This is a genomic window from Oerskovia sp. Root22 (assembly GCF_001429135.1).
Taxonomy (GTDB): domain Bacteria; phylum Actinomycetota; class Actinomycetes; order Actinomycetales; family Cellulomonadaceae; genus Oerskovia; species Oerskovia enterophila.
The window spans coordinates 649-110,534 of sequence record NZ_LMIL01000002.1; the positions used below are offsets into that span (position 1 = coordinate 649).

General features: G+C 71.9%; 91 protein-coding genes. 40 read left to right on the forward strand and 51 right to left on the reverse strand.

Annotation, left to right across the window (positions count from 1 at the left end; all coding sequences use genetic code 11):
* Positions 1 to 1,028 (reverse strand): hypothetical protein (locus tag ASE15_RS21420; protein WP_235534143.1); only part of this gene is annotated, 1,028 nt, incomplete at its 3' end.
* Positions 1,029 to 2,283: 1,255 nt separating this feature from the next.
* Entirely contained in the window at positions 2,284 to 5,901 is a 3,618-nt protein-coding gene (locus tag ASE15_RS03530; protein ID WP_162259116.1) for a DUF11 domain-containing protein, read from the reverse strand.
* Between the two features lie 460 nt (positions 5,902 to 6,361).
* Here ASE15_RS03530 and ASE15_RS21425 point away from each other — a divergent pair, with 460 nt between their 5' ends.
* From ASE15_RS21425 to ASE15_RS03545, 3 genes are all read left to right on the forward strand, one after another.
* A complete protein-coding gene (locus ASE15_RS21425) occupies positions 6,362 to 6,781 on the forward strand; it encodes a hypothetical protein (RefSeq protein ID WP_157277133.1) in 420 nt (139 codons plus the stop codon).
* A gap of 146 nt (positions 6,782 to 6,927) precedes the next feature.
* Positions 6,928 to 7,170, forward strand: a complete 243-nt coding sequence (locus ASE15_RS21810; RefSeq protein WP_369800546.1) for a hypothetical protein — start codon at positions 6,928 to 6,930, stop codon at positions 7,168 to 7,170.
* Entirely contained in the window at positions 7,167 to 7,445 is a 279-nt protein-coding gene (locus tag ASE15_RS03545; protein ID WP_056761553.1) for a response regulator transcription factor, read from the forward strand. The genes ASE15_RS21810 and ASE15_RS03545 overlap by 4 nt, the downstream gene beginning before the upstream one ends.
* Positions 7,446 to 7,683: 238 nt before the next feature.
* On the opposite strand, the gene ASE15_RS03550 is transcribed toward ASE15_RS03545, so the two are convergent.
* The 3 genes from ASE15_RS03550 to ASE15_RS03560 all read right to left on the reverse strand — a co-directional run bounded on the left by ASE15_RS03550 (position 7,684) and on the right by ASE15_RS03560 (position 12,929).
* Positions 7,684 to 8,988, reverse strand: coding sequence for an APC family permease (locus ASE15_RS03550; protein ID WP_235534144.1), 1,305 nt, complete (start codon positions 8,986 to 8,988; stop codon positions 7,684 to 7,686).
* 525 nt (positions 8,989 to 9,513) lie between these two features.
* Positions 9,514 to 11,541 (reverse strand): penicillin-binding transpeptidase domain-containing protein, encoded by a 2,028-nt coding sequence (locus ASE15_RS03555; protein ID WP_235534145.1) that lies wholly within the window; start codon positions 11,539 to 11,541, stop codon positions 9,514 to 9,516.
* Between the two features lie 182 nt (positions 11,542 to 11,723).
* Positions 11,724 to 12,929: a MalY/PatB family protein gene (locus tag ASE15_RS03560; protein WP_056647344.1), complete on the reverse strand. Its 1,206-nt coding sequence runs from the start codon at positions 12,927 to 12,929 to the stop codon at positions 11,724 to 11,726.
* A 213-nt stretch (positions 12,930 to 13,142) separates the two neighbouring features.
* Here ASE15_RS03560 and ASE15_RS03565 point away from each other — a divergent pair, with 213 nt between their 5' ends.
* Entirely contained in the window at positions 13,143 to 14,351 is a 1,209-nt protein-coding gene (locus tag ASE15_RS03565) for an ATP-binding protein (RefSeq protein ID WP_369800547.1), read from the forward strand.
* 39 nt (positions 14,352 to 14,390) lie between these two features.
* On the opposite strand, the gene ASE15_RS03570 is transcribed toward ASE15_RS03565, so the two are convergent.
* From ASE15_RS03570 to ASE15_RS03590, 5 genes are all read right to left on the reverse strand, one after another.
* Positions 14,391 to 15,230, reverse strand: a complete 840-nt coding sequence (locus ASE15_RS03570; protein WP_082608592.1) for a DedA family protein — start codon at positions 15,228 to 15,230, stop codon at positions 14,391 to 14,393.
* A gap of 148 nt (positions 15,231 to 15,378) precedes the next feature.
* The gene (locus tag ASE15_RS03575; RefSeq protein WP_235534146.1) at positions 15,379 to 17,061 is read right to left on the reverse strand and encodes a polyamine aminopropyltransferase; all 1,683 of its coding nucleotides are present in this window, start codon (positions 17,059 to 17,061) and stop codon (positions 15,379 to 15,381) included.
* Between the two features lie 2 nt (positions 17,062 to 17,063).
* Positions 17,064 to 17,288 (reverse strand): DUF350 domain-containing protein, encoded by a 225-nt coding sequence (locus ASE15_RS03580; protein ID WP_056647350.1) that lies wholly within the window; start codon positions 17,286 to 17,288, stop codon positions 17,064 to 17,066.
* 107 nt (positions 17,289 to 17,395) lie between these two features.
* Positions 17,396 to 18,133: a DUF4178 domain-containing protein gene (locus ASE15_RS03585; RefSeq protein ID WP_056647353.1), complete on the reverse strand. Its 738-nt coding sequence runs from the start codon at positions 18,131 to 18,133 to the stop codon at positions 17,396 to 17,398.
* On the reverse strand, positions 18,133 to 18,489 hold the full coding sequence (locus tag ASE15_RS03590) for an S-adenosylmethionine decarboxylase family protein (RefSeq protein ID WP_056647356.1): 357 nt from the start codon (positions 18,487 to 18,489) through the stop codon (positions 18,133 to 18,135). The genes ASE15_RS03585 and ASE15_RS03590 overlap by 1 nt, the downstream gene beginning before the upstream one ends.
* Before the next feature lie 285 nt (positions 18,490 to 18,774).
* Between ASE15_RS03590 and ASE15_RS03595 the strand changes: the two genes are divergently transcribed.
* The 3 genes from ASE15_RS03595 to ASE15_RS03605 are packed head-to-tail and all read left to right on the forward strand — an operon-like array spanning position 18,775 to position 23,915.
* Complete coding sequence (locus ASE15_RS03595; protein WP_056761556.1) at positions 18,775 to 21,132, forward strand: arylsulfatase; 2,358 nt, start codon at positions 18,775 to 18,777, stop codon at positions 21,130 to 21,132.
* A gap of 3 nt (positions 21,133 to 21,135) precedes the next feature.
* Entirely contained in the window at positions 21,136 to 22,131 is a 996-nt protein-coding gene (locus ASE15_RS03600) for an HAD family phosphatase (protein ID WP_082618190.1), read from the forward strand.
* Positions 22,128 to 23,915, forward strand: a complete 1,788-nt coding sequence (locus tag ASE15_RS03605; RefSeq protein ID WP_235534147.1) for a SulP family inorganic anion transporter — start codon at positions 22,128 to 22,130, stop codon at positions 23,913 to 23,915. The genes ASE15_RS03600 and ASE15_RS03605 overlap by 4 nt, the downstream gene beginning before the upstream one ends.
* Here the strand turns inward: ASE15_RS03605 and ASE15_RS03610 are convergent.
* Complete coding sequence (locus ASE15_RS03610) at positions 23,902 to 25,053, reverse strand: serine hydrolase (RefSeq protein ID WP_056761560.1); 1,152 nt, start codon at positions 25,051 to 25,053, stop codon at positions 23,902 to 23,904. The two genes, ASE15_RS03605 and ASE15_RS03610, sit on opposite strands and share 14 nt — an antisense overlap.
* A 77-nt stretch (positions 25,054 to 25,130) precedes the next feature.
* Between ASE15_RS03610 and ASE15_RS03615 the strand changes: the two genes are divergently transcribed.
* The gene (locus ASE15_RS03615) at positions 25,131 to 25,715 is read left to right on the forward strand and encodes a sugar O-acetyltransferase (protein ID WP_056761563.1); all 585 of its coding nucleotides are present in this window, start codon (positions 25,131 to 25,133) and stop codon (positions 25,713 to 25,715) included.
* A gap of 97 nt (positions 25,716 to 25,812) precedes the next feature.
* Positions 25,813 to 26,814: an LLM class flavin-dependent oxidoreductase gene (locus ASE15_RS03620; RefSeq protein ID WP_056761567.1), complete on the forward strand. Its 1,002-nt coding sequence runs from the start codon at positions 25,813 to 25,815 to the stop codon at positions 26,812 to 26,814.
* Between the two features lie 72 nt (positions 26,815 to 26,886).
* On the opposite strand, the gene ASE15_RS03625 is transcribed toward ASE15_RS03620, so the two are convergent.
* Genes ASE15_RS03625 through ASE15_RS03635 form a run of 3 tightly spaced genes read right to left on the reverse strand, consistent with a single transcriptional unit; the run spans position 26,887 to position 28,225 of the window.
* Positions 26,887 to 27,195, reverse strand: a complete 309-nt coding sequence (locus ASE15_RS03625) for a hypothetical protein (RefSeq protein ID WP_056761571.1) — start codon at positions 27,193 to 27,195, stop codon at positions 26,887 to 26,889.
* Entirely contained in the window at positions 27,192 to 27,566 is a 375-nt protein-coding gene (locus ASE15_RS03630) for a UBP-type zinc finger domain-containing protein (RefSeq protein ID WP_056647374.1), read from the reverse strand. The genes ASE15_RS03625 and ASE15_RS03630 overlap by 4 nt, the downstream gene beginning before the upstream one ends.
* A complete protein-coding gene (locus ASE15_RS03635) occupies positions 27,563 to 28,225 on the reverse strand; it encodes a hypothetical protein (RefSeq protein WP_056647377.1) in 663 nt (220 codons plus the stop codon). The genes ASE15_RS03630 and ASE15_RS03635 overlap by 4 nt, the downstream gene beginning before the upstream one ends.
* A gap of 342 nt (positions 28,226 to 28,567) precedes the next feature.
* Here ASE15_RS03635 and ASE15_RS20725 point away from each other — a divergent pair, with 342 nt between their 5' ends.
* The 3 genes from ASE15_RS20725 (at position 28,568) to ASE15_RS03645 (ending at position 32,710) form a co-directional block, all read left to right on the forward strand.
* On the forward strand, positions 28,568 to 28,723 hold the full coding sequence (locus ASE15_RS20725) for a hypothetical protein (protein WP_157257399.1): 156 nt from the start codon (positions 28,568 to 28,570) through the stop codon (positions 28,721 to 28,723).
* A gap of 161 nt (positions 28,724 to 28,884) precedes the next feature.
* On the forward strand, positions 28,885 to 31,851 hold the full coding sequence (locus ASE15_RS03640) for a helix-turn-helix transcriptional regulator (protein WP_056647380.1): 2,967 nt from the start codon (positions 28,885 to 28,887) through the stop codon (positions 31,849 to 31,851).
* A 25-nt stretch (positions 31,852 to 31,876) separates the two neighbouring features.
* Positions 31,877 to 32,710 (forward strand): 2,3-bisphosphoglycerate-dependent phosphoglycerate mutase, encoded by an 834-nt coding sequence (locus tag ASE15_RS03645; RefSeq protein WP_056761574.1) that lies wholly within the window; start codon positions 31,877 to 31,879, stop codon positions 32,708 to 32,710.
* A 19-nt stretch (positions 32,711 to 32,729) separates the two neighbouring features.
* Here ASE15_RS03645 and ASE15_RS03650 read toward each other — a convergent pair whose 3' ends face one another.
* Genes ASE15_RS03650 through ASE15_RS03660 form a run of 3 tightly spaced genes read right to left on the reverse strand, consistent with a single transcriptional unit; the run spans position 32,730 to position 35,115 of the window.
* Positions 32,730 to 33,893: a hypothetical protein gene (locus ASE15_RS03650; RefSeq protein WP_056761579.1), complete on the reverse strand. Its 1,164-nt coding sequence runs from the start codon at positions 33,891 to 33,893 to the stop codon at positions 32,730 to 32,732.
* Complete coding sequence (locus tag ASE15_RS03655; protein WP_235534148.1) at positions 33,890 to 34,564, reverse strand: SigE family RNA polymerase sigma factor; 675 nt, start codon at positions 34,562 to 34,564, stop codon at positions 33,890 to 33,892. Before ASE15_RS03655 ends, ASE15_RS03650 begins: the two co-directional genes overlap by 4 nt.
* On the reverse strand, positions 34,561 to 35,115 hold the full coding sequence (locus tag ASE15_RS03660) for a hypothetical protein (RefSeq protein ID WP_056761583.1): 555 nt from the start codon (positions 35,113 to 35,115) through the stop codon (positions 34,561 to 34,563). Before ASE15_RS03660 ends, ASE15_RS03655 begins: the two co-directional genes overlap by 4 nt.
* Positions 35,116 to 35,410: 295 nt before the next feature.
* On the opposite strand from ASE15_RS03660, the gene ASE15_RS03665 reads away from it, so the two are divergent.
* Positions 35,411 to 37,195: an AMP-binding protein gene (locus tag ASE15_RS03665; RefSeq protein WP_056647395.1), complete on the forward strand. Its 1,785-nt coding sequence runs from the start codon at positions 35,411 to 35,413 to the stop codon at positions 37,193 to 37,195.
* Positions 37,196 to 37,298: 103 nt separating this feature from the next.
* On the opposite strand, the gene ASE15_RS03670 is transcribed toward ASE15_RS03665, so the two are convergent.
* Both ASE15_RS03670 and ASE15_RS03675 read right to left on the reverse strand, forming a co-directional pair.
* Positions 37,299 to 37,697: a low molecular weight phosphatase family protein gene (locus ASE15_RS03670; RefSeq protein WP_056761587.1), complete on the reverse strand. Its 399-nt coding sequence runs from the start codon at positions 37,695 to 37,697 to the stop codon at positions 37,299 to 37,301.
* Complete coding sequence (locus ASE15_RS03675; RefSeq protein WP_056761591.1) at positions 37,694 to 39,214, reverse strand: FAD-dependent oxidoreductase; 1,521 nt, start codon at positions 39,212 to 39,214, stop codon at positions 37,694 to 37,696. The genes ASE15_RS03670 and ASE15_RS03675 overlap by 4 nt, the downstream gene beginning before the upstream one ends.
* A 104-nt stretch (positions 39,215 to 39,318) precedes the next feature.
* Here ASE15_RS03675 and ASE15_RS03680 point away from each other — a divergent pair, with 104 nt between their 5' ends.
* From ASE15_RS03680 to ASE15_RS03690, 3 genes are all read left to right on the forward strand, one after another.
* Positions 39,319 to 39,717, forward strand: coding sequence for a metalloregulator ArsR/SmtB family transcription factor (locus ASE15_RS03680; protein WP_056761593.1), 399 nt, complete (start codon positions 39,319 to 39,321; stop codon positions 39,715 to 39,717).
* Between the two features lie 66 nt (positions 39,718 to 39,783).
* On the forward strand, positions 39,784 to 40,278 hold the full coding sequence (locus ASE15_RS03685; protein ID WP_056761598.1) for an SRPBCC domain-containing protein: 495 nt from the start codon (positions 39,784 to 39,786) through the stop codon (positions 40,276 to 40,278).
* Positions 40,275 to 40,592, forward strand: a complete 318-nt coding sequence (locus tag ASE15_RS03690; RefSeq protein ID WP_200960507.1) for a helix-turn-helix transcriptional regulator — start codon at positions 40,275 to 40,277, stop codon at positions 40,590 to 40,592. The genes ASE15_RS03685 and ASE15_RS03690 overlap by 4 nt, the downstream gene beginning before the upstream one ends.
* 101 nt (positions 40,593 to 40,693) lie before the next feature.
* Here ASE15_RS03690 and ASE15_RS03695 read toward each other — a convergent pair whose 3' ends face one another.
* Positions 40,694 to 41,986, reverse strand: coding sequence for a hemolysin family protein (locus tag ASE15_RS03695; protein WP_056761603.1), 1,293 nt, complete (start codon positions 41,984 to 41,986; stop codon positions 40,694 to 40,696).
* Positions 41,987 to 42,139: 153 nt separating this feature from the next.
* On the opposite strand from ASE15_RS03695, the gene ASE15_RS03700 reads away from it, so the two are divergent.
* A complete protein-coding gene (locus ASE15_RS03700; RefSeq protein WP_082618192.1) occupies positions 42,140 to 43,960 on the forward strand; it encodes a glycerophosphoryl diester phosphodiesterase membrane domain-containing protein in 1,821 nt (606 codons plus the stop codon).
* Positions 43,961 to 44,056: 96 nt separating this feature from the next.
* Here ASE15_RS03700 and ASE15_RS03705 read toward each other — a convergent pair whose 3' ends face one another.
* The 10 genes from ASE15_RS03705 to ASE15_RS03745 form a co-directional block, all read right to left on the reverse strand.
* Positions 44,057 to 44,371, reverse strand: coding sequence for a hypothetical protein (locus ASE15_RS03705; protein ID WP_056761611.1), 315 nt, complete (start codon positions 44,369 to 44,371; stop codon positions 44,057 to 44,059).
* Between the two features lie 75 nt (positions 44,372 to 44,446).
* The gene (locus ASE15_RS03710; protein WP_056761617.1) at positions 44,447 to 45,328 is read right to left on the reverse strand and encodes a universal stress protein; all 882 of its coding nucleotides are present in this window, start codon (positions 45,326 to 45,328) and stop codon (positions 44,447 to 44,449) included.
* 102 nt (positions 45,329 to 45,430) lie between these two features.
* A complete protein-coding gene (locus ASE15_RS03715; RefSeq protein WP_056761621.1) occupies positions 45,431 to 46,510 on the reverse strand; it encodes a glycosyltransferase family 2 protein in 1,080 nt (359 codons plus the stop codon).
* Entirely contained in the window at positions 46,507 to 46,668 is a 162-nt protein-coding gene (locus ASE15_RS20730) for a hypothetical protein (protein ID WP_157257401.1), read from the reverse strand. Before ASE15_RS20730 ends, ASE15_RS03715 begins: the two co-directional genes overlap by 4 nt.
* 223 nt (positions 46,669 to 46,891) lie before the next feature.
* Positions 46,892 to 49,537, reverse strand: a complete 2,646-nt coding sequence (locus ASE15_RS03720; RefSeq protein WP_056761625.1) for a LuxR C-terminal-related transcriptional regulator — start codon at positions 49,535 to 49,537, stop codon at positions 46,892 to 46,894.
* Between the two features lie 152 nt (positions 49,538 to 49,689).
* Positions 49,690 to 50,277, reverse strand: a complete 588-nt coding sequence (locus ASE15_RS03725; protein ID WP_056761630.1) for a dienelactone hydrolase family protein — start codon at positions 50,275 to 50,277, stop codon at positions 49,690 to 49,692.
* A 154-nt stretch (positions 50,278 to 50,431) separates the two neighbouring features.
* Positions 50,432 to 51,595: a cell division protein ZapE gene (gene zapE, locus ASE15_RS03730; RefSeq protein WP_200960508.1), complete on the reverse strand. Its 1,164-nt coding sequence runs from the start codon at positions 51,593 to 51,595 to the stop codon at positions 50,432 to 50,434.
* 150 nt (positions 51,596 to 51,745) lie between these two features.
* On the reverse strand, positions 51,746 to 52,126 hold the full coding sequence (locus ASE15_RS03735; protein WP_056647432.1) for an SHOCT domain-containing protein: 381 nt from the start codon (positions 52,124 to 52,126) through the stop codon (positions 51,746 to 51,748).
* Positions 52,127 to 52,436: 310 nt separating this feature from the next.
* Positions 52,437 to 53,960: an alpha-N-arabinofuranosidase gene (locus ASE15_RS03740; RefSeq protein WP_056647434.1), complete on the reverse strand. Its 1,524-nt coding sequence runs from the start codon at positions 53,958 to 53,960 to the stop codon at positions 52,437 to 52,439.
* Positions 53,961 to 54,029: 69 nt separating this feature from the next.
* The gene (locus ASE15_RS03745) at positions 54,030 to 55,073 is read right to left on the reverse strand and encodes a LacI family DNA-binding transcriptional regulator (RefSeq protein ID WP_082608596.1); all 1,044 of its coding nucleotides are present in this window, start codon (positions 55,071 to 55,073) and stop codon (positions 54,030 to 54,032) included.
* A gap of 204 nt (positions 55,074 to 55,277) precedes the next feature.
* Here ASE15_RS03745 and ASE15_RS03750 point away from each other — a divergent pair, with 204 nt between their 5' ends.
* The 7 genes from ASE15_RS03750 (at position 55,278) to ASE15_RS03780 (ending at position 67,892) form a co-directional block, all read left to right on the forward strand.
* A complete protein-coding gene (locus ASE15_RS03750; protein WP_056647553.1) occupies positions 55,278 to 56,201 on the forward strand; it encodes a carbohydrate ABC transporter permease in 924 nt (307 codons plus the stop codon).
* Positions 56,201 to 57,133, forward strand: coding sequence for a carbohydrate ABC transporter permease (locus ASE15_RS03755; RefSeq protein WP_056761632.1), 933 nt, complete (start codon positions 56,201 to 56,203; stop codon positions 57,131 to 57,133). Before ASE15_RS03750 ends, ASE15_RS03755 begins: the two co-directional genes overlap by 1 nt.
* 64 nt (positions 57,134 to 57,197) lie before the next feature.
* Entirely contained in the window at positions 57,198 to 58,568 is a 1,371-nt protein-coding gene (locus ASE15_RS03760; protein ID WP_056761638.1) for a sugar ABC transporter substrate-binding protein, read from the forward strand.
* 133 nt (positions 58,569 to 58,701) lie between these two features.
* A complete protein-coding gene (locus ASE15_RS03765; RefSeq protein ID WP_056647443.1) occupies positions 58,702 to 60,756 on the forward strand; it encodes a beta-galactosidase in 2,055 nt (684 codons plus the stop codon).
* A 166-nt stretch (positions 60,757 to 60,922) separates the two neighbouring features.
* The gene (locus ASE15_RS03770) at positions 60,923 to 64,456 is read left to right on the forward strand and encodes an RICIN domain-containing protein (RefSeq protein ID WP_082608597.1); all 3,534 of its coding nucleotides are present in this window, start codon (positions 60,923 to 60,925) and stop codon (positions 64,454 to 64,456) included.
* 192 nt (positions 64,457 to 64,648) lie between these two features.
* Positions 64,649 to 66,835 carry a SpoIIE family protein phosphatase gene (locus ASE15_RS03775; protein ID WP_056647445.1) on the forward strand — a complete coding sequence of 729 codons (2,187 nt, stop codon included), beginning with the start codon at positions 64,649 to 64,651 and terminating at the stop codon, positions 66,833 to 66,835.
* Positions 66,836 to 66,878: 43 nt separating this feature from the next.
* Positions 66,879 to 67,892 carry a sigma-70 family RNA polymerase sigma factor gene (locus ASE15_RS03780; protein ID WP_056647448.1) on the forward strand — a complete coding sequence of 338 codons (1,014 nt, stop codon included), beginning with the start codon at positions 66,879 to 66,881 and terminating at the stop codon, positions 67,890 to 67,892.
* 66 nt (positions 67,893 to 67,958) lie between these two features.
* Here the strand turns inward: ASE15_RS03780 and ASE15_RS03785 are convergent, their stop codons facing one another.
* From ASE15_RS03785 to ASE15_RS03800, 4 genes are all read right to left on the reverse strand, one after another.
* Entirely contained in the window at positions 67,959 to 68,441 is a 483-nt protein-coding gene (locus ASE15_RS03785; protein WP_056647451.1) for a DUF1269 domain-containing protein, read from the reverse strand.
* A 10-nt stretch (positions 68,442 to 68,451) separates the two neighbouring features.
* Positions 68,452 to 68,793 (reverse strand): SHOCT domain-containing protein, encoded by a 342-nt coding sequence (locus ASE15_RS03790; RefSeq protein ID WP_056647454.1) that lies wholly within the window; start codon positions 68,791 to 68,793, stop codon positions 68,452 to 68,454.
* Positions 68,794 to 68,867: 74 nt separating this feature from the next.
* Positions 68,868 to 69,296: a DUF6325 family protein gene (locus ASE15_RS03795; protein WP_056647457.1), complete on the reverse strand. Its 429-nt coding sequence runs from the start codon at positions 69,294 to 69,296 to the stop codon at positions 68,868 to 68,870.
* Positions 69,297 to 69,324: 28 nt separating this feature from the next.
* Complete coding sequence (locus ASE15_RS03800; protein WP_056647460.1) at positions 69,325 to 69,750, reverse strand: hypothetical protein; 426 nt, start codon at positions 69,748 to 69,750, stop codon at positions 69,325 to 69,327.
* A gap of 151 nt (positions 69,751 to 69,901) precedes the next feature.
* On the opposite strand from ASE15_RS03800, the gene ASE15_RS03805 reads away from it, so the two are divergent.
* Positions 69,902 to 71,128 carry a sodium:proton antiporter gene (locus ASE15_RS03805; protein ID WP_056647463.1) on the forward strand — a complete coding sequence of 409 codons (1,227 nt, stop codon included), beginning with the start codon at positions 69,902 to 69,904 and terminating at the stop codon, positions 71,126 to 71,128.
* 98 nt (positions 71,129 to 71,226) lie between these two features.
* Positions 71,227 to 72,525, forward strand: coding sequence for an AI-2E family transporter (locus ASE15_RS03810; RefSeq protein ID WP_235534150.1), 1,299 nt, complete (start codon positions 71,227 to 71,229; stop codon positions 72,523 to 72,525).
* Between the two features lie 55 nt (positions 72,526 to 72,580).
* On the opposite strand, the gene ASE15_RS03815 is transcribed toward ASE15_RS03810, so the two are convergent.
* Entirely contained in the window at positions 72,581 to 77,470 is a 4,890-nt protein-coding gene (locus tag ASE15_RS03815; RefSeq protein ID WP_162259117.1) for a VWA domain-containing protein, read from the reverse strand.
* A 165-nt stretch (positions 77,471 to 77,635) separates the two neighbouring features.
* On the opposite strand from ASE15_RS03815, the gene ASE15_RS03820 reads away from it, so the two are divergent.
* From ASE15_RS03820 to ASE15_RS03850, 7 genes are all read left to right on the forward strand, one after another.
* Positions 77,636 to 78,166 (forward strand): GNAT family N-acetyltransferase, encoded by a 531-nt coding sequence (locus tag ASE15_RS03820; RefSeq protein ID WP_056761643.1) that lies wholly within the window; start codon positions 77,636 to 77,638, stop codon positions 78,164 to 78,166.
* A gap of 156 nt (positions 78,167 to 78,322) precedes the next feature.
* Positions 78,323 to 78,763, forward strand: a complete 441-nt coding sequence (locus ASE15_RS03825) for a universal stress protein (protein ID WP_056761646.1) — start codon at positions 78,323 to 78,325, stop codon at positions 78,761 to 78,763.
* Positions 78,764 to 78,860: 97 nt separating this feature from the next.
* The gene (locus tag ASE15_RS03830; protein WP_082618194.1) at positions 78,861 to 79,916 is read left to right on the forward strand and encodes an alpha/beta hydrolase; all 1,056 of its coding nucleotides are present in this window, start codon (positions 78,861 to 78,863) and stop codon (positions 79,914 to 79,916) included.
* Positions 79,917 to 80,124: 208 nt separating this feature from the next.
* Complete coding sequence (locus ASE15_RS03835; protein ID WP_056761649.1) at positions 80,125 to 80,817, forward strand: hypothetical protein; 693 nt, start codon at positions 80,125 to 80,127, stop codon at positions 80,815 to 80,817.
* Between the two features lie 185 nt (positions 80,818 to 81,002).
* On the forward strand, positions 81,003 to 83,144 hold the full coding sequence (locus ASE15_RS03840; RefSeq protein ID WP_082618195.1) for a sensor histidine kinase: 2,142 nt from the start codon (positions 81,003 to 81,005) through the stop codon (positions 83,142 to 83,144).
* Complete coding sequence (locus ASE15_RS03845; RefSeq protein WP_056761652.1) at positions 83,141 to 83,821, forward strand: response regulator transcription factor; 681 nt, start codon at positions 83,141 to 83,143, stop codon at positions 83,819 to 83,821. The genes ASE15_RS03840 and ASE15_RS03845 overlap by 4 nt, the downstream gene beginning before the upstream one ends.
* A 169-nt stretch (positions 83,822 to 83,990) precedes the next feature.
* On the forward strand, positions 83,991 to 85,169 hold the full coding sequence (locus ASE15_RS03850) for an epoxide hydrolase family protein (RefSeq protein WP_056761655.1): 1,179 nt from the start codon (positions 83,991 to 83,993) through the stop codon (positions 85,167 to 85,169).
* A gap of 163 nt (positions 85,170 to 85,332) precedes the next feature.
* Here ASE15_RS03850 and ASE15_RS03855 read toward each other — a convergent pair whose 3' ends face one another.
* Positions 85,333 to 86,388: a 2,3-butanediol dehydrogenase gene (locus ASE15_RS03855; protein ID WP_056647487.1), complete on the reverse strand. Its 1,056-nt coding sequence runs from the start codon at positions 86,386 to 86,388 to the stop codon at positions 85,333 to 85,335.
* A 271-nt stretch (positions 86,389 to 86,659) separates the two neighbouring features.
* Between ASE15_RS03855 and ASE15_RS03860 the strand changes: the two genes are divergently transcribed.
* The gene (locus ASE15_RS03860) at positions 86,660 to 87,706 is read left to right on the forward strand and encodes a 5'-3' exonuclease (RefSeq protein ID WP_056647490.1); all 1,047 of its coding nucleotides are present in this window, start codon (positions 86,660 to 86,662) and stop codon (positions 87,704 to 87,706) included.
* A 55-nt stretch (positions 87,707 to 87,761) separates the two neighbouring features.
* On the opposite strand, the gene ASE15_RS20735 is transcribed toward ASE15_RS03860, so the two are convergent.
* Positions 87,762 to 87,908 (reverse strand): hypothetical protein, encoded by a 147-nt coding sequence (locus ASE15_RS20735; RefSeq protein ID WP_157277134.1) that lies wholly within the window; start codon positions 87,906 to 87,908, stop codon positions 87,762 to 87,764.
* A 193-nt stretch (positions 87,909 to 88,101) separates the two neighbouring features.
* On the opposite strand from ASE15_RS20735, the gene ASE15_RS03865 reads away from it, so the two are divergent.
* From ASE15_RS03865 to ASE15_RS03875, 3 genes are all read left to right on the forward strand, one after another.
* Positions 88,102 to 91,101, forward strand: coding sequence for a carbohydrate binding domain-containing protein (locus ASE15_RS03865; protein WP_056761657.1), 3,000 nt, complete (start codon positions 88,102 to 88,104; stop codon positions 91,099 to 91,101).
* 153 nt (positions 91,102 to 91,254) lie between these two features.
* On the forward strand, positions 91,255 to 92,184 hold the full coding sequence (locus tag ASE15_RS03870) for a carbohydrate kinase (RefSeq protein ID WP_056761660.1): 930 nt from the start codon (positions 91,255 to 91,257) through the stop codon (positions 92,182 to 92,184).
* A 38-nt stretch (positions 92,185 to 92,222) separates the two neighbouring features.
* On the forward strand, positions 92,223 to 92,642 hold the full coding sequence (locus ASE15_RS03875; protein ID WP_056647499.1) for a pyridoxamine 5'-phosphate oxidase family protein: 420 nt from the start codon (positions 92,223 to 92,225) through the stop codon (positions 92,640 to 92,642).
* Positions 92,643 to 92,650: 8 nt separating this feature from the next.
* Here the strand turns inward: ASE15_RS03875 and ASE15_RS03880 are convergent, their stop codons facing one another.
* The 14 genes from ASE15_RS03880 to ASE15_RS03945 all read right to left on the reverse strand — a co-directional run bounded on the left by ASE15_RS03880 (position 92,651) and on the right by ASE15_RS03945 (position 106,886).
* A complete protein-coding gene (locus ASE15_RS03880; protein ID WP_056647501.1) occupies positions 92,651 to 95,221 on the reverse strand; it encodes a LuxR C-terminal-related transcriptional regulator in 2,571 nt (856 codons plus the stop codon).
* A 124-nt stretch (positions 95,222 to 95,345) separates the two neighbouring features.
* Positions 95,346 to 95,984 carry a signal peptidase I gene (locus ASE15_RS03885; RefSeq protein ID WP_082608600.1) on the reverse strand — a complete coding sequence of 213 codons (639 nt, stop codon included), beginning with the start codon at positions 95,982 to 95,984 and terminating at the stop codon, positions 95,346 to 95,348.
* Complete coding sequence (locus ASE15_RS03890) at positions 95,981 to 96,763, reverse strand: hypothetical protein (protein ID WP_056647506.1); 783 nt, start codon at positions 96,761 to 96,763, stop codon at positions 95,981 to 95,983. Before ASE15_RS03890 ends, ASE15_RS03885 begins: the two co-directional genes overlap by 4 nt.
* Entirely contained in the window at positions 96,760 to 98,085 is a 1,326-nt protein-coding gene (locus ASE15_RS03895; protein WP_056761664.1) for a hypothetical protein, read from the reverse strand. The genes ASE15_RS03890 and ASE15_RS03895 overlap by 4 nt, the downstream gene beginning before the upstream one ends.
* Positions 98,082 to 98,705: a hypothetical protein gene (locus tag ASE15_RS03900; protein WP_056761668.1), complete on the reverse strand. Its 624-nt coding sequence runs from the start codon at positions 98,703 to 98,705 to the stop codon at positions 98,082 to 98,084. Before ASE15_RS03900 ends, ASE15_RS03895 begins: the two co-directional genes overlap by 4 nt.
* Positions 98,702 to 99,319, reverse strand: coding sequence for a hypothetical protein (locus ASE15_RS03905; protein WP_056761670.1), 618 nt, complete (start codon positions 99,317 to 99,319; stop codon positions 98,702 to 98,704). The genes ASE15_RS03900 and ASE15_RS03905 overlap by 4 nt, the downstream gene beginning before the upstream one ends.
* Entirely contained in the window at positions 99,312 to 99,932 is a 621-nt protein-coding gene (locus ASE15_RS03910) for a hypothetical protein (RefSeq protein WP_056761674.1), read from the reverse strand. The genes ASE15_RS03905 and ASE15_RS03910 overlap by 8 nt, the downstream gene beginning before the upstream one ends.
* 65 nt (positions 99,933 to 99,997) lie before the next feature.
* Positions 99,998 to 100,639, reverse strand: coding sequence for a hypothetical protein (locus ASE15_RS03915; RefSeq protein WP_056761678.1), 642 nt, complete (start codon positions 100,637 to 100,639; stop codon positions 99,998 to 100,000).
* Positions 100,640 to 100,951: 312 nt separating this feature from the next.
* The gene (locus ASE15_RS03920) at positions 100,952 to 101,692 is read right to left on the reverse strand and encodes an ABC transporter ATP-binding protein (protein WP_056761682.1); all 741 of its coding nucleotides are present in this window, start codon (positions 101,690 to 101,692) and stop codon (positions 100,952 to 100,954) included.
* A complete protein-coding gene (locus ASE15_RS03925; protein WP_200960509.1) occupies positions 101,689 to 102,546 on the reverse strand; it encodes an ABC transporter permease in 858 nt (285 codons plus the stop codon). The genes ASE15_RS03920 and ASE15_RS03925 overlap by 4 nt, the downstream gene beginning before the upstream one ends.
* A gap of 44 nt (positions 102,547 to 102,590) precedes the next feature.
* Positions 102,591 to 103,598, reverse strand: a complete 1,008-nt coding sequence (locus tag ASE15_RS03930; RefSeq protein ID WP_056647526.1) for an ABC transporter substrate-binding protein — start codon at positions 103,596 to 103,598, stop codon at positions 102,591 to 102,593.
* Positions 103,595 to 104,152, reverse strand: a complete 558-nt coding sequence (locus tag ASE15_RS21135; protein WP_200960510.1) for a ferredoxin family protein — start codon at positions 104,150 to 104,152, stop codon at positions 103,595 to 103,597. Before ASE15_RS21135 ends, ASE15_RS03930 begins: the two co-directional genes overlap by 4 nt.
* A complete protein-coding gene (locus ASE15_RS03940; RefSeq protein ID WP_200960511.1) occupies positions 104,149 to 106,047 on the reverse strand; it encodes an FAD-binding protein in 1,899 nt (632 codons plus the stop codon). The genes ASE15_RS21135 and ASE15_RS03940 overlap by 4 nt, the downstream gene beginning before the upstream one ends.
* A gap of 326 nt (positions 106,048 to 106,373) precedes the next feature.
* Positions 106,374 to 106,886, reverse strand: coding sequence for an Rrf2 family transcriptional regulator (locus ASE15_RS03945; RefSeq protein WP_056647529.1), 513 nt, complete (start codon positions 106,884 to 106,886; stop codon positions 106,374 to 106,376).
* Positions 106,887 to 107,004: 118 nt separating this feature from the next.
* Between ASE15_RS03945 and ASE15_RS03950 the strand changes: the two genes are divergently transcribed.
* From ASE15_RS03950 to ASE15_RS03960, 3 genes are all read left to right on the forward strand, one after another.
* On the forward strand, positions 107,005 to 107,310 hold the full coding sequence (locus tag ASE15_RS03950; protein WP_056647532.1) for a hypothetical protein: 306 nt from the start codon (positions 107,005 to 107,007) through the stop codon (positions 107,308 to 107,310).
* Positions 107,311 to 107,428: 118 nt separating this feature from the next.
* Positions 107,429 to 108,388, forward strand: coding sequence for a zinc-binding dehydrogenase (locus ASE15_RS03955; protein ID WP_056761685.1), 960 nt, complete (start codon positions 107,429 to 107,431; stop codon positions 108,386 to 108,388).
* Positions 108,385 to 109,644: an alpha/beta hydrolase gene (locus ASE15_RS03960; protein ID WP_157277135.1), complete on the forward strand. Its 1,260-nt coding sequence runs from the start codon at positions 108,385 to 108,387 to the stop codon at positions 109,642 to 109,644. Before ASE15_RS03955 ends, ASE15_RS03960 begins: the two co-directional genes overlap by 4 nt.
* Positions 109,645 to 109,886 lie beyond the last annotated feature (242 nt).

The window sequence follows — 109,886 nt, forward strand, 5'->3', positions numbered from 1 at the left end:
GTGGTCACAGCGCCCGAGCGGACCTCGAGGTCGCCGTCAGCGGTCATACGGTCGCTCACGTCGTACGTGCCCTGAGCTGCGCCGGTGTTGGTGGCCACGACGTCGTAGGTGACCGTCCACGTCCCGTCACCGTTCGGTGTCGGCCCCGCACTGACCGTCTTGGTCACGTCGATCAGCGGCAGGGAGGCACATGCGTCGTCCTGCGCGACGGTCCCGTTGTGGGTCAGGGTCGTCGAGTTCGCCAGACCGCCGTTCTCCCCCGAGCCCGGGGCCGGGCACTGAAGTGTCTCCGGGGTGACCACAGCCTGGTCAAGAGAGACGACGACCTGCACCTTGTACGTGTGCGAGGCCCCCGCTCCAAGCGCGATGCCATCACCGTTCGGTGTCGGCCCCGCACTGACCGTCTTGGTCACGTCGATCAGCGGCAGGGAGGCACATGCGTCGTCCTGCGCGACGGTCCCGTTGTGGGTCAAGGTCGTCGAGTTCGCCAGACCGCCGTTCTCACCCGAGCCCGGGGCCGGGCACTGAAGTGTCTCCGGGGTGACCACAGCCTGGTCAAGAGAGACGACGACCTGCACCTTGTACGTGTGCGAGGCCCCCGCTCCAAGCGCGATGCCGGAAGCGACCACGTTCTCAGGTGCTCCGTCTGCGCCCTGTCCGGTCCACCCACTGTTCACGGTGACACCGGCGGGTGCGGTGAGGATGCTTGCCGATCCGACGAGGATGCCTTCGCCGTAGTGGAGCTGATCAGCGATGTCGTACGTGCCCGTGGCCGCCCCGGTGTTGCTCGCGACCAGGTCATAGGTGATCGTCCATGTCCCGTCACCGTTGGGCGTCGGCCCCGCACTGACCGTCTTGGTCACGTCGATCAGCGGCAGGGTGGCACACACGTCGTCGCCGGTAGTCTCACCGTTGTGGGTCAGGGTGGTCGAGTTCGCCAGTCCACCGTTCTCACCCGAGCCCGGGGCCGGGCACTGGAGCTGGCCCGGATCGATCGTGGCCTCGTCCATCTCAACGGTGACCGTCACCTGATAGGTGTGAGTCCCNTTGTGGGTCAGGGTGGTCGAGTTCGCCAGWCCRCCGTTCTCACCCGAGCCCGGGGCCGGGCACTGGAGCTGGCCCGGATCGATCGTGGCCTCGTCCATCTCAACGGTGACCGTCACCTGATAGGTGTGAGTCCCGCCGGCGGCGAGTTCGATCCCCGCGGCCACGACGTTCGCTGGGGCGCCGTCGGCGCCCAGCCCCGTCCAGTCAGCGTTGGTCGTCACACCGTCCGGTGCCGTAGTGACCGCGGCGCTGGTGATCTCGATGCCCTCGCCGTAGTGCAACTGGTCGCTCAGGTCATAGTCCCCCGCAGCCGCACCCGTGTTGGTCGCGACCAGGTCGTAGACGATGGTCCACGTCCCGTCACCGTTGGGCGTGGGACCAGCACTGATGGTCTTGTCGACCGTGATGAGCGGCAGGGTGGCGCATACGTCGTCCTGGGCGACGGTCCCGTTGTGGGTCAGGGTGGTCGAGTTCGCCAGTCCACCGTTCTCACCCGAGCCCGGGGCCGGGCACTGGAGCTGGCCCGGATCGATCGTGGCCTCGTCACCGTTCTCACCCGAGCCCGGGGCCGGGCACTGGAGCTGGCCCGGATCGATCGTGGCCTCGTCCATCTCAACGGTGACCGTCACCTGATAGGTGTGAGTCCCGCCGGCGGCGAGTTCGATCCCCGTAGCCACGACGTTCGCTGGGGCGCCGTCGGCGCCCAGCCCCGTCCAGTCAGCGTTGGTCGTCACACCGTCGGGTGCCGTGGTGACCGCGGCGCTGGTGATCTCGATGCCCTCGCCGTAGTGCAACTGGTCGCTCAGGTCATAGTCCCCAGCAGCCGCACCGATGTTGGTTGCGACCAGGTCATAGGTGATCGTCCATGTCCCGTCACCGTTGGGCGTGGGCCCAGCGCTGATGGTCTTGTCGACCGTGATGGATGCGACGGTCACGCATGCCTCGGCCGAGTCGGTGAGGCTGTTGTGGTCGATCGCGGCGGCGTTCGATAGCCCGCCCTGCGATCCGCCTGGCTCCGCGGAGCACGGCGTGATCACCGGAGCCCCCTGGGTGCCATCTGCCAGGGCGAGGACAACCTCGACCTGGTAGGTGTGCTCGGCCCCGGAGGGCAAGGTGACTTCGGAGGCGATGACGTTCTCCGCCGCGCCCTCAGCCCCGAGACCGGTCCAGGACGGCGAAGCCGTCACACCCTCTGGGGTGGTGGTCACAGCGCCCGAGCGGACCTCGAGGTCGCCGTCAGCGGTCATCATAAGTACCGGCGCCGGCGCCGGTGTTGGTGGCCACGATGTCGTAGGTGACTGTCCACGTCCCGTCACCGTTGGGCGTCGGGCCGCCCGAGACTGTCTTGGTGATGTCGATGGACGGGATCGGGGCGCACGCCTGGTCCTGCTCGACCTCGCCGTCAGGGCCGGTCATTTCTGAGGTGTTATTGAAGCCCTGGTTGGCGTTGGATCCTTCTGCCGGGCAGGCTGTCGGGTCGTTGGCTCCGGAACCGGCGCCCTCGACCTGCAGAGGCACCTCGGCCACGACGGTCACCCGGTAGACGTGCGGGGTGTATCCGTCGTCGTCGGTGCCAGCCAGCGGGACGTCGGTCGCGATGGTCAGGTTGTCCTGGCCGTTCCATGCAGGATCGGCGAGCGTGACACCGTCAGGTGCCTGCGTCACTGCGGCCGAGACGATGGTCGCCTGGTCGGTGAAGTGCAGCGCGTCCTCGAGCGAGTAGGTCGTCGACGGGGTCTGGGTGTTGGCCACGACGATCTCGTAGACGACCTCCCACTGCCCGTTTCCGATCGGGTTCGCCGAGACCAGTTCCTTCGTGTGGGTGGGGTCTCCGATGACCACCAGGCCGGCCGGGTCGCAGTTGATCGTCGGGGGAACCTGGGAGTCTGCAGGAATGTCCGCTTGGGCGCAGGCCGTGTTGACGACCGAGTCCGCCAGGGGCTCGGTGAGCACGATCTCGAACTCGTGGCTCTGGGTCTGGCCGGGAGCCAGCGAGTCGATGGTGAACGATCCAAGCTCGGGCTGCTGGTCATCGGAGATCTCGATACCAGTCAGCGTGCCCTGGCCGGTGTTCTCCACCACGATCCGATAGCGCACCGTGTCCCCGACACGGAACTCGGGGTAGTCGACCGGATCGTTGGCATCACGCCACGTACCGGCGGCGTCCTGCACGTACTTCTTCAGTGAGGCCGAGTAGTAGTTCGCGATCTCGGTCGGGGCGGAGGTCCGCATCACGAGCCGAGTGTTCTCCGCACGGCCCTGCGCCCGGTTGACGAGGATGTCCCCTCCCTCCATGTCCTCGGTGGCGATCGGTACGGTGAACGTGAAGGAGGCTCGTGCCGCCAGGGGGCCGGTGATGACGCGCACGGCGGTCGCGTCCGGGGTGAACGTGGTGGTCCATCCGACCGTGTTCCCACCCGGGTTGCCTGCCGCGCCGTTGGAGCTGTCGGCAGAATCGTCGTTCAACGTCGCAGGGTCGGCCGTCGTGTAGTAGACCGTGGCCCCCATCGAGACCTGGATCGGACCACTGAGCTGGTAGGTGCCGCTGATGTCGGTCCCTCGCCCGTCACTGGTGTACGGCAGGATGTCGATCACGTCGACGAACTGCTGGGTCATCGGGTCCTCGGAGCGGACCAGTACCGTCCATGACCCCTCGCCGGCGCCGTCGCCGGTTAGGTTGGGGATGAACGCCTGGTCGGCGGTCTTGATGATCCGGGTCAGGCCTGAGTCGTTGACCACGACCGAGGCGGTGGCTGCACCTGACTGTGCGCCGCCCACGGCAGCGGTCACGGTGTTCACCAGCCGTGCCCCACCCTCAAGCTCTGCCGGGTACTGGACGTCGTAGGACAGTGCATGGGCTGCGTTCGTGCTCACACCGTTCAGCGTCCACGTCAACACCTGACGCCCGCTGGCGTCCGTCGTGGTGACCGGCTCTGGGGTTGATGACCCCGGCACGTACGTCGTCCCGGCCGGGAGCGTGTCGACGAGCTGGTAGCCATCAACGGTCGGGGCAACCGCCCCCGTGCCGTTGGCCGAGTAGTTCAGCGTGTACGTCGCCTGCCCACCAGGGTCGATCGTCGTCGGAGTCACCGACTTCTCGACGTTCGGGGTGACTCCGATGACCCGCAGGATGTCACGCCCACCAGCCGCATACGCATAGCGGGCGCCCGGGGTGGGAACCCCATTGACAGGCGCATCAGCGACGTTGGCGCTGCGGTTCGGGTAGACCCATGCATTCGTCGCACTGGTCGCGCTGATGTAGGCACCCCAGGTCCACACATTCGCCCCCACCGGGGCGTCGGGCTTCACCTGCTGCAACGTCTGCAGAACCACCCGCTGCGCCCGGATCGCAGGCGTGAGGGTATAGATCGCCCGTACCGCCTTGACCGTCGACAGGTCAGCCGGTGCCGTCGTCGTCCACCCCGTGGTCCCCTCACACGTGAAGGCGTTCGGGTCGTACGAGCCGCTCGCCGGGTTCAACAGCGCCGACGTACCGGTGTAGTACGCCACCGGAAGACCGGCGAGCGGTCCCGTGGTCGAGTTCTCGAATCTCGTGACGGCCCCGGTGAAGGTGACGTACCGGGTGTCGAGCACCGAGCAGAGTCCACCCTGTGTGGCGTTGATGGTCGAGACGTTCGGGAAGTTGACCTGCGGCGCCGACATGACCTGCGTGCCAGGTGCTACCCGGTAGGTGTCCGACCACGCAGCACCGCTCTGCCCCGTGTAGCTAGGGGTCCAGGCGTGAGTCCAGTACCCGCTGACCCACGTCGTGTTAGCGGTGTTGTTCGACGCGTCGTCGGGGAAGGTCTGACCATCGACCGCGGTGTAGGTGGGCGCACTCGAGGTCAGGCCCACCCGGCCGGCGTTCTCCGTGGAGATGACCCGGATCTGGATCTGACCAGAGGCCACCGCAACGCGGTCGGTCGGCAGCGCGTTGCCAGCCGAGTCCCTGGTGGGGGCTAGCGCGTGGCTGTAGTCGATTCCGGAGATCGTCAGCGTGTAGGAGGTCGAGCTGTTGCGCGTCAACGTGCACGTCCCGGCGAACGGGCCGACCTGATCCGCAGCATGCGTGCCGCCCGACCACGGGTGCCCGCTGGCCGTACCGCTCGTGAAGGCGCGGCAAGCATCAGGCCCGACCTGCATCGTGGCGCCCAGGCTGTTCTCCAGCGTCAGGTTGTACGTCGCAGTGCCTGGGCCCGCCGGGCTGTACGCCCCGTGGAACACCGTCCAGTTGAACACCACGTCACGCGAGGTCGGGTTCAGCGTGCTGCTGCCCGCGCTCTGCACCCAGTAGATGTCCTGCAAGAAGGTGTTCTCGATCCCGATCTCCGGCAGCTGCGCCTGCTGGCCGCCGATCGACGCCGAAGCGCTGATCGAATCACCCGTGGCCCCGGTGACCCGCATCGCACTCGTCAGCGAGACCGCCGTACCCTGCGCCTGCGTGCCCACGTTGCACACCAGCGTCGATCCATCACCGGAGATGTTCGAGGCTGGAGTCACGCCATCGGTCAAACAAGCTGGCGGTAGCGAGTCGAAGACCGCGTCCTGCGCCGTCACCGTGATCGTCACGTTCTCCACCGGCGCGTTCCCCGGCGCCGCAGCATCGTCATTGAGGTTGAACCACCATTGCGCCGAGACCGCATCGCCGGTCTTGAGCGGGGTGGGCGTTCCCTCAGCCCAGCTCCCCTGCAACTCATAGACCGTCGCGGCCTGCGCCATAGGGACAATAGCCATACCCGCCACAAGTGCCGCGATAAGGACACCCGCCAAGCCGGCTAGTCGACGCCGCAGCATCATGATGCGAAAACGCTTCTGCCCACGGGCGACGGAACGGCTTGGCGACAGGTGCTTCATGGCAATCGGTGGCCTTTCTCGGAACTGGATAGAGGTACCACTTGCTCGCCAAGGACGAGCTCCTTGCCCTATGTGACCAGCCCTCCTCACGACCATGACGGGCAGAAAATGTGATGTGTGTCACATTCGAGCACTGGCTCGGGTGCAGACCTGGCGTCGTCCAACGCAAGGAGCTGGAGGAGCCGAAGGTCCCAATTTCCGCATGAATCCAACACTCCGGGCCGATCGCGCAGGCCGAGCGTTCGGCCCGTGCCCACACTTCTTTCGGGTAACTCTCAGGAAGCGGAATTCACCCGCTCTAGGCACAGTTGTGCAACTTAAGTTAATAAAATGAACCCATAGAACACAGGAGCGCGCAGTCGGCAACCGGTAGACACGGATTGAACGCCTGCCGACCGCACATGACGAAGGTCCCTCGAGATGAGCCGACGGACCTTCGCCATGCTGTCACCGCTGGAAGATGGCTATCTCTGAGGGGCGGCCGGAGTTCCTCGCTCAGTGGGGTCCGGATGTATCCCACAGCGTGGAAGTAGCGGATGTAAGAGTCGAGCATGTCTGCGTCGACCGATGGGCAGAGGAGGCCGCTCGAGGCGAGGTCGCGCTCGGTGCGCTCTCGTCCGAACCGCGGGAACGTGCCCTCGAAGTAGAGCTCCTTGACGGTCACGTCGCTCGACGTGGCGACGTTGGTGACGATCGGCAGGAACGCCACCACGGGGTGCTCGGGGTGCTCGCTGCAGAACGTGGTCAGCGCATCCAGCCACTGGGTGTACTCGAGGGTCTCGATCCGATGGCCGTGGGCGCGCTGCCGGTCGACCCTAAGGCTGAGCGGGGCGTAGCGAGGATTCGTGAGGTGGTAGGTCTGTCCCTCGGCAGGCCGTGACCCGGCTAGGTGGATGACCGCTCGGGTTCCGCACTGCGGGGATCCCGGTCCGGACGCAAGGCCTGGCGACGGGCGGACTGACGGATCTCGACCCGAGCCTGCAGCTCGCCGTCTACCGCATCTTGCAGGAGGCCCTCACGAACGCCTTGCGTCATGCGCCCGGTACGCCCGGGGTCGAGGTCGAGATCCACCGCGACGCGGGCGGTGTCGAGGTCGTCGTCATGGACGGCGGGACCACACTCCCGGTCGAGGCGAGTCCCGGTTCGCAACGAGGGCTCGTGGGCATGCGTGAACGGGCCGCGGTGTTCGGCGGCGTGGTCGAGGCCGGGCGGTACGGTCGGGGGTGGCGCGTCCGTGCGCTTCTGCCTTGGGACGAAGGAGAGACATGAAGGTCTTCGCGGACAGGTTCCCGGAGACGGGCGAGGCGCCCGCCGCGAACGCCCCACACCCTCTGCTGACCGAACTCACACCCCGAGAGGTCGACGTGCTGCGTGCCATCGCGGACGGCCGGTCCAACGCGGAGATCGCGGAGCGTCTCTTCCTCTCCGAGACCACGGTCAAGACCCACGTGGGCCGCATCCTCACCAAGCTGCAGGTGCGCGACCGCCTGCAGGCCGTGGTGCTCGCCTACGAGACGGGACTCGTCCAAGCACGACACCGCTAGGCCGTCCGGGCCGCGCATCGCTGGGAACGTCGATCAGCGATACGTGGGCCCGTGGGTTTCGTGCTCGTGAGCACGAGCAACCCCGCGGCATCGTCCTCGGGAGCGATCTGGAGCTGGCCGATCACGGTGCCGGTGGCTTGGTGGACACGGGCACGTTCTGGCCAGGTCGTGGCTGCGAACCCCCGCTCGTCGACGCGCTGTTCCAACCAGGGCTGACACAGGCATCTGGGGCGGTCGATCAACCGTCCGCGCGGGGGGCAGAGCCCGTGCGACGACAGGCCAGGCGCGTGACCAGATAGAGAGCCACGCCTACGAGCACCAGGGCTCCGGCTCGGAGCCAGGTCTGCGGTTCCTGCTGGGTCAGGAGCAGGACGCAGCTCCCGGCACCGAGCACGGGCACGATCGTCGCGACGCGGAAGTGATCCTCCCTCACGGTGTCCCTGCGCAGGACCAGGACCGCGATGTTGGTGCTGATGAACACCACCAGGAGCAGGAGCACCACGGTCTCCGCGAGTGCGCCGAGGTCGCCCGTGAAGACCAGTCCCATCGCGACGAGCGTGGTCGCCATGATCGCGACCCACGGGGTGCGCCTGCCGGGAAGCACCCTGGCCAGACCGGTAGGCAGCAGCCCTTGTCGCGCCATGCCGTAGGTGAGCCGGCTCGCCATGATCATGGTGAGCAGGGCACCGTTCGCGACCGCAATGAGCGCCACGACCGCGAAGAACCGTTCGGGTACGACATCAGCGACCTTGACGACCTCGAGCAGTGGCCCCGTCGAGCCGGCGAGCCGCTCGGGGGGCGATACCGCGACCGCGGCCACTCCGACGGCGACGTAGACGACCCCCGCCGTGATCAGCGCACCGAAGAGCGCGCGCGGGTAGACCCGGCGGACGTCCTTGACCTCCTCGGCCAGGTTGGCGGAGGTCTCGAAACCGACGAACGAGTAGTACGCGATGAGCGAGGCCGAGAGGACGGCCAGTACCGGGGTCGTGTCCTGGGTGAACTCAAGGGCGCGTCCCGGCGATGCGTCGCCCCGGGTGAGGACGACCACTGCGAGCACCACGATCAGAAGCAGACCGGAGAGCTCGATCGCGGTCATAGCCACGTTGGCTCGTAGGGACTCCTGGATGCCACGAGCGTTGAGGGCCGCGACGAGAAGCAAGAAGACGAGCGCGACCGGCACGACGGACAGATCCACGAAGGATCCGAAATAGTCGCCAGCAAACGCGAGGGACAGACCGGCGGCGCTCGTGACACCCGCAGCAAGCATGCAGAATCCCACGAGGAACGACACGAGAGGCACCTTGAAGGCACGTTCGGCGAACACCGCCGCACCCCCAGCCGCAGGGTACTTCGTGACGAGCTCGGCATAGGAACCGGCGGTCAGCAGGGACAGCCCGAGGGCGACGAGCAGCGGCAGCCAGACGGCGCCGCCCACCTCACCTGCCATCTCCCCCACCAGTGCATAGACCCCCGCGCCGAGGACGTCACCCAGGATGAAGACGTAGAGAAGTCGTCCTCCGACCGCACGGTTGAGTGGCATGGACGTAGACGTGGTGGTCGTTTCAGACATCTCGGCAGGCTCGCATGGGAGTGGCCGACTCGCGAACGCCCAGCCTCCTTGCCACAGCGTCGGTCACCACGATGGCCGCTGCTGAGATCGCTCGGCGTGGATCGCACTCCCTGAAGCCCTGGATCTTCCGCCGCACGATCGACCACTACCTCGGCACCGCCATGCTCATCGTCGCCGTTATCGGGCTCTACCTCTCTGCCCAGGACACCGTCTCCTCGGCAGACGCGTCGGCACCCTCGTGCCCTTGCGGATCTCGGTCGTGCGCAGCTGGCCGGCCCACTCGGCGACGTCCCCCCAGCGCACGTTCCTCGTCACTGATAGCCATCTGGCTCCCCCTCTCGTCACCCGCAAGACCTAGCAGGATGACGGCGGACCAGGGCGCAACCTCGGGCGTTCACCCGGCCTGGCCGAGCTGGGCCGCGATGATCTCGTCGACGACCGCCTGAGGGTCCAGATGCTCGCTCACCCGGGCCGTGAGCAACGCGCCGACCCGGGCTACTCGCCCGTGTTCGGCGCGTCGAGGAACGCCTGCATGAGCGGCCCCGCCGTGCCCGACCCGCTGTCCCCGGTCTCGACGAACACCGCGACCGCGAGGTCTCCCTGGATCGCGATCATCCATGCGTGCGCCTGGCTGCCGTCGCCGTACTGGGCCGTGCCCGTCTTGACCGCGACGTCCCCGGGCAGGGTCTTGAGCGCGACCGCGCTCCCGTCCGTCACGACCGACCGCATGAGGCTGAGCAGGGTCGCGGCCTCGTCCGCGGTGAGCGACGACGGCGCCGGGGTCTCGTCGGCGACGGCGGTCACGTCGGGGCGGACCAGGACGGGCGAGACCCGCGCGCCGTGCGCGACGCTCGCGGCGAGCGTCGCCATGCCGAGCGGCGACGCCTCGACCTTGCCCTGGCCGATGATCGAGGCGGCGTGCTCGGTCCCCTCGGCCGAAGCGGGCACCGAGCCGAAGAACGCGGGGGCGCCCAGCTCGGACTCGACGCCCAGGCCGAGGTCCGCGGCCGCGTCGTGCAGAGCCTGCTGCGAGACGGCGTCGCGCTGGGAGATCATCGCGGTGTTGCACGAGTTGGCGAACGCGGTACGGAAGGGCACCTCGCCCAGGGCCGACGTCGGGTACCCCGGCACGTTCTGGAACTCGCGCCCGTCCACCGAGAGGGTCGGCGTGCACGACACGACCGACTCGGGTGTGAGCCCCGTGCGCAGCATCGCGAGCGCCGAGGCGACCTTGAACGTCGAGCCGGGCGCGTACTTGCCGGTCGTGGCCGTGGACGTCCCGTCTCCGCCCGGGCCGCTCGCCGCGACCAGGACGTTGCCGGTCGAGGGCTCGATCGCGACGATCGCGCTCGCCGACGGGACCCCTGACAGGACCGACTCGGCCGCGACCTGCATGTCGGGGCGGAGCGTCGTGGCGAGCGACGCGCCCGCGACGGGTTCGACCGTGAAGACGTCGGTGACGTTCTCCACGGGGTCCGGCTCGCCGTCCAGGTCGGTGTCCTCGCCCGTGTCCTCGCCCGCGCTCCCGTCCGCGACGATGCTCACGGTGATCCCCGGGTTCCCGCGCAGCTGGACGTCGTACTGCCGTTGGAGACCCGACAGCCCGACCGTGTCCCCCGCGACGACCCTGCCCTCCGACTCCTCGACCGCCTCCGCGGTCGCGTCCCCGACGCGGCCCAGGATGGCACGCGCGAACGTGCGGGTCGGCGCGAGGTCGAGGGTCCCAGGAATCACCGAGGCCCCGTCGATCGCCTCGACCGCCCCGACGTCGATGCCCGCGGTGTCGTCCTGACGGACCACGATGGCCTCGACGAACGCCTTCTCGCCCGCCCCGGCGACCTTCTGCGCGTACGCCTCGACGTCGATCCCGACGGCCGCGGCCACCTCGCGCGCGACCCCGTCCTGCTGGGCCGGGTCGAGGTTCATCTTGTCGACGCCGATCCGGTGCACGGGCCGCGGCTCGACGATCGGCATGCCGTCGCCGCCGAGGATCTGCCCGCGGTCGGCGCGCACGCGCGTCACGGCCAGCCGGTCGCCGTCGGCGAGGTCCGGGACCAGGACGTCGGGCTCCCAGGCCACGGCCCACCTCGCGGGCCCGTCCTCGCCCTTCGCGGGTTCCTGGAGCGCCAGGTCGACGGTCGTCTCGTACGTCCAGGGCGTGGCGTCGGTGACGTCCCAGCTGTACGCGAGCGTCGCGGTGGCCGCCTTGCCCTTGTCGTCGCCCTCGGCGACGACGTCGACGTCGGCCACCGTGACCGTGTGCTCGACCTCCGCGAGGGGCTCGAGGACGGCATCCCGGTGGGCCGCGACGTCGATGGTGGCCCGCGTGAACGTGACGCCCTCGAAGTCTCCGTCGGAGATCGCGGTCGCGAGCGCCTCGGCCGCGTCCTTGGCACTGGGAGGCTCCTCGGTGCACGCCGTCAGGACCAGCGCGAGGGTGGGGACGAGGAGGAGGGCACCGAACCGCACGGGTACCCGCGCTCCGGTCGACCTCGTGCTCCGGCGCTGCTGCTCGAGACTCACGTGCTCCCCCTCACGGTGTGCCGGTCGCAGACCGACAGAAACGGCGATCCGGGCGTCGTCGCCCGGGAGCGAGGCTAGCCCACCGGGCGCGGACGGGCGTCGTCGGGCATGGCCCTGCACCACTGCAACCCCGAGCCTCCACACGATCCCCGCGGACGTCGCGCCGGACCGTGCGCGCCCGCTCAGCGTCCGGTCGGGGCGCCCTTCGCGGCCTCGCCCATGCGACGCACGGCCTCGGTGAGCACCTCCTGGCTCGTCGCCAGGTTGAGGCGCACGTGCCCCGCTCCGCCAGGACCGAAGTGCCTCCCGTCGTTGAGCGCGACCTTGGCCCGGTCGAGGAAGAACCGGTAGGGGTCGTCTGCGACGGACGACGCGTCGAGCCAGGCGACGTAGGTGCCCTGGGTGGGCTCGTAGCGGACCTGGGGCAGGTGCTCCTCGAGGAGATCGGTCAGGAGCAGCTTGTTGCGGCGGATGCCGCGCAGGACCGCGTCGAGCCACACCGTGCCCTGCGTGAGCGCCGCGGCGTGCGCGATCACGGACACGTGCCCGACGCCGTGCACGACCTCCTCGGGGATCCGCCGCAGGTCGGCGGCCGCCTCGGGACCGCCCACCGCGACGGCGGCCTTGAGGCCCGCGAGGTTCCAGGCCTTGGACGCCGACAGGACCGCGATCGAGTCCTCGGCCCCGGCCACGGTCACGATGGGGGTGTATGCCACGCCGGGCGCGGTGATGGGCGCGTGGATCTCGTCGGACACGATCCGCACGCCGTGGCGGCGGGCCAGGGCGGCGAGCCCCTCGAGCTCGGCGCGCGTGTGGACCGTGCCCGTGGGGTTGTGGGGGTTGCACAGCAGGTAGACCGCGCGGCGCCCGCTGCCGGGGCCGGTCCCGTTGAGGGTCGCGCCGGTCGCGTCGGCGAACGCCGCGTCGAGCGCGTCGAGGTCGAGCCGGAAGTCCGCGGTGAGCGGCGCGGTGACGATGCGGCGTCCCTCGTTCTGGGTGAACCCGAAGAAGGGCGGGTAGACGGGCGGGCTGACCACGACCGCGTCCCCCGGCCCGGTGAGCACCTTGAGGATCTCCATGAGGCCGAGCATCACGTCAGGCACCATGCGTGTGCCCTCGGGGTCGAACGACCAGTCCCAGCGGCGCTTCGCGAACTCGGCGAGCGCCTCGGCGTAGGTGTTGCCGTAGTCGTAGCCCGTGTCGCCCGATCGCATCGCGGCCGTCACGGCCTCGACCACGGGCGGCGCGAGCTCGACGTCCATCTCCGCGACCCACAGGGGCAGGACGTCGGGCGCGTAGGCGCGCCACTTGAGGCTGGTCCGACGGCGGAGCTCGTCCTGGGTGAGGGCGTCGAGCGGGTTGTCGGTGGCGAAGGGTGAGGTGGTCACGGCTCGAGCCTACGGTGACGCGATCGGCTCAGCAGATCTGCCGCACGAAGGCACCAGGGACCGCAGAACGGTAGTGTTTGATTCCGAAGAACGGTAATGTTTGAAGGCGAAGAACGGTAACATCCAGAGCCGAGGAACGGTGGTGCGGAGATGCCCTACACCGAGCGGGTGCTGGACCGCGTGCTTGACCGACTGATGCACGGACTACCCGCTGTGACGATCGAGGGACCACGTGCGGTCGGCAAGACCGCCACGGCCCTACGGCGCGCGCAGACCGTCGTCGCTCTGGACGATCCTGCGACCGAGACGCTGACCTCGGCCGACCCGACGCGACTCACGCGACTTCCCGGGCCGGTGCTCGTCGACGAGTGGCAGCGCGTCCCCTCGGTCTGGGACGTCGTCCGGAGAGACGTCGACGAGAACCCGACCCCCGGTAGGTACCTGCTCACCGGTTCGTCGGCGCCGTCGAAGCCACCGACCCATTCCGGCGCCGGACGCATCGTTCGTGCACGGATGCGCCCCATGACTCTCTCCGAACGCCATGTCCAACCGGTGACCGTCTCGCTCGCAGAGCTGCTGTCCGGAGACGTACCGCCGGTCGGGGGCGAGAGCAGCATGCGCCTGGCGGACTACGCCGACGAGATCGTCTCCTCCGGATTCCCCGCGCTCCGCAGCCTTCCGTCCAGCGTGCGCGACGACGCCCTCGACGGCTACCTCGACGGACTCGTCGAGCACGACTTCCCCGAGCTCGGTGTTACCGTCCGCAGGCCGGCCACGCTTCGCGCATGGCTGACGGCCTACGCGGCCGCGACGTCCTCGACCGCCTCGTACAACGCCATACTCGACGCAGCCACCCCGGGGCTGCCGGACAAGCCCGCGAAGGCGACGACCATCGGCTACCGGGATGCCCTCTCGAAGCTGTGGATGCTGGACGAGGTCCCGGCCTGGACCGGCGGCCTGAACCACCTGAACAACCTGGCACAGAGCCCCAAGCATCACCTCGCCGACCCCGCCCTGGCAGCACGGCTCCTCGGGGTCGGGACAGCGAAGCTCCTGGACGACCCGCATCATGGTCCCCCCGTCGTCAGAGACGGCCCGCTCCTCGGAGCCCTGTTCGAGGCGCTCGTCACCCTGTCGGTGCGCGTCTACGCGGACGCGGCCCGCGCCACCACCAGCCACCTGCGCACCTCCCGTGGCGACCACGAGGTCGATCTCATCGTCCAGAGGCAGGACGGGAAGTTCCTCGCCATCGAGGTCAAGCTCGCTGCCGACGTCACAGACACCGACGTCAAGCACCTGCGCTGGCTCCGTGACCGCGCAGGAGACGACCTCCTCGACGCCGTGGTCGTCACGACCGGTCCCGGAGCCTACCGACGTCGGGACGGCATCGCCGTGGTGCCAGCGGGCCTGCTCGGTCCCTGAGGCACCGCCGCCAGGCGGCTCGCGGCCCGCGTCGGCGGCTCAGCCGTCCGTGCCGCGCCCCGCGCCCGCCCGGGCCCGCTCGAACACGCCCTTGGGCAGCGCGAGCGTCGTCGTGGGGGTCTTGGTGCGCCGGACCGCACCCGGCTCGGGGACGGGCGCGTCGTCGTCGGGCGCGTCCGGGGCGAGACCGCGCGCGTGCGCGGGCGGCGCTCCCCCGAAGACCGCCCTGGACACCCGCAGCACCACGAACACGAGCACCGCGAGCGCGACGGCCGCGATGACGATCTTCTGCAGGACGCCCGCGTACTCCTCGACGAGGTGCCAGCTCTCACCCAACGCGTAGCCCGCACCCACGAAGATGCTGTTCCAGATGAGGCTGCCCGCGGTCGTCAGGACCACGAACTTGGGGAGCGGCATGCGGTCGACACCCGCGGGGAGCGAGATCAGGCTCCGGAAGATCGGGATCATCCGGCCGAAGAACACGGCCATGCTGCCGTGCTTGTGGAACCAGGCCTCGGTACGGTCGACGTCCTTGAGCTTGACCAGGGGCAACCAGCCGATGATCTTGCGCGTGCGCTCACGACCCACCAGGACGCCCACGTAGTAGAGCGCGATCGCGCCCACGAGCGAGCCGATCGTCGTCGCGACGATCGCCGCGAAGACGTTGAAGCTGCCCCGGCTCGCCGTGAACCCGGCCAGCGGCAGGATGACCTCGCTCGGCAGCGGCGGGAAGAGGTTCTCGAGCGCGATCGCGAGCCCTGCGCCGAACACGCCGAGTGTCTCCATGAGCGACACGGCCCACCCGGCGACCCCCCCGAGGTCGGGTTCGCTCGCGGCGGCCGCGTGCACGAGGTCGGCGGGAAGGATCGAGAAGGGCATGCGCAGACTGTAGACGGCGAGGACCGGACAATTCGAACCCGGGCGTGTCACGTGTGGGGGGCGTGCAGGACTGCCGCTGAGTGCGGAGTTCTTGTGCGACACGCCGGGTGTTTCGCGCAAGAACTCCGCACTCAGCGGCGGGCGCCGTTCAGTACCGCCAGCGCGACATGTCCTGCTGGTACGTCCGGTAGATCAGGGGCGACAGCAGCGTCGAGGCCTTCATCTCGACCTCGGGTCCCGGGTGGTCGCCCGCGAGCGTCGCGGTGGCCCGCAGCGAGTCGAGCGTGTGGAAGCGCAGCCCCTCCGGGAGGGGCGTGGCGCCGAAGAGGCGCGCTCCGCCGTCGGGCCCGAGGGTCCCGTCCGCCGCGGACCCACCCTGCCCCGGCGCGGCCGGGAGCGACAGGACGAAGCCCCACTCCCCGAACGACGGCACGTTGACCGACAGCGGCACCACGGTCCGCCCCGGCGAGCCCGCACGAACGGTCGCCGCGACCTGCCAGTACGCGTTCGGCGTGAAGTACGACGACGTCGCCTGGGTCGCGTACACGCCCCCGGGCCGCAGGTGGTTCGCGACCATGGCGTAGAACTCGGTCGAGTAGAGCTTGGCGATGCGCTCGTTGGACGGGTCGACCAGGTCGATCAGGACCGCGTCGAACGTCTGGTCCGTGGTGTCCATGAACCGGAACGCGTCGCCGTTGACGACCGTGACGCGCGGGTCGTCGAACGAGTGCTCGTTGAGCTCGCTCACGAGTCGGTCGGTCCGGGCGAGCTCGGTCACGGCCGGATCGAGGTCCACGACCGTGACCTCCCGGACGCTCGGGTAGCGCAGGACCTCGCGCGCGAGCAGCCCGTCCCCTCCCCCGAGGATCGCCACGGACGCGGGCGCGGCGACCGACGTGAGCGTCGCGTGCGCGAGCGTCTCGTGGTACCTCGCCTCGTCGACCGACGAGAACTGGAGCTGGTCGCTCAGGTAGAGCCGGACGTCGTCGCCGAACGTCGTCAGGACGAGCTTCTGGTACGACGTCGACTCGTAGTGGACCACCGGGTCCTGGTAGAGCCGCGTGTTGATCGCACCCTCGATCGCGTTCGACGCCCCGAAGCACACCACGAGGAGGACCACCGTCGCCCAGCTGAACCACGTCCAGCGCGTGCGCCGCCCCATGCGCCGCAGCATGAACACCGCGACCAGCACGTTGAGCAGCGCGACCGCGTACGCCGTCCGCATGAGCCCCAGGTACGGGAGCATGACGAACGGGAAGAGCAGCGACGCGGCGAGCGCGCCGAAGTAGTCGACCGCGAGCACCTTCGACAGCAGCCCGACCGACTCGTCCCGGCCGTGCTCCTTGAGCAGCGCGACGAGCAGCGGGATCTCGACGCCGATCCCCACGCCGATCGCGAGCGAGAGCAGCACGAAGACCAGCCAGTACACCTGGGTCAGGCTGAACGCGGCGTAGAGGATCAGGACCGAGCTGCCGCCCAGCAGGGCGAGCGCGACCTCGTTGCGCACGAAGTTCAGGCCGGGGTTCGTGGCCAGGCGCGTCGCGAGGAGCGAGCCGATCCCCATGCCGAACAGCGTCAGGCCCGTCGCGACCGAGAACGCGACGACCGAGTCGCCGAACAGGTAGGACGCGGCCGTGCCGAGGATCAGCTCGTAGATGATCCCGCCGACCGCGACGAGCAGCGCCGCCGCGAACACGGTCGGCTTGTCCATGCTGCGGCCCGACGGCGGCGCGTCGCCCGGGAGCGGAGCGTCGCCCGACGGCGGCGCGTCCCCCGGGAGCGGCTCGCCCCCGGCGAGCGGCGCGGTCTCCGTCTGCGTCTCGCCGGCCACGGTCAGGAGAGGATCGTCCCCGCGATGATGATCCCGATGGCGATGGCCAGCCCGGCGATCATGATCCCGAAGGCCGTGTTGTGCTCGTCGACGAGCTCACGGTGCAGGTTGAGCTTGAAGAGGTAGTTGACGATCACGATCGTCAGGACGAGCAGGACGATCCCCAGGACCGAGTAGACGATCGTGGAGAGGAAGGCGTCGAGGCGCAGCTGGTCGAGGATGCTCATGGTTGCTCCAGGTGGGTCGCGGTGCGGTCGGGTGGTCGGTGAGGACGGGTCGTGCTGAAGGGCTTCGGGTGCCGGCGCGCTCTGGGCCGGACGGTCTGCGGGCCGGGCTACTTGCCGAGGCCGCCGCCACCGCCGCCGTAGACCGAGCGGCGGTAGCAGGTCTGGTCGTCGTCCTGGGAGACGACCTGGTCCGACGGCGCGGCCTGCTCGACGGAACGCGGCGTGCAGTAGGTGTCGTTGCGCGGGCCGCACGAGCTGAACAGCATCGTCGCGAGGACCCCGATCGCGAGGAACGCGCCGACGAGCTTGACCGAGACGTTCCGCGGCGCGATGCGCTTGCCGAAGTGCGCCTTCTGCCCCGCGACGTCCAGGACGGTGCCGTGATAGAGGTCGATGATGCGGTCGTCGAACTTCTCGAGCGAGAGCACCATGTCGTTCGTGCGCAGCTCGGCGTAGGCGACGGGCTGCCCGATCGACAGGTCGTACGTGAACGACCCGTCGAGCGACCGGATGGTCCCGACGCCCGCCTCGGTGACCGTGGTCCGATAGGTCCGGCCGCTCAGCGTGACGTTGACGACCTGCCCCTTGCGCAGGCGCGAGGGGTCGAGGCGCTCGGCGCTCTCGGCCGGGCGGTAGAGGGTCACGGCCTTGGTGTAGTGGTCGTACTCGACCCAGAAGTCGAGGTTCTCGTACCCGAGGACCTCCCACTCCTCCCAGTAGTACGTGACGCCGTCGCTGGGGTCCTGCTCGCCGTAGACGACGACTCCCTGCGGCAGCGAGCGCCACGGCGGCGCGCCGATCAGGTGCTTGCCGAGCGTCATGCGCGCCTTGGGTCGGGGCGCCATCAGAGGAGGGTCCGGACGGTCACGCCGGCGGCGGAGAAGGTCTCGCGCAGCAGGCTGCGCGTCTCCTCCTCGAAGCTGCCCGACGACGGAGCGCGGCACGTCGTGAGGGTCAGGTAGGCGGTGCCTTCCTCGGGCCACGTGTGGACCGCGAGGTGGGACTCGGCCAGGAGCGTCGCCATGCTGAACCCCTGCGGGGCGAACCGGTGCGAGGTCTCGCCGAGCGGGGTGAGCCCCGCACGGTCGACGACCTGGGCGATACAGGTGCGGACGGTCGTCTCGTCGTCCAGGAGGGCGGGGTCGCCTCCGGAGACGTCGAAGACGTAGACGAGGTTGCGGTTGACCTGATCGGTCGGCACGTGATCTCCCTGGGCTGCGGCTGGCCGGGTCACGCTAGCGGACGCCCGACCTTCCCGAAAAATGCGGACGGCCCCTGGGACGCGAGTTCACCCGGGCCGCTCACCGAGCGCGCCCGGGCGTCCCGGCCTAGCGTGTGTGACCGGGGCCTCGGCACGGATGCCGGAGCCCTCTGCACGTCCGCTCCAGCAGTACCTCGACGTACCGCACGACCCGACCACCCGGTCCGGTGCACGGCGCCGCCTGCCGTCCCCCGGACCAGCGACGGCGACCCCGGAGGACATGACATGACGCAGGACGCACGGCAGCGCGGCGCTCTTCCCATCCCGGACCTGGCCTACACGGGGACGGTGACGTACGACGCGACCGACCCGGACACGCACTACCCGCCCATCGAGCGGCTCCTGCCTCCGGAGGGCGCGCCCAACGTCCTGGTCGTGCTGATCGACGACACCGGGTTCGGCGCGTCGAGCGCGTTCGGTGGCCCGGTCCAGACCCCGAGCTTCGAGCGGGTCGCCGCACAGGGGTTGAAGTACACGCGCTTCCACACCACGGCGCTCTGCTCCCCCACCCGGGCCGCGCTGCTGTCCGGCCGCAACCACCACTCCGTCGGGATGGGCGGTATCACCGAGATCGCCACGAGCGCGCCCGGGTACAGCTCGCTGCGACCCAACAGCTGCGCACCGCTGGCCGAGACCCTGAAGCTCAACGGCTACAGCACGGCCCAGTTCGGCAAGTGCCACGAGGTTCCCGTGTGGGAGGCGAGCGCCGTCGGGCCGTTCGACCACTGGCCGCACCCGGGCGGCGGGTTCGAGTACTTCTACGGGTTCATCGGCGGCGAGACGAACCAGTGGTACCCGGCGATCTACGAGAACACCTCGCCGGTCGAGCCGTGGGGGACGCCCGAGGACGGCTACCACTTCATGGCCGACATGACCGACAAGGCGATCGACTGGACGCGCCAGCAGAAGTCGCTGGCCCCGGACAAGCCGTTCTTCACGTACTTCGCGCCGGGCGCGACGCACGCCCCGCACCACGTGCCCACCGAGTGGTCGGACAGGTACAAGGGCGCGTTCGACCAGGGGTGGGACGCGGTGCGCGAGGAGACCTTCGCGCGGCAGAAGGAGCTGGGCGTGATCCCGCAGGACGCGGTGCTGACCGCGCGCAGCCCCGGCATCCCGGCCTGGGACGAGATGAGCGAGACCATCAAGCCCGCGCTCGCCCGGCAGATGGAGGTCTACGCGGGCTTCCTCGCCTACGCGGACCACCACGTCGGCAGGCTGCTGGACGCCCTCGAGGACATGGGCGAGCTCGACGACACGCTGGTCTACGTCATCATCGGCGACAACGGCGCGTCGGCCGAGGGGTCGATGCACGGGACGACGAACGAGGGCTTCACGATCAACCACATGAACGACATCGAGACCGAGGAGTACGTCGCCGAGCACATCGACGACATCGGGACCCCTCGCTCGTACAACCACTACGCGGTGGGCTGGGCGCACGCCATGGACACGCCCTACCAGTGGACCAAGCAGGTCGCGAGCCACTGGGGCGGGACGCGCAACGGCACGATCGTGAGCTGGCCGAACGGAGGCGTCGAGAAGGGCGGGATCCGGAACCAGTTCGCGCACGTGATCGACGTCGCGCCCACGGTCCTGGCCGCGGCGGGCATCCCCGAGCCCTCGACGGTCCACGGCGTGACTCAGCGCCCCTACGAGGGCACAGCCATGAACTACACGTTCGACGACGCGGCCGCGCCCGAGCAGCACGTGACCCAGTACTTCGAGATGGTGGGCAACCGGGCCATCTTCCACAAGGGCTGGACCGCCGTCGCCAAGCACAAGGACCCTTGGTTGGGTTCCGACCACGGGCTCGACGAGGACCGGTGGGAGCTGTACGACGTCGAGACCGACTGGACCCAGTCGCACGACCTCGCTGCCGAGCAGCCCGAGAAGCTCGCCGAGCTCCAGCGCCTGTTCCTCATCCAGGCCGCGCGCTTCAACGTGCTGCCGCTCGACATCCGCACGGCCGAGCGGTTCAACCCCGACCTGGCCGGGCGTCCGTCGCTCATCACGGCGCAGAGCCAGACGCTCTATCGGGGCATGCGGCGGCTGAGCGAGAACTCGGCCATCAACATCAAGAACAAGTCGTTCACGGTCACCGCGAAGGTCGAGGTCCCCGAGACCGGCGCCGAGGGGGTCCTCATCGCCCAGGGCGGGGCGTACGGCGGCTGGTCGTTCTACGTGACGGAGGGCAGGCTCGCGTTCGCGTACAACCTGCTCGGCATCCACACGGACATCGTGCGCTCCGGGTCCCCGGTCCCGGCGGGAGAGCAGGAGCTCCGCGTGCACTTCGCGTACGACGGCGGAGGTCTCGGCAAGGGGGGTGACGTCACCCTGTTCGTGGGCGAGCAGCAGATCGGCGCGGGCCGCGTCGAGCGCACGATCCCCTTCCAGTTCACGTTCGACGAGACCGTCGACGTGGGCCAGGACCTGGCCTCGCCCGTCTCGAGCGACTACGGCCCCACGGGCAACGAGTTCACGGGGACGATCGACCGTGTGCGGATCGACCTCGGTGACGACGACCACAGCCACCTCATCAGCGACGAGCACAAGTTCGACGTCGCGATGATGAAGCAGTAGCCAGTGCCCGGCCCCCTGCCGTCCTGGGTCGACGGCGGCGCGCGCGAGGCGATCCTTCGCTTCGTCGAGCGCGTCGCCGTCGGCCCCGACGCACTGCCCCCGGCCGAACGCGTCGCGGTCTTCGACAACGACGGCACCCTGTGGACCAAGAAGCCCATGCCCGTCCAGCTGCACTTCCTGGTCGAGCAGTGGGCCCGGGCCGCCGCCGCCGACCCGGCCCTGGCCGAGGACCAGCCCTACCGTGCGGCCGCGAGCGGGGACCTGGCCTGGCTGGCGCGCGCGGTCGACAAGCACTACGCGGGCGACGACTCGGACCTCGGAGTGCTGATCAAGGCCGTCGTGGCCGCCCAGGCCGGGCGATCGGTCGGGACCTACGCGCACGCGGTCCGGACCTTCCTCGACGAGGCCACGCACCCGGCGCTGGGCACCCCGTACCGGTTCGCGACGTACCAGCCCATGCGTGAGCTGCTGGACCTCCTGCGCGACCACGGATTCTCGACGTACATCACCTCGGGCGGCGACCGCGACTTCATGCGGCCGTTCACCGAGGACTACTACGGCGTGGCACCCGAGCAGGTCGTGGGGTCCAGCCTGGGTCTGACGTACGACGAGGAGACGGGCGACGTGGTCTACGGCTCGTCGTTCTCGTTCATGGACGACGGGCCGGAGAAGCCCGTGCGGATCTGGAGCCGGGTCGGGCGGCGGCCCGTGCTCGCGGTCGGCAACTCGAACGGCGACGTGCCCATGCTCGGGTACGCGGCCGCGCACCCGCTCGGCATGGCGGTCCTGATCCACCACGACGACCCGGGCCGTGGCGACCTGCCGTACGACACGGGCGCGGAGCAGGCGCTCAGCGTCGCCGCGGACAAGGGCTGGACCGTCGTGAGCGTGCGCGACGACTGGTCGCAGGTGTTCCCCGTCCCGTCGACCGATCCTCCGGGCCAGTCGACGGGCGGTGCCCTGGGAGCCGTCGCACAGGACGGGGCGGAGGCTCCGTGACGTCGACGCCCGCAGCGCCACGGCCCACGCGCTCGGGGATGCTCGGCGTCGACCTCTTCCCCACCCTGCGGGGGTACCGCGCGGCCTGGCTGCGCCGCGACGTCGTGGGCGGGCTCTCGGCGGGCGCCGTCGTCGTGCCGCAGGCCATGGCCTACGCGACCATCGCGGACCTGCCCGTGAGCTTCGGCCTGTACACGTGCATGGTCCCGCTCGTCGTGTACGCGCTGCTCGGCGGGTCGCGAGCCCTGAGCATGAGCACGACGTCGACGATCGCGACGCTGTCGGCCTCGACGCTGCTCGCGGCAGGGGTCGCGGCCGGTGCCGAGGACCCGGCCCGCGCGGTGTCCACGCTCACGCTCCTCGTCGGCGCCCTGCTGCTCCTCACCCGGGTCCTGCGCCTCGGGTCGCTCGTCGAGAACATCTCGCAGGCCACGCTCGTGGGGATCAAGGCCGGGGTGGGCGCGACGGTCGCTGCGGCCCAGCTCCCGCACCTGCTCGGGGTGCCCGCCGACCCCGACGCGACCGGCTTCTTCCGTGTCGTGGGGTCCGCGCTCGGCCGGCTCGACCAGGCCGTGCCCGCGACGGTCGTGCTCTCGGTCGGGAGCATCGCGGTCCTCGTGCTGCTCGGCCGCCTCGCTCCGAGGGTGCCGGCGCCGCTGGTCGTGGTGGCCGCGGGCATCCTGCTCGTGGCCTTCGCGGGGCTCACCGACCACGGCGTCGCGGTCATCGAGCCGGTCCCGCCGGGGCTGCCGCTGCCCGTCCTGCCGGACCTGTCGCTCGTCGGCTCGATGCTCGCGGGGGCGAGCGCGATCGCGATCATGGCGTTCCTCGAGACCGTCGCGGTGGGCCGCGGGGTGCGCCGGCCCGACGAGCCGCAGATCTCGCCCGACCAGGAGCTCCTGGCCAACGGCGTCGCGGCGGTCGTCGGGGCGTTCTTCCGGGCCATGCCGCCCGCGGGCGGGTTCTCGCAGACCGCGGTCAGCCTGCGCGCGGGGGCGCGCACCCAGGCCGCGGGGCTCGTGACCGCGGCCCTCGCCGTCCTGGTCGCGCTGTTCCTTGCCCCCGTGCTCGACGACCTGCCGCAGGCGACGCTCGGCGCGATGGTCGTCGTCGCGACCGTGAGCCTCATCAAGGTCGGGGACTTCGTGGTCTTGTGGCGGATCAACAGGGTCGAGTTCGCGGTCGCGGTGGTCACGACGGGGATCGGGCTCGTCGCGGGACTGCTGCCCGCGGTCGGCGTCGGCGTCGGCCTCACGCTGCTGCTCGTGCTGCGCGAGCTCGACCGGCCGCGCGTCGTGCCGCTGGTCCGCGCTCCCGAGGGCGGTTGGGCGCCTGTGGACCGTGGATCGGCTGCGGGGGACGACTCCGCGGAGGACGCGGCCGTGGCCCGCGAGGTCGCGCGCGAGGCGGCGCTCGAGTCGGGCGTCGCGCCCGGCGTCCTGGTCCTGCACCTCGACGCGGGGCTCTACACCGCGAACACCCGGCCCACGGTCGAGCGCGTCCTCGCCCTGGCCCGTGCCAGCAGCCCGACGCCGCGCGCCGTCGTGCTGGAGTCGGGGGCCCAGCGCGGCGTCACGTCGACCGTGCTCGACGGTCTCGCGGACCTCGACCGGCAGCTCGCCGGGATCGGCTGCACGCTCCTGCTCGCACGGGTCCCCCGCGCGACGACCGACCGCGCCATGGCTTCGCCCTGGTTCGCCGCGCTCGTGGCCGACGGGCGGCTCCTGCCGAGCGTCGACGCGGCGGTCGACGCGGTCCAGACCCTGCCGGCTACGCCCCGGTGATCAGCGCGTCGAGGCGCCTGATCGGGTCCCAGGCGCCGTCCTCGCTGTTGGACACGACCACGAGCGTCACGCCGGGCTCGCCGTCTCGCCCGGGATAGTGCCGCACGATCGCGCTCGACCCCGTGTTGATCCCGTCCTTGGAGAACGACCGGACCGTCCCGTCCGCCGTCACCTCGATCTCGAGGCCGAACGCGAAGTGCACGGCCGCCGTCTGCCCCGGCCCGGCACCCTCTATCTCGTGGTGCAGGGCTTGCGGGGTCACGAACGCCTGGGTCAGGTCGGGTGGCAGGAGCTCGCCCGCGCGGACTGCGTCGAGGAAGCGGACGAGATCGGCCGCGGTGACGTGCGCGCCGCCGTCGGGCGAGCCGATGGGCGGGTAGCTGTAGATGTTCTGCCGCCAGCCCACGATCGGGTGTGCGTCGCGCTCCCCGGCGTGGGCACCGTCGTCGGGCGCGCCGTCGTCGGGCACGGGAGCGCGGACGGGCTCCCAGCCCTCCGCGACGTCCGGGACCGCCTCCCGCATGTCGAAGAAGCCCGACGACGTCATGCCCGCCCGCGCGAAGACGTGCTCGCGGACGTAGTCGCGGTAGGTGAGGCCCGTGGCGTGCTCGAGAGCCAGGCCCGCCAGGACGTAGCCGACGTTGCAGTAGCGGCACCCCTCGCCCACAGGGAACGTCGGGGTCTTGTGGACGAACTGCGGCAGGAAGTCCGCGGTCCGGGTGACCGAGTAGCTCGGCTTGTCGACCCACAGGGCCTCGTAGGACTCGCCGGCCTCCTCGTCGGCGTCGTCCGCGATGCCCGAGGTGTGCGAGAGCAGGTGCCGCAGCGTCACCTCGCGCGGGATGCGGGTGCCGTCGAGGTCGACGACGTCGTGGATCGAGGCGTCCAGGTCGAGCGTCCCCGCGGCGACCTGCTGGAGGACCGCGACCGACGTGAAGAGCTTGGTCACCGAGGCGACGTCGAAGCGCGTCGAGGCCTTGACGGGGACGCCCCAGCGCCGCGAGGCCAGGCCGTAGGCCCCCTCGAAGAGCGTCCTGCCGTCCTGGGACACGAGCACGACCCCCGAGAACTCGTCCCGCGCGGCGGCTTGCCGGAGGTGGTCGTCGAGCGCGGAGAAGGCCGCGGGGGTAGTGGTCATGCCCTCGACGGTAGGCCCGCCGGGCAGGCGCGGGCCAGGACAATTCCTGCTCGTTCGAGGCGTGGCAGGATCGAAGGATGGACCTCGAGGACTTTCTGGACCACGTGAACCGCGGCGAGCTCATCGAGGGCGGGTCCGAGCAGCACGCCTTCATGCACGGAGCGGCCCAGGAGGCGCTGCAGGTCGTCGCCGACCTCAACTCCGGGTACCGCACTCCGGACGAGGTGCGCGCGCTGCTCTCCCGACTGACGGGGGTGGTCGTCGACGAGTCGGTCACGGTCTTCCCGCCGTTCTACTGCGAGTTCGGCAAGAACCTGACCCTGGGCAAGGACGTGTTCATCAACAGCGGCTGCCGCTTCCAGGACACCGGGGGCATCACGATCGGCGACGGGACCCTCGTCGGGCACGGGTGCACCCTGACGACCCTGAACCATGCCGTCGACCCCGCCCGCCGGGCGGACATGATGCCGTCACCCATCAGGATCGGGCGCAAGGCCTGGCTCGGGGCCGCGGTCACGGTGGTCCCCGGGGTGACGATCGGTGACGGTGCGATCGTCGGCGCCGGGGCGGTCGTGACGAAGGACGTCCCGGCCGACACGATCGTCGCGGGGGTTCCCGCGAGGATCCTGCGCACCACCGGCTTCGACGCTTCGCTCGACTGACCGAGTGCCCGCGCACGGCGGGGTGCGACGATTCCCCCGCATGGCTCGTCGCCCCCTGACCCCACCATGGAACCGAACCGTTCGAAGGAGAACCACGATGCCCCGTCCCCGCCTCGGCGTGATCGTCCCGCGCGACCTGCCGATCGCCGACCTGTTCCCGTTCGCCCTGCGTGCCGAGGAGATCGGCCTCGACGAGATCTGGGTGGTCGAGGACTGCTTCTTCCGGGGCGGGATCGCGCAGGCCGCGACGATCCTGGCTCGGACGCAGGCGATCCACGTGGGCATCGGCATCCTGCCGGCCGCTGTCCGCAGCCCGGCCATGACGGCGCTCGAGGCGGGGACGCTCGCCGAGCTCCATCCCGGGCGGCTGCTGCTGGGGATCGGGCACGGGATGCCCGAGTGGATGCGCCAGATCGGCGTGTGGCCCAAGAGCCCGTTGACGCTGCTCGAGGAGACCACGGGCGCGGTCCGCGCCCTCCTGCACGGCGAGCGTCTCAGCGTCGACGGACGCTACGTACATCTCGATGACGTTGCGTTGTACAGCCCTCCGGCCGTCGCACCGCCCGTCCTCAACGGGGTGCGCGGACCTCGATCGTTGGAGGTCGCAGGCCGCGTCGCCGACGGCACGATCCTCGACATGCCCGTGACCCCCGAGTACCTGGGGACGGTCCGCGCGGCGGTCGAGCGCGGCCGGGCCGCAGCCGGTTCGAGCGCCCCGCCCGAGCACACCCTCGTCGCGTTCAGCCTCGCCGTGGTGCACGACGACGTCGCGACGGCCCGCGAGATCGTCCGGCCCGCGCTGGCCACGTTCGGCGCCGCGGACTGGACCGCGCAGATCGACCCGCTCCCGTTCGCGGCAGCGTTCCGGGAACTGCGCGACTCGACTGGCACGCCGCAGGAGTTCTCCCGGGCGCTGCCCGACGAGTGGGTCGACCAGCTCGCGATCGTCGGGCCCCCCGACGTGGTCCGGGCGCGGCTGGCCGCGCTCGAGGCCAACGGGGTCAGCAGCGTGGTGGTCGTTCCCACGAGCCCCGACCCGGACCGGCCCGACGACCCCTTCGCGGCGCTCGACGCGCTGGCACGGGTGGTCCGGGACTGAACGTCCTGGCTGCACCTGGCGTGCCGAGAAGTGAGTTGAGGCCCCTGATCCGCGCGGATCAGGGGCATCAGCTCACTTCTCGGCGGAACCGGCACGGCACGTCCGGTCCCCGCGACGCCGCCGGAACTCGTCGAGGAGCTCGGCCACGCCGTCGTCGGGCTGGAGATAGCCCACCGGTGTCCCGTGCTCGTCGGTCTGCTGGAGATCGATCCCGAACAGCTCTTCGAGGGCCCAGAGCGAGACGTCGTCCCAGTCGAGGCTGTCGTCGGTGTACCACCGCCCGGCCCATCGATCGGCCTCGTCGCGGGTCATGGACCCGTCGACCAGTCCCACGAGCCGAGCCTCGATCTCGTCGAGGCCGGGCTGTCGCTCACGGCTCAATGGATCAGCTCTCGCCAGTTCGCGGGCACGCGGCTCGCGGGCCCCGGGGTCGTCTGGTCCTCGGGGTGCGCGAGCGGGGGCGCGAGCTCGGGCCCGTCGAACGCCTGCGCCGTCACGTAGTCCCAGTACCAGTCCTCGCCCGGCTCGTAGCTGCGCATGAGCCGGTGCCCGGTCTGGGCGAAGTGCGCGGTCGCATGCTGCGACGGAGACGTGTCGCAGCACCCCACGTGGCCGCACTCCGCGCACCGACGCAGGTGCACCCACCAGCCCGCGGCCTGCTCGCACTCGGCGCACCCAGGACCGCTCGGCGGCACCGTCAGGTCGAGGGACTCCTCGAGGCTGGGCGGGCCGCCGCTCTCGGCCGCCGTCACACCTGGGCCCCGACGCTCCGGACGACCGGCTCCCAGTCCTTGGGGTCGAGCGGCTCGGCGGGCTCGGCGGCCGCCCATCCGCGTGCGGCCTCGATGGTCGACGAGAGCAGCTCGTAGAGCGCGTCGTCGGCGTCCCGGGACCCGGCCTCGGCGATGCCCTGGACGGCTGCCGCGACGATGCTCGGCGCCGCGTCACGGGCGAACCGCGCGGGGCGCAGGCGCGACCCCTTGCAGAACGACTCGGCCCACGCCGCGGTGCGCGGCACCTTCTCCAGCGCCTCGACCGAGGCCTGCGTCCGGGTGCCGGGCTCGCGGTCCTCGAGCTGGTCGAGCATGCGCTCGCCCGCGATGATCGCGACAGCGAGGACGTCCTGGCGGTCGCTCGGGGCGACGGGCAGGGCGGTCTGCGCGGCACCCAGGGCGATCCACACGCTCCAGCGCGGGTCGTCGCTGCGCAGCCCGATCACGGACGGGATGAGCAGGGCCAGGCGGGGCCGGGCCGTGTCGCTCGTGAGGTCGTTGACCGCTCGCGCGAGCATCGCGACGAGCGGGTGCGTGCACTGGGGGTGGTCGCTCCAGCGTTCGCCGGCCAGGTACGACGCGAGCTCCATGAAGCACGCGCCCTTCTTCGGGTTGCGGTGCTTGCCGCGTCCTAGCATCGGTAGCACGTCGTACGTCGATGTCACGAGGGCACCTCCATCAAGGGGTCCGGTCCATTCCAGTCTGCGACCGCCTCCCGGAGTTGGCAACGGGTGGGCACCTCCTCCCGGACGGCCCGACGGCGGAGCGCCCGTCTAGCGGCTCGGCTCGCCCCCTGCGGGGCGCGGGCACATCGTCCCGAACCCCCCCTAAGGCACCTCAGACCACCTCAGGTGAGATACGCCGTCGGGCCTGAGGTGGTGCGTGCCCAGAACCTGCCCGGTCGACCGATACGCCGCCTCGCGCCTCAGCACCAGAGTGAGGGTCAGGCGGACGCCAGGTCTGCCGGAACGGGGAGCATCATGAACGAGTTCAACGGCCCGTCTCTCGAGACGGACTTCCGTTACCACCAGCAGCTGGTCCGTGCGGACTTCTCGCCCGGGGAGAACGTCCTCCTGCGGTGGCTCCGCAGCCACGTCGGCAGTCAGCACGCGAGCACCACGGGTCAGGGCGGATGACGGAGCCCTCCTCCGGACGGGTGAGCCGGGGACGACGACCGCCCTCGGCACCACCCAGCACACCGTTCGCGGACGGTCCGGAGGAGGACTTGGTCACACCGGGTGCGGAGTATCAGGAAACTTCGTGGCAGCCGTCTGTGGCCACTGCAAGGATGGGCGGTATGCCGCGCCCCTCCCAGGCTCATTTCGTCGCAAGACAGCACCAGCTCGACGTGATCGCCGCAGCGGTGCGCCGTGCTGCCGCCGGGGACCCGGGCGCGATCCTGCTCGGAGCCGACGCCGGGGTCGGCAAGTCACGCCTCCTCGTCCGGGCTGCCGAGCTCGCGCGCGAGGCCGGGGCGACCGTGGTCGTGAGCCACTGCGTGGACCTGGGCGACGTCGGGCTCCCCTACCTGCCGTTCACCGAGGCGCTGTCCGAGCTCCGCGCGGCCGACGAGGTCGTCGACCGGACCATCGACGGTCGCCCCGCGCTGGGCCGGCTCCTCGACGCGGGCCCCTCGGCCCTCGAGGGCAACGGTGAGGACCAGGCCGGGCGCCTCCAGCTCTTCGAGGCCATCACCGCCGCGATCACAGCCCCCGGGCGCGCTGGGGCGCCCCTCGTGCTCGTGATCGAGGACCTGCACTGGGCCGACCCGTCGACGCGCGACGTCCTGCGCTTCCTCGTCGCGCGGCTGCGCGCCGAGCACCTGCTCGTGGTCGCGAGCTATCGCGCCGACGACCTCCATCGCCGCCATCCTCTGCGCCCCGTGCTCGCCGAGCTGCGTCGGCACCCGCGCGTCGAGCACCTCGACGTGGCCCCGTTCACGCCCGCCGAGCTCAAGCAGTTCACGACCGCGGTCGCCGGCAAGGCCCTGCCCAAGAACGACTTCGAACGGGTCATGAAGAGGTCGGAGGGCAACGCCTACTTCGCCGAGGAGCTCGTCGAGGCCGGGCCCCAGGCCGACGCCCTGCCCTGGTCCCTCGCCGACGTGCTGCACGCCCGCCTCGAACAGCTCGAGCCCGACGTCCAGCAGCTCGCCCGCATCGCGTCGCTCTCCGGGCGCGTGGTCGCCGAGCCGCTGCTGCGGGCCGTCGTCGGGCAGGACCTGGGCGTCTTCTCGCTCGGTGGGCTGCGCGCGCCAGGGACCCCCGCCACCCGCGCTGCGTGCGACCAGGCGTTCGACGCGACGCTCCGCGAGGCCGTGGCCCACCACGTGCTGACGATCGAGTCGGGCCGGATCGCGTTCCGCCACGCCCTGCTGGCCGAGGCCATCTCGGCCGACCTCCTGCCCGGAGAGCTCGCCGCGCTGCACCGCGCCTACCTCGCCGCCCTGACCGAGGACCCGTCGCTGGGCTCGCCCGCGCAGCGGGCCCACCACGCCCTCTCGGCCCACGAGACCACGACCGCGCTGGTCGCCTCGCGCGAGGCCGCCCGCCGAGCGGCGCGTGTCCTGGCCCCTGCCGAGGAGCTGCGGCACCTCGAGCAGGTGCTGCGCCTGTGGGACGCGGTCCCCGACGCCGCGGAGCTGCTGGGCGAGGATCGTGTCGACGTGGCCGTCGCGGCAGCGGCCGCGGCGAGCCGCGCAGGCGAGCCGGACCGAGCCGTCGCGATCGCCCGCAAGGTCGTCGAGTCGACCGCGGGCGACCCGCTGCGCCAGGCCTCGCTACGCCACGTGCTCTCGCTCCACCTGCTGGGGATCGAGCGTGTCGAGGAGGTCATCGAGCACACGGCCGCCGCGCTCGAGGTCCTGCCGACCGAGCCCCCGTCGCGCGACCGGGCCTGGACCCTCGCGACGCGCGCCCGCGCCGCGATGAACCTGGACCGCGTCGACATGGACGTCGTCGCGCAGGAGACGGCCGAGGAAGCCATCGCGGTCGCCCGGGCGATCGACGCCCCCGACGTCGAGGCCGACGCGCTCACCACGCTCGCGGTCCTCGAGGTCGACGACGCGGACCGCGCGGCCTCGCTCCTCGCGACGGCCCGCGAGCGCGCACAGGCCGCGGGCGACCTCCTGACCGAGATGCGGTGCTGGTACAACATCGCGGCCAACCGGTACTACTCGGGCGACCTGGACCAGGCTCTCGTCGAGGCGCACACGGGCCTCGAGCACGCGGTCGCCGCGGGCCTCGGATGGAACGGGTACGGGGTCGAGCTGCGCCTGTTCGGCGAGCTCGTCCGGTACGCGACGGGCGACCTGCGCCCACCGCCGTCGTCGCCCGAACCACCGCCGCCCAGCGCGGTCGCCGCGCTCGCCGCGGTCCAGCTCTACGCGGCCGTCGCCCGAGGCGACGAGGACGTGATCGAGCGCGCCCGCGGGCTCCGCCCCGAGTGGCAGCGCGACGGGCAGATCGCTCTCATCGCGGGCGGTTGCATGATCGACGCGCTCGTCTGGTCGGCGCATCGCGACGAGGCCCTGACGCTCGCGCAGGAGCTCATCGGCTACCTGGGACGCACCTGGAGCGACTACTTCCTGGGCCGGATCTGGATCTCGGCCCTCGCCCTTGCCGCCCTGGCGGACTCCGCCGAGGCACGCCGTCTGGTCGGCGCCACCACGGCGGACCTGCAGTCGCACGGCGACGCGCTGCTCGCGGAGGCCGAGACCACGGCGCTGCGCGGCCGGCCGCGCGGGGGCCGCCTCGGACCCGAGGGGGTCGCGTGGCTCGTGCGAGCCCGGGCGGAGCACAGCCGTCTCTCGGGGACCGACGACCCGGCGCTCTGGGCCGAGGCGACCAGCGCGTTCGACTACGGCTACCGCTACGAGGTCGCCCGGTCCCGCTGGCGGTGGGCGCAGGCGCTGCTCGGTGTGGGCGACCGCGAGGAGGCCGCGACCCAGGCCGGTCAGGCGCTCGAGGACGCCGAGGACATGGGCGCCGGGCCGCTCACGGGCGCCCTGCGCGACCTGGCACGCCGCGGGCGCCTGGACCTGCCGGGGCTGCGTCGCGGCGCGGTGACGGTGCTGACCGACCGCGAGGAGGAGGTCCTGCTGCTGGTCGCCCAGGGCCTCACCAACCGGCAGATCGGCGAGCGCCTCTTCATCAGCGGCAAGACCGTGAGCGTCCACGTCTCGAACGTGCTCGCCAAGCTCGGGGCGTCGGGGCGCACCGAGGCCGTCTCGATCGCGCACCAGCGAGGGCTGATCGAGGTCTGACCGCGGGTGTGGTTCGCTGGACGCCATGAGCGCCCCAGCACCCGGAACCCTCGTCCTGCTGCGCCACGGGGAGAGCGTCTACAACGCCGAGAACCGCTTCACGGGGCTGCTCGACGTCGACCTCTCGGACCGCGGCGTCCACGAGGCCGAGCTCGCGGGCGCCCAGCTCGCGGCGGCCTGCGAGCAGGACCCGTCGCTCGCGCCGCACCGCGTCCTCACCTCACCGCTCGTGCGTGCCTCGGCGACCGCGGCGATCGTCGCCGCGGCCCTGCCGGGCCCGCCGCCGCTCGTCCCCGAGTGGCGCCTGGTCGAGCGGCACTACGGCGCGTTCACCGACGACCTGCGCGAGTCCGTCCGGGCCGAGTACGGCGAGACGGCCTACTGGGAGTACCGCCGGTCGTTCGACCACCGGCCCCCGCCCGTCGAGGAGGGCAGCGAGGCCGCGGCCCGCGTCGCCGACACGTTCGGCCGTCTGCCCGACGCCGCCCGCTCGGGCATGCGCCGCGACACCGAGTCGCTCGCCGACGTGGTCCACCGGCTCGAACCCCTGTGGAACGCGGTCCAGGAGTCGCTGGACAGCGGCGAGAACCTGCTGGTCGTGGGCCACGGCAACTCGTTGCGGGCGTTCGTGATGCTCGTCGACCGCCTCACGGCCCCCGAGGTCCAGGTGCTCAACGTCCCCACAGGGATCCCGCTCGTCCACCGCTTCACGCGCCAGACGCCCGACGGCGGAGCGCACCCGGGCGGGAAATCCCGCCCGGGTGCGTCGCTGGTCCCGGTGCACCGCGGCGGCCGCTACCTCGACGCAGACCGCGCCGAGGCGGCTCTGGCCGACCTGGAGCAGCGCGGCGGGACGTGAGCCGTGGCCGTCGGGCTGTTCAGCCCCAGGCGTACGACCGGTCGACGACACAGCGCCTCCAGGTGTCGGGGTCGACACCGAGCTTCTCGGGGGCCTTGGCGCCCATCTCGGTGACGGCGACGGCGCCCTGACCTCGGAGCTCGAGGCACACCGACATCAGGTCTGCGCCCGGCGCGATCTCGTCCAGTGCGGTCGCCACGGAGTCCTCGGGGGTCTCGGTCCTCGGGTCGGTCGAGCCGGCTCCGACCTCACGGGTCTTCGGGTCGAACGTCAGCTCGCACGCGGAGGCCTGGGGTCCGCAGGTCGTGACGACCTCGTTGTGGTTCGTGACCGCGAGCGCGCCACGGAAGGACAGCCGGCCGCCCGGCGGGTCGGCCTGGACCACGTAGAGCTCGAACCCGTCACCGGCCACCGGGAGCGTCGGCACGGCGACCGAGGTGATCTCGCGGTTCTCCGGTCCGGCGATGGGCTCCCAGGTCGCCAGGTAGGTCGTCGTCTCGGCCCACCCTCCGGTCGGTTCGGTGAGGCCCACCAGAAGGTCCCTGCCGGAGGGCGAGGTGAGCACGGCCGAGCCCACCTCGTCGAGGACGACGTGGGCCGGCGCGGCCCCTTCACGGAGGCGTCCGAGCTCGCCGTCGTCCCCCACCACCAGCTGGACGTGCTGCACCTCGGCGGGCGCGTAGCCGAGGTCGATCATCTTCTGGATGTGTGCCGGGTCACTGCTCTCCTGCGTCTCGAGGACCTCGCCGGTCTCCGGGTCGACCTGGATGTCGTACCCGGCCGCGCCGACCTCGACGGTCGAGACGATCAGGAACCGGTCGCCGTGCGCGCCGGTCTCGATCCCTGTGTCGAGCACGACGGTCCCGTCCGGGAGCTCGTAGGTCGCCGCCTCGGCCACGGCCGTGATCCCCGGTGCCACCTCCTGGTGCACCACCTCGGTGCTCAGCGTCTCGTACCCCGCTGCGGGGGCCAGCTCGTGCGCGACCTCGCCCGGCAGGCCCGTCGCGACCCCGACGCCCACCACGGCGACGGCCGTGAATGCTGCGGCGCCGGTCAGGACCCGGCGTGTCGTGGCCTTGCGCCGGCTGGTCGCCAGGACCACGGGCAGGTCGAGGGTGGACGGGGGGACCGCGTCCGCTGCGGAATGCAGCCGGTCGAAGAAGTCGTCGGTCGGGACGTTCATGAGGTGCCACCCTTTCCGGGCGAGTCGTCGAGGATCGTGCGGAGACGGGCAAGGGCCCGGGACGCGGTCGACTTCACGGTGCCGACCGGTAGACCGAGCTCGGTCGAGACCTCGGTCTCCGAGAGGTCGAGCAGGTGTCGCATGACCACGACACGGCGCTGCTTGAGCGGGAGCTGGAGCAGGGCTCGGACGACGAGGTCCCGGTCGTCCACGCCGGCCGGAGCCGTTCTCACCGGGCCACCGCCTCTCGGGGCGACCGCGAGCTCCTCGACGTGCCCCTGGAGGTCCTCGGGCCCGGACAGCACCTCGCGCCGGGTCCGGCGCCAGGTGTCGACCCGCAGGTTCGCGAGGATGCGACGCGCGTAGACGAGCGGGTCTCCGTCGCGCGCCCTGGACCATGCCCGGTAGGTGCGTTCGAACGTCTGCTGCGTGAGCTCCTCGGCGCGGTGCTGGTCGCCGCACAGCAGGTACGCCATGCGGTGCAGCGGGCCCACGGCCTGCTCCATGAAGACCGTGAACTCGGCGTTCCGAGTCGCGTGCAGCACCACGTCCTGCGCGGCGTGGTCACCGTCGAAGTCCGGGTCGAGCGGCTCCGCTGCGTCGCCGTCGGGCACTCGTCGCGGGCCGTCGATCGTGCCGCCGCCCCCCACGAGCGGCAGGACCGCCGTCATGGCAGCACCCCCGCGGGTGCGGGGCGCACCGGGTACGAGCCCCGGGCGGGAAGCCCTGCCGACCGGGACTCGAGCAGCTCGACGTCCCGCACCAGGGCGTCCCGCACGTGCCGGGTCAGGAGCGAACGCTGCTCGGGGGTGAACCTGCTACGGCCGCCCGCCTCGGATCCCCCCGAGGCGCCGTGCTCCAGCCGGTCGAGCGCCACGACGCGGTCGAGGAGCCTCAGGATCTCGTCCTGTTCGGCGCGGCCCGACACGTGCACGGCCACGACGCGGTCGGCGAGCGCCCGCTGGGCGTCGAGCACGCCGAAGCGCGACCCGTCCAGCACGACCCTGCCCAGCGGTCTGCGCACGACCAGCCACCCCCTGTCGTCGTCGGTGGTCACGACGCGAGCTCCGCGTACTGCGACGTGCCGCGGCACGATCGACCACCAGACGATGATGGCGCACACGGGCAGCGCGACCGCGAGCAGGACCATGCCGAGCATCGGTTGGGGTGAGGACCAGGCCAGGCCGACCGCGAGGAGCGATGCCCCGACGCTTCCGACCACGACCCCGACCGACCCCGCCGGCCCACTGTCCACGAGGTCCCGCAGCCGCCCCCTGACGGCTCGAGACCTCGCAGGCGCGGGTCCGGACGACGTGCTGCTGCCCCCTGCGACCCGTGCGCCGGAACTGCTCGGCGGGGGTCGGTACGTTGTCCTCACGAACGGAACACGCAGCTCCTCCCCCGAAGGTTCCCCCCGGGTGGGAATCAGTTCACATCCTGGGTTCTCCCAGGCCACGCCGAGGTTCCTCGCACGCAGCGCACACATAACCTACGCATCCGTAAGTTACGGTGTAGTAGTGAACACCTTGGCAAAGCAGCCCTGGCTGAGTCGGTACTCCCCAGGGGTTCCCGCAACCGTCGACGTCCCCGACGAGCCCGTGACCGCGGCGCTCGCCCGAGCCGCTGCACGCTGGCCGGACCGGGTGGCGGTCGACTTCTTCGGCGCCACGATCACGTACGCGCGCCTCGCCCAGAAGGTGGACCGCGCAGCGAGCGCCCTGTCCACCCTGGGCGTCGGCCCAGGAGACCGTGTCGCGCTCGTCATGCCCAACTGCACGTCGCACCTCGTCGCGTTCTACGCCGCGCTGCGCCTGGGCGCGACGGTCGTCGAGCACAACCCCACCTACTCGTCCGACGAGCTGGCCCACCAGCTCGCGGACTCGGGCGCCACGGTCGCGCTCGTGTGGCAGAAGGCCGTCCCCGCGGTCCTTTCGGCCCAGCCGCACACCGAGCTCCGCAAGGTGGTGTCGGTCGACGTCGCCCGTGACCTGCCCTTCGTCAAGCGCCTCGCGCTGCACCTGCCCGTCGAGGCGGCGCGCACCCAGAAGGCCGCGCTGCGCGGCCCTGCCTCGGCAGGGGTGCCGGACTGGCACCGTCTCGTCGCCGCGGCCGGCCCGCTCGACCCGTCGACGCCGCAGCCCACGGCCGACGACGTCGCGCTCCTCCAGTACACCGGCGGCACCACGGGCACGCCCAAGGGCGCGGTCCTGACGCACCGGAACCTCGTCGCGAACACCGTGCAGGGTCAGGCGTGGGCGTCGTTCCGCGAGGGCGAGGAGACCGTCTACGGGGTCCTGCCGTTCTTCCACGCGTTCGGCCTCATGTTCTGCCTGACGCTCCCGGCGCGGATCGGTGCGACGCTCGTCGCGTTCCCCAAGTTCGACGCCGACTCGGTCCTGGCCGCGCAGAAGCGTCGCCCCGCGACGTTCCTCCCGGGCGTCGCCCCCATGTTCGACCGCGTCGCGGCCGCTGCCGCGAAGGCCCGTGCGGCGGGCAAGCCCGTGGACCTGCACTCGATCCGGCTCGCGTTCGCGGGGGCCATGCCCATCAGCCCGACGACGGCGCGCACCTGGGAAGAGGCGACCGGCGGTCTGCTCATCGAGGGCTACGGCATGACCGAGACGTCCCCCGTGGCGCTCGGCAACCCCGTCTCGGCCGACCGTCGCCCCGGCACCCTGGGCCTGCCCTTCCCGAGCACCGACATCCGGGTCGTCGACCAGGACGACCCGACGCAGGACGTCGTCCCTGACGAGCACGGCACGGTCCGCGGCGAGCTGCTCATCCACGGGCCGCAGGTCTTCCAGGGCTACTGGAACCGTCCCGAGGAGACGGCCCACCAGCTGCTCGAGGGAGGCTGGCTCCGCACGGGTGACGTCGTGACCGTGGACGCGGACGGCGTGGTCACGCTCGTCGACCGCATCAAGGAGATGATCATCACGGGCGGGTTCAAGATCTACCCGTCGCAGGTCGAGGACCACCTGCGCCTCATGCCCGGCATCCGGGACGTCGCGGTCGTGGGCCTGCCGGGCGAGGGCTCGGACGAGCGCGTCGCGGCGGCGATCGTGCTCGACGAGTCGGAGACGACCGCGAGCGGCCTGCCCGTCGACCTCGCGGCCGTGCGCGCCTGGGGCGAGCAGAAGCTCGCCCGCTACGCGCTGCCCAAGCACCTGTTCGTCGTGCCGGACCTGCCGCGCTCGCAGATCGGCAAGGTGCTGCGCCGCGTGGTCCGCGAGAACGTGCTGGGCAAGCCGACCGACGGAGACGGCTCCCACCCCACGGGCGGCGCGGCCCCGACCGCCTGACCCCGTCCTCTCCGTACGGCACGAGGCACCTCCCGGACCGGGAGGTGCCTCGCGCCGTCTCCGGCGCCAGCTGCGCCCGCCGTGGTGCGGGCCCCAGCCGCCCTCAGCGCTCGAGCAGGTCGCGCACGTGCGCCGCGATGTCGTCGCGCACGAGCCGCATGCGCTCCATGCCCTCGATGCCGCGCAGCGACGGCTCGTCGGTGTCCCAGACGACGACGGGCGTCCCGTCGTCGGTCGTCACCTGGGCGTCGCGCCCGAGGACGACGACGACCTCCGCCGCGGCGACCAGCTCCGGGGTGAGGGGCTGGGGGTGCTCGCCCGACAGGTCGACGCCGACCTCGGCCATCGCCTCGACCGAGAGCGCGTTGAGGCTCGACCCCGGTGACGTGCCCGCCGAGTCGACCTGGACGTCGGGCGCGATCTGCCGCGCGAGCCCTGCGGCCATCTGCGACTTGCCACCGTTCTTGACGCACACGAACAGGACGGATCGGGGCGCGCTCATCGGGGGACCTCCTGCTCGTCGGCCGACCGGCCGTGGGCCGTACCGGTCGCGAATCCCAGGCTACCGGCGGGGGCGCCGAACGTGACGAGCACGGGCTCCGGGGACGCCGGGGACGTGCCGCAGCACGAGACCTCGGCGGTCTCGCCGGAGACCGGGTCGAGCGCGAGGTCGGTCGAGCAGACCCCGGTCGCGGGCAGGTCGAGCTGGACCAGGTCCGCGGCCTCCCGGTCGCCCGCGAGCGCCGCGGCGATCGAGCGCACCTGCTCGTAGCCCGTCGCGAGGAGGAACGTCGGCGCCCGGCCGTAGCTCTTCATGCCCACGACGTAGAAGCCGGTGTCGGGGTGGGTCAGCAGGGCCTCGCCGTGCGGCGGGACGGTCCCGCACGAGTGGTGGTTCGGGTCGATCAGGTCGGCGAGAGCGCGGGGCGACTCGACCACCGGGTCCAGGTCGAGCCGAACCTCGCGGAGCATGTCGAGGTCGGGTCGGAAGCCGGTCGCGCCGACGACCGTGTCGACCTCGAGGTCGAGCTCCCCGTCGCGCGTGGCGCCCTGGACCCGGACGGGGCCGGTCGCCGTCGGCACATCGGACGGCGCAGCGGACCGCACGGGAGCGTCAGCCGTGCCGACGGTGCCGGACGTGCCGACGGGCCAGTTCCCACCCGCGGGCTCGACCGGCTCGATCCGTTCGATCGAGGTGCGCGTCGCCAGCGTGACGAGCCCTGACTCGACGGCGTCGCGCAGCCGGGTCCCCAGCTGCCCGCGCGCGGGCAGCTCGTCGTCGGTCCCGCCGCCGTAGAGACGACGCGGAGACCCGCCTCGGACGGCCCAGGTGATGCGCGTGCCGGGCTCGTCGCGGGCGAGCTCGACGAGGCTCAGGAGCGTGTTCGCGGCCGAGTGCCCCATCCCGACGACGAGCGTCCGGCGGCCCGCGAAGAGCGCACGGTCGGTGCCCAGCACGTCGGGCAGCGGCCCCGTCACGGCGGACGACCCGACCTCGCCGAGAGCGGGCAGCCCGCCCGTGCCGACGGGGTTCGGCTGCCCCCACGTGCCGGACGCGTCGAGGACCGCACGGGCGCGCACGTGGTGCGTGGCGCCGTCGGGCCCCTGGACGCGGACCCGGTACGCGAGCCGCTCCCGTCCGAGCGAACGCGTCTTGTCCGCGCCCTCGCGCGAGATCGCGACCACGCGCGACGACGTCCGCAGGCGGGCCGCGATCTGCGGCGTCGCGGCGAGCGGGGTCAGGTAGCGCTCGACGAGCTCGGCTCCCGTGGGCAGGGCGTCGGGGTCCGGGGCGGTCCACCCCGTGGCCTCGAGGAGGCGGCGCGCGGCGGCGTCGACGTCGTAGCGCCACGGCGAGAACAGTCGCACGTGGCCCCACGCGGCGACCGCGGACCCCGCCGACCCGCCGGCCTCCAGGACCAGGGGCTCGATCCCCCGCTCGAGCAGGTGCGCGGCGGCAGCGAGCCCCACCGGTCCGGCTCCCACGACGACGACGGGCAGCTCCTCGTGAACAGCCATGGCCTCTCCTTCCTCGGGCGACCCACCGGGCACCAGGCACAGGGATCGACAAACTTCGATGCCTGAACGTATCGAAGAATGTCGATGCGTGGCAAGATGTGGGCATGACGACCTCGATCGCCCCCGCCGACACCCGGGCCGCGGCGTGCTGCGGACCGGACGAGACCGAGGGCACCGCGGCACACGGCACGTCGGCAGGTCCGGCCGACGTCGAGCACCTCGCCCGGACCTTCAAGGCGCTCGGCGACCCGACGCGCGTCCGCCTGCTCGCGATCGTCGCAGCCTCGACAGGCGGCGAGGCGTGCGTGTGCGACCTCGTGGAGCCCGTGGGGCTCAGCCAGCCCACCGTGAGCCACCACCTCAAGATCCTCGTCGACGCCGGACTGCTGCATCGCGAGAAGCGTGGGGTCTGGGCTTACTACGCGCTGGTACCGGGCGCGGCCGAGGGTGTCGCGCGCGAGCTCCTGGGGATCGCGGCACCGAGCGACCCATCTGCAACCTAGGGGTTGCACTCAGGGTCTCCATGTGCAACTCTGAAGTTGCACATGAACCCTTCGAGAGGAACGACCATGACGTCCATCGACCAGCAGGCTGTCATCGACCCCGAGAAGTTCCAGGTGACGCGCACCGTCCTCGTCCACGCGACCCCCGACCGCGTCTGGGCGGCACTGACCCGCGACGACCTCATCGCCCAGTGGTTCGGCCAGAGGGCCTCGCTGCCCGACCTGCGCGTGGGCGGCGAAGGGTCGTTCGGCTTCGACGGGTTCGGCGAGTTCGCCGTCCGCATCGACGAGTACGACGAGCCGGTCGCGTTCGCCTTCACGTGGACCAACCAGCCCAGCACGCCCCTGCGCGACGACAACTCGACCCAGGTCCGGTTCACCCTCGCGGCCGACGGGCCGGGGACGCTGCTCAGCGTCGTCGAGTCCGGGTTCGACCGCCTCGGCGAGGGATCCGCCCACGCCATGGAGAGCAACCGTTCCGGGTGGACCGGCGAGCTCGACGAGCTCGTCGCGTTCCTCGAGAGCGCCCACCAGGCCGTCCCCGACGGACGGCCGGCATGAGCACCTCGACACTGGCCCCCGTGTTCGCCGCGCTCGCCGACGACACCAGGTGGCAGCTGCTCCAGGAGCTCGGGCAGGCGGACCTCTCGGCCTCCGCACTGGCGTCGCGCCTGCCCATCTCCCGGCAGGCGATCGCCAAGCACCTCGCGGTCCTCGCCGAGGCCGGGCTCGTCGAGCCCGTGCGGGTCGGTCGCGAGGTGCGCTACCAGGCCGTCGGGTCCCGCCTCACCGAGACGGCCCGAGCCCTCGACGCGATCGGCGCCACGTGGGAGCGGCGCCTCGACGCGATCGCGAAGATCGCCGAAGCGCCGTAGCCCTCCGGTGGCGTGGCGCGTTCCCCGAGCACACCCGGGGCGCGCGCCGCACCGCCGTCCCCAGGAGGCGTCGTTGCCCCTGCGCCCGGCCCGCGCCCACGTCAATCCTCCAGGCCCCTCTCCGATAGCGCCGTGACCGTCACCTGACGGATGCGCCGGTCCTCGACCGCGCTCACGGTCAACCGGTGCCCGGGCAGGTCGACGGCGTCTCCGACCGCACCCAGACGCCCCAGACGCGCGATGACGTACCCGGCGACGGTCTCGTACGGGCCGTCGGCGAGCCGGATGCCGCTCTGGTCGGCGAACGCCTCGAGCGTGAGGCCCGCGTCGAAGCTCCCCCGGGCCAGGGGCTCGTGGGCGAGGTCGTACTCGTCGCGGATGTCCCCGACGAGCTCCTCGACCAGGTCCTCGAGCGTGACGATCCCGTCCGTTCCCCCGTACTCGTCGACGACGATCGCGAGGTGGACCCCGGTCCGCCGCATGAGCGACAGCGAGGGCAGCAGCTGGTTCGTGCCGGGCAGCTCGAGCTCGGCACGTGTCACCTCGCGCACGGTCCGCGGCACGCCCGTCGGGGCGTCGTCGTGAGCGTCGAGGAGGTCGCGGACGTGCAGGAACCCGACGACGTCGTCGAAGTCCTCTCCCGTGACCGGGTAGCGCGAGTAGGGCTGGGTCCGCACGACCGTGGCCGCCTCGACGAGCGGGAGGTCGGCGGACAGGAAGACGACCTCGCCGCGTGGCCGCATGGTCTCGACGACCGACCGTCCGGCCGCCGAGAACACGTCGGTGAGGATCTTCCGCTCGTCCTCGGGCAAGGCCTCGTGCGCGATCACGAGGTCCCGCAGCTCCTCCTCGGTCATCTGCTCGCTCCGCGCGGTCGGGTTGCCGCCCAGCAGGCGCACCACCAGGTCCGTGGACCGCGACAGCAGCCAGATGACCGGCCGCATCGCGGTCGCGAACCGGTCGAGCGGCGGCCCGACGACGACCGCGACCTGGGCGGACCGCTGGAGCGCAATGCGCTTGGGGACCAGCTCGCCCAGCACCAGCGACAGGTAGGAGATGACGAGCGTCAACGCCACGAGCGAGACGGTCGATGCGAGCCCGGTCGGCAGCCCGAGCGACTCGAGCGCCGGGACGAAGTCCGGGGCGAGGGTCGACGCGCCGTAGGCCGCAGACAGGAAGCCGGCCACCGTCACGCCGATCTGGACAGCGGCGAGAAACCTGTTGGGGTCGCGGGCCACCCCGGCGACCCGCTTGCCCCGCGACCCTTGCTGCTCAAGCTGCTTGATCTGCGAGTCGCGCAACGAGACCAGTGCGAACTCGGTCCCGGCGAAGACGCCTCCGACCAGCACGAACACGAGGACCAGCCCGATGTTGAGCCAGGTTCCGGAGTCCATGGGCCGTCTCTCTCAGCTCGTGGGCGGGTCATGAGCACGTGGTACTGCACAACGAAGCCCGGCTCCGTGGAGTTCCTTCCCACGGCCCGGCGGGTGGCGGTCGCGGGAGGCCCCCCTGCCAGCCCGCTGCCTCCTGTGGCCTAGGCTCGCGGGGTGAGGACCGTGCGCACCTGGCCGACCCTGGGCGCCGCGCTGACCTACCTCGGGACGTCGTTCGGCACGTACCTCAAGGCGATCCTGCTGCTGCAGGGCTTGAGCGTGCTGCTCGTCTTCCCGGCGCTCGCCTGGCTGTTCGAGCTCGCGCTCGACCAGGCAGGGGTAGAGGCCGTGACCCAGCGGACGCTCGGTCAGGTCCTGCGCTCGCCCGTGACCGACCTGCTGATCCTCCTCATCGCAGCCCTCGCGTGCCTCGTGGTGCTCGTCCAGGTGGGGGCGCTGCTCGTGATCGCCCATCGCCTCGCGCACCGCGAGCCGGTCACGGTCCGCACGGTCGCCCGCGACCTGCTCGTGGCGGCGCGCAAGCTCCTCAGCCCGCAGGTGCTGCTGTTCGTGCCGTACTTCTTCGTGGTGCTGCCGCTCGGCAACGTCGGGATCGTGGCGACGGTCGTGCGCGGGATCCGCATCCCGCGGTTCGTCGTGGGCTCGCTGCTCGAGACCGACGTCGGGACGTGGCTCTACTACGGCTTCCTCGCCGTGGTGCTCTACCTGAACCTGCGCCTGGTGCTCACGCTCGCGGTGTTCGTGACGAGCGACGCGTCGGTCGCGGCCTCGATGGCGACGAGCTGGCGCCTCACGCGCTGGCACACGTGGCGGTTCGTGGTGCTCTTCGGGATCGTGCTCGCGGTCGCGGCGACGTTCCTGGTGGGCGTCGTGAACGTCGGCCTGGCCCCGACGCGCTTCACCGAGCGCGTCGCACCCGACGCGTCCCCGCTCGTCGCGGGGTTCTCGCTCGCGGTGGTGCAGATCGCGGTGTTCGTCGTGACGGGCTTCGTCGCCGCGATGCTCGCCCAGGTCGTGGTGGTCGCGCTGGGCGTCCGCCAGGGCGAGGGGCCCGACGGCGGAGCGATCCACTCCGCGCCCGCCGAGCCGGTCGCGGCCCGCCTGCACGGACCGCGATGGGTGCGTGTCGTCGTCGGGATCGCGGGCGTCGTCGCCCTCGCCGTCCTCTCGGTCCACAACACGTCGGTCATGACGGACATCGGCAACCGCAGCGAGACGCAGGTGATCGCGCACCGCGGGTACCCGTCACGCGGCGTCGAGAACACGATCCCTTCCCTGGAGGCGGCAGCCGAGGCACGCGCGGCGTACGTCGAGATCGACGTGCAGCAGGCCGCCGACGGCGGCATCGTCGTCGTCCACGACACGAACCTCGCGCGCCTCGCCGGCGTCGACCGCGACGTCTACGACCTGACGACTCCCGAGCTCACCGCGACGACCGTCCGGGCCCGGGGGCACGAGGCGTCGATCCCGACGCTCGAGGCGTTCGTCGACCGCGCCCAGGAGCTCGGCGTCCCGCTCCTCGTCGAGATCAAGCCCCACGGCCGCGAGTCCCCCGGGTACGTCGAGGACGTGGTCGCGCTGCTCCAGGCCAAGGGCGTCGCCGGCACGTACCTGGTGCAGTCGCTCGACAAGGACGTCGTCGAGCAGGTGGAGTCCCTCGCCCCGGAGATCGGGACGGGATACGTGCTCCCCGTGAACCTCGGGCGGCTGCCGGCGACGACCGCCGACTTCGTCGCGGTCGAGGAGTCGTCGTTCACGCCGTCGCTGCTCGCCGAGGCGCACGCGGCAGGCACGAAGGTGTTCGTCTGGACGGTCGACGAGCCCGCCGCGATGCGCGGCTACGTGCGCGAGGGGGTCGACGGGATCATCACGGATCTCCCGGAACGGGCCGCGCAGGAGCGGGACGCCGTCGTCGCCGACACCACGCTGTCCTCGCGACTGGAGGACGCGGTCCACGGGATCCTGTCGTGGTGAGCCGGGCGCGCGGTGTCCCCCGCTGGTGAGCAGCCCGTCGTGGCAGCCGGCTGGGACGTGCCGCAGCGCCTGGACGTCGTCTGGCGCTGACCGCGCCTACTGCGAGCCGCGACGCCGCGAACGGGCCAGGAGACCGGCTCCGGCACCGAGCGTGGCTAGCGCCGCCGCGGCGGTGGCCGCCGCCCCAGCGCCCGTCCCCGCCAGACCGTCGCCGAGAACGACGTCCGGCGCCGGCTCGTCGGGACCCAGGGGGTCGACGTCCGGCGCCGGCTCGTCGGCGACGGGTGTCGCCGCGACCCCGGCGAGGGGGGACGACGGGACAGCCACGTCCTCGGGGACGGCCTGCGCGACGGCGGGCACCGTGGTGAGCAGCAGCGTCAGGGCTGCTGCCGGGATGGTCGAGCTCTTCATGGTCGGCTCCTCCTCATGTGTGAGAGCGCCCGCAGGGCCGAGCACAGGTCCGGCGCGCGAGCGGCAGGACGACCATCAGTCCTGGGCGTGCACCACCATGACGGGCCCGGTCGCGCGGTGCAGCACCGACTGGCTGACCGAGCCCAGGACCGGCCCCAGCACCCTGCCGTGGCCCCGCGAGCCGAGCACGACGAGCGACGCCGTCGACCCGGCGACCTGAGCGATCGCGTCGGTGGGCACCCCTTCGACGACGTGGGTGCGAACCTCCAGGTGCGGCCCCATGGTGCGGGCCGTCCGAGCCGCCTCCCCGACGACTCGCTCGGCGCGCTCCACGTACGCCGGCCGAAGGTCGACCGGTGGTGCGAGGGGGCCGACCAGAAGATCCGCCGGGACGAGGTACGCCGAGACGAGCTCGAGGGGCACTCCCCGAAGCACTGCCTCGCGCGTACCCGCGCGCACCGCGGCCATCGAGTGCGGGGTGCCGTCGACCCCGACGACGACGGGCCCGGCGGTGGAGTGCTCCGTCCCCGGCGGGACCACGACCACGGGCACCGTCGAACGAGCGGCTACCCGGGTGCTGACCGACCCCAGGAACAGTGCACCGGACGCTCCCAGTCCTCGTGAGCCCACGACGACGAGCCCGGCCCCGTCCTGCGCCTGGTCCAGGAGCACGGAGGCCGCAGGTCCTTTGCAGGCCCAGGTCTCGACCGGGACCTCGGGTGCCGTCTCTCGCACGAGATCACCCGCACAGTCGAGTGCGACGTCGGCCTCCTCCTCGAGAGCGATCGGCGGCAGGCAGAAGCCGCCCGCGAAGACCGGGTCGTAGGTGGGGTGCGGGCAGGCGTGGATCACATGCAGCGGCGCCCCGCGCAGGCGGGCCTCGTGCACCGCCCAGATCAAGGCGTCCCTGCTCGTGCTCGAACCATCGATCCCGACGACGACGGGTTGGACGTCCACGACTTCTCCTTTCCTCGGCAGGCACTCACGGCCTGTCCTCTCTGCTTGTTCTTCACGGGTCGGCCGACGACGCCGGCCCCCTACGGCGTCGGGTACTTAGGTTCAGGTCCCTGCAGGAGCGGCGCTCGTGTGCTGGACGTGGTGCCATCCCGCGTCTCGAGCGGTCGCGGCCAGGAAGCAGGCACGGACGAACGCGAGCTGCAGGAACAGGTCGTAGCCGAGCTCGGGCAGCACGAGCGACGCGAGCACGCGCGCACGCGGCCCGGCGCCCCAGACCGTCACGAGTCGCTCAGCCACGAGCACCCCGCCCACCGCGAGCCAGAACGGGACGAACCGGAAGGCCCCGGCCGCCACCGTGAGGGCGGTGAGGACGACGAGGCTCATGAGCATGAGCGCCCCGAGCGCGATCATCGCCTGCTGCCCCACGTACCGCGCAGTGACCCGGGTGAACCCGTAGGCACGAAGGTTGTCAAGCATCCCCTTGTACCAGCGCACCCGTTGGCGGTGCAGGTCCCGAGCCGTCGGCATGAGCTCGGTCGTGCACGACATGCTCGTCGGGGAGGCGAGACCGTGTCCGAGGGTGCGCAGCGCGAGCGTCAGCTCCGAGTCCTCGGTGATGGCTCCCGGGTCGTAGACGGCCCCCGGGGGACCGGGAAGCCGCGCCCCACGGTGCCGTGCGACGTCGGCGAGCGCCTCGGTCCGGATGAGCGCGGCCGTCCCCGTGAGCACCGCGGTCCGCCCGGTCACGTCGATCTGCACCGCATAGCGCTCGTACTCGTTGGACTGGAGCTGCTCGAGCAGGGACCGCGGAGGCGTGCCACGGAAGACCCCTCCGACCGCGCCCAGGTCGGGACGTCCGTCGAGCAGTGCGAGCCCTTTCTCGACGAACGTCGGGGCGATCGAGGTGTCGGCGTCGAGGACCAGGACGTTCTCCGCGTCCACGGCGGACAAGGCCTGGTTGAGCGCCCCGGCCTTGCGGCCGGTGTTGCCCACGGTCTCCATGACGTCCGCCCCTAGCGCTCGTGCGACCTCGACGGTCCCGTCGGTGCTGTTGTCGGACACGACGAGCACGCGGTCGACGGGACGCGTCTGGGCCCGCAACGAGGCCAGGGTCGCGGGGAGCGCCTCGGCCTCGTCGTGCGCGGGGACGAGGGCGACGACTCGCGGAGCCGGCCGGCTCATCGCTGCGAGGCGTGCCGCCTGTGCAGCACGCGCGCGGTCGTCACGAGGGCGAGGCCTGCCACGATCAGTGTCCAGGCGCCCACCACGGTGTACCCGGTGGCCATCGCTCCTGTGGCCGCGAGCGCCGTTCCTGCCTGGGTCGTACCGAGCTGGTACATGGTTCCACCTCCGTTGTTTGGCTGGTGGAACCACCGTGCCCGAGCGAAGGCGGGGCTCAGGGCGGTCCGGGCACGGTCTGAGCGGACAGGGACGGCACGGTGAGCACGCCGCCTCGATCCGTGGGGTACGCGAGACGCGGGGCGTAGGGACCGGCCCCGGACGAGACGCCGAGACGCGTCGTGCCCGACGCCCGCGGGGCAGCTGCACTCCCGGACCGAGCGGCTAGAGCAGCCCGCCGATCTCCTCGCGTGAGCCGACACCGAGCTTGCGGAAGATCCGGTAGACGTGGTTGTCGACCGTCCTCTCGCTGACCACGAGCTGCTCGGCCACCTCGCGGTTGCTCAGTCTTGCCGCGACGAGCCGAGCAACCTCCAGCTCCCGCGCACTGAGCTCCTCGGTGGGGGTGAGCGCGGAGACCAGCAGGTCCAGCTCCTCTCCGGCGCTCGCCACCCGGGCTCGCAGCCGGGACGACTCCTCCGTCACCCGCGCCGTCGCTCCGTCCGCGCGGAGGATCCTGATCGCGACGACGTGGGCGCGGACGGCGAAGGTGACGAGCTGTCGTTCGAAGAGCTCGTCGACCGAGAGCAGGAGCTTCTCGACCGAGCGGTCGGCCGCGGCCCGCAGGTAGCGTCCGAGCGCGGGAAGAAGACTCCCCTGCGCCTCGACCGCGAGCCCGGCGACCCGCTCGGCACGACCGGCGTCCGGCCAGAGGTCCACGAGGATCGCCGCGTCGAACGTCGCCGCGAGGACATAGCCGCGATCGGCGAGCGACGAGACGTGATCCCATGCCGATCGCCCGGCCTCTCGCGCGTCGCGACCCGACTCCAAGGCCAGTGCGACGAGGAGTGGTGCCGGGCGCGCCAGGGGGGAGAACGCTGCCTCGAGCCGCATCGCATCGAGCTGGGAGACGAGCGACCGCGCACTGGGGACGTTCCGCTCGAGGAGCGACAGAGCGGATGCGAGGGCCAGCAGGCCGGCCCGGGTCGTCGGTCGCAGCGGCGCGGGAGCGCCGATCGCGAAGATGCTCGTCAGGTGCTCGCGCAGGGCTGTGAGCCGTCCTTGCAGGAAGAGCCCGAGCGCGACCACGTAGCCCTGCGGCTCGATCTGTCCCGGCTCGAGCGTCCCGCGCGCTTCGTCGAGGAGGCGCATTGACCGGTCTGTCGCCATCACGATCTCGCCCGAGACGAGCTGAGCCTGAGGCACGAGCGACGCGGTGTCCTGCCGCGGCGACGTCTCGGGCAGAGACACTGCGGAGAACTCCTGCCAGGCATCGACGGGGCGTCCCTGCGCGAGGAGCGACTCGCCCCGGACGAGCCGGACCACGTCGGCGACCTGGGTCAGGATCCCACCCGGTGCTGCCAAGGACTCGTCGTCCACCGGGTACGGCGCAGGAGCGGCCTCGTACCCCGTCGGAGAGCTGCCATGACCCGGCACCTCCGGTCCCGCGTCGCCCGGCCGCTCGAGGGCGACGACGAGCAGGACGTGCCGGGCGATCGCGTCGAAGAGCGAGGACTCGCGCTCCTCGACAGACTCGGAGAGCCGGGCGAGATCCGCCAGCGCCCCTTCCGGGTCGTGGAGCACGAGCGCCTGGTACCCCGCTTCCCAGGCCCGCACGAACGCGGCGAAGCGTGGGGGCTCCGCCCCGTCGTCGCGTCGCGACTCGTCGAGGACCTCGCGGATGACGGCCGACGGGGCCCCTTCGGTCAGGAGCGCGTCGAGGTACAGCACGGTGTTCCGGCTCGTCGGCTCGTGCCGCCACGCGTCACGGCTGACGAGGAGGCGGGTCGCCGAGCGCTCACGCAGGATCCGGCCGAGGATCGCCGAGGACTCGGGCGACGATGACCAGCGCATCGGCGAGCCGAGCACGGGCCGCCGGAACTCCGTCTCGGTGTCCCCTCCAGGGTCCAGGGCGGTCCCGATGGCGTCCAGGGCTCGGACACCTCGCGCGTCGTGCCCGATGTGCCGAAGGTGCTCCGCGAGCAGCGGGGGGAACAGGACCACGAGGGACCTGTCCTCCTCCTCGACGAAGCGCACGAGCCCGTGGTCGTCGAGCGCGACGACGGCCGACCACGGGAGCAACCGGCGGACCGTCCTGGCCTCCGACGGGCCGAGGACCGAGAGGATCCTCAGCGCGTCGCGTTCGTCGTCCCCCAGACCGTCGAGCAGGCGCCCGACGGTCACGGCCAGGGCCGGGGTCCACAGGTCGCGCCGTGAGACCCATCCGCCGGGCTGCTTCGTCAGGTGCCCGGCCCGCCGGGCCTCGAGCACGATCGAACGGGCGATGCCCGGCAGGCCCCCGGAGAGCGCGTAGACACGGCCCGCCACGTCAGAGTCCACCTGACCGCCGAGCAGCTCGGACGCCAGGCGGTGGACCTCCTCGAACGGCAGCACGGGGATCCACAGCACCGTGGCGTCGCGTCCCGCGAGCACGCGTTCGACCGGTCGGTTCCCGCGAGAAGAAGGGCGCACCGTGGCAACGACGCTCGCGCCCCGACGGGCGACCACGGTGGCGATCACCGCGGCCGATGCGTCGTCGAGCGCTTCGACGTCGTCGAGCAGGAAGAGCGCTCGCCCACCCGAGACGGCCCTGGTCACTCCGTCGACCGCGGTCGCCATCGCCCCCAGCGCGCCGGCCGGCCCCGTGACGAGGCCTGCGAGGACGAGCGACTCGAGAGGTCGCTCGGCGGCTCCGCCGAGCCCGGGGACCGACACCACGCTCCACCCGTCGTCCTCCGCCGCGTCCCGCACCTGCGCGAGGAGCGTGGAGCGTCCCGACCCCGGGAGCCCGACCACGGTGACGGACGTCCCCGCCTCGACCGCGTGGCGGACGACGTCGAGGACGGGCGCGCGGGAGACGGGTGCGCTCATCGATCAACCATAGGGAGCGAGGTGCGACCCTGCCTGCGGTGCGCTCGGCCGTGCTCTTCGAGGTACGCGCAGCTCACGCCCGCGGCGGACCGGCGGGGGCCATCACCGCCCGTGGCTGGTCCCCGCCCGGACGTCGTCACGGCCGGGTGCCGTCAGGCCCCGATCCCGTCGAGGAACCGGATCGCCCGCTCGGTGAGGAGGCGTGCCGCGTGCTCGTCGTAGGAGGGCAGGCTCGCGTCGGCGAACAGGTGCTGGTCGCCCGGGTAGAGGAACAGCTCGGCCTCGCCCGGCGCCGCCTCGACCAGCGCGCGGGCCGCATCGAGGTCTCCCTCGTCCACGAAGAACGGGTCGGCGTCCATGCCGTGGACCTGCGCGGGCACGCCGAGCGGCCACCCGTCGTCGCTGAACTCGGACGTGGGCACGCACGAGGAGAAGAGCAGCGCGCCCTGGGCGCCCTCGCGGGTCTGGGCGAGCATCTGCGCGGGCACCACGCCGAGCGAGAACCCCGCGAAGACGAGCTCCTCGGGCAGCCCGTCGGCCACCGCCACGCCGCGCTTGCGGATCGTGTCGAACCCGATCTCCCTCACGTACGCCATGCCGCTGTCGATGTCGGGGAACGTCCTGCCCTCGTAGAGGTCCGGCAGGTAGACGGTGTTGCCCGCCTCGCGGAGGGTCTCGGCGAACGCCTCGACCCCGGGCGTCAGTCCGAGCGAGTGGTGGAAGAGCAGTACCTCGGCCATGTGCGGGTTCCTTCCGGTCGCGGGCGCCGGGGCGGCGCCGCCTCCTCGATCATCGCGCAGTGCACCCACACGCGCCGGGCGTCGGGGGCGGCCCGTCCGGCCGCCATCGACCCCCACTGGCCCCGCTGGCCCCCGCTGGCCCCGCCAGTGCCCGTCACCGCCCGAGCGCCACCGGCCCCAGCCGCCGCAGCAGCGCGAGGCGGCTCGCGGTCCGCTCGACGTCGAGCGCCACGCCCTCCTCGCCGTGGCGGCGGAGCGTCTCGTCGGGATCCTGGTGGGCCAGGACGTGCAGCGGCACGTCACGGTCGCACAGCACGTCGACGAGGTTCGCGAACCGTTGCCCCGTGTCGGGGGCCTGCGCGCCCAGGGCGGGGACGCCGTCGAGCACGACCGTCCCGAAGCGCTCTGCGAGGTGCAGGACGTCCGAGACCGCGGTGCGCCCCGCGCACCAGTGCCCGAACCCGAGCCACACGACGTCCCCCCGGACGGCGAGGACCGGGTGCTCGCGCGAACCGATGGGGACCGTCGTCGCCTCTGCCGCCCCGGGGCGGTCGAGCCCCGCGGCCGCGAGCCGGGCATCCGTGGCGGGCCACACGAACGAGCCGCCCCGGAAGCCGGCCACGTCCTCGCTCGGCGCTCGCCGGTGGTCGCGGTGCCCGCCGACCTCGACGACGTCGAGCCTCGCGGTGAGCAGGTCGATCGTCGGGACGAACAGGTGGTGGTACGCGGGGCTCGGCATGAGGCCCGACGGCGGGTAGTTCGACGTCAGGACCACCCGCACGCCGCGCGCGTCGAGCGTCCGCACGGCGCGCGCGACGAGCATGGCGTCGCCCGCGTCGTGCACGTGGAACTCGTCGAAGCAGACCAGGTCGGCGTCCCCGAGGATCGCGTCGAGCGCGGCGTCGATCGACCCGCGGTGGAAGCGTTCGCCGTGCAGGCGGCGCAGGAAGTCGTGGAAGTGCACGCGCACCGCGCGGGTGCCGGGGCCGGGACCGCTACCGCTACCGAGGGCGAGCCGTCCCACGGTCGCGTGGAACACGTCCATGAGCCAGGTCTTGCCCCGGCCCACGGGCCCCCAGAGATAGAGGCCGCTCAAGCAGTCCGTGGCAGGTTCGGCGAGCCGGGCCGCGAGGGCGTCGAGGGCCTCGACCGCGGGGGCCTGGCCGGGATCGAGGGAGAAACCGCGTCGCGCGGCGTCCTGCCCGACGGCGTCACGCACCGCGCGCGACGGGCGGTCGCCCTCGTCGAGGGCCGGGGAACGCGTCGGGTGACCGACCGGGAGATCGCGCGGGTCGCCCGTCGCCAGTTCCTCGTCCACGCGTCGAGGGTACGCGAGCCTCCTGGGCTCCCCTGGACGCGGCACGGACCGGTCGTCAGAAGTGAGCCGGGTGGAACCCCGGGGTACTTCTGACGACCGGTCCGTGGTGCTGCTGCTCGCGCCGCAGCGGGCGAGCCCGTGGTGCGAAGGTCAGGCGAGCGCCTTGGCCTTGAGCGAGGCGAACTCGTCGGGCGTGATGGTGCCCGCGTCGAGGAGCGACTTGGCCGTGGCGATCTGGTCGGTCGGTGACTGACCCCCCGTCGCGACCTCGCGGATGTACGAGTCGGCCTGCGCCTTGGCGGCGCTGGCCGCGGCGAGCTGCCGCTCGGTCATGCCCTTGCCGCGGGCGATGACGTAGATCAACGCCGTGAGGAACGGGAAGATGACCAGCGCGACGATCCACAGCGCCTTCCACCACCCGTTGAGCGTGTGGTCACGGAAGAGATCCCCGAGGATCTGGAACAGAACCATCAGGTAGGCGATGAAGACGAAGGACCAGATGAGCAGCCAGAAGAAGTCCCAGAAATCCATGTGAAGCCCCGTTCGGAGTGCCGTCAGCGCTCGCGGCGCGCGAGGACGCTGACGTCAGGCTACTGAGGGGACGTTGTGCGCGCGCGGTGAAGAGACGTCGAATCCGGGTGAACTCGCTCAGACCTGCCGACTCCCCCGCATGCGGGACTTTCCCGCCATGGCCGGCCCGGCCACGAATCCCACCCGGGGCGGCCCGAGGACGAGCATGCGGTTGTCGTGGATCGAGCATGCGGTTGTCATCAAGAATCCGACGAATCACGACGACAACCGCATGCTCGACGCCGCCCGCCGACCAGCGGGGACCGCTGCGTCAGCCCTGCGCCTCGCGAGCGACGAGCAGCACCGTGGACCACGAGACCGCGGGCAGCTCGACCGTCAGGACGCCGCCCTCGACCGACAGGTCCTCCCGGGCGACGGGCACCACGCGGTCCGGCTCGTCGGCCGTGTTGGCGTCGTACGGGTCCTCGCTCGTGAGCGTCGAGGCCTCGGACACCACGAGCGCTCCGAACGCGGCAAGGTCCACATCGACGGTGACGGGCTCCGTGGGGTTGCGGTTGACCAGGAACACGGCGAGCCTCCCGGCAGCCTCGTCCCACGTCGCGACCGCGTCGACCGAGGGGACGTCGCCGTGCTGCGCGGTCGGGAACGTCGGCGAGACCGGCTCGACGCGCAGGACCGTGCCCTGCGCGAGCGCCGACGCCTGCGCGAACGGATAGAAGATCGTCTGGCGCCACGCCCGCCCGCCGGGCTCGGTCATGATCGGCGCGATGACGTTGACGAGCTGCGCCTGGCTGGCCGAGGTCACGCGGTCGCTGTGCCGCAGCAGCGAGACGAGCATGTTGCCGACCACGACCGCGTCGGCCGCCGAGTACCGGTCTTCGAGGAGCACCGGGCCCACGGGCCAGTCCGCGCCCTGCGGGGGGACCGACGCCGCACGGGACTGGTACCAGACGTTCCACTCGTCGAACGAGAGGTCGATCTGCTTGTCGGACTTCTTGACGGCCTTGACGTGGTCTGCGGTCGCCACGACCGAGTCGACGAACCGGTCCATGTCCACCACGGAACCCAGGAACGAGTGCAGGTCGTCGCCCTTGATCTCGTAGTACCGGTGCACCGAGATGTAGTCGACCTCGTCGTAGGTCTCGGTCAGGACGACGCGCTCCCACTCGCCGAACGTCGGCAGGTCGGGAGCCGACGACCCGCACGCGACGAGCTCGAGGCGGTCGTCCACGAGGCGCATCGCGCGGGCCGTCTCGGACGCGAGGCGCCCGTACTCGGAGGCCGTCTTGTGCCCGACCTGCCACGGACCGTCCATCTCGTTGCCCAGGCACCACATCGTGATCCCGAACGGCTCGTCGGCGCCGTTCGCACGACGTCGCTCGGAGAGCGCCGTACCGCCCGCGATGTTGGTGTACTCGAGCAGGTCGAGGGCCTCCTGGACGCCTCGGGTCCCCAGGTTCACGGCCATCATGGGCTCGATCTCGGCCTTGTCCGCCCAGCGGAGGAACTCGTGGAGCCCGAACGTGTTGGGCTCGAGCGTGTGCCACGCCAGGTCGAGCCGCGCGGGGCGGTCCTCGACCGGCCCCACACCGTCCTCCCACCGGTAGCCCGAGACGAAGTTCCCGCCCGGGTACCGGACGGTCGAGACCCCGAGCTCGCGGACCAGGTCCAGGACGTCCCCGCGGAAGCCGTCGGCGTCCGCCGTCGCGTGCCCCGGTTCGTAGATCCCGGTGTAGACGCAGCGCCCCAGGTGCTCGACGAACGAGCCGAACGTGCGGCGCGAGACGGGCGCGACCCGGAAGTCGGGGTTGAGGACCATTCGGCCGGCGAGCATGGGGGGAACTCCGTTCGGGACGAGGGATGGAGCACAAGGGTGCAGGGGCGGACCGTCCGGCCCGACGGGTCAGGAACGCGGCCCGGGAGGCACCGACGTGCTGGCGCGGACCACGAGCTCGACCGCGACCTCGTGGACCTTTCCGGGGGTCGGCCGGCGGCCGGCGATCTGCTCGAGCAGCAGGTCGACGCAGAGCTGGCCGACCTGGTCGAAGTGCTGACGGACGGTCGTCAGGGGCGGCCACACGTACTCGGCCACGTCGATGTCGTCGAAGCCCGCGACGGACACGTCTCCGGGGATCGAGATGCCCCGCTCCTGGAAGGCTCGCATGAGCCCCATCGCCATCTGGTCGTTGGCGCAGAGGATCGCCGTGATCTCGTCCGGGATCCTGTCGGCGAGGACCGCTCCCAGGCGGTAGCCCGAGGCCGGTGTCCAGTCGCCGTGGTAGACCGGCGGGACGGGGGCGCCGTTCGCGACGAGGGCGGCCTCCCACGCGTCGCGGCGGACACGGGTCGCGTTGCCGTTGGGCGGGCCGGCGACGTGCCACACGGTCTTGTGACCCAGCCGGAGCAGGTGCTCGACGGCCTTGGTCACGCCGCTGGCCTGGTCCGTCATGACGAGCGGGTAGGACGTCTCGAGGACGTCGTCGGTCACGACCACGGGCACGCCCGGTGCGAACATCACCGACGAGCGCTCGAGGATCTCGCTCTCGACCACGATCAGCCCGTCGACGTTCTGCGCGGCGAGCTGGGCCATGGCCGCGCTCACGCCGCCCGCCGTCGGGCTGTCGAGCGAGATGAGGTTGGTCGAGTACCCGTGGGCCTTGGCCGCGAGCGCGAGCGCCTCGACCGTCTTGACGTCGCCGAAGCGCGAGAGCGAGAACGCGACGACTCCGATCGCGCCGAAGCGTCCCGTCGTCAGAGCCCGGGCGGCGGCGTTGGGCCGGTAGCCGACCGAGCGCATGGCCTCGAGGACCTTGGTGCGGGTGGACGCCTCGACGTTCGGTGAGCCGTTCGAGACGCGCGAGACCGTCTGGGGCGAGACGCCCGCGACCGCTGCGACGTCGACCATGGTCGGCACCCTGCCGTGCCGCGTCGCGGGTGAATCGGTCATGGGGGTCGCACTCCTTCGTTCCGGACCTGTGGGCAGAACTGTAGCCGACATCACGGTTGCGCAACCATTCGTCACGCCTTGTAGCGCCCACTCCCCTTCTGTGCACGACGCCGAAGCGGCTTGACCGCTCGAATCTGACGTGTGATGCTGGGCACCAAGCGCATGGTTGCGCAAACATGATTGCCCGAATCGAGGAAGATGACGATGACGTCCGTGACGACCAGCGCGCCGCCCCGCAAGGCCCGGCGCGCCAAGGCTCCCCCCGAACGACGCGAGTGGACAGGACTCGCGTTCGTCCTCCCCTTCCTCGCAGTGTTCGTCTTCGCGATCGTCGCCCCGCTCTTCTACGCGGTCTACCTCTCGTTCTTCCAGGACCGGCTCGTGGGAGGTTCCTTCTTCGCCGGCTTCGCGAACTACGCCCAGGCGCTGACCGACCCGCTGCTGCACGTCGGCCTCGGGCGGGTCCTCCTGTTCTTCGCGGTCCAGGTCCCGATCATGCTCGGCCTCGGACTCTTCGCGGCCCTCGCGATCGACTCGGGCCGGCTGCGGGCCAAGGGCGCGTTCCGCATCACGCTCTTCCTCCCCTACGCGGTCCCCTCGGTCGTCGCGGCCCTCATGTGGGGCTACATGTACGGCAACGAGTTCGGGCTCATCCGCCAGATCGGCGACGCGATCGGCCTCGCGACCCCGGACCTGCTGTCCGCGTCGTGGGTCCTGGTCGCGATCGGCAACATCGTCACGTGGTCGTTCGTGGGCTACAACATGCTGATCCTGTACTCGTCGCTGCGCTCGATCCCCACCGAGCTCTACGAGGCCGCGGAGATCGACGGAGCCGGCGCGATCCGGACCGCCTTCTCGATCAAGCTCCCCGCGCTGCGCCCCGCGCTGCTCCTGACGACGATCTTCTCGGTCATCGGGTCGTTCCAGCTCTTCAACGAGCCCAACGTCCTGAGGGCCCTGGCCCCCACCACGATCAGCAGCTACTTCACGCCCAACATGTACGCGTACAACTTGGCGTTCAACGGTCAGCAGTACAACTACTCGGCCGCCGTGGCGATCATCGTCGGCGCGGTCACCGTCGTCGTCGCAGCCCTCGCGCAACGACTGAGCCGAGCAGGAGAGAAGTGATGACGCAGACCAGCACCGTGCAGGCGTCGCAGGAGGCCCCGGTCAAGAAGACCAGGACCGGTCGCCGCCGCCCCGCCTCCTCGTCCCGGGCACGCACCTCGCCCACCCTGTCCATCCTCATGACGCTCATGCTGCTCTACGCCGTGGTGCCGCTGCTCTGGCTCGTCATCAACAGCACCAAGACCAACGGCGGGCTGTTCAACTCGTTCGGCCTGTGGTTCGCGGACGACTTCGCGCTCGGCGAGAACCTCACCAAGCTGTTCTCCTACCAGGGCGGCATCTACTCGAACTGGCTCCTCAACACCGTGCTCTACGCGGGCGTCGGCGGGGTCGGAGCCACGATCCTCGCCACGCTCGGTGGCTACGGGCTCGCGAAGTTCTCGTTCCCCGGTCGCAAGTGGGTGCTCGCCGGTGTGATCGGTGCCATGACGGTCCCGCTCACGGCCCTCGCGGTCCCGACGTTCCTGATGTTCTCCCGCCTCGGGCTGGTCAACACGGCCTGGGCCGTGATCATCCCCGCGCTCGCGAGCCCGTTCGGCCTGTACCTCATGTACGTCTACTCGCAGGACTCGGTGCCCGAGTCCCTGCTCGAGGCCGCGCGCCTCGACGGCGCGAGCGAGCTGCGGACCTTCCTGTCGGTCTCGCTCCGGCTCCTGACCCCGGGCTTCATCACCGTGCTGCTCTTCACGGTCGTGGCGACCTGGAACAACTACTTCCTGCCGCTCATCATGCTCACCGACCCCAAGCTCTACCCGCTCACGGTGGGACTGAACCAGTGGAGCGCGCAGGCAGGCTCCTCCGGAGCGAGCGAACCGGTCTACAACCTCGTGCTCACCGGGTCGCTCGTCGCGATCATCCCCCTGATCATCGTCTTCCTCTTCCTCCAGAGGTACTGGCAGTCCGGCCTCGCGGCCGGTGCGGTCAAGCAGTAGCACCACCCCCACGTCGGCTCCCCGACGGACCCCTCTCCACACCGAAGTGAAAGGTAGTCACCCCATGAGGATCACCCGCGCCCGCGGAGCCGCGGTCACCGCTGCAGCACTCACCCTCACGCTCACGCTCGCCGCCTGCTCGGGCGGCAGCGACGGAGGCAGCACGGACGGCGGCGGCGGTGGCGGCGACGTCACGGCAGCCGACATCGACGCAGCCCTCGACGCCGAGGGCACCACGACCCTGCAGTACTGGAGCTGGGTCCCGAACCTCCAGCCCACGGTCGACCTCTGGAACGAGGCCCACCCGAACATCCAGGTCGAGCTGACCAACGCCGGTCAGTCGGCCGACCAGTACACCAAGCTGCAGAACGCGATCAAGGCGGGCTCCGGCGCACCGGACCTCGCGCAGATCGAGTACTTCGCGCTCCCCCAGTTCGCGCTGGGCGAGTCCCTCGTCAGCCTCGACGACGTCGGCCTGTCCGACCTCGAGTCCGACTTCACGGCCTCCGCGTGGGAGCAGGTCGCCGCAGGCGACGGGCACTACGCGTTCCCCCAGGACACGGGCCCCATGGTCATGTTCTACCGGGCGGACATCCTCGAGCGCCTGGGCGTCGAGGCCCCGACGACGTGGGACGAGTTCCTCACGGTCGCGCGCGCCATCAAGGCCGACAACCCCGAGAACTTCATCGCGTCGATCGACCCGGGTGACGCGGGCGGCGTGGACTCGCTGATCTGGCAGGCCGAGGGCCGTCCGTTCTCGGTCGAGGGCACGGACGTCAACATCTCGTTCGACGACGAGGGCACGCAGAAGTTCACCGAGCTCTGGGACACCCTGATCTCGGAGAAGCTCGTCGACGTCGCGGGCGGCTGGAACGACGCGTTCTGGCGCTCGCTCGACTCGGGCCGCTACGCCATGTGGATGACGGGCGCCTGGGCTCCGGGCTCGCTCGAGACCAACGTCCCCTCCACGGCAGGCAGCTGGAAGGCCGCGACCATGCCCGTGTGGGAGGCCGGCACCCCGGCCAACGCCGAGAACGGCGGCTCGGGCACGGCAGTGCTCGCGAAGAGCGAGAACAAGGCGGCGGCCCTGGCCTTCGCCCGCTGGCTCAGCACGGACTCCGAGGCCGTCCAGGCCCAGGTCGACGCGGGCCTCTTCCCCTCGACGAGCTCGATCATGGCCGACACCGACTTCCTCGGCGCCACGTCCGACTTCTTCGGCGGCCAGGCCGTCAACGAGGTCTTCGTCCAGGCGTCCAAGGACGTCAGCTCGGGCTGGCAGTACCTGCCCTTCCAGGTCTACGCGAACTCGGTCTTCGGTGACACCGCGGGCCAGGCGTTCAGCAACGCGACGCCCATCGCCGACGGCCTGACGGCCTGGCAGGACCAGATCACCACGTACGGCAACGGGCAGGGATTCAAGGTCACGAACGACTGACCTGCCCGGTGGGCCGGGCAGGCAGCCCGGCCCACCGACCCGACGCCGGCGTGCGCAGCACGACGCACGCCGGCGTCCCCCTTCCGGGGCGCGAGAGACGCCGCCCCGGTCGACGAGAGATCGAGGAGCACCCATGTCATCGACCCCCACACCGCACCGTTGGTTGCGGTGGCCCGAGGACCGCGCGACGCCGCGCCTCGGCTTCGGAGCGGACTACAACCCGGAGCAGTGGCCCCGTGAGGTGTGGGCCGAGGACGTGCGGCTCATGCGGGCCGCCGGGGTCAACATCGTCTCGGTCGCGATCTTCTCGTGGGCCCGGCTCCAGCCGACGGCCGACACCTGGGACTTCGCCTGGCTCGACGAGATCATGGACCTGCTGCACGCGAACGGCATCGCGGTGGACCTCGCGACCGCGACCGCCTCCCCTCCCCCGTGGCTCACGACCGCCCACCCCGAGATCCTGCCCGTGACCGCGAACGGCGAGACCCTGTGGCCCGGAGCGCGCCAGCACTGGCGCCCCACCTCCCCCGTCTTCCGCGAGCACGCGCTGCGGCTCGTGCGCACCATGGCCGAGCGCTACGGCGACCACCCGGCGCTCACCGCGTGGCACGTGTCGAACGAGCTGGGCTGCCACAACGTCTACGACTTCAGCGACGACGCGGCGGGCGCGTTCCGCGACTGGCTGCGCGAGCGCTACAGCACGCTCGACGAGCTCAACCACGCCTGGGGCACCGCCTTCTGGTCGCAGCGCTACAGCGCCTGGGACCAGATCCTGCCCCCGCGCCTCGCGGCCTCGCACCCCAACCCCACGCAGCAGCTCGACTTCAAGCGCTTCTCGTCCGACGCGCTCAAGTCGTACCTGCGCGCCGAACGCGACGTCCTGCGCGAGCTGACCCCCGACGTCCCGGTGACCACGAACTTCATGGTCATGGGCGAGACCAAGGGCATGGACTACGTCGACTGGGCCGACGAGATCGACTTCGTGTCCAACGACCACTACGTCCTGCCGGGCGTCCAGGCCCACGACGAGCTTTCGTTCTCCGCGAACCTCACGGGCCACATCGCGGGCGGTCTGCCCTGGTTCCTCATGGAGCACTCGACGAGCGCCGTGAACTGGCAGCCGATCAACGTCGCCAAGAAGCCCGGCGACCTGGTCCGCGACTCCCTGACCCACGTCGCCCACGGCGCCGACGCCGTCTGCTTCTTCCAGTGGCGCCAGTCCCGCGCGGGCGCCGAGAAGTACCACTCGGGCATGGTCCCGCACGCCGGTGAGGACAGCGAGGTGCACCGCACGGTGCGCGAGCTCGGAGCGACGCTGGGCGCGCTCGCGGAGATCGCGGGCTCGGAGCAGGTCCCCGCGCGGGCCGCGATCCTGTTCGACTGGGAGTCCTGGTGGACGAGCGAGCTCGACTCGCACCCCAACAACTCGCTGCGGTACCGCCAGGAGGCCCTCGACTGGTACTCGGCGTTCCTCGCCGCGGGAGTGCGCGCCGACGTCGTCCCGGCCCGCGCCGACCTCTCGGGGTACGACGTCGTCGTCGCCCCCGTGCTGCACGTCGTGCCGGGCGTGCTCGCCGAGCGCCTCCAGGCCTTCGTCGAGGGGGGCGGCCACCTGGTGACGACCTACTTCTCGGGCATCGTGGACCAGAACGACCACATCCACCTGGGCGGCTACCCGGGCGCGTTCTCCGACCTCCTGGGCATCCGGGTCGAGGAGTTCGCCCCGCTGCTCGAGGGCGAGACGGTCCTGCTCGACGACGGCAACGAGGGCTCGCTGTGGTCCGAGCCGATCACGGTCACGGACGCCTCGGTCGAGGTCCTCGCCTGGTACAAGACCGGCGAGCAGGGCGGGCGCCCCGCCATCACGCGCCGGCCCGTCGGCTCGGGCTCGGCGACCTACGTCTCGACGCGCCTGGGCACGGGCCTCGAGCCGCTCGTGCGCTCGCTCCTCGACGACGCGCACCTCCCGGGCGACCTGCCCGCCACGGTCCGCGGCAAGGTCGAGCTCGCGGTCCGCGGGACCGACGAGCACGAGTTCTGGTTCCTCATCAACCGCACGGCCGAGCAGGTGGACGTCGACGGCGTCACGGGGGACGTTCTCGTCGGCCGACGCTCGGGCGGAGCACCGGACGCGACGGTCGTCCTCGCACCGCGCGGCGTGGCCGTCCTGCGCCGCCCGAGGGGCTGAGGGCCGGGCGCCCCACCCGACCAGCACGACCAGCACCGACGCACGACCCGCACCACCAGCACGACCCCCGCGTCGACGACCGGCGCCTGCCGCACCCCGGCAGGCGCCGGCCCGTGGCGTGCACGACGCCAGGTTCGCAGAGAAGCGAGAGAGAGGCAGTTCAAGGATGAACGCAGGAGCATCGAGGAGGTGGCTCGCCGCACTGAGCGTCGCCGCCGTGACCCTGAGCTGTGGTGCGCTGAGCGCCACGGCCCAGGCGGCGCCGTCGGGCGGTGCGCTCGCCACGGGCGTGACCGCAGCCGCCGCGGACACTGCCGCTGTACCCGGCGTGACCGTACGCCCCGACCCGAGCTACGCCGGCAAGGCCTTCGAGGGGTGGGGGACGAGCCTCGTCTGGTTCGCCAACGCCACGGGCGACTACCCCGACGAGGTCCGCGACAAGCTCGCGGACATGGTGTTCGGTGACGAGGGGCTCAACCTCAACATCGCGCGCTACAACGTGGGCGGCGGGCACGCGCCCGACGTCACGGACTACCTGCGCGCGGGCGGCGCGGTCGAGGGGTGGTGGAACGCGCCCGAGGGCACGACCCGCACCGACGTCGACTGGTGGGACCCCGAGGACCCGGCCGACTGGAACGAGGACGCCGACGCGACCCAGCGCTGGTGGGTCGACCGCATCAAGGATGACGTCGACACGTGGGAGACGTTCAGCAACTCCCCGCCCTACTTCATGACGCCCAACGGCTACGTCTCGGGCAGCTTCAACGCGACCGACGACCAGCTCAAGACCGAGAGCATCGACGACTTCGCGGCGTACATGGTGGGCGTGACCGAGCGGCTCGAGAAGGCGCACGGGATCGAGGTCGGCACGATCGACCCGTTCAACGAGCCCAACACCAACTACTGGCGGACCACGCTGGACTCCTCGGGCAAGCCCACGGGCGGGCGCCAGGAGGGTGCCCACATGGGCCCCGCGCTCCAGCAGAAGGTCATCAACGCGCTCGACGCGGCGCTCGAGGGTGCCGACACCTCGGCCGGCATCGCGGCCATGGACGAGACCAACCCCGGGACGTTCACGACCAACTGGAACGCGTACCCGGCCGACGTCAAGGCCAAGGTCGACCAGCTCAACGTCCACACGTACGGCACCGGGCAGCGCACCGCGGTGCGCGACATCGCCAAGGGCGAGGGCAAGCGCCTGTGGATGAGCGAGGTCGGCGGGTCCTGGAGCAGCACCGGGCAGGACTTCGTGAGCATGGAGTCCGGCCTGGGCAGCGCCCAGCACATCGCGGACGACCTGCGCGAGCTCGAGCCCTCGGCGTGGGTGTTCTGGCAGCCCGTCGAGGACTACACCAACATGGCTCCCGGCGGCGAGAGCGCCGAGGGCGCGAACTGGGGCGAGATCCAGATCCCCTTCGACTGCACCGCCGAGGACACGCTCGAGACGTGCCCGATCTACACCAACACCAAGTACCAGACGACGCAGAACTTCACGCACTTCATCGCGCCCGGTGACCACCTGATCGGGGTCGACGACACCAGCAGCACGGCAGCCGTGTCCGCCTCGGGCGACGCGGCGACCGTGGTCCACGTCAACAGCACGACGTCGGAGCGCGCCGTCACGCTCGACCTGTCCGGGTTCGGCAGCATCGAGGACGGCGCGACCGTCACGCCCTTCGTCACGAGCACCGCGGGGACCCTCGTCGAGGGCACCCCGGTCGTCGTGGGGTCGGGAACGGCCACGCTCACGGTCCCGGCCGAGTCCGTCACGACCTTCGTGGTCGACGGCGTCGCGGGGGTCGCGCAGGACGCCGCCCTGGTCCAGGACGGCCACGTCTACCGCCTCCAGGGCGTCCAGTCCGGCAAGTCCCTCGCCCCCGCGGCGAGCGGCTCGGGCGTCGTGATCCGCACGAACGACGCGGCCGCCCCGGCCCAGGTGTGGGAGCTCACGCCGCTCGGCGCCCCCGAGGGCTCCGGCTCGCACACGACCCGCTACGCCGTGACGTCCGCGGCGAACGGCAAGCAGCTCGCGGTCGTCCCCGACGGCACGGCCGTCCTGGTCGACGCGGCGGCGCAGCCCGCCACGACCGCGCAGTGGATCCTCTCCACGACCGGCGACGAGACCTACACGCTCGTCAACGCCGCGAGCGGGCGCGTGCTCGAGGTCGGCGGCCAGTCCTCGACGGACGGCGCGACGGTGTCCACGTACACCGCGAACTCGGGCCAGAACCAGCGCTGGCGCCTGACCGACGAGACCGTGGTCGGTACGACCCCGGTCGAGGCGTTCACCGTGCCGGGGACCGTCCCGACCCTGCCGACCACGGTCGTGCCCGTCTACCGCGACGGCGCCCGCGGCACCCTGCCCGTGACGTGGGACCTCCCGGCCGAGTCTGCCTGGGCCACGGCCGGGACCGTCGAGGTCCAGGGCACCGTCACGACCCCCGGGGGTCCCGTGACCGCCACCGCGGAGGTCGTCGTCGACACCCTGACCGCGACGCTGCCCGCTCGCGCCAAGGCGTACGCGGGCGGCACGCCCGTCCTTCCCGCCACGGTTCCCGCGGTCACCGCGAGCGGCCGCCAGGTCGAGCGCCCCGTGACCTGGGAGACCGCCCCCGCGGGTGCGTTCGCCGAGGTCGGCGTCGTCGAGCTCGCCGGGACGGCCGACTCCGGGCTGGGCGAGCTCCTGCCCGCGACGGTCCGCGTCCAGGTCACGGCCGCGGTCGACGAGGGAGCCACGTCCGCTCCCGGGACGACCGCCTCGGCGACCTTCACCGAGCCGGGCTACTCGGCCTCGGGGATCGTCAACGGCAGCACCACGGACAAGGCGTGGTCCAACTGGAAGTCCTCGGACAAGAACGCCACCGACACCCTCACGGTCACGCTTCCCGCGGACCGCGACGTCACGCACGTCGTCACGACCTTCTACCGTGACGGCTCGACCGCGAGCTGGGCCCAGAGCCTTCGGGTCCAGGCCCTGGTCGACGGCGTCTGGAAGGACGTCAGCGCGTCGGTCGCGGTCAGCGGCGACACGAGCCGCGCCCCCGTGGTCGACGTCCCCGTGGACGTGCGCACCTCGGCCGTGCGGGTCGTCATGACCGCGCGGCCCAACACCCACATGGTCGTGAGCGAGGTGCAGGTCCTCGCCAAGGCGCCGGGCACGTCCTCGGACGCCGCGCTGTCGGGCCTGACGGTCGACGGCGAGGCCGTCGCCGGGTTCGACCCCGCGACGACGAGCTACCAGGTGCTGACCGAGGCCGGCGCGACGCCCGTCGTGGCCGCGGTCGCGGCCGACCCGTACGCCGTGGTCACGGTGCGACAGCCCGGCGAGGTCGCGGCCGGTTCGACCGCGACCGCCACGGTCGACGTGACGGCCGAGGACGGGACGACGTCGACCTCGACGATCGCGTTCGTGACCCAGGCCGACCTGGGGGTCGAGTCGACCGTGCGCGCCCAGTGCACCGGACGCACCGCAACCCTGTCCGTCCGAGCCGTCAACACCAGCGACGTCCCGCTCGACATCACCCTCACCACCCCCCTCGGCACCAAGACCTTCCAGGCCGTAGCCCCCGGAAAGTCCGCCAGCCAGACCTTCTCCGCCCGCGCCCAGACCCTGACCGCAGGCACCACCACCGTCACCGCCACCCGCACCGACGGCACCACCCACACCCAGCAGATCGACCACCCCACCACCACCTGCTGACCCCACCCCACCCCACCCACCACGGCGCGCCACCCACCCCGGGCGGCGCGCCGTGCGCACACCCGCACCCCGACCATGCGACACGCTCAGCGTCGCCGGTGCACCCGTGGGATGCTCGACGACATGCCCGCCGTGCCCGATTCACCCCATCTAGACCGCGACGTGGAGCGGGCCCCGAGGAATACTGAAGCGGTGACCGAGGCCCAGGCGATCTTCGAGCTGGTCGAGGCGGGGCTCGGCTCCCCGACCGCCGACGAGTCCTTCGACCGCTTCGCGCGCCTGGCCATGCGCCAGCTCGGCGTCCCGACCGCCGCGGTGTCGTTGGTCCTCGCCGACGAACAGGTCTACCCCGGGGCCCACGGGCTGCCGGAGGACATCCAGGCGAGCCGGCGCATGCCGTTGACCCACTCGTTCTGCCAGCACGTGACGAACGACCGCGAACCGCTCGTCGTGCCGGACACCCGCAAGGACAGCAGGGTCTGGGACAACCCCGCGATCCCCGACTTCGGCGTCCTGGCCTACGCGGGCTTCCCGATCCTCGACCAGCGCGGCCGCGTCGTCGGGACCCTGTGCGCCATGGACGACGAACCGCACGACTGGACCGAGTCGGACCTCGCGACCCTCGCCGACCTCACGGCCGCCTGCACGTCCGAGCTGCGGCTGCGCATCGCGCACGAGCGGGCCACCCGGATGCAGAACCTCGCCATCCAGGCGACGCGTCGCAACCGCCTGCTCCTCATGCTGAGCGAGGCCTTCGCGGACGCGACCTCGGTCCAGGACGTCGGCGAGACGCTCGCCTACGTCGCCTCCTCGGCGATCGGAGCCCGGTACGCGGGGCTCGCGGTCGTGGACCCGTCGCGCAAGAGCCTGACGTACACGAGCATGGACCACCTCGAGCCCGGGCTCGCCCCCTCCTACCGCTACGCGCGGATCGACGACCCGGACCGGGTCGTGTCGTACGTGGCGCGCACCCAGGAGGCCCTCTTCTTCCGTGACCAGGCGGACATCCTGGCGTCCTTCCCGACGGTCTCGGACGCGATCGACGACACGGTCGGCTCGCGCGCGCTCCTGCCCGTGGTCTCCGGCACCTCGCTGCTCGCGGTCATCTTCCTCGCGTGGGAGCACGGCAAGGTCGCCGACGACGAGTCCTTGTCCCGAGCCGGCCTCGCGGGCTTCGTCGCGCACGCGCTCGAACGCGTCAGGCTGCTCGAGGAGCGCCGCGACGCCGCGACCACGCTCCAGGCCGCGATGCTCACCGAGCTCCCCGACATCCCGCACCTCGAGCTGGCCTCGACCTACTCGCCCGCGACGCTCACCGACCAGGTCGGCGGGGACTGGTACGACGCGGTGGTGCACGACGAGGACGCCTCGGTCCTCATGATCGGCGACGTGACGGGTCACGACATGCGGGCCGCCGCCGAGATGGGCCAGCTCCGCTCGATGCTGCGCACGTTCGCGTGGAGCCACGACGAGTCCCCGTCCGCGCTGCTGCGGCTGCTCGACCGCGCGAACTCCGGGCTCGCGCTCCACGCGAGCGGGACCGCGGTCGTGGCCCGGCTCGACCGTCGCGGGGACTTCTTCGACCTGTCGTGGTCGAACGCCGGGCACCCTCCGCCTCTGGTCCTCCGTTCGGACGGGAGCGTCGAGATGCTCGACGCCCGGCCGGACATGATGCTCGGGTTCGTCCCCAACGCCCCGCGCAGCGACCACATGACCCACCTGGGGCCGGGCGACACCCTGCTGCTCTACACCGACGGCCTGATCGAGCGGCGCGGCGTCGCCCAGAGCACGCGGCTCGCGGGCCTGGCCCAGGCGCTCGTCGCGCTGCGCCACGGCTCGACCCTCGCGCTGCCCAACGCCCTGGTCCAACGCCTGGTCGGCAGCGACCAGCGCGACGACATCGCGGTCCTCGCGGTGCGGGTCCGCGCTGCGGTGAACTCGCACCCCACGCCCGCGTGCCCCACCCGCGTCTCCCGCAGCGTCGAGCACACGACCGGCGCCATCTCGCCCGCCCGCCGCTGGGTCGACGACATCCTCGAGAGCTGCGGTATCAGCCGCGACCAGCGCCGCACCATCATGCTGCTCGCGAGCGAGACCCTCACCAACGCCGTCCAGCACGCGGTGGGACCGCTCGAGGCGATCGTCGAGGTCAGCAACACGCTCGTCCGGGTCGGTGTCCGCGACGGGTCGCCCGACGAACCGACGCTCCACGACCCCGCGCCGCACGAGACGGGAGGCCGAGGCGTCCAGTTCCTCGACCGGTTCGCGGACCGCTGGTTCGTCGAGCACCGTGCAGCGGACGGCCCAGGAAAGACCGTGTGGTTCGAGCTCGCACGCGACGACGCCCTCTCCCCTGAACGTGTCGGCGGGTCACGCTAACGTGGAACACGGCGCGCACAGCGGCGTGCCACGAGAGGACACCATGACCGAACGCACAGCGACCGTCGCGGACGAGGACCTCGGGGAGCTGCTGGACCAGTACCGGTCGCAGCTCACTGGCTACTGCTACCGCCTGCTCGGCTCGTCCTTCGAGGCCGACGACGCGGTCCAGGACACCATGGTCCGTGCCTGGCGGTCCTACGACCGTTTCGAGGGACGTTCCGCGCTGCGCTCCTGGCTCTACCGGATCGCGACCAACGTCTGCTTCGACCACCTCGCGCAGCGCAAGCGGCGCGAGCGGCCCATGGGCCTGGGCGCTGCGCAGTCCGCCGAGGAGCGGAACCTGGGCGAGCAGCTCTCGGAGGAGACGTGGGTCGAGCCCATCCCTGACGACCGCGTGCTGCCTCGGGACGGGGACCCCGCGGACGTCGCGGTGGGGCGCGAGTCCATCCGGCTCGCGTTCGTCGCGGCGCTGCAGTACCTGCCGCCCAAGCAGCGGGCGGTCCTCATCCTGCGCGAGGTCCTGCGCTGGCAGGCGTCAGAGGTCGCCGAGCTCCTCGAGACGTCGGTACCGTCGGTCAACAGCGCACTCCAGCGGGCGCGCGCGACCCTCTCTGCCCAGGCGCACTACGGCTCGGCTCCGGGAGCCGACGGTGCCAACCTCCCCACCGTCCCGGCCGACGACGAGAAGAACGAGCTCCTCGAGAAGTACCTCGACGCGTTCGAGCGCTACGACATGCCCGCGCTCGTCGCGCTGCTCCACGACGAGGCCACGCTCTCGATGCCGCCCTACGCGCTGTGGATGCAGGGCCCCGTCGAGATCGAGAGGTGGATGGTCGGTCCTGGCGCAGAGTGCCGCGGCTCGCGCATGGTGCCGGTGCAGGCCAACGGGACGTTCGGGTTCGGCCAGTACCGGGTGTCCCCCGACGGCGGCTACGACGCGTGGGCCCTGCAGGTCATCGACACCGTGGACGGCAAGGTCACGGGCATCAACGCGTTCCTCGACGTCGAGGCCTGGTACCCGCTGTTCGGCCTGCCGCTCCACCTGGACGCCTGACGCCCCACGCACAGCGGGGTGGGCCGGCGAACCGGCCCACCCCGCTGCTCACGTCCCTGGACGAGGTCAGTCGAACGTCTCGAGGAGCAGCCGGCGCTCCTCGTCGGTGAGGTTCGTCGCGATGAGATCGCCGTGCAGGCCGTGGAACCGCTCGCCGACACGGTCCAGGTTCCCGTCCTCGGTCACGGCGAACAGCGCGGAGGTCCCCTCGGTGACCTGCGCGCGGATGCGGTCCAGCTGGTCCTTGTTGAGCCCCACTGCCTCCATGGACTTGTGGATCGCACCGAGCGCCGCGCCTGCCGCGACCCCGATCACCGGCACGAAGAAGAGCGCCCCGAACAGGAGCCCCCAGAACGCACCCCATCCCGTGCCTCGCCACTCGTCCTCGTGCGTGTGGCGCGTGGTGGGCTTCTTGGCGCCCTCGGGCCAGCTCACGATCGCACGGTCCACGATCTTGATGAGGCCTTCGGAGGCCGCGTCCCGCAGGACGCCGGACGCCACCTCGGCGCCCCCCGGGGTGTCGAACGACCAGACGGTGAAAGTAGCCATGATTCCTCCCTCAGGCGAGCAGCTTGGCCTTGGCGGCGGCGAACTCGGCGTCGTCGAGCACGCCTGCCGCCTTGAGCTGACCGAGCTTCTCGAGCTGGGCCAGGAGATCGTTCTCGCCGACTGCGGGTGCCGCGGCGGCCGGAGCCTGCGCCTGGGCGGCCTGCGCCGCGTACATCTGCTGCTGCTCGGCCTGCTGCTGAGCCTGGTACTGCTGGGCCTCGGCCTGCTGCTCGGCCTTGCCCTGCTGGTGTCGCTGGACGGCGCCCGCCGTGGCAGATGCCGTCCCGGCGATGACCGCGGTGCGGGCCATCGTCCCCAGGAGGCCGGGGCGTCCTACGCGTCGTAGTGGCATGGTGTTCTCCGTTCGTCGTGCAGTCCGTGTGCGTGCTGTGCTGGGAAGTGCGGTGCGACGTGACTCGTGTCCGCTCAGACGAGCTCCGCGAGCTCGACGATCTCGTTGACGACCTCGGCCGGGATCCGCTCCTGGGCGATCACCGCGGCCCCCGCGTCGCGCACCGCCCCCACGAACTCGCGGGCCCAGGAGTGCTCGACGATCAGCACGAGCGCCGACGTCCCGGGCTCGAGGTTCGCGGCGACGTCGTCGATGTCCTCCTGACCGGCGAGGCCCGAGCTGCCGAGCTGGGTCTCGGTGATGTCGAGCTCGTCACCGAGGTCCTCGACCTCGACGACGTCGATCTCCCCGCCCAGACCCTTGCGGACGACCGTGAGGTCGAGGAGCCTGACGACGTCGGACCCCAGGAGGTCCACGATCGCGATCTTGACCGCGTCGGGCACGCGCTCCTCGGGGAAGGCGATCGCGACGAACTCGACCGGACCGAAGGTGGTTGAGGGCATGTGTGGCGCTCCTTGCTGGTAGGTGAGGTCAGGGCAGGTGGGACGCAGAGGCGGACGCGCGCTCGGCCTCGTCGCCGTGGACGACGAGCGCCCACAGCACGAACAGCCCCAGGATGATCGTGACGATCGACCACCACGGGCTGGCGGGCAGGGCGACGAACTGGGTCAGGACGTTGAGCACGACCAGGACGATCGCGACGAGGCGCGCCCAACCCCGGCCGGAGAGCACCGAGAAGCCCACGATCACGAGCAGGATCCCGACCACGAGGTGGACCCATCCCCAGGTCGACACGTCGAGGACGACGATCCCCTGCTCTCCCAGCCCGACGAGCTTCTCCGGGGAGAACGCCGCGACCAGGCCGCTGATCGCGTTGAACAGCCCGAGCACCAGCAGGACGACGCCCGCGAACCACACCCAGCCGACCCATGCCGTGACCTGCGATGACCGTGCCATGTTCTCTCCTCGCGCGCGGTGGACGGACGGCATCGCCCGACGTCGTCGTCGGCCCGGAGCCGTCCCGGAAGTCGTGCTCCCCTGATCGTGGCACCGCCCGCTCGTCACGGCATCCGCTGCGCGAACGCTCGGGCCGCACCACTATGGGTCCATGGAACTGGGATTCACGGGTGGGATCGCCCTGGTCGTGCTGCTCGGGGTCGTCGGTCAGGTCGCGGCCAAGGCGCTCAAGGTGCCGTCGATCCTGCTGCTGCTCGCGCTCGGGCTGGTCGCCGGGCCCGTGACGGGCCTCGTCGACCCCGACGCGCTCCTGGGCAAGGACCTGTTCCCCCTGGTCTCGATGGCCGTGGGCATCCTGCTGTTCGAGGAGTCCCTCAAGCTCGACATGACCCGGCTCAAGGGCGGGGCGCGGCGACCGGTCGCGCTGCTGGTGACGGTCGGTGCGGTCCTGACCGGTATCGGTGCCACGGCCATCTGCTGGTGGGTCCTCGACCTGCCGCTGTCGCGGGCGGCCGTGATCGGGGCGATCCTCATCGTGTCGGGACCGACCGTCGTCGGGCCGCTGCTCGCGATCATCCGTCCCAAGCAGCCCCTCGAGTCGGTGCTCGCGTTCGAGGGGATCTTCATCGACCCGATCGGCGCGACGGTCGCGCTCGCCATGGCGAACGTCGCGCTGCACGCCGCCCCCGAGCACCTGGGCGCGACCGCGTTGTCCGGGATCCTCACGGGAGCGGTCGCCGCGGCCGTCTACGTCGTGGCCGTGCGCTGGGGCAGGGTGCCCGCCGCGGCCGAGGTCTCGCTCGCGTTCGCGACGGCACTGGCCACGTACGCGATCGCCGAGGCGTTCCACGAGGAGGCCGGGCTCTTCGCGACGACGACGCTCGGGATCGTCCTGGCCAACCAGCGGTGGGCCCGGATCGAGCCCCTGCACGAGTTCGGCAGCCACGTCGGGCTCCTGCTCATCGGCACCCTCTTCATCCTGCTCACGGCTCGGGTCGACCTCGACGCGCTCGCGACCTACGCCCTGTCGACGCTCGCGATCGTGGCGCTGCTCGTCCTGGTGCTGCGCCCGCTCGTCGCGTCGATCGCGACCACGGGCAGCGTGCTGTCGAGCCGAGAACGGGTCATGGTCGGCTGGATGGCGCCACGCGGGATCGTCGCGGCCTCGACCGCGTCGGTCTTCGCGCTGCGGTTCGAGCAGGACGGCCAGCCGTTCGAGCAGCTCGTGCCGGTCGTGTTCGGCGTGATCCTCCTGACGGCCGTGATCTACGGGCTGACGGGTCCGTGGGTCGCCGCGCGGCTGGGAGTGCGGTCCGAGGGCCCCGAGCACCTGGACGACGACGGGGTCCCGCTCGCCGAGCAGCGCACGTCCGGGTGACCGGTGGGCCCGGGCGCGGCGCCGGCGTGTGACGTGCACCTTCGGGCCCGACGGCGTGGGCTCACCTTGAGCGCCCAGGCGTTCGCTACGTTCGGCGCATGACGAGCGACGCGACCACGCCGGGCGACCACGCCGGCCCGTACTCCCCGCCGCCCTTGAGCGCCGACACGGTCGCGCCCCGTGACTTCGTCGCGCTCGCCCCCGACGACCCGCGCAAGCCCCCGCGCTGGCTCCCCCGTGCGCTGTTCATGATCGTGGTCACGGTCTTCGTCGGCATCTTCGTCTGGTACGCACTCGGCACCCTGAAGAGCCTGGGCGTCAACGTGCTCATCGCGTTCTTCATCGCGCTCGCGCTCGAGCCGATCGTCGTCTGGCTCGTCCGCCACGGTTGGAAGCGCGGCGGGGCAGCGGCCACGGCTCTGCTGGGTGGCCTGGTCGTCGTGATCGGGATCTTCGCGCTCTTCGGCAACCTGTTCGTGCAGCAGCTCGTCCAGCTCGTCCAGTCGATCCCGGCGCTCTACACGAACATCCAGGAGTTCGTCCAGGAGCGGTTCGACATCGACATGCCGAGCTCTGACGTCCTGCTCAAGCAGGGCTTCAACGAGTTCGGCGAGGACGTCGCGTCGGGCGCGCTCGTCGTGGGGACGACGATCGTCGGCGGGATCTTCGCGTTCCTCACGATCATGCTCGTGACCTACTACCTCCTGGCCGCAGGACCCAAGTTCCGCGCCGCGATCTGCCGGTGGCTGACCCCGAACCGCCAGCAGGAGGTCCTGCGGCTCTGGGAGATCACCCAGGTCAAGGTCTCCGACTTCATCAACTCGCGCATCGTCCTCGCGGCGCTCTCGAGCGTCTTCACGTTCGTGTTCCTGCTGATCCTCGGCACCGACTACGCGCTGCCGCTCTCGGTGTTCGTGGGTGTCGTGTCCCAGTTCGTGCCCACGATCGGTACGTACATCGGTGGCGCGCTGCCCGTGATCGTGGCCCTCACGTCGCAGGGGCTTCCCCAGGCGCTGGCCGTCCTGATCTTCATCGTGGCGTACCAGCAGCTCGAGAACCTCTACTTCTCGCCCAAGGTCTCGGCCCGTGCCCTCGAGATGAACCCCGCGGTGTCGTTCGTCGTGGTCCTCGCGTTCGGCGCCGTGTTCGGTGCCCTGGGCGCGTTCCTCTCGCTCCCGATCGCCGCGACCATCCAGGCCGTCGCCAACACCTACCTCCAGCGGCACGAGCTGGTCGACTCGCACATGCTGCACGACCCGGGCCGCGAGAAGGACGAGCCGACCGACGACGAGGGCGACGGGGGCGGCGGGCTTGCGCGACGTCGTCGGGCCAACCGGAAGGCTGCGCGCGAGGCCGCGCGCACGGTCGACGAGCGCCACGCCGACGGCATCGAGTAGCTCTCGCACAGGACGGGCCGCTCCCCCGCGGGGAGCGGCCCGTCCTGCTGCCCGGCTAGGGGTTCGCCCGGCGCCGGCGGACCGTCACGAGCGTCGCTCCGAGCAGCACCAGGAGCAGCGCGCCCGTGAGGATCCCGACGACGTCGGCTCCGGTGACCGGCAGGCTCGACGGCGGCGCCGCGGAGACGGGCGGGACCTCGTGCGTCGTCGTGCACGAGACGCACCCGCCACCCGGGCCGGGCGTCGCGACGTTGGTGACCGTCACGCCGTGAGCGCTCGACGAGAGCCTGACCTGGTAGGAGATCGCGGTCGTCGCTCCCGCGGTCGCGAGGTCCGGCACCGCCCAGGTGAGCGTCGTCCCGGAGAGCGTGGTTCCCGGAGGCTGCGAGACCAGGGTCCCGTACCGCAGGACCTTGGACAGGTCGTCGGTCACGACGGCCCCGCTGACCACGGCGTCGGTCGTGCTCGTCACGGTCAGCGTGTACGTGATGACGCTGCCCGCCGCGACCTTCGTGCCCGTCGCAGGGTTGCTCGTCTTGGCGAGCGTCCAGGCGGGCGTGACGTGCGACGTCGTGCGGCAGGCTTCCGCCGGGTCCACCACCGCGAGGGCCGCGGGTGCGGCTGCCACGGCCGCCGCTGCCACGTCGGCCGCGAGCGCGGTCGCGTCCGAGACGAGGGCGGACGCCGACGGCGCCACCTCGGGTTGGACGGGTGGCTCCGGCTCGACGCAGGGCTCTGCACCAGGAGCCGTGACCACGTTGGTGAGCGTGACCCCGTACGCGCCGTCGTTGACCCGCACCTGGTAGGTGATCGTCTCGGTGTCGACCAGGTCCCCGATGGTCCAGACGAGGCTCGTCCCCGTGAGCACGGCGCCACCCGTCGAGGCCTCGATGCTGCCCTCGACCAGCGTCGCGTTGTTCAGCACCTGGGCGAGGTCGTCCGTGACGACGACGTCCGGATCGAAGCCCTCGCCGACCGTCGCCACGGTCACCGTGTACGTGATGACGTCGCCCGGCAGGACCGTCGCCCCGCTGCCCGGGTCGCTCGACTTCACGACCGTGAAGGGCGCCGGGATGTCGTCGTTCACGACGGTGCAGACGACCGTCTGCCCGACGGCGACCTGGACCGTCCCGTCGGTGACCTCGACCGGAGTCGCCGCTCCACCGTCGGATCCCGGGATCTCGCACGTCCAGTCGGACGCTTCATAGCCCTCGGGGCCGCCCGTCTCGGAGAGCGCATAGTCGCCGGCCTCGACGTCCGCCCCCGTGACCGCAGGATCACCGCTCACGCCGCTGAGCGGAGTAGGCCCGTCGGCCTCGAGCGTCCAGTCGGCGGGCTCCGCCGAGCCGCCGCTGTCGTTGACGACCTGCTTGACCAGGGTCAGCGACGGCTGCTGGGCCGTGTTGAGGATCGTGCACGTCACGTCCGCGCCGAGCGGGACCGTGACGGTCCCACCCGTGACCTCGCCACCCGTGCAGGTCCACGCGCCCGGGGTGTAGCCGGCCGGCCCCTCCTCCGAGAGCTCGTAGTCACCGATCGCGACGGGGGCCGAGGTCACGGCCTCCGTCCCCGACGCACCCGAGACACCGGTCGTCGGGCCGGCCGCGCTCAGCGTCCAGTCGGACGGCTCGTAGGCCCCGCCGGTCGTCCCGTTCTCGACGTCCTTGACGAGCGTCAGCGTCGACTGCTGGGCCGTGTTGACGATCCTGCACGTCACGTCCGCGCCGAGCGGGACCGTCACGGTCGAGTCCGTGAGCGTCCCGCCCGTGCAGGACCACGTGCCCGGGTCGTACCCCGCCGGGCCCGTCTCGGAGAGCGTGTAGTCCCCCGTGAAGACCTCGACCGCCGAGACGCCGCCCGTGCTCGTCGGGTCGCCGTTGCCCGCGACGGGCCCCTGGCCCGTGATGCCGTCCGGGGTCGCGGTGAGTGTCCAGTCCGCCGGGACGTTCGTCGCGCCGGTCGCGCCGTTCTGGACCTCCTTGACGAGGGTCAGGCGGCCCGGGACGTCGGCGTTGACGAACGTGCAGACCGTCGTGTCCAGGGGGAGGAGCGTGACGATCGTGCCGTTCAGCGGCACACCGGCCTCGGTCACGCACTCGACGGAGAGCTCCTCATAGCCCGTGGGCGTCCCCGACTCCGTGATCTGGTACGCCACGCCGGGCCGGACGTTGATGGAGGTGGCATCCGTGCCCACCGAGCTTCCCTCGACCGTCTGCGGCTCGAGCCCTGCGGGGAAGGTCCCGATCGGCGTCGCCGTGAGACTCCAGTCAGCCGGCACCGCTTCCCCGCCGTACTCGTTCTCGACGACCTTCCGCAGGTCGAGCGTCGCGGTCTGGTTGACCGCGGTGCAGCGGATCCAGCGCCCGAACGGTACGTTGACGCCGCCGTTGAGTCCGTCGGAGAACCCGGGGATGACCGTGGTGCCGTCGGCAGCGAGCTCGACGCACGACCAGCTCGCGGTCGAGCCGGGGATCGGGACGGCGTTGGGCCCGGTCGCCTGGACGTAGTTGGGGTCGCCACCGGACTCGTTCAGCGGGTAGATCACGCCGGGGGTGACCTCGGCGGTTGCTCCCGGTGCTCCCGTGACCCCGCTAGGGCCGGGGAGCGCCCCCGAGGGGGCGACCGCGTCGAGCGTCCAGTCGGTGGGCGCCGGGTCGCTGTCCCCGTCGCCGCCCTGGACCGTCTTGGCGAGCGTGAGCCGGCTCGCGCACGTCACGGTGTTCGTGACCGTGGCGGTGTTGTTCCCGGCGATCAGGGTCGGCGAGTACGGCAGCGTCTCCGAGAGCTCGGTGCCGTTGAAGTCCGTCACCTCGGTCGCGTCGAGCGTGCACTGGGTCAGGACCACTGTCGTCGACTCGCCGATCGCAGGCGTCTGCCCCGCCTGCAGGCCGGTGCGGGGCACGCCCCACCCCTGGAGGGTCCCGGCGATGGAGGCCGAGGCCGAGAGCCCGTCGGGCTGCGCACCGTCGGTGTAGGTCTCGCCGTTCACGATCCACTCCTTGGAGAGCGTCAGGGACGCGACCGGGTTGGGTGCCCGGTTGTAGACCGTGCAGGTCACCGCGGTGGTCGGGTCCACGGGCACCGTGAAACCGGTCGCACCGCTGTTCGTCGCGGTCACGGTGTCGCCCGTCACGATGTCGGTGCAGACCGCGTTCGCACCGTCCACCTGCTGCAGCGTGAAGCCTGACTGCTGCGTCTCCATGACGCCGACGACCCCGGACGACGTCGACGAGGGGTAGGAGAGGTCGAAGTTCGCGGCCCCCGTCCCCGCCGCCGTCGTGACCGTGGACGGGTCCTCGACCGTGACGTCCCCGGACTGGGTCTCGGCGGTGAACTCCCACCCACCCGCGGGCTCTGCGCCCTCGATCGACCCGACCGGCGCGCCCGAGGGCACGACCTGCTTGATGACGGAGACCGATCCTTCGCAGTTGCCGAGCGCGAGGGCGCGGAGTTGGTTCCCGGCGTCCTCGTAGTCCGCGGTCTGGAAGTAGTCCGTGCCCGCGAGCTCGCCGGAGATCGCTCGCAGGTTGAGCCCGCTGCCCGCGGTGTCAATCCCGTCCCCGACGCCGAACGCCACCATGTGGGTTCCCTGCGCCTTGACGGCGTTGGCGCTGAACACCCCGTTCTCGACCTCGCGCAGACGGGTGAAGTTTCCGGGGCCCTCCTGGTTGCCGTAGAAGGTCGGGTTCCCGTCGGTGAGGACGATCGCGACGTCGTAGTCGGCCGCGCTCGACGCGACCTGGTAGATGCCGCGGTCCCAGTTGGTGCCGCCGCCAGCCGTGTAGCTGTTGATCCGGTTCTTCACGAGCTGGGCGCTGTCCTCCGTCGAGACCGGGGTCAGGGCCAGGTTGGGGTTGCCCGTTGCGGGGGCGAGCGAGCTGAACGTGAACAGGCCCATGTTGGACGGCGTGCCCGTCAGGGCGTCGACGAACCGGTTCGCTGCCTGCTTGAGCTGTGGCAGGTCGGCCGCGACGGATCCGGAGAGGTCGAGGACGAGCGCCACGTCGATCCCGCACTGCGCGGGGAACGTCGGGTTTTCCCGCGAGGTCTGCCAGATGCCACCGGACGCCACGTTGTTCGTGCTGCCGGTGGCGAGCATGAACGAGCCTTCGGAGGTGTAGGTCGTGCCGTTGCGGAGCTGGGTACCGGTACGGAAGTCGTACTGCGTGATGGTCGATCCGCTGCTCCCGGTCCCCAGGTCGGGGTTCTCGTACCAGTCAGTTGGCACCCCCGTCTGGACCACCCAGAACCGGCGGTCGCGGTTGGCTCCACCGACCTGCGTGTTCGGCACGACGAACGAGCAGTCGCCGTCGGCGTCGGACACACACGTGGCCCACGCGTCGGCGACCGGTGTCGTGGGAGCGCCCGTGCCGTCGTAGAGCTGGAGGGTGACCCCGGCCAGCGGCCCGACCGCGACCAGACTGGTGCGGTCACCGCCCACCTTGACCGTGACGACCGCGTCGTTCCCGGTCGCCGGAGGGACCAGGAAGGGCGTCACGCCGGGACCCTCTACCTCGTCGGGCGACTCCGTTGCCACCGCATCCGGCATGGGCGGGCCCTGCACCTCGGCCTTCTCCGGTACGTCCACCCCGGTGTCGCCCGGAGCAGGCTCGTCCGGCGGCACGGTCGCGCCGTCAGGCGACGGGCTCTCCGGCACGGCCGCCGGGTCGGTGGCCGCCGGGTCGGCGCCCGCGGGGTCGGCGCCCGCGGGGTCGGCGCCCGCGGGGTCTGCCGGTTCGGTCGGCGACTCGGTCCACGCCGGGGTCGCGGCCGGGTCCCCTGCCGTGGCCGTGCTGCTCGGTTCCGGCACGGGCGCCGGTTCCGCGACCGCCGGGGCCACAGCACCGATCACGAGCAAGGATGCGACGGCCAGCGAGGCCGTGATCCCTGACAGCGCGTGTCGCGTCCTGGAAGTGGTCGAGCTCGTGGTCAGTGCACGTCGCATAGCGGTCCCCTTGTGAGCAGAGAGTCTTGCCGGTGGGCCAAGATGTCTCGCTGAGGGCCACGGCATCGGTGGCGTGGCCCGATTTCAGAGTGACACCGGGTGCCGTCCCTCGCGACAGCAGGACGCACGTTCACCCGGGCGAATCCGGCGTTGTACCGTGCCGGGATGACCCACGCACCCACCGTGACCGTCCGCCGCGCGACCCGTGAGGACCTGCCCGCGATCGCCGAGATCGCGGCGCACTACGTCCTGCACACGGTCACGACCTTCCAGACCGAGCCGCTCACGCTCGCGGGCTGGGAGGAGCGGTGGGAGTCGCTGCGGGCGGCGGGCCGCCCGTTCCTGGTCGTCACGGTCGCGGAGGGCCCCGGCCTGCCCGACGACGTCGCCGGGTTCGCGTACGTGGGCGCCTGGCGCGAGCGACCCGCCTACGCGTCCACGGGCGAGGACACCATCTACCTGGCTCCGGGCAGCGAGGGCCGAGGCCTGGGCCGAGCGCTGCTGTCCAGGCTCCTCGACGAGGCGCGTGAGGCCGGGGTCCGAGAGGTCGTCGCGGTCGTGAGCGACGCCGAGTCCCCCGCGTCGGTGGTCCTTCACGAGAAGCTGGGCTTCCGACAGGTCGGTCGGCTCGAACGGGTCGGCTTCAAGCACGGCCGGTGGCTCGACACCGTGCTGCTCCAACGCTCGCTCGGCTGACGCCGCGCTCGGGCGGACCCGGGAGCGCGAGGTGAGCGGCGCCGTCGGGCCTGTGCACGTCGGTGCCCGTGGCACGACCGATCCGCGCGCCCGTGGCACGACCGATCCGCGCGCCCGTGGCACGACCGATCCGCGCGCCCGTGGCACGATGGACAGATGATCCGACCCCTGCTCGTCGGAGTGCACCCGGGCCAGCACCCGGACATCGTCCAGCGTGCCGCCGGCTTCGCCCACGCGTTGGGGACGTCGCTCGTGTGCGTGTGGGTCGACGTCGGGCCCGTGGCGGACGACGGCTCCGGAGAGCGACGCCTGACGACCGAGCTCGACCGCGCGCTGCGCGGGACGGGCGTCGCGTGGAGCCTCGTGGTCGCGGGTGACGGCGACGTGGCCCGGAAGCTCGACGAGGCCGCGGTGACGCACGACGCCGCGATCGTCGTGGTCGGCGCCCATCGTTCGGGGGCCGACGGGTGGCGCAACGAGGCCCTCGGCGGCTCGGTCGCCGGCCGGCTCTCGCACCTGCAGCACCGGCCCGTGGTCGTGCTGCCCGTGCTCCCGCCGCCCGGCCAGGACAGCACCGAGGACACCGCCGAGGACTGAACCGTCCCCGGCCGCACGTCGCGCCGGACGCCCGGACCACCCGGGACGGCACGTGCGCTGCCGCGCTCCGACCCGTCCCTCTGGCTAGGCTCCGGGCATGGTCTCCCCCTCCCCGGCGTCCCCGGCCGACAGCCCCGCGGTGCGGCGTCGCCGCTGGCCCCGGGCCCTCGCCTGGGTCGGCGCGTCGCTCGGGGTCGTGGCGATCGGGACGTTCGTCGCGTTCCAGGTCAGCCCGTGGCCCTCTGCCCTCCTCATCCGGTACGCGTTCGACAAGGGCGGCCACGAGACCGACGAGAAGCTCGCGGCGCTCGTGCCGTCCGGCGTCGTGAGCACGACCGACGTCGCCTACCGCGCCGACGACCCCGACGCGCTCCTCGACGTGCACCGTCCCGCGAGCGCCGAGGGACCGCTGCCCACGGTCGTGTGGACGCACGGCGGCGGGTGGGTCTCGGGCAGCAAGGAGCAGGTCGCGAGCTACGCGAAGATCGTCGCGAGCCACGGCTACACGGTCGTCGCGATCGACTACTCGATCGCGCCCGGCGCGACCTACCCCACGCCGCTGTTCGAGCTCAACGACGCGCTCGCCTACGTGACCGAGCACGCCGACGAGCTGGGTGTGGACCCCGGGCGGATCGTCCTCGCGGGCGACTCGGCGGGGTCCCAGATCAGCGCGCAGGTCGCGGGCGCGGTCACGAGCCCGGCGTACGCGCGGGAGCTGGGTCTCGAACCTGCGATCGGGCCCGACCAGCTCGCAGCCGTGGTGCTGCACTGCGGCGCGTACGACATCGGCCTCGTCGACACCTCGAAGGGCGGCGCGAGCGCCTGGTTCCTCGAGACCGTGCTGTGGTCGTACTCGGGGACCAAGGACTTCGCCGACGACCCGCGCTTCGCGGCCGCGTCGGTCACGGACCACGTGACCGCGGACTTCCCGCCGGCGTTCCTCACGGGCGGCAACGCCGACCCGCTCACGCCGCAGGGCAGGGCTCTGGTCGCGCGGCTCGCGGAGGCGGGCGTCGAGGTCGACGCGATCTTCCAGCCCGACGGCGAGGAGCCCGGCCTGGGCCACGAGTACCAGTTCGACATCTCGACCGAGGCCGGGCAGGTCGCGCTCGACCGGAGCCTGGCGTTCCTGGCGAAGCACACGTCGGGCTGAGCCAGGCGGTCGCCCGCTGAGTGCATGATTCGGCCGCGACTCGCCGGGCGTGTCGCTGCACGATCATGCACTCGGCGCCCGCCGAACCGCCCAGCCTCCCAGGACATCCGCCCCTGCCGCCCGGGACGCCTCCCGCCCCACGCTCGTCGTGTCAACCACCCACGGCCGCCGCCCGCCGGGCCGGCCCTCCGACACGCAGGGGTCCACCATGACCGCACGACCGACAGCACCCGTCACCTCCGACGCCGCCCTCGCCCACGGGCACCCCGCCCGCACGTCCCGCGCCTGGGCGTGGACCGGCGTCGCGGCCGGCGTCCTGGGCATCGTCTCGATCCAGGCCTCCATGGCGCTCGGCGCCAACTGGGAGCAGACGGCAGGCGACGCCGACGCGATCGTCGCCGACCTCGCGGGCAAGACGTCCACGCTCCTCGTCTTCCACACCGCGACCGTCCTGGTCGCGATCCTCGTCCTGGTCTTCGCGGCAGGGCTCAAGCGACGCCTCGACGTCCAGGCCCCGGCGGGCAGCCTCCTGCCGACGGTCGCAGGCTCGGGACTCGTCCTGACCTCGGTCGCGGCGCTCATGGGCTCGGGGCTCGACACCCAGTTCATGTTCGGGTTCGCCGAGCTCGACAAGATCGTCGCCGAGTCGGGCGCGTTCTACGCCGACTGGACCGCGACCATCCCCTGGCTGTGGGTCGGCGCGGGCCTGACCGCGGTCGCCGTGGCCGTGGCGTCGCTGCGGCACGGCGCCGCACCGCGCTGGATCGGGGTCGTGAGCCTGCTCCTGGGTGGGCTCACGCTGCTCCTGGGCGTCTCGCCCCTGCAGTACATGGCAGGGTTCGTGGGTCCGCTGTGGCTCACGGTCGCGGCGCTCGGCTTCGCGCTGGGCGACCGTCGCTGACCTGCCCGACGGCGCAGCCCACCGTCGTGGTCACGTCACCGAGCGCCCGGGTCGTCCCGGGCAGCGCGACCGGCCCCGTCCCCCTCTCCGGGGGCGGGGCCGGTCGCGGCCGTGCAGCCCGGCGTGCGGGTGGAATCGTTCCCGCCCTCTGTCGCGCAGCCGGTCCCGCCCCCTACCGTGGCGCTGTGGGCGCAGACGCAGGGGACGTTCCACCGGAGTCCTCCGGCGGTCCGGCCGTGCCCTCGCGCGGATCGGCGTTCGGTCGCGCGAGCCTGGGCACCGGGGGCCTGCCTCGGACGGCGCTCGCCATCGCGATCGTCTCGTGGCTCCTGGGCATCGCGGCGCTCGTGCTCCAGCTCACCTCGGGTGTGGACGTGCTGCTCGGCGACCTGCTGTTCGTGGTCGTCGACGCCATGGTCGCGCTCGTCTACGGCTCGGTCGGGGCGATCATCCTGTCGCGCCGGCAGCACGTCGTCGGCTGGCTCGTCTCGCTCGCGGGGATCGGCGGAGGGTTGGCCGCCCTCGGCGGGGCGTGGCGCAGCTTCGCGAGCACGCACCCGGACCTGCCGCCGCTCGAACCGCTCGCCGCGGCGTACGGTCTCGCGTGGGTCCCGGGGACGATCGGGCTGTTCGTGCTCGTGCCGTGGTTCGTGCGCGACCACCCGTTGTCCGTGGGCGCGTGGCTCGGGGTCGCGGGCGGCGTCGGCTCGATCCTCTTCTTCCTGCTCGCACCGGTCGACGACCCACGGCCGGCGATCCTCGGCGTCGTCGTCATGGGGCTCGTGACCGCGGCCGCGACGTGGTGGCGGCACCGGCACGGGCCTCCCGAGGAACGCCGCGGCCTGGGGCTCCTGGCCCTGGGCACGGCGATCATGGCGCTGTCGTTCCTCCCTCTTCTCGGGACGTGGGACTCGCCGGACGCGATCCTCGCGCTGCCCCTGACCCACCTCGCGTGCCAGGCCCTGTTCCCTGCCGCGCTGCTCGTCTCGGTCCTGCGCAACCGGCTCTGGGGCCTGGACCTCGCGCTGAGCCGCGCGACGATCGGCGCGCTCCTGACCCTCGCGCTGGTCGTCGTCTACGTCGCGCTCGTCGTCGCCGTGACGGCTCTCGTCGGCAACCGGCCGCTCGCCCAGGTGCTCGCCGCGGTCGGCGTCGTGCTCGCGGTCCAGCCCGCCCGCACCTGGCTCCGGCGGCGCGTCCGCACGCTCGTCTACGGCGAGACGACCGCCCCGGGGCGGGCCGTGCTGCGCATGGGACGCCAGCTCGGGGTCGCCGCGACCGCGGACGAGCTGCTCCACGGACTGGTCGCCTCGACGGGCGAGTCGCTCAGGCTCGAGTCGGTCACGCTCACGAGCGGCGGGGGCCCGGCGGGCGCGGCGGCGTCCTCCCGCACCGCCTCGCTCGCGGGCGGTGCCCCGGCCGCACGAACGGGCTCCGGGTCGGCGAGCACCGTCCCCGGGGCGCCACCCGGGACGGTCGAGGCATCGTGGGGCTCCCCCACCTCGGTCCACGTGACCCACGTGCCCGTCGAGCACGGCGGCCAGGTCCTCGGTGACCTCGCCGTGACACCCCGCGCCGGCGAGCGCCTCGACGCACGCACCCGGGACGCGCTCGCCCAGCTCGTGCCGGTCGTCGCAGCGGGCCTCGCCCTGGCGAGCGGCGCGCGCGACCTCGAGCGCGCCAAGGACGCCGTGACCCGGGCGCGTCTCGCCGAACGGCGACTGATCCGTCGGGAGCTGCACGACGGCGTCGGGCCGTGGTTGAACGGGCTGCGGCTCGGGCTGCAGGGTGCGCGCAACACGCTCGCGACCGACCCCGCCGCCGCGGCCGCGGTGCTCGAGGCCCTCCAGCACGAGGTCGAGCAGCGGGTCGGGGACGTGCGCACTCTCTCGCGCAGCCTGCTGCCCCCCGCGCTCGACGAGGCCGGTCTCGAGGCCGCGCTGCACGACCTCGCCGACCACCACGACGCCGACGGCTTCGCGGTCGAGCTCCTGTGCGGGCCGTGCGACGACCTCGACACGCGCATCGCCGCCGCTGCCTACGCGATCGCGAGCGAGGCGGTCATCAACGCGTCCCGTCACAGCGGGGCCGCGGGCTGTCGCGTCGAGGTCGCCGCGCACCCGCCCGGTGTCCCCGAGCCGGGGACGCACCTGGTCGTGACGTGCGACGACGCGGGCTCCGGCGTCGGGCAGGACGCGCAGGCCGGTGTCGGGACGCGGTCCATGCGGGAGCGCGCCGAGGAGCTCGGTGGGACGCTGGAGATCACCCCGCTCGCACCGCGCGGCACGCGCGTGCGGGCCGTCCTCCCCCGGAAGGTCGTGCTGTGAGCCCCATCCGCGTGGCCCTCGTCGACGACCACCCCGTGTTCCGCATCGGGATGGCGGCGCTGCTCGACTCGCTCGAGGGCGTGAGCGTCGTGGCCCAGGCCGCGAGCGCCGCGGAGGCCCGAGCCGTGCTGGGCGCACCGGAGGGGCTCGACGTCGTGGTCATGGACCTCGACCTGGGTGACGGGTCGGGCGTCGAGCTCACGCGGGACCTGGCGCGTGACCGCCCGGACGTGCCCGTGCTCGTCATGTCGATGCACGAGGACGACGACTCGGTCGCGGCCTGCCTGCGCGCCGGGGCGCGCGGGTACCTCGTGAAGTCGGCGTCGCCGCACGAGGTCGAGCGGGCGGTGCGGGCCGTCGCGAACGGCGAGCTGATCCTCGCACCGGGGGTCGCGGCACGCGCCGTGGCCAACGTGCTGGGCGGCTCGCGGACGGCCGTGCCGTTCCCGCAGCTCACCGACCGGGAGCGCGAGGTGCTCGCGCTCGTCGCCGCGGGGCTCGACAACACCGCGATCTCGCGGCGGCTGTCCCTGAGCACCAAGACGGTCCGCAACTACGTCGCGGGCGTGCTCGCCAAGCTGTCGTTGCGCGACCGGGCGGCGGCGATCGTGCGGGCGCGCGAGGAGGGCTTGGTGGACGACGACGGGTCGTCGGCGCGGGCGGCGGCCTCCCGCTGAGTGCATGATTCGGCTGCGACTCGCCGGGCGTTTCGCAGCGCAATCATGCACTCAACGCCCGAGAACCCGGCCCGACGCCGGAGCGCCCCCTCACGCGGCAAGGCGAGCTCCGCCGTCGGGCAGGAATAGCGGACAGAGGCTGACCGCTACCGCGCGTAGCGTCGAGGACATGGACACGACGACGAGCTCCACGATCCGCCCCTTCCGCCTCGAGATCCCGCAGGCGGACCTCGACGACCTGGCCGACCGTCTCGCGCGGACCCGGTTCCCCGCCCCGCTGCCGGGCGACGGCTGGGACACGGGAGTCCCTGTCTCCTACCTGCGCGAGGTCGTCGAGCACTGGCGCACGTCCTACGACTGGCGCGCGCAGGAGGCCGCCATCAACACCTACCCGCAGTTCCTCACCGAGATCGACGGGCAGCGGGTCCACTTCCTGCACGTCCGCTCGCCCGAGCCCGACGCGCTCCCACTGATGCTCACGCACGGCTGGCCGGGGTCGTTCGCCGAGTTCCTCGACGTGATCGGGCCGCTCACGGACCCGCGCGCGCACGGCGGCGACCCCGCGCAGGCCTTCCACGTCGTGATCCCCTCGCTCCCGGGCTTCGGCTTCTCGGGACCCACCGAGGCCGGCTGGAACAGTGCACGCATCGCGGTCGCGTGGGCCGAGCTCATGCGCCGGCTCGGCTACGAGCGCTACGGCGTGCAGGGCGGCGACGTGGGCGCGGGGGTCTCGCCCGAGGTCGCGCGCGCGACCGGGAGCGACGGCACCACAGGACCGGTCGTGGGCGTGCACCTCAACGGCAACATCGGCATGGCGTTCCACGAGATCGGCGAGGACGAGCTCGCGAGCCTCACGGAGCTCGAGCGCGACCGTCTGAGCCGGATCGGGCGCTTCATGACCGAGGAGCTCGGCTACGTCTCGATCCAGGGCACGCGTCCCGGGCTGATCGGCGCGGCACTCACGGACTCGCCCGTCGGGCAGCTCGCGTGGATCCTCGACAAGCTCAAGGCCTGGACGTTCCCCGCGGACGAGCTGCCGCACGAGGTGCTCGGCTGGGACCGGATGCTCACCGACGTGATGATCTACTGGCTGACCGGCACGGCCGGGTCGTCGGCGTACATGGCGTACGCGAGCGAGAGCGCGTGGGACGCGCCCAAGCCCCCGACCGGCGTTCCGACGGCCGTCATCGTGTTCGCGCACGACGTCGGCATCCGCCGGTACGCCGAGGCCCAGCACCGGATCACACGGTGGACCGACGTCGAGGGTCGCGGGGGCCACTTCGCGGCGATGGAGGAACCAGAGGCGTTCGTCGCGGACGTGCGGGAGTTCTTCGCGACGGTCCGCTGAGCGGCGGCAGGCCGTCCCCTGGCTTCCGCCGAGTGCATGATTGCGCTGCGACTCGCCGGGCGTTTCGCAGCGCAACCATGCACTCAGCGCCCAAGAACCCGGCCCGACGGCGGAGCGCACCTTCCGCGTCGAGGGTGCGCTCCGGCGTCGGGCCGGGAGGCCGTCACGGGTGGACGAGGATCTTCACCGCGGTCTCGTTGCGGTGGATCAGGGTGTCGAAGCCCTCGGTGACGAGGTCCTCGAGCGGGATCTTGGCCGTGATGAACGGGGCGAGGTCGATCTTGCCCTCCTGGACGAGCTTGATCGTCTCGGCGTGGTCGCGCACGTAGGCGATGGTCCCGCGCAGGTCGATCTCCTTGAGGACGAGCTTCTGCATGTCGACTGCGGCAGGCTTGCCCCAGATCGACACGACCACGATCACGCCCGCGGGGCGGACCGCGTCGAAGAGCTGGTCGAGGACCGCGTTGACGCTCGTGCACTCGAAGGCCACGTCGACGCCGCGGCCGTCCGTGATCTCGCGGACGCGGGCGATGAGGTTGTCCTGCGTGGGGTCGACGACGTGGTCGGCGACGTGCGTCTCGCGGGCCTTGGTCTTCCGGGCCTCGGAGACCTCGGACATGATGACCGTGACGCCGCGCGCCTTGAGGACCGCGGCCGTGAGCAGCCCGATGGGTCCCGCCCCTCCGACGAGCGCGACGTCGCCGGCCTGGGCGCCCGAGCGGACGACCGCATGGTGGCCGACCGAGAGCGGCTCGATGAGCGCGGCCTGGTCGAGGGGGATGTCGCCCACGGGGTGGACCCAACGACGGTCGACGACGACCTTCTCGGAGAGCCCGCCGCCGCCACCGGCCAGGCCGATGAAGCCCATCTTGACGCACAGGTGGTAGTTGCCGGCCTCGCACTGCGCGCACTCGCCGCACACGAAGTAGGGCTCGACGACCACGGACTCGCCGATCGTCAGGTCGTCGACGCCCTCGCCCAGCGCGGTCACGGTCCCGGAGAACTCGTGGCCCATGGTCACGGGGATCTCCTCGTGCGACAGGGGGTGCGGGCGGCCCTTGGCGGGCGTGAAGATGGGGCCGTCGAGGTATTCGTGCAGGTCCGAACCGCAGATCCCGCACCAGGCGATGTCGATCGCGACCGCGCCCGGCCGCAGCTCGGGGGCCGGGACGTCCTCGATGCGGATGTCTTCTCGTCCGTGGAAACGTGCAGCCTTCATGATCCTCGCCACGCCTTCTCTCGTTGGTCGCTGGGTTCCTGACAGGCGACCCCGGACGGGTCGCCTCGATGCCCGGGGCAACTTCCACCCTAGGCACGTGACCTGCGGAAGAGCCCGGCCAAAGGTCCCGAATCGGATGTGACACATCCCTCCTCGCAGCGTCAGATCAGGGACCTCCGCGGCCGGGCGTCGGGGCGTCGCACCGGTCGGGGCGCGCGGCACCCGGGCCGTGGACCGGCCCGCGTGGGCGGCCGCCGGTACGTTGGGTGGCATGACGGACCCGGCGACGCCCGCTCCCCTGCGCGACACCCAGCTCCCCGGCCACGGCGGCCTGCTGCTGCTCGACTCCGCGTCGCAGTACTTCCGTGCGTTCTTCGGGGTCCCGGACTCGGTCAGGGCCCCCGACGGCACGCCCGTCAACGCCGTGCGCGGCTTCCTCGACACCATCGCGGTGCTCGTCACCGAGCGGCGGCCCGCGCGCCTCGTGGCGTGCTGGGACGACGACTGGCGCCCCGCGTTCCGCGTCGACGCGATCCCGTCCTACAAGGCCCACCGGGTCGCGACCGAGGTGCCCGGGACCACGGGCATCGAGGAGGTCCCCGAGGCTCTGACGACCCAGGTCCCCGTCATCGTCGAGGTCCTCGCGGCCCTCGGGATCGCGCGCGTCGGCTGCCCGGGCTACGAGGCCGACGACGTGATCGGCACGCTCGTCGAGCGCGAGTCGGCCCGGCGGCGCGCCCTGCGCGAGGCGGGCGAAGGGATCGGTGCGAGCGACTCCCGTGGGCCTGATGTCGGACCCGTCGAGGTCGTCACGGGAGACCGCGACCTGTTCCAGCTTGTCGACGACGACGTGCCAGTGCGCGTGCTGTACACCGCTCGGGGTCTCAAGAAGCTCGACGTCGTGGACGTCGAGCGCCTGGCCGAGCGCTACGGCGTGACGTCGGGCCAGGCGTACGCCGACATGGCCGCGCTGCGCGGCGACCCGAGCGACGGTCTGCCGGGCGTCGCGGGCATCGGCGAGAAGACGGCCGCGGGGCTGCTCGCCCGCTACGGCGACCTCGCGGGCATCCTGCGCGCACGCGACGAGGGCGACCCCGGCCTGAGCCCCACGCAGCGACGCCGCCTGACCGAGGCCGCGGACTACCTGGACGTCGCCCCGCTCGTGGTCCAGGTCGCGCGCGACGCCCCCCTGCCCGCAGTGCCCGACGACGTCCCGTCCGCCCCCGCGGACGCTGCGGCCCTCGACGCGCTCGCCTCGCGCTGGGGACTGCGGTCGAGCGTCGACCGGGTCCTGGAGGCGTTCGCGTCCGTGCGCTGAGAGGCGTTCGCGTCCGTGCGCTGAGGCGTCAGCAGCGCCGTGCCGACCTCGGAGCTCAGGTGCGCGGGCGTCGGCGGCAACGCCGCCCGCGCTCCTCGCCACGCATCCCACTGAGGAATGCCCGCACGACGATCACCACATAGGTCAGCAGCGCGAGCACGCAGACCACCGTGACGAGCTGCCACGGCTTGATCATGTCCATCGTTCCTCCTGCCGGCACCCGTTGTGCCGGGTCCTCCCGTCGCGCCTCGGTGCGCCCGGTCGAGCCTCCCACACCTCTGGTCAGCCCTCGGGATGTCCTGTATGTTCCCGCAAGGAAGGCTGCAACGTTACGCAACCTTGCAGAAGTCACACCGTCGTGACTCTCGGCGGTGCCCCCTTGATGAAGGAAGATCATGCGATCAACGACGTTCGCACGGTGGAGACGACCCGTCGCCCTCCTCCTCGGCCTCGGGCTCCTGGGCCCGCTCGCCGTCACCTCGGTGGCCACGTCGGCCGCCGGCGCGACCAGCGGCGAGGCCTCGACCACGGTCTACTACCCGGCCCGAGCCGGCTGGACCACGACCAACGTCCACTACGGCGTCACGGGCGGCGCGTGGACCACGGTCCCCGGCGTCGCCATGGCGCCCGCGTGCGACGGCTGGCTCAGCCGGACCCTCCCGCTCGGGACGGCCACCGGGGCACAGCTCACGTTCAACAACGGGTCGGGGACCTGGGACAACAACGGCGGCCGCAACTACGCGGTCGGTGCGGGCGTCGTGGTCGTCAAGGACGGTGCCGTCACGACCGGGACCTCCCCCTGCGCGACCACGCCCGACCCCGAACCCACCCCCACCCCCACCGAGACCCCCGCGGGCGCTGCGACCCTCTACTACGCGACGACGTGGACCGCGCCGAAGATCCACTTCAACACCACGACCGCGGCCTGGACCACGGCACCGGGCAAGGCCATGGAGGCCGCCTGCACCGGGTGGTTCCGGTTCACGATCGACCTGGGAGCCGCCACGGGCGGCAAGGTCGTCTTCACCAACGGCTCGGGCACCTGGGACAACAACGGCGGCAAGGACTACGCCTACGGCCCCGGGATCTCGACCGTGAAGAACGGGGCGCTCACGGCGAACGCCACGGACCCCTGCCCGCCCGTCGTCCCCGAGGTGCCCGACACCACGGCCCCGTCGGTCCCCTCGGGCCTGACCGTGACCGGCACGGGCATCGGCCTCACCGCGAGCTGGACCGCGTCGACCGACGACACGGCCGTCGCGGGCTACACCGTGACGCGCACGGGCGGCGCGGGCACCGTCGCGCGCGACGTCACGGGCACGTCCGCGACCGACGCGAACCTCCTCGAGAACACGGCGTACTCGTACTCCGTGATCGCGTTCGACGCGGCCGGGAACCGCTCCGCGGCGAGCACGACGGCCTCGAGGACGACCGGTACCCAGCCGACGACGCCCCCCGCCACGACCGGTGAGCCGCTCGGCGGCGACCCCCGTGAGGACTCGATCTACTTCGTCATGACCGCACGCTTCAACGACGGCGACGCGACCAACAACCGTGGCGGCTCGATGCACGTGAAGTCGGGCAACGCCGCGAACGACGACCCCATGTTCCGGGGCGACTTCGAGGGCATCGTCGACAAGCTCGACTACATCAAGGGCCTCGGGTTCTCGGCGATCTGGATCACGCCCGTCGTGCTCAACCGGTCCGACTACGACTTCCACGGCTACCACGGGTGGGACTTCTACCGCGTGGACCCGCGGCTCGAGTCGGAGGGCGCGAGCTACCAGGACCTGATCGACGCAGCGCACGCCAAGGGCATCAAGATCTACCAGGACGTCGTGTACAACCACTCGTCCCGGTGGGGAGCAGAGGGGCTGTTCACCCCGACCGTGTACGGCGCGCGCGACGCGCAGTGGAGCTGGTACTACGACCAGCCCGTCGCGGGCAAGGAGTACGACCCGCTCGAGGAGGACGCCGACGGCTCGACGTACAACGGTGACCTGTGGTCCTCGACGCAGCCCGCGGGCCAGAACTGTGCCAGCTGGGGTGTCCCGGTCGGCTACTCGGCCGAGGGTTACCGGACGTACAGCTGCCAGTGGCCCAACGCGACGTCGGGCATGTTCCCCTCGAACCTCTACCACCCCTGCTGGATCGGGAACTGGGAGGGCAAGGACGCCCAGGACTGCTGGATCCACGAGGACCTCGCGGACTTCAACACCGAGAACGAGCAGGTGCAGGACTACCTGATCGGCGCGTACAACAAGTACATCGACATGGGCGTCGACGGGTTCCGGATCGATACTGCGGTCCACATCCCCCGCGTCACGTGGAACCGGGTCTTCCTGCCCGCGATCCAGGAGCACGCGGTCGCGACGCACGGCGAGAAGGGCAAGGACTTCTACGTGTTCGGGGAGGTCGCGCAGTTCGTGCACGACAAGTGGAACCGCGGGTCCGTGAACCACTCCGCACCGTTCTACACCTGGGACGAGCGCAAGGAGTACTCGCTCGACGACGTCGTCGCCGCGGCCGAGCAGTTCCAGTACGAGAACCTCATGGGGCCGGCGAACCAGCCGACGAGCACCAACGCGACCCTGGTCGGGAACACGTACCACGCTCCCGACCACTCCAAGGCGTCGGGCATGAACATCATCGACATGCGCATGCACATGAACTTCGACGACGCCTCGAACGCCTTCTGGTCCGGCAAGGACTCCGACGACGTCACGAACGACGCGACGTACAACACGGTCTACGTGGACAGCCACGACTACGGGCCCGGCAAGTCCCAGACGCGGTTCGCCGGGGGCACCGACGCGTGGGCCGAGAACATGAGCCTCATGTGGACGTTCCGCGGCATCCCGACGCTCTACTACGGCTCGGAGATCGAGTTCCAGGCGGGCAAGAAGATCGACTGCGGTCCGACCTGCCCGCTCGCCACCACGGGGCGCGCCTACTACGGCGACCACCTCGCGGGGACAGTGGTGGCGAACGACTTCGGCGTCGTCACGTCGGCCACCGGGGCCGTCGCGACGACGCTCCAGCAGCCGTTGGTCAAGCACGTCCAGCGCCTCAACCAGATCCGCCGGGCGATCCCGGCGCTCCAGAAGGGCCAGTACTCGACCGAGGGGGTCTCGGGTGGGATCGCATACAAGAAGCGGTTCACCGAGGGGTCCGTGGACTCGTTCGTGCTGGTCGCGGTGAGCGGTTCGGCGACGTTCTCGGGCATCCCGAACGGCACCTACGTGGACGCCGTGACGGGCGACCGCAAGGTCGTCACCGGCGGATCGCTCGCGGTGTCCGTGAGCGGCAAGGGCAACATGCGCGCCTACGTGCTCGAGCTGCCGGGCAACCCGGCGCCGGGCAAGGTCGGTGAAGCAGGTCCGTACCTGAGGTAGCGGTCGACGAGCGGGTGCCACCTCCCTGAGGCGGCACCCGCTCGTCGCGTGCCACCAGCCGCACGCCCGTGCGGTTGACAACGCTGTCATCGGTGCAGGATCGTTCTTCACGACGCTGCACCGTCGCAACCTCTCACCTGCTCTGGAGCTCTCATGCCGCACCGGTCCCCCCACGTCCTCGTCGTCGGCGAAGCCCTCATCGACGAGGTCCGACGCCCCGACGGCACGACCGACGAGCACCCCGGCGGCAGCCCGGCCAACGTCGCCCTGACGCTCGGCCGCCTGGGGCGCGAGACGCTGCTCGCGGCCCACCTCGGTCAGGACGCGCACGGCGAGACGCTGCGCGCCTGGCTCGCCGACTCGGGCGTCACCCTCACCCCGGGGTCCGACGGCGCAGCCGCCACGAGCGTGGCGCGAGCGGTCCTCGACGGGTCGGGGGCCGCGACGTACGACTTCGCGATCACCTGGGACGTGGCACCCGGCACCGCGGCCACCGAGGCGACGCTCGTGGTCCACACCGGGTCGATCGCGGCCGTCCTCGAGCCCGGCGCGGACGCGGTCCACGACCTGGTGCTCGCGGCGCGCGAGCGCTCGACCATCACGTACGACCCCAACGCCCGGCCCAGCCTCATGGGCACGGCCGAGGCCGCGCTCGCCCGGATCGAGCCGCTCGTCGCGGCCGCCGACGTCGTCAAGGTGAGCGACGAGGACGTCGAGTGGCTCCACCCCGGCGCCGACCCGGTCGAGGTCGCCCGGACGTGGGCTGCGCGGGGGCCCGCGCTCGTGGTCGTCACGTTCGGTGGCGAGGGCGCGGTCGCGGTGTGCCCTGCGGGCGAGGTCCGCGTCGCCGCGCCGCGCGTCGAGGTCGTCGACACGGTCGGTGCCGGTGACACCTTCATGGGAGCGCTCATCGACGGGCTCTGGGAGCAGGACCTCCTGGGTGCCGACCGGCGCGAGGCGCTGCGTGCGATCGACCTCGCCTCGCTGAGCGAGGTGCTCGAGCAGTGCGTCGCAGCGGCCGCGATCACCGTGTCGCGCGCTGGTGCGAACCCGCCGCGGCGTGCGGAGCTCGCGAACCGCTGATCCTGGACAACGCTCCGACGGCACCCGAGGATCTCCCCATGGACCAGCAGCTCGTCGAGTACGTCCGCGCTCAGGGGGCAGGAGTCGTCGCGACGCTCGGCCCGGACGGCAGCCCTCAGGCGGCCTACCTCTCTCTCACCGCGACCGATCGAGGCGAGCTCGTGCTCGACGCCCGCGAGAGCTCACGCAAGATCGCCAACCTTCGCCGTGACCCGCGCATCGCGGTGGCCGTCGGAGGCGCTGACGGGACGACCCTGCAGTGCGAAGGGGTCGCCGACCTGCCCGAGGGGCGCGAGCGTGAGCGCTGCGCGGCGGAGTACGCCGCGAGGTTCCCCGAGTTCGCCGGCTCGCTCGCGCAGGACGGGATCGTCCTCGTCCGGGTCACGGTGACGTGGGCACGCTACGGGGACTACCGGCCCGAGGCCGGACGCACCCCCTCGGGTACGTCGAGCAGGTAGCGCAGCGCCTACCCGGCGACCTCGACCCGCGCTCTGACCGCGATCTCGGCGAGCTCTGCCCGAGACGAAGCACCAGTCTTCTTGAGCGCGCGGAAGATGTGGTTCTCGACCGTCCGCCGGCTGATCCCCAGCGCCGACGCGACCTCGGCGCTCGTGTGCGCGCCGACCAGCAGGGCTACCTCCAGCTCACGAGCCGTGAGCGACGGGTTCGTGTCCTCGACCTGCCTCACGACGAGCGGCGTCCGCCCGAGACGGACCTCGAGCTGCCGAGCGGCCGCGGTGACGTGCTCCCTCAGCTCCGGGTCGCTGCGCTGGGCGAAGGACACCAGGGTCCGCAGCAGGAAGTAGTCGTCCCGGCCGTGCTCGTACGCGGCCAGGTGCTGCTCGACGCCGAGCGGGTCCGTCAGCACCTGCCTCACCGTGGCCCGATACCCGGAGAGTGCCTGCGGTTCGGGCGACAGCCCGCAGGCCCGGTCCAGCACGTCGAGACGGACGAGCGTCGGGTCGAGCGCCGTCGCGACCTGGAGCGCGGCCCGGACGACGGACCAGTAGCCCTTGGGCTCGGCCTCTCGTCCGATGGTCGTGAGGATGTCCGCAGCCTGCCCGACGTCGCCCGCCATGAGCGCACGGATCGCGTCGTCGACACCGCGCTGCATCCACGGCAGCGGCCCGTCCGGGACGCCCTCGGTCTCCATCAGGAACGACGAGGCGACGTCTCCCCGGCCCGTCCGGAACATCAGGTCCGCACCGAGCCGGAGCATCGCTCCGTGCACACCACGTGAGATCTCACCGGGCGCTCCGAGCGTGAAGATCTCGCTCAGCAGGTTGACACCCTCCTCCCACCTCCCCTCGACGAAGGTCCGGAGCGCGGCTGCGTATGCGAACAACGTCACCCGAGGACGGTCGAGCTCGAGCTGCGACTCCCGGAGGAACCGGGTGGTCGTGCGCGTCGCGAGAGCCCCGTCCTCTCCGTCGACCAGCGCGACGGCGCGGAAGAAGTCGAGGTAGCGCTCGATGATGGCCGGCGTGGTAGCGGGCCTGTCCTCCATCGCGGCGAGCGCCCCCCGGGGGTCGCCGTGGATCGTCAGGGTGGCGGCGAGGACGACGTGCGAGACCCAGCAGTCCTGACGACGCCGGACCTCCCGGTGGAGCCAGTCCAGGTCGTCGGGCCGGACACCCGTGCTGACGACCCGCAGGAAGACCTGGATCGCGTGCGCCTCCCCGTCGGCATCGCCCGTGGCCTGGACCATCCACGTGAGCGCACGTGCGACGGCGCGGGCGTCGTGACGGGCGAGCCCGTACCAGAGGGCCTTGACCACCCCGTAGAGCACCAGGTCGCCGCGCGTCGCACCGTCGCTGCGATGGTCAGTCTGCTCGAACAGCGCCTCGATGCGCTCGGGGTCGTCCTGCCACTCCAGGAGCGCGCCGAGGTAGGACAGGATGTTCGCGAGGGACGGGTCGGTCGCGACCCGTTCCTCGTGTGCCACCCGTTCGAGGGCCATCCGGTCGGTGAAGTAGCGAGCGAGCACCGGGAAGCCGCCGGGTTCGGGCGGCGCAGGGAGCGCCGAGACCGCCGAGCTCTCGATGCGTTGCCGCGCTGCCTGGAAGAGCTTCGACTCAGGCACCTGGAGCAGCTCGCTGAGCCGCCGGGAGTGCACCATGCCCGCCACGTCGAGGGGGCGCTTACGGAAGTAGTCGACGATCGCGAGCGGGTTGAGCGAGACGAGCGCCTTGAGGGGCTGCTGCCCCACGACGCTCACGAGCCCGCGCTCCTCGAGCCTCTCGACCGAGGCGACGCGGTCGATGACCGTGATCTGCTCCATCGTGGCCGACCCGAGGAGCGCGAGCTCGTAGACGGTCCGGAAGTCCTCGTCATCGAGCCCCGCGAGCAGCTGTTCGATCACGGTCTGCAGGTGCGGGTTCCACAGGGTGTCCCCGGCCATGCGCCACACGCCGTCGGTCTCCTCGATCCTTCGGCTCAACGTCGCGGTGTGCACGATCGAGCGGACGAGGCTCGTGATCCCGGAGGACTTCGCGTAGACGTGCGCCACGACGTCGGACGCGACGCGGCCGCCCAGCAGACGGTGGACCAGCGCGCTCGTCTCCTCGTAGGAGAGCGGGCCCAGCGTGATCCGCACCCCCTTCTCGGCGGGGAACCAGCGCTGCGCCGAGGTCAGACCACGACGGAACGGCAACGACGTCACCAGCACCGGAGCGTCCAGGCGCTCGCGCGCGACCGTGACCACCGCGAGGGAGTCCTCGTCGATCGTCAGGACGTCGTCGAGGACGACGTACGCGCTCGACCCGCGCGCGAGCTCGCGCGCCACGCGGTCGACGAACCCGTAGAGCGTCGGACCGTCCTTGGGTGTCTCGACACCGGCGAGCCGGAGCGAGACGTACGGCTCGGGCACGGTGCTCGTCAGCCCGGTCAGCGACAGGACGCTCGCGCCGGTCCGTTCGAGCTCGGCCACGACCCGGCGGGTCAGGGTCGTGCGGCCGATCCCGCGCTGCCCGACGACCTCGACGGACATCCCGCTCCGCAGGTGGTCGACAGCGCTCTGCACCTCGTCGTCGAACACGGTGGCTCTCCTCGGGATCAGGTCCGTCACGACGTGACGGCCCCCACCCCGGCGGGCGCACGGGTCGATACCGTCACCCTTCGGACTATGCCCCCCGAACGCGCCTCGGGCGAGGCGAGCGGCACTACCGTGACTCCACGCGCTCGGGGTCGTCGGACGCGCACCGCGCGTCCTCACCCGGGTGAGCATCGTGGCCGGAAGCCCGCACCGAGGGGTGAGCAGCGCCGTCGGGCAGGGTGGTGCCCCGGCGCGCGCGCCGCACCGACTGCCGCGTCTCGCCCCGCGTCCCGACGAGCAGGACGACGACCACGAGGATCGCGGCGCCCGTGGCGACCACGCCGTCCCGCGACTGGAAGAAGCTCACGACGTAGCCGCCGCCAGGGATCGTCAGGAGGTGCTTGCCGGCCACCGTGACGCCGTAGGTGTACGGGTCGTCGACGTCGTTGGCATCGCCGCGGAGCGTGAGCTCGCGCCCCTCGGGCACGCCCTCGACGACGGCGACCTCGACCACGCGGTGCGTGACGAGCTCGGTGCCCGTGCGCTTGGGGACCGTGACGACGTCGCCCACCACGATCTCGCTCGCCGGGGTCATCCGGCTGAGGATGAGGGAGCCGGTCGGGATGCCGGGCTCCATCGAGCCCGAGACGACCACGAGCGACTTCACGTCGAACGCGAAGGACGCGCCCAGCAGCAGGACGCACACGACGCCGATCGCGGCGGTGACGCTCAGGACCGCGTCGCGCAACCACACGAGTGCTCTCATGGCGCGACCTCCTGGCCGGCCGCACCTGCGGCCGGGACCGACTCGGCACCGAACGCGAGGCGCATCCGTGACGTGGCGCCGTTGTAGCCCTCGCTCTCCGGCGTGTCCGGGTACGCGACGAGCACTCGCAGGGTGCGCACGCTGCCGTCGACGCCCGGAGCCCACGGCGAGCCGTCCGCGAGAGCGGACGTGCCACGGGCGGCCAGGGCGAACGGGGCCGTCGCCGCCGCGAGGCCGTCCGCCGTGACCTCGCTGGCCATCGGGTCCGCACCGTCGCCTGCGAGGACCTCGCCTGTGTCGGCATCGAGCACGGTCCAGCGGTACAGGCCGATCGGGTCCTTGCCCCCGGTCGCGGCCTCGTCGTGCAGGTCCTCGACCCGGAACGAGACCAGAGCGTCGTACGGCCCGTTGTTGACCACGGGGACCACCGTCTCCAGGACGGTGCCCGGGAGGAACGTCCCGGCCCCGTCGACGGCCCACGCGAGCCCGTCGCCGTCGGCCTGACGCAGCACGCCGTCGCGGACGAGCGCGATGTCGAACGCCTCGGGGTTGCCGACACCGCGCGACTCGACGTTGAGGTTCGCGGTGTCCTGGAACGAGGCGCCCGTCGCTCCCACCGAGCCACCCACGAGGAAGGCACCAGCACCGGCGACACCGACGACGGCGAGCGCGCCGAGCGTGCGGGCGGCCCGACGGCGTCGACCGCGCGTGGCACGGAGGTCGGCACGGGTCGCCGCACCGGCGACCGAGGTGCGCGCAGTGCGCCCGACGCCGGTCACGGTGTCACCTCGACCTGGTGCGCGGGCCAGACGTAGAGGCCGTTGGTCGCTCCGGTCGACGTGACCGAGCGAGCGCACGCGGCGTAGGTCAGCCCACCGCACGCGGCGCCGAACCCGTTCTCGCCCCAGGTCCACAGCGTGCCGTCCGCGAGCGTGTACGAGCCGACGTCCTTGGACCCGCCGACCTCGACCGCTGGGCCCTTGCCGCCGTCGTAGACCACCGCGAGGGCGTTGGTCGAGTTGATCGCACCGCTCGGGAGCCGGAACGCTCCGCCCCACAGCCGAGCCCCCCAGGCCTGGACGGTGCCGTCGGCCATGAGGGCGCGGCCCGTCTGGAAGCTCACCGCGACGTCCTCGACACCTGTCAGGAGGAGCTTGGGGTCACCCAGGTCCCGACCGTCGAGCGCGGTCCAGCTCCCTGGCGCGCCGCCGTGCGCGTTGTTCTCGGCGGAGCCCCAGGTGTAGACGTCGCCCTTCTCGGTGAGCAGGGTCCCGAACGCGTAGCCGCCGCCCAGGTAGGCGAGCCCCTCCGAGGCGACCAGCGCGGTGAGCGCGGGCACCTCGACGGGCGTGGTCACGTAGCGGTCCCCGTGGAGCCCGTTGCCGGCCCCGCCGCGGTAGTCGCGACCCCAGAAGTAGACGCGCGACGCGTCGTCGACCGCGTAGAAGCCCTCGTAGGCGGCACCGACGTAGACGAGCGCGCCCGTTCCGGCCGGGAAGGTCACGCGCGTCGGGTTCACCTGAGGCAGGCTGTTGCCGTTCCCGCGCTGGCCGAACGCGGGCGTCCCGGTGGTCCACACCGAGCCGTCGGCCTTGAGCCAGGCGTTGGCGTACTCGCTCGACGCCACGGACCGCACGTCGGTGTCGAGCGGCGTCCACGACGCGGGCACGGCGCCCGGGAGCCCGCCGTTCTCGTTGTAGCCGTTCGTGCCCCACGTCCAGAGCCGGCCGCTCGCGTCGATCGCCTTGTAGCCGTACGCGTTGGCGCTCACGTCGACCACGTCGGTGAGCGGCTTGAAGAGCGAGGGCGTCCGGACGGCCCCCTCACCTGCACCGAGCGCACCGCCCCCAGGGTTCGCACCGGCACCGAGGAAGCCCCACAGATAGAGCCGCCCCTCGACGATCGCAGCCGTCGTGTCGACCGCGTTGGCCTGACGGATCGCCGCGACCACGGGCGGCACGTCCGCGGTGAGCACGGCGGTCTCGGCCCGGGCCTCGTCGGTGTAGGCGGCCGTGGTGAGCTGGACGGTCCCGAGCAGTGCGGTCGCGACCAGGGTCAGCGCGCCGGTGGCGGCGGCGACGCGGCGGGTGGCGGCGTTCATGGGGTCCTCCTCTTCCGGGTGGAGACGTAGGCGGTGGTTCCTGCACCGATCAGGACGACGGCGAGCGTGGCGAGGAGCATGACGCCCGCTCCGGTCGCGGCCAGGCCGCCACCGGGGATGCCGGGTGCCCCGGGCTCTCCCTCGCTCTGGGCGGTCGCGACGAAGCGGAGCGTGACGCCCCCTTCCGCGCCGCGGTACTCGTCGCCCGCCTCGGCGGGCATGGCGGCCCGCCCGTGGACGACGTACTCGCCCCCGGCGGGCAGCTCGGGCAGGTCGACGGTCAGGTCGCCCTGCCCGACGACGTCGCCTCCTTCGAGGAGCACGTCGCCCTCGGGCCCGACCACGAGGACGTCGAGCGGGTGCTCGCCCTCGAAGAGCGCTCCCCCGAGGCCGGCCGCCGTGAGGGTCAGCGGTACGGCGCGGTCGGTCACGTTCCTGGCGGTCATGGTCCACTCGACCGAGCGGCCCGGAGCGGGGGCCTCGACGACCACGCTGTCCGGGTCGACCTCGATCAGGTCGCCGGCTGCGGCCGCGGGCTGCGACGTCACGGCGAGGCACAGTGTGGTGAGGACGAACGCGAGCACGGCGAGGAGGATCGTGCGGTGAGGTCTGCCGGTCATGAGGTGCTCCCGGTGAAGGCCATGCCCACGCTGGTCGACCTACCGTGGTAGACCGATCGGGTGTCGGGGGACAGGACTGCGGAGACGTGCACGGTGCGGTGCTCGTCGGTCCCGAGCGCTCCCAGGTCGACCGCGAGGTCGGCCGCAGGGACGTCGCGAGCCACGACGGCCCCCGCGACGGTGACGGTCACGAGCAGGCGGGAGTACACGTCCGGGTACTGCTGGGCGCCCAGCACGAACGGCTCGTCGAGGGGGTCGTACAGCGTGAGGTGCACCGCGCCGGGCGCCGCGTCGTTCACGACGTCGACGCGCCACTCGACAGGGACCGTCCGGCTCAACGTGCCGTGCGTGGTCTCGACCACGAGCGCGTCGGGGCTGCCCTGGCCGGTGGTCACGTCGCCCGCGGGGCTGAGGGTCTCGAGCGAGATGTCGTAGGAGCCGCCGGTCTCGATCACGGCCGAGGCCTCGTCCGTGAAGCCCGCGACGGTCCCGCCGATCGAGCCCACGAGGACCGCGCCGGCTCCGGCCCCCACGAACGCGATCAGGGCGGGACGCGGACGACGGGTCGGACGACCGGCGGCCCGGTGCGCGCCTGATGCGTTCCGGTCAGTCATTCTGGGCCTCGAATCGGAGCTGGATGGCGGACGTCGCGTCCTGCCACTGGTTGTCGAGGTCGGCGGGCAGCGCGACCGTCACCTCCAGGAGGTGCATCTCGTCGGGGGCCCAGGACTCGGTCCACTCGTGGGTGGCGGCCGCCAGGGCGGGACCGTCGAGGTCGTCGACCAGCACCTCGCCGTCCTCGACGATCGTGAAGCGGAGCTGGCCGAAGAGCTCGACCGGGCGGCCCGTCGCCGGGTCCGTCGTGCCCGAGCGGTCGTCGGGGTCGGTGACCGTGAGAGCGACACGGGCCGGCAGGCCGGGAGACGTGTTGAGCGCTGCGACGCGGAACGTCAGCTGCCCGCCCGGCCCGATGACCTGCGGGCCACCGGGACGTGCGTCGGAGCCGGGGTCGGCCCCCAGGACCACGTCGTACGCGTCGGGGTTGCCGTGCCCCCAGCTTGCCGGGTGGGGCGTCCAGCCGGGCTCGAGCGAACCCGCGACCATGATGTCGAAGTCGTCGCCCTGGGCGAACCGGACGTCGACCGTGTCGGAGTCGACGACCATGGCGGACGTCGCGAGGGTCACCACGCCGAGCAGCGCGCCCCAGGACCAGATCTTGCGGTGCATCGTGACCCTCCTTCCGAGAGCGGACCGGCCGGTGGTCTGCGCCACCGGCCGGTCGTGCGGGCTCGCTACGGGAGGACGACGGATGCGGCGTCGAAGTGCGCCTGCACGTAGGCCACGCCGCCGTTGAGCGCGGCGTTGGCCTCCGTGCCCTGGTCGGCCAGCGTGATCGAGAGCGTCAGCTGGTCGGACGCGCCCGGTGCCAGGGTCACGGGGGTGAGGGCCGCGGACTCGGCGAGCTCGTCGAACTGGTCGAACGTCAGGTCGCTGACGATCGCGACGCCGTCGCTTCCCGCGACCGAGAAGCGGAGCGCGGCAAGATAGGCGGGGTCGGACGTCTTGCCCGGGACCTCGTTGACCCAGAGCCGGAGGTCGGCCCCGAGCTTCTCCGAGTCGTTCCTGTAGGGCAGCGCGACCGAGATCGTGTCGCCGGGCGTGATGGTGTCGGCGCCGGGCAGGGCGATGTCGACGCCCTCGGCCGTGTCGGCCTCCTGCCAGGTGCCCGGGACGGGGATGCCGTCCACGTCGGTGCCGACGACCTGGATGTTGAACGCACCGGCGCCGATCCCGGAACCGTCCGTGCCGCCGCCGAGGTTCAGGTTGGCGAAGTCGGTGAAGGCCGCCGTGGTGGCGAGCGCGCCGATGCCGACGAGGGCGCCGATCGAGTAGAGGGTCTTCTTCCGGGTGCTGCTCTTGGCCGTGGTGCTCACGAGGGGTGCTCCTCCAGGAACGGGGTGGTCGCCAGTCGACCCGTGGGTCGTCCCGGGAGGTGTCCCGGGGGCTGATGACGACGACGCTAGGAGTGCACTGAATACTCACCACGCGGTAAGGATGAGGTGCTGAGCAATTTCTCACCCGACCCCCAGCCCGGTGGACGCACCGCCTGAGTAGCGCCCTGGGTAGTGCGGACGCACGCCCCTGAGCACCCCCTCGAGCGCCCTGCGGTGGACCTCGGGGACGGCCGGGCGACACGGGCCTGGGCCCGGGGGCCGGCACCCGGACGCCGGGCCCGGGCGCCGGCCTCACGCCGCCCCGATCGCCTCCTCGACGCCCAGCTCGAGCAGCAGCCGCCGCCGGAAGTCCCCGAAACCCGGCACCCCACGCCGTCGCGGCCGGTCGAACGGCACCTCGAGCTCGACCCCGGCCTTCCCGTCCTGGAGCACGGCCACGCGGTCGGCGAGCAGGATCGCCTCGTCGACGTCGTGCGTCACGAGCAGCACGGCGGGCTGGTGCTCGTGGCACAGCTCGGCCACGAGCGCCTGCATCCTGATGCGGGTCAGGGCGTCGAGCGCCGCGAACGGCTCGTCGAGCAGGAGCAGGCGCGGGTTGCGCACGAGGGCCCGGGCGAGCGCGACGCGCTGCGCCTCTCCTCCGGAGAGCGTCGTGGGCCAGGCGGCCTCACGGCCCCCGAGGCCCACCTCGGCGAGCGCGGCCGACGCCGCGGCGCGCCGGTCGCGCGTGGAGCGCTGCCCGAGGATCACGTTGGACCCGACCCGCTTCGACGCGACGAGCCGCGGCTCCTGGAACACCACGGTCCGCTCGGCGGGGGCCTCGACGGTCCCGGTGTCGTGCTCCTCGAGCCCGGCGAGGATGCGCAGCAGCGTCGTCTTGCCGGAGCCGCTGGCCCCGAGCAGCGCGACGAACTCGCCCGGACGCAGCGTCAGGGAGAAGTCCTCGAGGATGGTCCGGTCGCCGTACGACTTGGTGACGTCCTGCACCCGGACGGTCGGCGCGGCAGGGTCGTGCACGGTCCGGACGCTCATGGCTTTCTCCCGAGTCGCTTGTAGGGCAGCAGGACGCGTTCGAGGAGCCGCACGACCAGGTCGACCGACAGCCCCCACACCGCGTAGATCAGCACGCACACGACGAGCACGTCCATCTGGAAGTACTGCTGCGCGGAGACCATGAGGAACCCGATGCCGCGCGGCGCGTTGGACATCTCCGCGACGATCAGCGCGAGCAGCGACACCGACAGGGACACCCGCAGCCCGACGAGGACCGACGGGATGGCCTCGGGCAGGATCACGTGCCGCACGAGCCCCAGCCCGCGCAGCCCGAACACCTTGCCCGCCTCCAGGATCTTGCGGTCGACGTTGCGCACGCCGCTGTGGGTGTTGAGGTAGAGCGGGAACAGCGCAGCGGCCGCGATGATGATGATCTTGGGTCGTTCGTCGATCCCGAACCAGAGGATGAGGAGCGGCGCGATCGCGAGGAACGGGATGGTGCGCAGCATCTGGAGCGTGGGGTCGAGGAGCTGGTCGCCCAGGCGGAACAACCCGGCGACGACGCCGAGCGTGAGCCCCAGCAGCCCGCCGATCGCGAAGCCCACGGCCACGCGCCCGAGCGAGACCGACAGGTTCTCCCACAGCACGCCCGTGCTCACGAGCTCGACGAACGCGTCGGCGACCTGCCAGGGCGCGGGGAACTGCTTCTCGTCGATCCACCCCTGGGCCGAGCCGAGGAACCAGAGCGCGAGGATCGCGGTGGGCACCGAGGCGCGCAGCAGGACGTCGCGCGGCGAGCGCCGCTTCCTGCCCGACGACGTCGCACCGGTCCGCGCCCCGGCCGCCCCCGGGGCCGTGGTCGGCACCGTGCCGACGGCTGTCGCTGCACCCACCGGGGACGCCTCCGCGCGGGCGCGCGACGTCGTCGTGCCGGTGGTCACTCGACACCCCACGTGCTGACGTCGAACGCCTTCGGGGCGGCGCCGGAGCTGACGAGGAAGTCGAGCGTCGACTGCACGGTCTTGAGCCCGTCCGGGTCGATCGCCTGCGTGCCGTACTGCCAGAGCTCGGCCTCCTTGACGACCTCGACGGGCGAGCCCGTGGCCTCGAAGACCCACTGGGCGTAGGCGTCGTGGTCGGCCTCGATCTTGGCCACGCCGGCCTCGGTGACCTCCCAGACCGCCGCGGCGAGCTCGGGGTTCGCCTCGTAGGTCTCGCGCGAGGTGAGCGAGACGCTCGTCGCGAGCAGGTCGGGGTCGTCGACGCTCGCCTTGGACAGGACCGGGAAGTCGTTCTGCAGGCGCCAGATCCCGGCCGTGGTCGCGGGCACCGGCACGGCGTCGATGTCGCCGCGCTGGAGAGCGGGCAGGGCGTCGGCGAACAGGAGGTTGACGAGCTCGACGTCGCCCAGGACCCCGGCGCGCTCGAGGACCGCGCGGCCGTACTTGTCGAAGTTGGAGCCGAACTGGAGCCCGACCTTCTTGCCCGCGAGCTGGTCGATCGTCGTGACGCCGCCGGTCCGGGTGAGGAACCAGATGTCGGAGGACGGCTTGGCGATGACGAGCGCCGGGACGTCGAGGCCGCTCGCCTTGGCCTGCGTCGCCGGGGTGTCGCCGATGAAGCCGACCTGGATGTCGCCCGTCTGGAGGGCCTGGACCACGGGCGGCCCGTTGTTGAACCCGACGAACCCCTCGTACTCGTACCCGTGCTCGGCGAGGATCGCGTCGGCGATCCCGGTCTCGACCGCGTACCCGAACGGCCCGGTCGCGACGGGCGTCTTGCCTGCCACGCCGTTCCAGGGGCCGCCCGTCGTGAGGGGTGCGAGCTCGGCGCCCGCGCTCGCCCCGTCGCCCGACGGCGTCGCGGCCTCGGACGTGGAGCAGGCCGCGAGCGCGGCGACGAGGGCGACGGACGCCAGGGCGGCGAAGGTGCGGTTCCGGCTCATGAGGGGGCTCCTTGGAGGTGGGTCGTGGTGCTGTCGGTGTGGACGGAGGTGTGGGGGCGTGCACCGTCGGCGAGGGTGCCGGCTGGTGTCGTGCCGTCGGCGTGGTCGCGCGACCCCGAGGTCGGGGCGAGCGCGGTCGGGGCGAGCGCGGCCGCGCGGTGGTAGTCGACGTCGGAGGACAGGACGGTCTGCGCGGTGGCGCCGGCCACGGTGTCCGTCGGCGCGTCGGGTCCGGCGCTCTCCCCGGCACCGGAGCTGCTCCCGCGCGGCGCCCGCCGCCACCCGACCCGGTCCCGGTAGAGACCCAGGAGGTCGCGGTCGAGCAGGTCGGCCTCGTCGAGGAACGGCGACCCGGCCGGCTCGGGCGTGCGCGACGGAGACACGAAGATCGCGTCCTCGGGGCAGTACGCCTCGCACTGGAAGCAGGTCTGGCAGTCCGAGTGCCGCGCGATGGTCGGCACCCCGCCGTCGACGGACTCGAAGACGTTGGTCGGGCAGATCCGCACGCAGATGTCGCACGACGTACAGCGCGCGGCGTTGAGGATCTCGATCATGACGCCTCCTCGGTCCTGGTCGGTGGGGTGGTCCGGCCGGGCGCACCGGCGCCGACCGCGCTCCCGGGCGCCCCGGCGCTCGTGCTGCCCGGGTAGGGCGCCCCGGCGGCGCCCGTCACGGGCGGCTCCGGGTCCGGCAGCACCCACAGGTCGCGCAGCCCTCCCGTGAGCAGGCGTCGGGCCTGCTGCGGGTCGGTGTCGGGGAAGTCGGTGCGCGTGTGCATGCCGCGGGTCTCCGTGCGGTGCAGCGCGGTGCGGTTGGCCCAGCGCGCCATCGCGAGCATCCCCGCGGTCTCGCGCGTGCGGATCGCCGTGGCGCCCCGCACGTCCGGAGGTACGAGCTCGGTGCCCGCGCGGTCCCACAGGTCGTCGAGCGTGTCGAGCGACCGCACGAGCCCCTGGTGGTGACGGAAGACCGACTTGTCGATCGGGAGCATCTCGTCGCGGACCGCGGCCGTGATCTCGCGCCATGCCCCCTCCCCTGCCGGGGCGGGCCGCGAGAGGTGCGCTCCGTCGTCGGGACGCAGCCCCACCGTGCCCGTGGGCTCGAGGCGCTGCCCGCGGGACGACGGGCCGCGGTCCGCCGCCAGGGCGGCCGCCGCCCGGCCGGACCACGTGCCCGACGCCACGGCCCACGCCAGGTTGGGTCCGCCCGCGCCGGTCGCCGCACCGACCACACGGTCTCGCGCCGCGACGTCGCCCGCCGCGAACAGGCCCGGGACGCCCGTCCACGCGTCGCGGTCGAGCACGTGGACCCCGCCCGTGCCACGCACCGTGCCCTCCTGGACCCAGTCCATGGGGAAGCGCTCGGTGAACGGGTCGACCCCCAGCTTGTCCGTGACCATGAAGAAGTTGGGCATGGCCGCGCGCAGGGTCGGGCGGACCTCGGGCGGGAACTGGGTGAACTGTGCCGTGATCGTGCCGCGCAGCGAGGCGCCGAGCAGCTCGGCGCGGCTCTTGTGCAGGTTCTCGTAGGCGATGGGCACACCCTCGTGGTCCCAGTAGGAGGCCGTGACGAAGAAGCCGTTCTTGTCCATCGAGGTCCCGAACGGGACCATGCCGTAGAAGTTGGAGAACTCCATGCTCGACAGGTGAGCGCCCACCTCGGCGGCCATCAGGTGGCCCTCGCCCGTGTCGACGTCGCCGCCCAGGGAGCGGGACTTCCAGGTGGTGCCGCCCGTCGCGAGCACGACGGCGCCGCTCGCCACCCGCCAGGCGCGTCCGGTCTGGCGCTGGTAGCCCTGGGCGCCCGAGACGACGCCCGCGCCGTCGACCAGGAGCTCGAGCGCGGGGCTGTGGTCGAGGACCGTGACGCCGTTCTTCTTGACCTTGCCGCGCAGGAAGCGCAGGTAGTCGGGCGACGATCCCGAGAAGGACCGCTCGCCGGGGCGGCGCGCGAAGGGGTTCGGGGCGGGTGCAGGGCTGCCGGCTCCGCCGCGGCCCCCGGTGCTTGCCGGGCGCGAGCGGCGCGTGCGCTCGTACCCCCAGCCGTCGATGAGCGCGGTGCGGTACCAGGCCTCGTCGAGGACGTCGTTGGTCCAGTCGCGGTCGGTGAGGTAGCCGCCCTGCTCCTCGCGCGGCGTGATCTCCTCGTCGCGGCGGTCGGCGTCGGGCGGGACGAGCCAGTGCCCGACGCCGGCCGTCGCCGCGACGCCGCTCGTGCCGCAGTAGCCCTTGTCGACCAGGACGACGCTCGCGCCCTGCTCGGTCGCGGCGATCGCGGACCAGGTCGCGGCCGGGCCGCCGCCGATCACGAGGACGTCGGCGTGCAGGAGCAGGTGCTCGGCCGAGTCCTCGACGAGCGTGGGACGGGGGGCGCGCTGGGTCGCTCGGGGCCGGGGGGACGGCGGGCCAGCGGGTGCGGTGGGCACGGTGGCGGGTGCGGAAGAGGGCACAACCATGAGGGTCGCTTTCGAGGGCCGCGACGTGGTCGCGGGTGCACGGGGCGCCGGTGGGGTCGGCGCGGGGGCTGTGTCGTCGGGTCAGACGGGACGACAGCAACAGCCCGGCGCGGCGGCGCGGAGCGCGCGGTGCGTCAGCTCGGTGTGCATGAGAGCGACGGTAGCTGAACTAGACCGAAACGGTCCAGATTGGGCTGGTGGCTGAGACAAGGTTGCGCAGTGTTAACGCGCGAACCGCCGACGGTGACGGCTCGTCACCCCCGGCGGCCATACCCGTCACCCCCGGCGGCCTTGCTCGTCACCCCCGGCAGGCGCGTGCATCACCCACGATGCTCGGCCTCTCCCCCACCACGCAGCTCGACCTCGTCACCGAACGGGCGCGTGACCCAGGCCTCCGAGTCCCCGACGAGGCGCGCGACGTCGTCGGGCAGCTCGCCCGACGCGATGTCCGCGATGGTGACCTGCTCCAGTACCGAACGCATCGCGACGCGCAGCGCGACCCACGTCTGCTGGAGCGTCGCCGCGGACGGCGCGTACGACGTGTCCTCGGGCTGGACCCCCGCGATGTTCGCGAGCGGACCGTCGATCGCGCGGATGACGTCCGCGACCGCGATCCGCGCCGGGTCCGCCGCGAGGTGGAAGCCGCCGTCCGCACCGCGGCGGCTCTCGACCAGACCCGACCTGCGCAGCTGGTTGAGGATGCCCAGGAGGAACGACCCCGGGATGCCCTGCGCCTTCCCGACCCGCTCGGCGGTCACGAAACCCTCGTCGTAGGCGACGGCGAGCTCCACGCACGCACGGACGGCGTAGTCGATCTTGGCGGTGATGCGCATGGGCACAGTATGCCGAGGCCGTGTTTCCGATCCCGCAGGATTATCGGGTGAAGTGACGTGCGCGACGCCACCGGCCGCGGGTTCGGCCCCCGGGCCCCGCCTGTGCGAAGGTGCAGCGGTGACTTCGTACCGGGTGAGCCTCGTCGTCGGGATGCTGCGTCCAGGGGCGTCCCCGGAAGCCGTGCTGCCGGCGGCCGCCGCCGCGGCGCGCGAGCGGACCGAGGTCGAGTCCTACGACCTGGGGATCGTGAGCGGCGAGGCCCGCGTCACGGTGCGCTACCTCGCCGAGGACGACGACGAGGCCGCCGAGACCGCCCGCGCCGTGCGGGCAGCGGCGGGGTCACTCGTCGAGGTGAGCGGCGCGGTCTTCACCCGGCGCTACGGGCCCCGGTGGCATCCTGTGCCGGGCGGCATCCACCGCTGACCTGCACCGCCGCCTCGCGCCACGCCGCGCTGGGCCCCGCCTTCTCACGGGGCGGACGCGGAGCGGACCCGCCCCGGGCTCGGACGCGCTCCGCGCGGGGAGACCGTAGGTTGGACACATGCTTGCCGCCTACGTGACGCACTTCGACCAGCAGGACCCGCTCGCAGGACTGACCGTGGGAGACCTGCCCGCCCCCGAGGCGCGGGAGAACTGGTCCGTGGTGGACGTCCGGGCCGCGAGCCTCAACCACCACGACCTGTGGTCCCTGCGGGGCGTCGGGCTCCGGGCCGAGCAGCTGCCCATGATCCTCGGCACCGACGCCGCAGGCATCGCGCCCGACGGGACCGAGGTCGTCGTCCACGGCGTGATCGGCGCCGACGGTCACGGTGTGGGGCCGTCCGAGTCCCGGACGCTCCTGTCGGAGAAGTACGCGGGGACCCTCGCCGAGCAGGTCGCGGTCCCCACCAAGAACCTGGTCCCCAAGCCGCCCGAGCTCACGTTCGTCGAGGCGGCGTGCCTCCCGACGGCGTGGCTCACCGCGTACCGCATGCTCTTCACGGTCGCGGGGCTCGCGCCGGGCGACCGGGTGCTCGTCCAAGGGGCAGGCGGCGGCGTCGCGAGCGCGGCGACGCGTCTCGCGAGCGCGGCCGGGGTCGAGGTGTTCGTGACCTCGCGCTCGTCGGCCAAGCGGGCGCGAGCCCTGCAGAACGGTGCTTCTGCGGTCTTCGAACCCGGGGCTCGGCTCCCCGCGCGGGTCGACGCCGTGATCGAGACCGTCGGTCAGGCCACGTGGTCGCACTCGATGCGTTCGGTCCGGCCAGGCGGGACGGTCGTCGTCGCGGGGGCCACCTCCGGGGACGCTAGCCCTGCCGAGCTCTCGCGCATCTTCTTCCAGGAGATCACCGTCCGAGGCGTCACGATGGGCTCGCGCGAGGACCTCGCCGCCCTGCTGCGGTTCCTCGCGCGGACCGACGTGCGTCCGACGATCGACGAGGTCCTTCCCCTGGCGCAGGCCGCTGTCGGCCTCGCACGGCTCGACGCCGGGGAGCAGTACGGGAAGATCGTGCTGACGACATGAGCGACGAGGCCGGGGGCGGCTCGGGCGGCGGTCCGAGCGCGACGTCGGGGGGCGGGACACCCGCCGAGGGGCGCGCGGAGTCCGGACGGCCGGTGTCCGGGTCGGCCGGCGACCAGGCCTGGACAGGGTCTCCACGCATCGCCGCGGTCCGACGCCGCACCCGGGCGGTGAGCTCTCGGACCGTCTCCCTGGGTGCGCTCCGCCAGGCGGCGGAGGTCGTCGCCTCACCTCCTGCCCCCCTGGCCGGCCGCGGCGGCGCGACAGCACGGAAGCCGCGCTTCCGGCCGCAGCGCGGGCGCTGGCAGGAGGACGTCCTCGGGCCGGACTACCGGCAGCTCACCCTCCAGCTCACGCCCGACGACGAGGGCGAGGTCGTCGCGACCCTGGTCCGTTACGACCCACCGACCGAGGAGGCCGTGCGCCCTGCGCGCGCCGTGCTGTACGTGCACGGGTGGAGCGACTACTTCTTCCAGACCGAGCTCGCCGAGTACTGGCACGGCCAGGGAGCCGCCTTCTATGCCGTCGACCTGCGCAAGTACGGGCGCAGCCTGCGGCCCCACCAGACTCCTGGGTACATGGAGCACCTCTCCGAGTACGACGAGGACCTCGAGACGGCGCTCGCGACGATCCATGCCGAGCTCGGGGCCCATGCGGCGGTCATGCTGCTGGGGCACTCGACCGGCGGGCTGACGGGCGTCCTCTGGGCGAACCGGAACCCCGGACGGCTCCGTGGTCTCGTCCTCAACAGCCCGTGGCTCGAGCTGCAGGGCTCGTCGACCGTGCGGACCGTGTCGGCGCCGGCGATCCGGCAGCTCGCACGCTTCCAGCCCAAGGCCCCGCTGCCGAACATCGACGCGGGCTACTACGCCAGGACGCTCCGGGATCTCGAGAGCGGCGGGTGGGAGTTCAACCCCGAGTGGCGTCCTGTCCCGTCCTTCCCGGTGCGGGCGGGATGGCTCCGAGGGATCATCGAGGGGCACGCGACGGTGGCGGCGGGACTTGCCGTGAGCTGTCCGATCATCGTCCTCATGTCCGACCGGACCATCATCAGCCCTCGCTGGAGCGAGGACATGCGCCAGGCCGACATCGTGCTCGACGTCGAGCTCCTCGCCCGACGCGCTCCACACCTCGGTCCCGTGGTGACGATCGCGCGGATCGCCGGCGGGATCCATGACCTCACGCTGTCAGGTCCCGCACCACGGGCACATTTCTACCGCGAGATCACGAGGTGGCTCGCAGGCTACGGGTGGAGCTGAGCGCCTTCGGTGATGCCGGCCGCACCCGGGCGCTCGACGAGCCACGAACCACTCGTGACAGCCGGACGACGAAGGCGCGCCTGTTGGTCGTGAGAACGCCTGAGCATGGAAATGCCCCGGGCACAGGTGTGCTCGGGGCAGGGTGTTCGGGGGTATGCCAAAGGCCCACCCCGTGTGGGGTGGGCCTTTGGTGAATGGTTGTCCGGCGGCGACCTACTCTCCCACCCCGTCTCCAGGGCAGT

Excerpts from the sequence above, each read along its gene's own strand:
- ASE15_RS03655 (WP_235534148.1), bottom strand. The coding sequence starts at position 34,564 with ATGACGGCGGTCCTGCCGCTCGTGGGGGGCGGCGGCACGATCGACGGC.
- ASE15_RS03825 (WP_056761646.1), top strand. The coding sequence starts at position 78,323 with ATGATCCGACCCCTGCTCGTCGGAGTGCACCCGGGCCAGCACCCGGAC.
- ASE15_RS03770 (WP_082608597.1), top strand. The coding sequence starts at position 60,923 with ATGAACGCAGGAGCATCGAGGAGGTGGCTCGCCGCACTGAGCGTCGCC.
- ASE15_RS03805 (WP_056647463.1), top strand. The coding sequence starts at position 69,902 with ATGGAACTGGGATTCACGGGTGGGATCGCCCTGGTCGTGCTGCTCGGG.
- ASE15_RS03855 (WP_056647487.1), bottom strand. The coding sequence starts at position 86,388 with ATGAAGGCTGCACGTTTCCACGGACGAGAAGACATCCGCATCGAGGAC.
- ASE15_RS03725 (WP_056761630.1), bottom strand. The coding sequence starts at position 50,277 with ATGGCCGAGGTACTGCTCTTCCACCACTCGCTCGGACTGACGCCCGGG.
- ASE15_RS03865 (WP_056761657.1), top strand. The coding sequence starts at position 88,102 with ATGCGATCAACGACGTTCGCACGGTGGAGACGACCCGTCGCCCTCCTC.
- ASE15_RS03685 (WP_056761598.1), top strand. The coding sequence starts at position 39,784 with ATGACGTCCATCGACCAGCAGGCTGTCATCGACCCCGAGAAGTTCCAG.
- ASE15_RS03715 (WP_056761621.1), bottom strand. The coding sequence starts at position 46,510 with ATGAGCCGGCCGGCTCCGCGAGTCGTCGCCCTCGTCCCCGCGCACGAC.
- ASE15_RS03790 (WP_056647454.1), bottom strand. The coding sequence starts at position 68,793 with ATGCCACTACGACGCGTAGGACGCCCCGGCCTCCTGGGGACGATGGCC.
- ASE15_RS20735 (WP_157277134.1), bottom strand. The coding sequence starts at position 87,908 with ATGGACATGATCAAGCCGTGGCAGCTCGTCACGGTGGTCTGCGTGCTC.
- ASE15_RS03820 (WP_056761643.1), top strand. The coding sequence starts at position 77,636 with ATGACCCACGCACCCACCGTGACCGTCCGCCGCGCGACCCGTGAGGAC.
- ASE15_RS03745 (WP_082608596.1), bottom strand. The coding sequence starts at position 55,073 with ATGACCGATTCACCCGCGACGCGGCACGGCAGGGTGCCGACCATGGTC.
- ASE15_RS03905 (WP_056761670.1), bottom strand. The coding sequence starts at position 99,319 with ATGACTGACCGGAACGCATCAGGCGCGCACCGGGCCGCCGGTCGTCCG.
- ASE15_RS03760 (WP_056761638.1), top strand. The coding sequence starts at position 57,198 with ATGAGGATCACCCGCGCCCGCGGAGCCGCGGTCACCGCTGCAGCACTC.
- ASE15_RS03850 (WP_056761655.1), top strand. The coding sequence starts at position 83,991 with ATGGACACGACGACGAGCTCCACGATCCGCCCCTTCCGCCTCGAGATC.
- ASE15_RS03815 (WP_162259117.1), bottom strand. The coding sequence starts at position 77,470 with ATGCGACGTGCACTGACCACGAGCTCGACCACTTCCAGGACGCGACAC.
- ASE15_RS03595 (WP_056761556.1), top strand. The coding sequence starts at position 18,775 with ATGACGCAGGACGCACGGCAGCGCGGCGCTCTTCCCATCCCGGACCTG.
- ASE15_RS03530 (WP_162259116.1), bottom strand. The coding sequence starts at position 5,901 with ATGAAGCACCTGTCGCCAAGCCGTTCCGTCGCCCGTGGGCAGAAGCGT.
- ASE15_RS03795 (WP_056647457.1), bottom strand. The coding sequence starts at position 69,296 with ATGCCCTCAACCACCTTCGGTCCGGTCGAGTTCGTCGCGATCGCCTTC.
- ASE15_RS03580 (WP_056647350.1), bottom strand. The coding sequence starts at position 17,288 with ATGAGCATCCTCGACCAGCTGCGCCTCGACGCCTTCCTCTCCACGATC.
- ASE15_RS03945 (WP_056647529.1), bottom strand. The coding sequence starts at position 106,886 with ATGCGCATCACCGCCAAGATCGACTACGCCGTCCGTGCGTGCGTGGAG.
- ASE15_RS03960 (WP_157277135.1), top strand. The coding sequence starts at position 108,385 with ATGAGCGACGAGGCCGGGGGCGGCTCGGGCGGCGGTCCGAGCGCGACG.
- ASE15_RS03680 (WP_056761593.1), top strand. The coding sequence starts at position 39,319 with ATGACGACCTCGATCGCCCCCGCCGACACCCGGGCCGCGGCGTGCTGC.
- ASE15_RS03895 (WP_056761664.1), bottom strand. The coding sequence starts at position 98,085 with ATGAACGCCGCCACCCGCCGCGTCGCCGCCGCCACCGGCGCGCTGACC.
- ASE15_RS03635 (WP_056647377.1), bottom strand. The coding sequence starts at position 28,225 with ATGCTAGGACGCGGCAAGCACCGCAACCCGAAGAAGGGCGCGTGCTTC.
- ASE15_RS03885 (WP_082608600.1), bottom strand. The coding sequence starts at position 95,984 with ATGAGAGCACTCGTGTGGTTGCGCGACGCGGTCCTGAGCGTCACCGCC.
- ASE15_RS03800 (WP_056647460.1), bottom strand. The coding sequence starts at position 69,750 with ATGGCACGGTCATCGCAGGTCACGGCATGGGTCGGCTGGGTGTGGTTC.
- ASE15_RS03740 (WP_056647434.1), bottom strand. The coding sequence starts at position 53,960 with ATGCTCGCCGGCCGAATGGTCCTCAACCCCGACTTCCGGGTCGCGCCC.
- ASE15_RS20725 (WP_157257399.1), top strand. The coding sequence starts at position 28,568 with ATGAACGAGTTCAACGGCCCGTCTCTCGAGACGGACTTCCGTTACCAC.
- ASE15_RS03640 (WP_056647380.1), top strand. The coding sequence starts at position 28,885 with ATGCCGCGCCCCTCCCAGGCTCATTTCGTCGCAAGACAGCACCAGCTC.
- ASE15_RS20730 (WP_157257401.1), bottom strand. The coding sequence starts at position 46,668 with ATGTACCAGCTCGGTACGACCCAGGCAGGAACGGCGCTCGCGGCCACA.
- ASE15_RS03675 (WP_056761591.1), bottom strand. The coding sequence starts at position 39,214 with ATGGCTGTTCACGAGGAGCTGCCCGTCGTCGTCGTGGGAGCCGGACCG.
- ASE15_RS03610 (WP_056761560.1), bottom strand. The coding sequence starts at position 25,053 with ATGACCACTACCCCCGCGGCCTTCTCCGCGCTCGACGACCACCTCCGG.
- ASE15_RS03670 (WP_056761587.1), bottom strand. The coding sequence starts at position 37,697 with ATGAGCGCGCCCCGATCCGTCCTGTTCGTGTGCGTCAAGAACGGTGGC.
- ASE15_RS03615 (WP_056761563.1), top strand. The coding sequence starts at position 25,131 with ATGGACCTCGAGGACTTTCTGGACCACGTGAACCGCGGCGAGCTCATC.
- ASE15_RS03585 (WP_056647353.1), bottom strand. The coding sequence starts at position 18,133 with ATGGCGCCCCGACCCAAGGCGCGCATGACGCTCGGCAAGCACCTGATC.
- ASE15_RS03910 (WP_056761674.1), bottom strand. The coding sequence starts at position 99,932 with ATGCACCGCAAGATCTGGTCCTGGGGCGCGCTGCTCGGCGTGGTGACC.
- ASE15_RS21135 (WP_200960510.1), bottom strand. The coding sequence starts at position 104,152 with ATGATCGAGATCCTCAACGCCGCGCGCTGTACGTCGTGCGACATCTGC.
- ASE15_RS03620 (WP_056761567.1), top strand. The coding sequence starts at position 25,813 with ATGCCCCGTCCCCGCCTCGGCGTGATCGTCCCGCGCGACCTGCCGATC.
- ASE15_RS03705 (WP_056761611.1), bottom strand. The coding sequence starts at position 44,371 with ATGAAGAGCTCGACCATCCCGGCAGCAGCCCTGACGCTGCTGCTCACC.
- ASE15_RS21425 (WP_157277133.1), top strand. The coding sequence starts at position 6,362 with ATGGCTATCTCTGAGGGGCGGCCGGAGTTCCTCGCTCAGTGGGGTCCG.
- ASE15_RS03830 (WP_082618194.1), top strand. The coding sequence starts at position 78,861 with ATGGTCTCCCCCTCCCCGGCGTCCCCGGCCGACAGCCCCGCGGTGCGG.
- ASE15_RS03695 (WP_056761603.1), bottom strand. The coding sequence starts at position 41,986 with ATGGACTCCGGAACCTGGCTCAACATCGGGCTGGTCCTCGTGTTCGTG.
- ASE15_RS03955 (WP_056761685.1), top strand. The coding sequence starts at position 107,429 with ATGCTTGCCGCCTACGTGACGCACTTCGACCAGCAGGACCCGCTCGCA.
- ASE15_RS03765 (WP_056647443.1), top strand. The coding sequence starts at position 58,702 with ATGTCATCGACCCCCACACCGCACCGTTGGTTGCGGTGGCCCGAGGAC.
- ASE15_RS03780 (WP_056647448.1), top strand. The coding sequence starts at position 66,879 with ATGACCGAACGCACAGCGACCGTCGCGGACGAGGACCTCGGGGAGCTG.
- ASE15_RS03785 (WP_056647451.1), bottom strand. The coding sequence starts at position 68,441 with ATGGCTACTTTCACCGTCTGGTCGTTCGACACCCCGGGGGGCGCCGAG.
- ASE15_RS03860 (WP_056647490.1), top strand. The coding sequence starts at position 86,660 with ATGACGGACCCGGCGACGCCCGCTCCCCTGCGCGACACCCAGCTCCCC.
- ASE15_RS03920 (WP_056761682.1), bottom strand. The coding sequence starts at position 101,692 with ATGAGCGTCCGGACCGTGCACGACCCTGCCGCGCCGACCGTCCGGGTG.
- ASE15_RS03570 (WP_082608592.1), bottom strand. The coding sequence starts at position 15,230 with ATGCCCTTCTCGATCCTTCCCGCCGACCTCGTGCACGCGGCCGCCGCG.
- ASE15_RS03835 (WP_056761649.1), top strand. The coding sequence starts at position 80,125 with ATGACCGCACGACCGACAGCACCCGTCACCTCCGACGCCGCCCTCGCC.
- ASE15_RS03750 (WP_056647553.1), top strand. The coding sequence starts at position 55,278 with ATGACGTCCGTGACGACCAGCGCGCCGCCCCGCAAGGCCCGGCGCGCC.
- ASE15_RS03650 (WP_056761579.1), bottom strand. The coding sequence starts at position 33,893 with ATGAACGTCCCGACCGACGACTTCTTCGACCGGCTGCATTCCGCAGCG.
- ASE15_RS03875 (WP_056647499.1), top strand. The coding sequence starts at position 92,223 with ATGGACCAGCAGCTCGTCGAGTACGTCCGCGCTCAGGGGGCAGGAGTC.
- ASE15_RS03545 (WP_056761553.1), top strand. The coding sequence starts at position 7,167 with ATGAAGGTCTTCGCGGACAGGTTCCCGGAGACGGGCGAGGCGCCCGCC.
- ASE15_RS03870 (WP_056761660.1), top strand. The coding sequence starts at position 91,255 with ATGCCGCACCGGTCCCCCCACGTCCTCGTCGTCGGCGAAGCCCTCATC.
- ASE15_RS03690 (WP_200960507.1), top strand. The coding sequence starts at position 40,275 with ATGAGCACCTCGACACTGGCCCCCGTGTTCGCCGCGCTCGCCGACGAC.
- ASE15_RS03755 (WP_056761632.1), top strand. The coding sequence starts at position 56,201 with ATGACGCAGACCAGCACCGTGCAGGCGTCGCAGGAGGCCCCGGTCAAG.
- ASE15_RS03930 (WP_056647526.1), bottom strand. The coding sequence starts at position 103,598 with ATGAGCCGGAACCGCACCTTCGCCGCCCTGGCGTCCGTCGCCCTCGTC.
- ASE15_RS03810 (WP_235534150.1), top strand. The coding sequence starts at position 71,227 with ATGACGAGCGACGCGACCACGCCGGGCGACCACGCCGGCCCGTACTCC.
- ASE15_RS03735 (WP_056647432.1), bottom strand. The coding sequence starts at position 52,126 with ATGGATTTCTGGGACTTCTTCTGGCTGCTCATCTGGTCCTTCGTCTTC.
- ASE15_RS03720 (WP_056761625.1), bottom strand. The coding sequence starts at position 49,537 with ATGAGCGCACCCGTCTCCCGCGCGCCCGTCCTCGACGTCGTCCGCCAC.
- ASE15_RS03550 (WP_235534144.1), bottom strand. The coding sequence starts at position 8,988 with ATGCCACTCAACCGTGCGGTCGGAGGACGACTTCTCTACGTCTTCATC.
- ASE15_RS03900 (WP_056761668.1), bottom strand. The coding sequence starts at position 98,705 with ATGACCGGCAGACCTCACCGCACGATCCTCCTCGCCGTGCTCGCGTTC.
- ASE15_RS03645 (WP_056761574.1), top strand. The coding sequence starts at position 31,877 with ATGAGCGCCCCAGCACCCGGAACCCTCGTCCTGCTGCGCCACGGGGAG.